We start from the raw sequence: 115343 nt of genomic DNA on the forward strand, positions 1-115343 counted from the left end.
ATTTGAATCTGTTGAAAATTCTGAGCGTTTATTAACAACGCTGGGAGAGCGCTCTAATGAAATCAGCAAAATTATTGAAGTGATTCAGGAAATTGCAGCACAGACCAATTTGCTTGCATTGAATGCAGCGATTGAAGCGGCGCGTGCGGGTGAGCATGGTCGTGGATTTGCTGTAGTTTCTGACGAGGTGCGTTCCTTATCTCAGCGAACCCATCAGGCAACGGCTCAAATTACCGGCATGGTGAGTACAATTCAGGAAGAAATTTCGAATAATATTTCCAGTATGGAAGCAGTTCATAATAATGTTGTGAGAGGTGTTGAGTGGGGTAATAAGGCAGGAGATCATTTGCAGCAAATTAGAATAAATGCGATGAATACGTCTAATGTGATGCATGAAATTACTGAAGCAATATTACAACAGAGCAATAAAACTCAAGAGATTGCGAAGCATATTGAAAATATTAACCAAGCCGCTATTGAAAATGGTGCAGCATTTGATGAAACATCAACAACAGCAGATTATTTGCAAACACTTTCTCAGCACATGGTTGATGTTATTCCAAATAATAAATCGTCGCATTCATAAATTCAGAAGTTGTCATGATTACTAAGTGGGGAAAGCAGTAATGATTTTAACTCTGTCCATAATAGTTGTTAGTGCCATTTTGGCGTTAACTATTACAACGATTCATTGTAAGAGGTCAGCCTTATTTATTCGGCATCAGCGCCAAGGTATTGGCGCTATTGGTGAAATTCGTAAGTTGATTGAGTTCATGCCTCAGCATCGAGGCATGTCTAACTCACTGCTTCTAGGTGATGACTCTTTTAAAGAAAAAATTATTGAAGTTCAAAATAAGGTAGACAAAAGTATTCAGGAAATTGATAAAACGGGGGATATTGAAGGAAAGTTACTGCGTTGGAAGATAATCAAAGCCGACTGGGTCTCATTAAAAAATTGTTATTCGGGTTTGTCAGCATCTAAAAGTTTTCAACAACATTCAGATTTGATCAATGAAGTGCTCTATTTAATTGTTGATGTTGCAAACGATTCGGGGCTTTACTTTCATGAAGATAAAAAGTGCCGGGATTTGACCGTCGGGCTATTTTATTATTTGCCGATGATGATTGAATTTGTTGCGCGTGCTCGTGGTGTGGGAGCCGGTGTTGCAGCACAAAACAGAGTAATCATATCTGCACGTATTAAACTTCAGTTTTTACATAAGCGGGTCAATAAAAGTTTAGAATCTATTCATTCAACGCTGGCTCAATCATTGGCGGATACCAGTTATCAAGGTCAATCACCTGAAGTACTCATTACTGAAGGCCTTCAGCCTACCTATTTCTTTATGCACATTCTGCAGGAAAATTTATTAGGCGAACGTGGAGTTGCGATCAGTTCCACTGAATACTTTGACGCAGGTACATCGGCAATATCAACGAGCTTTGAGCTGTTTGATACGTTAATACCTATTGTGAATGACTATTCAGATAAGGATGAAGTGAAACTGAAGCGGCAGATCAAATGGCTCTGGTTTTTTGGTTTTATTATCACTGGGGCAACTGCATTTTTTGTACTGATTTGATCGTTCCTATCCCAAGCGTCCATCTACGCGTCGCATGACCAAAACCGGCAGATAGATCAAGAAAAATAGAGCAAATGAACTGATCCATAATACTTGTGATATGCCGATCCATATTGTGTAGTGATCAGAAAATAATAGCGGAAAGATAACTCTGACGATTGACCCTGTGAGCAATAGCAATAAGCTCGGAACTAATAGCTTGGGTGGCTCAGCAATATTTCTGCCTGTATGGCCCAATGAGACGCGAGCCATCATGCCCATCGTCATCATGCCAATTCCTCCCATCGCAAATGCGTGTATCGTAATGCTGGCCGTTAAATCTAAAAACAGAGCTAATGCGGTTAATAAAAAACCAAAAATAAGAAATATATAGGCGATATAAAGAATCCAGAGCAGTGGTTTTTTCCAGATTCCAACGGTGTACCATCCCCATAGCCTAATGCTATGTAGCACAAATAAAGTGGTAGCAAGTAAAGCAGTGATGGTGTCGAGTGCGGTAAAACTGGCAGTGATCCAGAATATAAAAAATAGCACTAGGCTTGAAACATCCAGCCATTGCCAATTTTTAATTTGAGCAGGGTCATCCACTCCTTTTTCAATGAAAAATGGAATCACTCGCCGACCTAACATGAGAATCAGACCAATAACAAGGTAGAGGCCGGATAACAAACCTTGTTGTACACCATTTTCAATCACTCCAGCATTGCCAAGATAAAAAAGAATATTGCTTAAAAGTATCAGAATAAGTTTGGCGATAATGCCTAGTTGCTTGCGACTATTGGCTTTGATGATGGGATAAGTGAGTGCGACAATTAAAACCAATAAAAACAGGCAGTCTAGCACAGCAATAATCTCAATGGGTGTTTGGGTTAAAGCTAAAATTCGAGTGACTGCCCAGAGTGTAAAAAGCCCCGCTAGCTGATAGCCTTGCAGGGTTTGAATGCCTGTCCAGTTTTTAACCGCTGTCAGTAAAAAACCTGCAATGACGGCAAGGCTATAACCATAAATCATTTCATGGGCATGCCAGGTGGTTGCGGGTAAACCGGCAAGCCCAAGGTTCCAGCCCAGTAGGTAGACTCCCAGCCATACCGTCATGGCTAAAATAGAAAATGCAGCAGCCCCCAGAAAAAATGGACGGAAGCCTAAACTAAATAGAGCAAACTTGGGAATATTGCGTGCGGGTGGTTCAATATTAATAAGCATTATTTAATTCTAACTCAAACCTTTATTAGTTTTGAAGGTGAAATTTTATTAAAGAAAATATGAACTTGCAATTTATGTAATATCCCTTCATTCTTAGTGTGGTTTCGACTATGAAAGTTCAAGTAATCTAAAGCTGCCGGGTTATTATGCAAAGAATTATTGTAATGAACTCCAAGGGCGGATGCGGTAAAACAACCATCGCAACGAACTTGGCAAGTTATTACGCGTCGAAGGGACTCAATACCGCGTTATTTGATTATGATCCTCAAGGGTCAAGTACAGAATGGCTTCGTCAACGGTCTGTTGATATGCCTGATATTTATGGAGTTGTGGGGTATCGAACTCGCACAGCTCAAAGCAGCACGCAAGCCTGGAAGCTTAAGGTGCCGCTTGATACTCAGCGTATTGTGCTAGATATGCCTGGGGGAATTAAAGCACATGAGCTGTCCGCTCACGTCAAAAATATTAATGCCGTGATTATCCCGGTATTGCCTTCTTCCATTGATATGGCTGCAACGGCTCGTTTTGTTCGGGAGCTTATATTTGCAACGCGGTTACGCCGCAATAAAACCCCCGTTTTTTTTGTAGGAAATCGTGTTCATCAACACGCCAATACATTTCATAAGCTTGAAGCATTCCTTGATGATATGAGTATTCCTGTCGCGGCTAATTTTAAGGATAGTCTAGACTATGTAAGAGCAGCAGAAACAGGTATTGGTATTCATGAGATGACATGCCAGTCTGTTCAGCATGAACGGGCGAGTTGGGATGAGATGATAGGTAAGATTGATGCTGCGTTAAAGTCACCGAGCACTCATGCGGCACTTTACGGTTAGTTTTCGGTGAATTTATCTAGATGATAAAAAAGCCGGACGAAAAGGTCCGGCTTTTGAATGAGTTCTAGTTTTAGAAATTATGCTCAATGCCTAGGCCAAAAACGTTTGTCTCTTTCTTTGCATCATCTTCAATGGCTGAATAATAAGCAAATGTTTTTGTCATTTTGCTTAATTCATAATCAACACCGAAAGCTATTTGTGTATTGCCTTTTCTGGTTTCATCAGAGGTGGCGTATTGCGCTTTAAATTTGAATGTATCCATTTTGTAGTAGCCGCTGATAACAAAAGCATCTTCCGCATCTTTGGATCCATCTGAAGGTTCTGATTGTTGCCATAGAGCGCCAGCACCAAAGCCTTTTCCTTTGTAAAGTGCTGTTGCACGAACAGCGTCTTTATCTTTAATGGCATCATCCATTGCAACAGCAAAATACATGGCATCACGTTTATAATTAAGGGACACGGATTTGCCATCAGCAATACCATCTTCTTTATCCGTGCCAGCTTTTTCGCCTGGTTGTAGAAGTGCTGTGATAGATGCGCCTTCAAAACTTGGTGATGTATACATAATGGCGTTTTTTGCTCGCACTTCACCACTTAATATATTTTTTAAGTCACCGTTCTTTAAATTATTAAACATGTCAATTTTGCCTTGAGACGTTTTGAACGGTGTGTCATGACGACCTAAAATAATTTTTCCAGCTACGCCTTTCAGGCCAACATACGCATTACGTTGAGTAAAAGGGGTATTATCTTTCGCTGTATCATCTGGGTATATACCATATTCCAGTTTATAAATGACATTCAGGTTTTCCTTGATTTCAGTGTTACCTTTAAACCCTAAACGAGAGCTAGCATTTGCAATCTCCCAGGCTTTATCGGTGCCGTCATCAATATTGATCACAGAAAGGTTGATTTTTCCATAAATTTTGCCATCAATTGGGCCTTCAGCTAATACGGAAGAGGAGCCAAAAGCAATCACAATAGCAGCTGTAATGGGTAGAGTTTTTTTTGTATGTATATTCATATAGTTAAATGCCCGAAGGTATCTCCTTTGTGGTATTGGATAGTTTACACATTGCAATATTACTAACGAAATATTACAAGAATATTAAGAATCCTGAAGTTTGACCTGTTTTAGTGCAACACTGCATTTTGGCGGTTATCGAAAATACAATCAGATTTTTTGCTAAACCTTGTTGTTTGGGTACTTATGATTTTGCAGGTCACTAGCAAGTTGATCTTGAAGGAAAACCTTAAGTTAATTTGGTGGTGCGCATTAAAAACGTGAAGTTTATCAAAATTTCAGGGGGGTGGGTGGTATGCATGAAGGTTTCGATCAATTTAGAATCCTGATGATTTTTATAAGAAATAGTTGCATTCCCAGTCATTGCTGTTATAAATGCATTCGTCATGCTATTTAAGTATGGCTTTTTTTAGCAATAATAATTCGGAGAGTTATATCGTGAATAAGAGCCTGATTACCCTCGCCGTCGCTGCTGCTGTCGCTGTGCCGATGCCTGCTAGCGCCGCCAAAGCTGAAGCTAAATTTTTCGGTTATTCTCAGATTACTGCTGCTGTAGGTAAAGGAGCAGTTGATAATGATAAGGCTGATGGGCTGCGTTTTGGCGCTGATAGTATTCGTATTGGTTATAAAATTAAACGAGACAAGGCATGGGGTAAGTTGCAACTGGACTTTAATAAGACTGATAATTCTGGTTACGATAAGGATGCAACAAAAATTGGTGTACCAGAGATCATTAAGGATGCAGTTGTCGGTTATAAACTCAGCAAAGCGGCTAAAATCAGTGCGGGTGTTTTTAAAACGCCTATTGGTATGGATTTCAATGTCGCAGGCAAAAAACTTGATATTACCAAGCGTGGAATGGAGGCAGGCCTTGTATTGGAACGTGCTGCGGGTCTGATGTTGAGTGGTCGAAGCCTGAGTGGTTTCGGTTATGATTTAGGTGTTTTTAATCCCACTGGTCGTTCTTATGCAGTTGATTTTGGTGATGCGGGTGATGCTATGGCTTACGCTGGCCGAGTGACGTATGACATGGATGAAAGTTTACATTTTGAACTCTCTTATGGTTCGAGTACTCAAAATTCTGACTCTACTGATGAAGATTATACCGTGACGGGTGTTGCGGGTTCCTACAAAACAGGGGCCATGACTTTCAAAGCTGAGTATATTACGGGTAGTAATGTAAAGGGCAAGAAAGGTAGCGATGAAAGTGTTGGATATATACATGCGGGTTACACCATTGATAAGATGAATGAAGCTGTGATCCGTCACTATTCTGCTAATAGTAAGTCTGAGGGCGCTGATGATACCCGCTTAGGTAATACTTACATTGGCTGGAATATCTTTTTGGCTGAGAAGAAGCAAAATGCTCGTATCCAGCTAAACTATGTCGTGGCTTCTGGCGACAAAAAGACCTACAACGGTTATGCAACGGGTAAGGGCTACACAGATAATGTCTTCTTGGCACAGTTTCAAGTGGGTTTCTAAACTTGGTTTAGATGTGTGTGCCTAAGTAGGAGCGGGTCACCGCTCCTATGAATTTTTCTGATAGTTCCTAGAACTTCAAGGTATAGCGGGCATAGAGGTCACGGTCGACCCGCTTTTCAGATTTATCAGTACGTTGTTTGATATCGGTGCGATAGCGCAACCGTACTTCAATGCGCTGTCGCTTATCCAGATTCCAGCGATAACGGGTTTCAATCAGGTTCTGATTGCTTTTGAAGTCAGGTGATAACAGCCATCCGCCTTCTGCTTTTGCCAATACGATACCCAAACTATGATTCGGTACAATATCAATGAAATTGAACGTCAGTTGTGTTGCTGTGCCGCCGGTATCACCGGAAGTGCCAAGTTTTTGCGCGCTTAGTGTGGGTGTGTTCGGGGCATAGCCCAGTTCACCACCAAGTAAAAATTTCATACCATTGTCTCCCACAGGCCACTGTGCAGCCATGCGGCCAACAAAGGCGAGGTAGTCATCAATTGAACCAGAGTTTGCACCATCTGTTTGAAGAGCTGAGGGTAGATAGGTGATGTCTAGCCCTTGCTGCACAATGGTGGCTTTTTTATCTAGTTTTTCATAAGCGAGAAAATAACTCACTCGACTGCTGCTGTCCGTAAAGTTGAGTGGTAGGCGGCGGACTTCAGTCGCGCCACTCGATGGGTTGTATTGTGCAATCGCGTGAGTAGTCCAGCCATTTGAGCCTTTGTGTTTAAAATAAAGGCCATCAGTCCAGGCGATATCGGTGTTAGGGCTGTTATTACGATCCAGTGATTTTTTTGCCACTCCGGTCAATTCAAACTTGGTTTGCATGCGACCCGCACGCAGACTCCAGCGATCTTGATTGTAGTTGATCCAAGCTTCATCCAGCGTTGACTGTCCCATTTTCAGGCCATCTTTACCCGGTGTGATGCCTGAATAGAGCTTGGAGTGAGCATCATTTTTTCCTTCCAGACTGGTATAACGACCGGCAAAACGTAATCGGGCGGTGAACGAATCATTGATGTTGGCTTGCACGCCGGGCCGCAACCGTAGCCGCCACTCATGTTTGCTTGAGTTGCTGTTGTCACGATCATCACGGTGGATGGCGTAGTACCCCGTTCGAACATCGCCGATGACATTAAAAAAGGTATCGTTAATCGGGATAGCCGCCTGTAAAGTTGTCTGCAACGATAGGGTGCATATTACAATAAGAGTTGTTGTTAACAGTTTTAAAGCCATGTTTTAACTTCCTGTGTCGCCTAGGGTTTGCAAGCAGCGTATTGTTCTTGAAATTGGCGAGTTGTCAAGTGCAGATTGCTGTCACAAGTTTATGTTTGACCTGTTTCAGTGCATGCAGCGCTGCATTTTGCAGCATTCTCTCTATTAAATAACAAGTTAAATTAAAAAAATCTTTGCAATCAATGGAAAAAAGTATCTGGCACAGTTTTTGTATAATACCCATTGTTGTTAATTAACTGAGAGCGTCTGTAACTCTAATGATGGAAAATAGTAGGTTTAATGTTTTTGCTTTAAACAAAGAAAATATTCGAATTCTGCACTACACCTGGTTTGCTTTTTTTATGACCTTTGTCGTCTGGCTGGGGCTGGGGCCGATGATGCCTTTTATAAAAGATGCGCTGGGTTTGACTGATCAGCAAGCCAAGGTTCTATTAATTCTTAATGTGGCGATGACCATTCCTGCACGTATTGTGGTGGGGATGTTGGTTGATAAATTGGGCCCACGCATTATGTATACCAGTATTCTTGTGCTGGGTGGCTTGATCAGTATTGCTTTTGCTTGGGCGAATAGCTATGAACAGTTAGCTTTACTACGTTTTCTTTGTGGTTTTATCGGTGCAGGTTTTGTTGTAGGAATTCGCATGATCGGTGAGTGGTTTCCTGCAAGGCAGACCGGTCTGGCTCAAGGTATCTATGGTGGCTGGGGTAACTTTGGTTCTGCCGGTGCAGCCATTACGTTGCCTTTTATTGCCATCAGTATGGGTGATGTGAATGGTTGGCGTTATGCTATTACTTTTGCAAGTATTGCAGCGATTATCTATGGTGTGGTGTACTATTTCATAGTCAGTAATACTCCAAAGGGATCCACTTATTTCAAGCCTAAGAAAACGGGCGCTATGGAAGTGACCAGCTCAGGTGACTTAGTGCTTTATATCCTGATGAATCTTCCACTGTTTCTGGCTTTGGCAGTTTTAACCTGGAAGCTCTCTCCTGAAAATATGGGATTGATTGATGGTGCGATGACCTACTTTATTTACGCTTCACTGGTGGTTGTTTACCTGATTCAGGTTTGGAAAATTTGGCAAATTAATAGCCATGTATTGAAAAAACCTGTGCCTGAATTGCATCGCTATAAATTTAAGCAGGTCGCGATTCTGGATTGGGCTTACTTGGTCACTTTTGGTACTGAGCTTGCTGTGGTCTCTATGCTGGCTATGTTTTATGTCTCCTGGTTTGACATTCCAAATGTGATGGCGGCTCTGCTGGCGGGTACCTATCCTTTTATTAATTTATTTGCGCGCCCTGGTGGTGGTTGGGTCAGTGACAAGATCGGACGTAAGTTGACTCTGATTATTGTTTTTGCTGGTATCACTACGAGTTTTCTGGTTCTTGGGTTGGTGGAAAAAAGCTGGCCTGTATGGATGGTGGTGGGTATTACTATTATTGCTGGTATTTTTTCTAAAGCGGGTTCAGGCGCTGTGTATGCAATGGTGCCGTTGATACAACGTCGTATGACGGGGCAAATTGCGGGTATGGTGGGTGCTTTTGGTAATGTAGGCGCAGTGATGTTTCTGACAGTTAATTCGTTAGTGGATTATGATCAGTTCTTCCTGTTTATTGGTATTGTTGCCGCTGTTGTTTTTTGTTTAGTCATGCTTTTTCTTGAGGAGCCAAAGGGGCAGATGGTGGAGACGATGCCTGATGGTACAGTTCAAATGATTGATGTAGATAAATAATTGGGCTTGATCAGAGATTATTCAATAAGTATTGGTGAGGAACTTTTAGTTTATTAGCAGATTTTGCCAGTATGTCATCGCAGGTCACCATCTGGAATCCGCCTTTGTAACTGACGGCAAGATGCAGGGCATCCAGAGTCCGTAGTGCGGTATTTCTCAGGGAAAGCCATTTTATCGCTTGATGAAAATTGGATACAGTAAAGGAAACACGCCTGAATAGTCCTGACTTGATGTCCGCATAAAAGGTTTCCTCAATTAATCCAGCCTGAGCATCATCTATTTCACTTATGCGAACCAGCCGAGACAGGGCTGAGGCAAACTCCACTTCCGTAAGGTGGCTAATGACCACTGGAGCTGAAAGCGATAGCAGAAAATCCTGAACTAATTGGCTATGAGTTTCATCTCTGTAATAAGGAAGAATAGAGCTTGTATCGATATAGTAGGGAGTCAATTTTTCTCATCCCTTAAATCTCGAATCAGTTGAGCCGAGGTTATACATGCTTTAGGTAAATTATGGCGAAACTCATCCCTTGGTGGGAACTTGACTCTAGCACCGTCAGAAGAGGATACACTAACCAGTTCTGCTGCGGGCTTTCCTCGGCGCATAATCGTGACTTTCTCTCCTGCTGCAACAGCATCAAGGAGTCTGCTAATATCTTTTCGGGCTTGTTGTACGGTGACTATCTGCATGGTTGTAGGCTCATGTTCGCTGAGAGGTTTAATTGTACATTGTTGAATGGTACAGTTCAATAATCTGATTGCTTTTAGTGTTTGCATCGTAATTCATTAATTATTTAGTTTAAGGAGGTTGTAGTCCGTGGCTTCAGAATTAAAAATAAAAATAGCAGGGTATAGCGATATTGGCCCTAAAGATGAAAATCAGGATGATTTTAATTATTGTCATCCAGAGGGTGATGTATTGCGCTTTAAGGGTGTTGTTGGGGTGATTGCTGATGGCGTGAGCAGTAGTGATTATGGGGGTGAGGCTGCACGCACCAGCGTTAAAAATTTTATTGAAGATTATTACAGCACACCCGATAGCTGGACGGTTAAAAAGTCAGCACAAAAAATACTTGTGGCATTGAATTCGTGGTTGTTTCGTCAAGGGCAAGATGAAAGCAGTACGATGAAAGGGTTAGTGACGACTTTTTCATCCATCGTATTCAAATCGACACAGGCTTATCTGTTTCATATTGGTGATTCTCGCATCTATCGTTTGCGTGACGGTGAATTGGAGCAATTAACACGCGATCACATGGCAGATATGGGCGGAGGTCGCACCTATTTGAGTCGCGCTTTGGGTGTGGATAATCATCTTGAGGTGGATTGTCGTGGAATTGATCTGCGGGTTAAAGATGTTTTTCTTCTGACTACAGATGGGATTCATGATTTTGTTGACCATGATTTAATATGTAGAATCGTATCAGAAGCGACTCCTGTCGCTGAGCGGGCACAAAAAATTGTAGAAAAAGCGCTGGAAAGTGAAACACCCGATAATGTCACTGCACTCATTCTTGAAGTGGAAAGTTTGCCGGAGGAGACAGAGGAAGAAGTTTTTCAAAAATTAACAAAATTGCCATTTCCGCCTGACTTACAGCCAGGAATGATTATTGATGGTTTTAAAATTTTAAAAATTATCGCGGAGAGTGCCAGAGGGCAGGTTTATTTAGCTGAAGATACTGCAAATCAAACTAAAATCGTTTTAAAAACACCTTCAGTTAACTATGAGGATGATCCCACCTATTTGAATGGTTTTATTCAAGAGCAGTGGGTGGGCGCGCGGGTTAATCATCCCGGAGTGATGAAGCCTTATATCTCAGGGCGGCACAGAACGTGTCTCTATTTTAAAACTGAATATATTGAAGGGCAAAATCTTCAAGACTGGATCAAAGAAAATAATGCTCCGGCGTTGTCTGAAGTTCGGTCGATCGTTGAGCAGATCGTTCAGGCGTTGCGTGCTTTTCATCGTCAGGATATGGTGCATCAGGATTTGAAGCCAGATAACATCATGATTGATACTTCAGGCCAAGTAAAAATTATTGATTTTGGCTCAACCAAAGTAGCAGGAATTACAGAAATTGCTTCAGTGATTAATCCAGATCATCCGATGGGAACGCTCAACTATACTGCACCTGAATATATGAAGAATGAGCAGGGAACGAATCGGTCTGATATTTTTTCATTAGGTGTTATTGTTTATGAGATGTTAACGGGTCACTTGCCGTACAAAGAAAAAAATATTGAGAGTTTCACGCTGCGTAGTTATAGCGATATGAAATATATTCCGGCACGTAAGTGGCGCGCTGATATTCCTGTATGGGTCGATGTTGCGCTTAAAAAGGCAGTCGCTCCAAACCCTGCAGATCGTTATAGCTTGCTTTCAGAGTTTTTATACGATTTTAAAACACCTAAGAGGGGAGTTGATGGCGCTAATTTTCAGCCACTACTTCAGCGTAATCCTGTGCTCGTGTGGCAGGGTATTGCAGCGGGTTGTTTTGTACTGTGGTTAGTGACTTTGTGGTGGTTTTTGTTGATGTAGTACGTGTTATTCAGTATTGTTCAGGTGGGTTTTTTCTGCTATATTCTTGCCGTTATTTATTTTTTTGTTCTGTGGCAGGATGCTGTAATATTATCATGTTGCAAATGATAAATCGTGAGCTGGTTCTCATATTTAGCAAGCTAATCGCTACGACTTCCATTCTTGGATAAGCTCCTGGAAATAGAATAAAAAAACCTTTGTAAGGGGGAAAAATGCAAATTTTAGAAAATTCAGATGAAAAATCTTGGGGTATTCATGAAAATGGGTCTCGTAAAAAAAACCTAGGGTTAGGAAAGCCAACGCCCGTTGATCGAGAGATAATAATTAGTGAAGATAAAGTTTTATTAAGTATCACAGATGCCTTGGGTGTTATTGAGTACTGTAATGAAGACTTTGTTGAAGTTTCTGGGTATGAAGAGTATGAGTTGGCGGGTGCTCCTCATAATATAGTCAGGCATCCGGATATGCCGAGAGTTATTTTTAAACTGATGTGGGAGCGCCTTCAGAATAAACAAAATATCATTGCAATAGTAAAAAATCTAGCCAAAACAGGCCGGTATTACTGGGTCATGACAGACTTTATTGTGAAGGAAGATAAAAGTGGTCATATTGTAGGCTATAAAGCATTTAGAAAAGCTGCACCAAGAAAAGCCATTGAAACTGTCATTCCACTCTATAAGAAATTACGAGAGCTAGAAAATGTGCAAGGTATGGAGGCTGCGGAAAAATTTTTAAACGGATTTTTTGATGCTGAAGATACGACTTATGATGATTTTATAGAAAATTTAATCATCAAAAATATTGAGCCGGAGATTGTTTCAGAAGGTGAAATAGTAAGGGATGAAGTAATAAGGCCAGTAATTAAGTCTGAAAGAAAGTCATTTTTTAAACGGCTGTTTGGCAATTGATTTGGTAATATACACAGAATAACGATATGTGAGTTTTATGGTATAGGTACTTTTTCTATCAAATTTTCAATCGCGCGACGGTAGCTGATACCTTCAGCGCGTGCTGTAAAGCTGAGAGCGATGCGGTGATTGAGTATATCGTAAGCCAAGTCAATAATATCAGCTGGTTCTACAAAGTCACGATCGTGCAGATAAGCGCGTGCACGGCTGGCGTGTGCCAGTGCGAGCGTGGCTCTTGGAGATGCACCACGTTCAATCCATAGTGCAGCGTTATCACTCCATTTTTTTGGCGACCGTGTCGCATTGACCAGTGTGACAATATAGCGCTCCAGCATTTCATCAATATAAATAGCATTCACTTCACTACGTGCTTTTAAAAGCTGATCAGGTGTCAGGCTGGCTTCTATTATAATTGTTGCTGGCTCGCGTAGTTGTCGGCTGTGTTGCTGTAAAATTGTTAACTCATGATCCGCTGCGGGGTAGGTGAGTTCAAACTTCATTAGAAAACGATCAAGTTGTGCTTCAGGAAGTGGGTAAGTGCCTTCTTGTTCAATCGGGTTTTGCGTGGCCATGACCATAAAGACTGGAGATAATTCGCGGGTGGTTCCGCTGACAGTCACCTGTTGCTCTTCCATTGCTTCCAGTAGTGCAGATTGTACTTTAGGGGGCGCACGATTTATTTCATCGGCTAAAATAATTTCATTAAATATTGGCCCTTTGATAAATTGGAAGTGACCCTCTTGTGGAACAAAAATTTCACTGCCAGTGATGTCACCTGGAATCATGTCGGGTGTGAATTGGATGCGCTGGAAATGTAGATCCATGCTGTGAGCAAGGGTGCGAACCGCTGTTGTTTTAGCGAGCCCTGGTGGGCCTTCTATTAAAATATGCCCACCAGTAAGTGCAGTGATCATCAGCCGTTCCAGCAGTCTGGTCTGGCCGATGATGTGTTGTTCCAGGTGTTTTTGAAGCGCCGTAAAATGCTTTTTCATTTGAGAATTTTATTCGCCTAATGCGGCAAGCTGATCTGCTTGGTATTCATTGACTAATGGGTCAATGACCTGATTTAAATTGCCTGAAATAATTTCATCCAGCTTATAGAGTGTTAGGTTGATTCGATGGTCAGTGATGCGGCCTTGTGGGAAATTGTAAGTACGAATTCGCTCAGAGCGATCACCACTGCCCACTAAGTTGCGGCGAGTTTCCGCTTGTTCGGCATCAAGTTTTTCTTGCTGTGCAGATAGTAGCCTGGCTGAGAGCAGAGACATGGCACGAGCACGATTTTTGTGTTGTGAGCGTTCGTCCTGGCACTCGACAACAGTGCCTGTCGGTAGGTGTGTTAAGCGGATCGCCGAGTCTGTTTTATTGACATGTTGACCACCTGCACCTGAAGCTCTAAAGGTGTCTACACGTAGATCGGCTGGGTTGATCGTAATTTCATCAAGCTCATCTGCTTCGGGCATCACTGCGACGGTGCAGGCTGAGGTGTGGACTCGACCTTGTGACTCTGTGCTAGGGACGCGTTGTACTCGATGTGCACCCGATTCAAATTTAAGTCGTGAGTATGCGCCTGCTCCGATGATGCGTGAAATGATCTCTTTGTAACCACCGTGCTCGCCTTCGCTGCAACTGATAATCTCAAGTTGCCATTTTTGTGTTTCAGTATATCGACTGTACATGCGGAACAGGTCGCCTGCAAAAAGAGCCGCTTCATCACCGCCGGTACCGGCGCGAATTTCCAGAAAAATATTGCTATTATCGTGTGGGTCTTTGGGTAGCAGCATTTTTTGTAGATCAAGCGACAAAGTTTCTTGCAACTCTTTAGCTAGTTTGAGTTCATCAGAGGCCATTTTACGCATCTCAGCATCATCGTCGGTGAGCATCTCTGTGGCGGCATCAATATCTTCACTGGCTGATTGGTATTTTAGAAAGCAGTTAACTGTGGGTGTAATTTGCGCATGCTCTTGTGATAGTGCACGAAACTTGTTTTGATCTGCAATCGTCTCTGGGTCAGAAAGCAGGGCGTTGATTTCGTCCAGACGATCGACAAGAGTATCCAGCTTTTCAGTGATTGAGGATTTTAGGGGCATTAGATGTCCTGTTCTTTGATGTCTAGCAGTTCCCGTGCGGCTTGCAGTAGTTCAGGGCGGCCATCAAAACCGGCTTGGCGCATTGATGTGCTGGCAGGGTGAATAAGTTTGTTAGTCAGGGTGCGCAAGCTGTTTTGTAATACTTTTTCAGGATTTTCCCCTTTTTGTATTAGGCGCAGCGCTTTTGCTAATTCGATCTCTTTGAGCTGATCGGCTGACTCTCGGTAGGAACGTATTGTTGCGACTGCATCCAGTGAGCGCAGCCAACCCATAAAGTGGCTCACTTCAGTGGCGATAATTTCTTCGGCTTGTTTTGCGGCTTCCTGGCGTGATTTTAACCCTTCTTCGATAATGTCTTGAAGGTCATCAACTGTATATAAGTAAACGTCATCCAGCTTCCCGACTTCAGGCTCGATATCACGTGGCACGGCGATATCGACCATTAATATGGGGCGATGCTTTCGAACCTTGATTGCACGTTCAACCGCTCCTTTACCTAAAATTGGAAGTTGGCTGGCGGTGGATGAAATTACGATATCTGCTTCAGCAAGGTGCGCTGGAATTTCAGCCAATGTGATAGCATAACCATTAAATTGTTCGGCTAAATTACGTGCACGCTCGACCGTTCGGTTGGCAACAATGATTCTGCCAATGCCGTTTTCATTTAAATGGCGTGCTGTAAGTTCAATTGTTTCACCCGCACCAATCAATAGTGCGGTATGCTTTTCAAATCCGGAGAATATCTGTTTGGCCAGATTAACGGCGGCAAAGGCAACAGACACAGGGCTGGAGCCGATGGCAGTATCACTGCGTACCTGTTTTGCAACAGAGAAGGTGTGTTGGAATAGTCGTCCGAGCAGTGTTCCAATTGAGCCACTTTGAACTGCGGTTGTATAGGCTGCTTTCACTTGTCCTAATATCTGTGGTTCACCCAAGACAAGTGAATCCAGGCCGCAACTGACGCGTAGCAAATGTTGCACAGCATATTGGTTCGGGTGTGTGTATAGATGCGGCGCTATCTCGTCAGGTTTGATATTATGGTAATGACTGAACCAGTCGATAATAATATCTGTCTTAGCGGAATCGTAACAACAAACAATTTCCGTGCGGTTGCAGGTGGAGACAATAACGGCTTCACTGATTTCGGAGTGAGTTGTCAATTCCCGTAAAGCTGAGGGCACATGTTCGGGAGGGAATGCCACCCGTTCTCGAATGTCAACAGGGGCTGTTTTGTGATTAACGCCAAGGGCAAGTAAAGGCACAACTCATAACCTTGAATCAGTGATTAAATGGGGCTTTACCTAAATGAATAAAGCAATAAATTCTGAGCAGTATAGCAGAGGTTGATTGACGAAGTAATGCTGTAAAGTGAAAACCATGAACTAGGGTTAATGGGGATGGGAATGAAAGTTTGTAGTCAGTTTTTTTTAGTTTTTACTCTGCTTTTGATGCTGGGTTGTGTGTCTACGCCTCATCGTGGGGATGAAAAGTCAGTCGTTCTTTTGGATGCACATGCATCGCAAAGTGATGTGGTGCCGACACGATACGAAAAAAAGATTTATCAAGTGTTGTTAGCGGAAACAGCCTATCAGCGAGGGCAATTTCAACAGGCTGTTGATGGGTATCTTTCGGCTGCATTGGGGAGTCGCGATCCCGCGCTGGTAGAGCGTGCGTGTTATATGGCACTCAATGCGGATCGGCAAGACGCAGGTTTGCAAATGGCTCAATATTGGGTGAGCCTTGAACCTGAGAGCGTGAAGGCTCGATATTTTTTAGCGCTATTTTACATGCGAAAGGGGCAGCTCAAGTTGGTGCAAGAGCAGCTTGAGCAGACTTTATCTATAGATGTTGATGGCAATGCGCTCGGTTTTTTTGGTGTGGCCGAAATTTTGGGAGAGTTAGGAGGGCACGATGCCCTGTTTGTCATGCAGAAAGTGGTGGCTGACTACCCTGATAATGTTAATGCCTTGGTGGCGTTAAGTCAGTTGGCACTAAGGGTCGGCGAGTTTGATGAAGCGCTGTCTTCGGTAACTTATGCACGGAGTTTGATGCCTGATAGAGTTGATGCTTTACTATTGCAAATTCAGATATTACAGGCTCGTGGTGATGGTGGTATTGCTATTGACCATTTGGCGCATGCAATTGATCAACATCCAGCTGATGTGACGTTACGTCAATGGTATGCACAGTTACTGGAGGCTTCAGGGCGCGAGGAGGAGGCCTTTGTCCAGTTTAAAATAGTTGAATCTCAATCGCCGATGGATGGTGATGCCATTTTTTCTCTAGGGGTGTTGGCATTTAATGATTCCCGCTGGGCATTGGCTCAAACTTATATGCAGCGATTGCTGGATATAGGGGGGTTCAATAATGAAGCAAACTACTATTTAGGTTGGCTTGCAGAGCTTGAAGGTACATATGCGGAAGCAATTGAATTTTATTCTTCAGTTAATTTGGAAGGTGCTTATTTTGATGCGCAAATTCGTTTGGCTTATAACACAGCCAAGCTTGGAGACTTGAATGTTGCAAGAGGTTATCTTGAATCAATAGAGCCTGAGGGTGTTGTCGAGGTCGAGCGTGTTTTTATTGCTCAGGGAGAGTTGTTGCGTGATGCCCGGCAATTTGAAGAGGCGATTGAGGTGTATAGTCGGGGGCTCCAGAAGTTACCTGGTAATCATGAGCTACTGTATGCCCGCGCAATGGTGGCGGAAGCGATTGGACATAACGAGCAGATGAAGCAGGATTTGGAGGCAATAATTGCTTCCGATCCAAAAAGTACAAATGCATTGAATGCGCTGGGTTATGCTTTGGTGGAGCACGGTGGAGATATTGATAAAGCGGAAGGATATTTGTTACGGGCTTTAGCGCTGGATCCGCAAAGTTATTATATTATTGATAGTGTGGGGTGGTTATATTATCGTCGAGGTGAATATGCCAAGGCTATTGAGTATTTGAATCGTGCCTACAATTTAGGAAAAGATGCTGAGGTCGCGGCACACTTAGGTGAAGTGTTATGGGTGATCGGTGATTATGAAGGGGCAAAAGATATTTGGGATCGGGCACTAAAAGATGCACCTGGACATAAAGCTTTATTAGGAGTTGTTGAGCGCTTTTCTGCGCAATAATTTTGTTTTGAATATTCTATTTTTGTTTGTCGTACTTTTCTTGGGTGGTTGCACTGTTATGCCGCCTGCGCCGCATTTAGATGTTGATAATGAGTCTCTTGGCTTGATGCATCAAAAGCAATTGGCATTGCTGGGATTGTGGGAATTTAATGGGCGTATTGCAATAAAAGGTGGAAAGCAAAATGGGAGTGCTTCCTTGTTATGGCATCAGCATCAAAACAGATTTGATCTGCGCTTATCAGGGCCACTGGGTCGGCAAGTGATGCACGCTTGGGGAGATGAGCAAGGAGTCTCTGTTGACCTGCCAAAACAAAAAACAATTCAGGTAAAAAATATTGGTGAGTTGATTGCTCAGGGTATAGGGTGGCAAATACCAGTCGATCATTTTCGCTATTGGGTGAAAGGTGCCTTTGCTCCCGGGGGCGATGCTAGCTACCAAATGGATGAAAAGGGGCGTTTGAAAAGTCTTAAACAGGGGGGGTGGGATATCGTATTCAAGCGTTATTCGACTGTGAATCATGTTGATCTTCCCAGTAAAATATACTTGAGCCGCAAGCCTTATGAAGTACGTATGGTGATCAATCGCTGGAAGATTAATTAATGAATCACACGCCCGAGTCTTGGCCAGCTCCTGCTAAAATCAATCTTTTTTTGCATATTACGGGCCGCCGGGAAGATGGCTACCATCTACTTCAAACAGTTTTTCAGTTTATTGATTATTGTGACTTGATTCATTTTGATATAACAAAAAATGGTGAGATTCGTTGTATTACACCGTTGCCCGGAGTATCGGCAGAGAATAACCTGATGGTTCGTGCTGCGCGTTTATTAAAAGCGAAAGCCGAGTGTGATCATTGTGGCGTGAATATCAGTATTGATAAAAAATTACCCATAGGGGGTGGTTTGGGGGGGGGGAGCTCTGATGCCGCGACGACTTTAATCGCACTCAACTACTTGTGGGGCTTGGGTTTACCAAAAGATGAGCTTGCTACGTTAGGTTTGCAGTTGGGGGCAGATGTTCCAGTGTTTGTGCATGGCGCAGCCGCGTGGGCTGAAGGGGTTGGGGAAAACCTTCAGCCGATCGAATTGGCTGAACCTTGGTTCCTTGTTGTGGCGCCTGATTGTCAAATTTCGACAGCTGAAATTTTTTCATCTTCGCAATTGACAAGAGATTCAAATCCGATCACAATGCGGCACTTCTTCGCTGGTGAAGGGGTAAATGTGTGTGAAACGGTTGTTTTCGAGCGTTACCCTGAAGTTGCTGTTGCACTGGATTGGTTGAATCAGTTTTCAAACGCTCGTATGAGTGGAACCGGTGCCTGCATATTTGCAGCGTTTAATAGTGAAAATGAAGCTTGTCGCGTATTAAATCTGCTCCCTGATAAATGGAAAGGGTTTGTGGGAAGAGGGAGAAATAAATCTCCGTTGATAGAGGCTATAAATGGGAACTATTCAGGGGTGAGCTGATGTAGTTACATCATATGGATAGCTTCAAAGTTATTGGGGTATCGCCAAGCGGTAAGGCACAAGGTTTTGATCCTTGCATTCCCAGGTTCGAATCCTGGTACCCCAGCCAGTTTTCAGGGCACCTTTAAATCGGTGCCCTTTTTTGTTTTATATTGAATTTTAGTTTAGAACTTATGCCCTCAGGCCACGTTATGTTGATACCCGATATGAGCGCCCAAATGCTTTGTCAGCTTTCTGGAGCGGGCGATGTCTGAAAATAATATGATGGTTTTTTCTGGTAATGCTGTGCCAGAACTGGCAAGTGATATTGCTGATTATCTTGGTATTCCCTTGGGCCTGGCTTCTATTGAACGCTTCAGTGATGGTGAAATCAAAGCGGAACTTTTGGAGAATGTCAGGGGGCGGGACGTATTTGTCGTACAATCCACTTGTGCGCCGACCAATGATAATCTGATGGAATTGATGGTCATGGTTGATGCGTTGCGTCGCGCTTCAGCAAGGCGTATTACTGCGGTTACCCCTTACATGGGCTATTCGCGTCAGGATCGTCGCCCTCGTTCTGTGCGAGTTCCAATTTCAGCTAAAGTTGTTGCGAATATGTTGGTGGGAGTCGGGGTTGATCGAGTATTAACCATTGATCTGCACTCTGATCAAATACAGGGGTTTTATGATATCCCTGTTGATAATATCTACGCATCGCCTATATTGGTGGGCGATATTTGGCGTGAAAAGGGCTCTGCGTTGATGATTGTTTCACCTGATGTGGGCGGCGTTGTGCGTGCACGTGCTGTGGCAAAGCTGGTGGATGATGCTGACTTGGCAATCATTGATAAGCGTCGCCCTCGTAGCAATGAAGCCAAAATAATGAATATTATTGGTGATGTGAAAGGTCGGGTCTGTATATTAATTGATGATTTGGTTGATACCGCAGGTACGTTATGCTTGGCGGCTGATGCGCTGAAATCTGAAGGCGCTGCAAAGGTGAAAGCATATTGTACTCACCCTGTATTATCTGGGTCGGCAGTGGATAACATCAGTCGCTCTCAATTGGATGAGCTGGTTGTGTGTGACACTATTCCATTAAGTGCTGAGGCGGCAGCTTGTGGCAAAATTCGTCAATTGAGTATTGCCGCCATGTTGGCTGAAGCCATTCGCCGAATCAGTGCGGAAGAGTCGGTCAGTTCACTCTATTTGGATTAAGATCGTTATATTTTTGGAGATAAAGTAATGAGCGAAAATTTTGTACTTAACGCTGAGCTTCGTGAAGGTACAGGGACTGGAACCGCTAGACGTTTGCGTCATGCCGGTGCATTCCCCGGTGTAGTTTACGGTGCGGGTCAGGAGCCTGTCTCGCTTACCTTTGATCATGATAAAGTTTGGCATATGTCTAACGAAGAGACTTTTTACTCTAATGTCATCGCGCTTGATGTGGATGGGAAAAAAGAAAAAGTTGTAGTGAAAGCATTGCAGCGCCATCCTTTTAAACAGGTTTTACTGCATATGGACTTGCTACGCATTGATACAAAGAAAAAACTGCATATGCATATACCTTTACACTTGTTGAATGAAGAAAGCGCTATTGGTGTTAAAGCGGGTGGCACGGTTTCTCGTTTATCTGTTGACGTTGAAGTGACTTGCTTACCTAAGAATTTGCCTGAGTATTTAGAGTTGGATATTGCAGATCTTGACATTGACTCATCACTGCATCTGTCTGATATCAAATTGCCAAAGGGTGTCGAATTGACTGAACTGGTACGTGGTGAGAGCCATGATCAGTCCGTTGTAGCGATTCATAAAGCGCGTGGTGTATTAAACGACGAAGAAGATGAAACACCGGCAGAACCTGCGGCAGAGTCTGATGATTCTGACAGCGAAGAAAAGAAGTAAATACACTGTTTTGTGTGACGGCGGGCAACTGAAAAGTTTCCCGCCGTTTTCTTTTGTGTATAAATTTTGGGTTTATTTTGGATATTGACCTGATTGTCGGGCTTGGAAATCCGGGCTCAGACTATGAAAAAACGCGCCACAACATTGGTTTTTGGTGTGTTGATGCACTGGCGCACTTACATTACGTCGACTTTAAGTCTGAAAAAAAATTCTTCGGCTCTGTGTGTAAAATTTCTGTGGGTGGTCGTACCATCTGGCTGCTTAAGCCTGCAACATTTATGAATCGAAGTGGCCAGTCAGTTTTGGCGCTCTCCTGCTTTTATAAAATCCCTTTAGAGCGTATTTTAGTTGTGCATGATGAGCTGGATCTGCCGCCAGGAGAGGTTCGTTTGAAAAAAGGGGGCGGTCATGGCGGTCATAATGGTCTGCGAGATATTGCGGCGGCTTTTAGTTCGAAAGAATTTTTACGGATACGAATGGGGATTGGTCATCCTGGGCGTAAAGAACAAGTGACCAATTATGTGCTGGGTCGTCCAAACACACAAGATCAACAAATATTTGATGAAGCAATTTTTTATGCTTGTGATATATTGCCTCTGTTGATAAAAGATGGCTTGCAAAAAGCGATGAATCAGTTGCATAAACCAAAACTAAAATAGGCTTCAATGGGGGAATTATGGGGTTTAAATGTGGGATAGTGGGTTTGCCAAATGTGGGTAAATCGACCCTGTTTAATGCATTAACTCAAGCGGGAATTCAAGCAGAAAACTACCCTTTCTGTACCATTGAGCCTAATTTGGGCGTGGTACCAATGCCTGATTCACGTATGGATGCATTGGCGGGCATTGTAAAACCCGAGCGTGTGTTACCTGCGACAATGGAATTTGTTGATATTGCGGGTTTGGTGGCTGGTGCTTCTAAAGGCGAAGGTCTGGGTAATAAATTTTTAGCAAATATTCGTGAAACTCAAGCAATCGCTCATGTAGTTCGTTGCTTTGAAGATGATGATGTAATTCATGTCTCGGGGAAAGTCTCACCCTTAGATGATATTGAAGTGATCAATACCGAGCTTGCGTTAGCCGATCTTGAGTCAATTAGTAAAGTTTTGGTGCGTGCTCAAAAGAACTCAAAAAGTGGTGATAAACAAGCGTTGGCTCTGAAAGCGCTTTTTGAAAAAGTACAGGCTCACTTGGATGAAGGTAAATTTGTACGCACGATGGAGCTGGAAGAAGGTGAGTGGTTAATTCTCGCGGAGTACCAGTTATTGACGACAAAGCCAACAATGTATATTGCAAATGTTGCAGAGGATGGTTTTGACAACAATCCTTATCTAGAGCTGGTTCAAACATTAGCGAGAGAAGAGGGTTCCGTTGTTGTTCCTATTTGTGCTTCAATTGAGTCAGAAATTGTTGAGCTGAATGACGAGGAAAAAGAAGAGTTTCTGGTCGATCTAGGCTTGAGTGAACCTGGCTTGAATCGTGTGATTCGTGCAGGGCATGGTTTGCTCGGTTTGCAAACTTATTTCACAGCGGGTCCCAAAGAGGTGCGTGCGTGGACAGTGAGAGTTGGCGCAACGGCACCGCAGGGTGCGGGTGTTATTCATACTGATTTTGAAAAAGGCTTTATCCGTGCAGAAGTCATTGCTTTTGATGATTATATCGCAGGCCAAGGTGAAGCGGGTGCAAAAGAGGCCGGAAAATGGCGTCTGGAAGGTAAGGAGTACATCATTCAGGATGGCGATGTGATGCACTTTCGATTTAATGTATAAAACTTGAAGTACAGGGCTTGCATTTTACCCTGAACATCCTGTATCTTCTCGCTTCTTCGTGGCTATGTAGCTCAGCTGGTTAGAGCACATCACTCATAATGATGGGGTCCCAAGTTCGAATCTCGGCATAGCCACCATTTCTTTCGATCCCCATCTACTGATACACTCCGGTTTTTATCTTTTTCGGGTCGCACTGAATAATGAAAACTCTCTGCTTGTTAATGCTCTCTTCGCTGCTGATTTCTTGTAGCTTTTTGGATCGACCCAAACTACTTGAGCCTCGCCAATTAACGCTTATTTATTCAGGCAATCTTGATGGCGAGCTTGAGCCGTGTGGTTGCAGTCTCGAAGGGGATTTCGGTGGAATATTGCGTCGAGCAACGGTGCTGGATCAATTTCGTAAAGAGAATAAAGAGCTTGTGGTTATTTCAGCGGGTGGTTTACTGAGTAATCGTCCTGCAGAGCATGATAAATTAACTGCGGAGTATATTCTTAAAGGTTTTAGTCAGCTAAATTATGATGCCATAGGATTTCAATGGCAGGACTTAGCTTACGGCAAAGAATTTTTGACGGTTAATTTGCCATGGGTGGTGAGTAACTGGCAGGGTAAGTTTTTTTCATCGGTACAAAAAATTCAGCGTAAATCAGCTACGCTCAGCTTTTTTTCATGGCTGGATCCCAAACAATCCCCCTTTCAAAGTATGAGCGATCAGCAGGAAGTCGTTAATGATTCTATAGTTTTATTGGAGCAAAAACTAAAGCAGGCTAAAAAGTTAAAAGAGACAACGATCGTTACGACTACATTGACTTTAGATGCAGCGAAATTGCAGTTGCCTATGCAGTGGATTGATATTTTGATTGCTCAAGCGGCCTATGAAGAGTATGGAGAGCCTCGTTGGGCAGGGAGCACGTTGGTTTTAACTCCAGGTTCGAGAGGGATGCGCTTGGGGCGTTTGAAAGTTATATTCGGAGCTGAGGGAAATATTGCTGAATTTTCACATGATGTGATTGCAATGCCACAAACAGTTGAAGATGCAACGAGATTGAGTGGTTGGTATTCCGAATATAATCAAAAAATTGAAAAAAACTACCAAAAAGAGGTTGAAGTCAGCCAAGCTCAGCAACAGGGTGAGAGTCCTTATGTCGGTGCCAAGGTATGTAAGACATGCCATCAGTCTGCGTATGATTTCTGGAAAAAGAGTCGGCATTCGAAAGCATATCGTAGTCTATCCAATGTTAACAAATCATTTGATCCGGCATGTATCAGTTGCCATGTTGTGGGTTATCGCAAATCGGGCGGTTTTATTGCCAGTCATCTGACAAAGAATTTAAAAAATGTCCAGTGCGAATCTTGTCATGGTGCGGGTGCGGCACATGCCAAGTCGCAAGGTGTAACTCCGCTTGAAAATAGTCGTTGGTCAAAAGAAGAGGTATGTGCTCAATGTCATATTCAAAAACATAGCCCATCTTTTCAATTGAGTGACTATTGGATAAAGGTTAAGCATTAATAAATAAGCGAAAAATATGTGCTTAATAACTTGAAATTAGAGCGTATTAAATGTATACCATGCAGTGGTTCTTGCCTTTCAAATATTTTTATATTTCACTTCGGCATGCAGATTTGTGATTGATGTCACAAGGTAAGGGTTATCTCTGCCTCAGTAAGTTGACTTGAAAAGTGAGAAGATTGAGTTTGAAGTCAGGACATATTTTAGAAATGAGGCATTTTAATGTTGAGTCAAGTGATTAGATCGACCCCAAAGCTATTTTCTATTATCGCACTATCAACAACACTTGCTGCTTGTGATGCAGAAATACTTGAGATGGCGAATGCTTTTTCAGGTGAACTTCATGCCGCTCTTGCGAACAATGATAGAAATCTGGAGTTGAGCGGTGCAGTGGGTGATGCTCCTGTGATTGAAGCTGAAATCATAATAAAAGATGCGCTGGGTGAGACGATTGTTTCAACCGTGAGTAACAACAACGCTCATTACACAGCTAATATTCCCGGCGGAACCTCCTACCCTCTGACAGTACATGTCAATGGCGGAACAGATACCGTGACGAATCAAACCCCAGGGTTTGAAATGGTTTCAATCGTTGAAAACGCATCTCAAACAACCGCTAATATCAATTCATTCACTACACTGATTACCAAGAGTGCTGAAGTTATGGGGGGCGGGTTAAATTTACGTAATATCAAATTGGCCAAATTACAGATTACTAATTCAGTGAACTTTGGGTTGGATACGGCTGTTATGCCTGATGTTGTAACATCAGAGCTGACTGAAACTAATGTGGCCTCCTATGTAAAATCCAGTGTCGCCATGGGTGAATGGTTGCGTCGCACACACGCCACATTATCGGCAGAAGGGGAGCGTTGGACGAAAGATCGTCTGGTCTCGGTATTGTCCGCTGATTTAGCAGATGGAGTGCTTGATGGTCGTCAGGGAGAGAGAGCTTCTGATGAAATTGCAGCCGCCACAGCTAATGTGCTTTCAGCTCAGGTGTTGATTGAAACACTCAGTCAAACACTTAAAGTTGCCAGTGTTGATGTCATGGCTTCGTCGCTGTAAATAAAGGGGAAAATTATGTTAAGAAATATTGCTGCCATTTCGTTATTGCTCTTTAGCACGGCTCTATACGCCGAAACTCTGGATGAAGCCATTAAACGCTTTGTGCCTACTGCGACCGATACTATTGCCGATGTTGCGCCTACTATTGAAGTATTAATACAGGCTAAAGCTGCGGTAAAAGCAGCACTACTTGTCGACCCAAATAATGAAGAGATTAAAAAAATAGCTGAATTACTTGAAACTCTGGTTGCAGGTGAAATGATATCAGAAGAAGATCGTGAGGAACTTATCAGTCAATTGGCTGCTTTTGCTACAGCCAACAGCGCTGTTTACAATAGCTCAGAACAACATCGACTGATCAATGATGCGATACGAGCAGCCGTCGCCACCTTACCTATCAAAATGGAACTCATGGCATATCCAGTAGAAATTAAGTCTGGGGGATATAGTAATTTGATGTGGGTTTCAACTCAAAAAAATTGTCAAGTTGCTGGTCTGGCCGTAGTTGCAGCGGGTAATATGCGTGTAGGACCGCTAAACAGTGACACTCAATTTAGTTTGGTGTGTGATAATGGAAGAGGGCAAACAAGCCAAAAAACGGTTTCCATTAAAGTCAGAGCGCCTCAGGCGGTTGTGACAGAGCGTCCTGCGACATCACTGAACCCCTCTAAGTCTCAAAAGTCATCGCAAGCTATGTACCCAGTGGGTGTTTTGAACGTTGTTTCAGCGACAGCTTCTGGATTTCAAAAGCTCAGCAATGGAGAGTCTTATCGTGCGTCAAATGTGATAGATGGTAGTTTGAATAAAAATTCCCGCTGGAGCCAAAAAGGTATTTCATCTAATGTAAATGATTTTGAATGGATTAAACTTGACCTTGGAGCAGAGCGGAAAATAAATGCTCTGCGCATCGCTTTTTTTAAATATGATCAAGGTCGTATATATGACTATGACATTTCTATATCAAAAGATAATAAAAAGTGGAAACGAGTCGTTCGGAGCGCTCAATCATCAGCAACTCAATGGACAAGCAAATCATTCAATTCTGAGATTGGTCGATACGTCAAAGTGACCTTGAATTCAGCCAGTGATAATACGGGTTGGGCAAATATTTTCGAAATAGAAGTATTGAACCGAGATGGCATGGTGGCTTCTAAAAAAGTTAATCTCAAATGGAAGCCCAGTCAAGGTGGTGTAGAAGGCTATAAGGTCTATTTTGGAACGACTCAAGAAAATACAGCTAAAACCAGAATTAGGGTGCTGAAAAATAACAGTCAAGGGTTTAACAAATCAGCACCTTCAGTCACTCTTGATTCAGTGAAAGATCTTGGGCTGAGAGAAGGTGATCAAGCATGCTTTAGCCTGAGAGCGATCAATAGTACAAGCCAGTCCGGTATGTCAAAACCTGTTTGCGGGATTTTATGATGTAGAAGTTATTTTGTACGCGTTACTTAATTTAAAGCCACTGTTATTTACAGTGGCTTTTTTTATGTATGGTCTGGACAAATGACTGTTCATGATTCATATTTCAGACAATTTTGATAACTGTACTAAAAAACGCCATAATCCAACTGCGTTTTTTAGAGTAATTGTTGAGTGTAAATATGTTGAGGGGTTTTTAAATGTCAGAGTCGTGGGGTAACGATAAAAAAAACAGTGGTGAAAGTTGGGGGGTGCCTGAAGGGCTTGACCCTATGAAAGTGATGCAGGTAGCTTCAGGCTACTGGCAGTCATGTGTTTTACATGCCGCAAATCGTCTTGATATTTTTAATCTGCTGGATAATGGGCCAAAAGATCTGGATACGCTCCAAAAAGAAACCGATTCAGATCGTCGTTGTTTAGGGGCATTATTGAGTGCTTTGGTTTCGATTGACTTTCTGGATCGTGATGGTGATGTCTTTAAAAATAACGAATTTAGTCAGACTTTTTTAGCCAGTTCAAGCAAGTTCTACCAAGGCGGTATCGTCTATATGTTCGAAAACTGGTATGAGGCTTGGGGTGGCCTCTATGATACCGTCAAAAGCGGCAAGCCTTCTGCATTGATGCATCAGACCTATAGTGACAAAGAGACCCGTGACTATATGATGGGGATGCATAATCGAGCTTTATCACAGTCTGATGTTCTAACAAATATGGTTGATCTGACGGGCAAGAAAAAATTGATGGATGTTGGCTGTGGCCCATCCACTTTTTCAATCATGTTTTGTAAACGTTATGATGGCCTGAACGCTGTTGCAATGGATCGAGCACAAAACCTGAAAATTGCACAAAAAATTGTAGATCAATATGAGATGCAAGATCGTGTTCAATTACTGCCAGGCGACTACAACAGTGATTCTCTAGGTGAAGGCAACGATGCAATGCTGCTCTCTTCAATGACCAATCAGGAGTCCCCCGAAAATGTAAAAAATCTGCTCAAAAAATGTTATGACTCAATGAACAATGATGGTGTTATGATGATTCAGGAGCAGCTTTTGAATGCAGAAAAAAATGGCCCAGAACTTGCCGCATTGATTGGTGTAAACCAGGTTATCAATACAGTCGGTGGCTCTTCATATTCAACAACAGAGATGATGGATATTATGAGTAAGGTTGGGTTTGTTAATATTGATTCAAGACAAATGGCTCCGCCCAGTCCATTTATTCTATTGACGGGTTATAAAAGATAATTAACACCAGTAAGTAGTACTGTTGTTTTTGGAGTATTTTCGAAAACATATGGAGATCATATGGAATGCAAATAAATCACAATAGTTTAAGGAAAAAAACTGCATGTGTGATTGTCTTGTTCAGTCTGCTTTGTGTTGCAGTGGTTGGTATTGCTCAGGCAAAAAAGGAGGATTTACCCCCTCCTTTGACCTCACTGGCAAAAGATGGGATTCATGACCCTGAAAATCCAGCAATCGGCACACTGCAGAACCCAGATGAATCACTAAAAAGTTTTCCTAAAGATTCTCGGGGTGAAGTGAATTGGGTGAAAGCTTTAGAGGAGGGCTTGATTGACCCTCGTAGTAGTTTAAATAACAGTGAGAGTGAAGCGCTGACTGTGCTCGATATGGATGTGATTATGGAGCAGACTGCTGGTATGCCTCATGTACTTTTTCCACATAAGGCTCATACAGAGTGGCTTTCATGTGATAATTGTCATGATAAAATATTTATACCCAAAAAAAATGCCAATCCGGTAACGATGGATAAAATATTTCAGGGGGAGTTCTGTGGCCGTTGTCATGATCGGGTCTCATTTAGTTTGTGGGTCTGCAATCGCTGTCACAATGTATTGCATAAAAAATCACCCGAAAAAGCATGGTGGAAGTGAGATTTTGATCATTGTAGGGGTATAATCATCAATACCAGATTGCAAAATGTGCTTCATATATAAAATATGTGTGAAGCGATGTCGTCTGTTTTAGAGTATTTTAAGGTAATATTATGAGTTCAAAAGAAAATTTACAGATTGTGCGTTTATCTCCATTAGCTGAAGACTTGACTGATGAGCAATGCAGAGTATTGGCTGATATCGTAGAAGTGCGCCAGTTAAAAGATGATGAAAGTTTGATTCGAGAAGGTGAAAAAGATAACTCCCTGCATGTTGTTATCAAAGGTAAGTTAGCGGTTACCAAAAATAGCTCAGGAGATGAAAAGCTTACACTGCATATACTTAAAGTGGGTGACTTGGCTGGAGCAATGGGATTTGTTGATGGCGCAGAGCACTCAGCATCACTTGTTTCGCTTGGTGAGTCTGAAGTATTCAGTCTGGATCGCTCAAAGCTCGAAGCTCTTCTGGATAGTAATGGTACTTTGGTTTATCAGGTGATGCGCGCGATTGTACGATCAGTACATACTATTTTACGCCGTATGAACACGCAGCATGTAGAGCTTAATAACTATATTAACCGTCAACATGGCCGTTTCTGATTCTAATAGTTTATTTTCATGAAGGTTATTTCTCGGCGTAAGCCAATCGAGAGCGCCCATGCTTTACCTGATGGTATTCATCCAGTTTTGGCACGGGTTTATGCGTCACGTGATCTTGAGTCATCACAGGCTTTAGAGAATAAACTGAAGCTGTTATTACCTTTTGATTCGTTAAAAGGTATAGAGGCCGCTGTCACTTTATTGCAGCAGGCGTTACAGGCTCAGTGGCGTATTCTGGTTGTTGCTGATTTTGATACTGATGGCGCTACGAGTTGCGCTGTTGCCGTACGTGCTTTACGTATGTTGGGATTCCAGCATGTGAATTATGTTGTTCCCAGGCGCTTTGACACGGGTTATGGATTAACACCCGAATTAATCAGCGCCGATGGTATACCGCCCACTGATCTCATTATTACTGTAGACAATGGAATCAGCAGTATTTCTGGTACTTCATTTGCCAAGGGTAAAGGGATAAGAGTCTTAATTACTGATCACCATATTCAAGGTGATACGCTGCCTGATGCTGATGCTATAGTTAATCCCAATCAAATTGGGGATGAGTTTCCAAGTAAAAATTTGGCGGGTGTTGGGGTTATTTTTTATGTGATGCTCGCTTTTCGTTCACACCTTCGTCATCAAGGTTGGTTTAAAAAACAAAATATTACAGCGCCTAACCTGGGGCAGTTACTGGATCTAGTCGCACTTGGAACAGTCGCCGATATGGTGTCGCTTGACCATAATAATCGCATATTGGTTGCTCAAGGGTTAGCCAGAATGCGCAGTGGTACAGGCTCGGCGGGGATCTATGCATTACTTGAAGTGAGTGGCCGCCGTTTTGAGCAGGTGGTAGCCTCTGATATGGGCTATGCTGTTGCTCCCAGACTGAATGCAGCTGGACGTTTGAATGATATGTCGCTGGGCATTGAGTGCCTGCTTTGCGATCAAGCGGATGAAGCGAATGAAATAGCTGGTCGTCTAAATACAATGAATTTGGAACGGCGCAAAATCGAAGCTGAAATGCGCATTGATGCATTGCGTGATCTGGATGACTTACAGCTCAATGACGAAAGCAATGAGCTGCCCTTCGGTATTGCCTTGTACAATAAAAAATGGCACCAAGGCATTGTTGGTGTGATCGCATCGCGTATTAAGGAGCTGCATCATCGTCCTGTTATTGTTTTTGCACCGGGTCAACCTGGTGAGATCAAAGGCTCTGCTCGCTCTATATCAGGGTTGCAAGTTCGAGATGTGATTGCTCACATTGATGCAGCTCATCCCGGTTTAATTAAAAAGTTCGGTGGACATGCAATGGCGGCAGGTCTGACGATGGATGCTGATGGATTTGAGCTGTTCCGTGATGAATTTGATTACCAAGTGCGCAGACAGCTAAAAGGTGAAGACCTTAAAAGCATCATCTGGAGTGATGGCGAGTTGCAGGAGTATGATATGGATATGCAGTTAGCTGAAACTCTACGCAGTGCCAGCCCATGGGGGCAAGGATTTCCCGAGCCGGTGTTTGATGGCGTATTTCAATTAGTGAGCCGGCGAGTTGTGGGTGAAAAGCATTTGAAGCTTCTGCTTAAAGTGCCAGGAGCCAATGAAAAGTTACTAGATGCCATTGCTTTTAATACGGATGATAGCGTATTGCCTGTGGGTGCTACCGAGGCACGTTTAGCATATCGTTTGGATATCAACCGATTTCGTGGTCAAACAAGTATTCAGATGGTGGCTCTGCATATTGAAGCCATCGTGAATTAAAGATAGTTATTTTTATAAATTTACAGTTTGAGGATTGCTTGATGTTGTTATATGTTATTAAGCGAGGATGCATCGTTTTTTTTATAGGATTATTAAGTGCCTGTGGTTCTGGGTCAACAGATCCCGACCCGCAGCCAACCAATGAAAAAGTGATTGTTTCAGCCGCTGCGCCTGAAATGCTAAAAACAGAAGCTCAATCGGGTATTAATTTACTGAGCTGGAGTGCACAGCCCGATGTGACTTACACACTTTATCATCGCTTAATTAGTGAGCCTTCATCTTCCTGGCTGGAAGTCGAATCGGGTTTGACAGCAATCACTTATGAACATTCACTTGTAAACTCTCATCTTTATGAATATGCCGTGAGTGCAGTTAATAGTGGCGGAGAAAGTCCAAAGCAATTCGAAACGACAGTTATCCCCCAGCTAAAGATTAATAGTTTATCTAAACCTGAAGGTGACGAAGGCGTTACAACCCCTTTTGAATTTGATGTCACGTTGAATCGAGCTGCAATGCAAGCAATCACAGTCAGTTATAAAACTGTAATGGATAGTGCTACAGAGGATGATTATTTGCCAGTTAGCGATGGTGAAATCACATTTTCAGCAGGTAATACTCGCACATCTATTTCGATTTCTATCATTGGAGATTCTGCTGTTGAAAATGATGAAAATTTCTATATTCAGCTGAGTGATACAAATACTGTGGTTTTGGAGCAGGCTGAGGTAACAGTCACTATTTTGAATGATGATGAACCGCCTGTGCCTGTGGTGACTCGACTTGAGCCACTCTCTGTGACAGTGAATACAGAAGTTGATTTCACAGTAACTGGTCAGTTCTTAACCGAGCAGATTCGTCTGGAAATTGAAGATTGTTCTTCGGCCATTTTGTTGGTGGATGGAGGTGAGGGACAACAGAAATTTCGCTGCACTATATCGAAAGCAGGACTAAAATCTGCCAAAGTACTATCCACCGAAAATGAAGTTTTAAAAGCTTTTGAGATTGATGTGATACCTGCGACAGATATTTTAGCAACAGGGGGCATTACTCAACCGATCGCAGATGGAAATCATGAGGGTGATATTGAGATAGCTGCGAACGCGATGGATACCGATGGCTTAAAAAAAGTCAGTATAAATTTTAAATCATCAGATAAAAAAGTCATATTGTGTAGCAATGATTGCACTGGAAACAGTGCTTCTTGGGCGACAACAATTAACCCTTCGGCTTATTACGATGCAACCAGTGACTCTATTACTCTGGAATTATGGGTTTTGGATATGAATGATAATAATGTTCAGGTCGATGAAGTGACTTTTCAGTGGCGGCCTGTTTCACAAAGTTATAGTTTGCGATTAAATGATACGGGTGTTACCAAATTCTTTAATGAAAATAGTGAAGTGAGCGAAGAGCCGCTGGACTTCTCCGGCCAGGATGCCAGTTTTGGTCGTGATGTTGTGGCCTCATACAATGAAGATGGCCACGCAGGGTTCAGCTTTACCAAAATTGATAGCAATGGTGATGATCTACCTGCTTCCGCACTGGAGTGGAGTTGCGTTCGAGATAATGTCACTAACCTGATCTGGGAGTCGAAAACAAATGACGGCGGACCTCATGATAAAGGTGAGCGTTTTTCCTGGTGGAAAGATGATGATGCATCAAGAGGCTATGAAGACAGGTTTAAAGAGTGTAATAATTACAGTAGTGACTCAAAAAACTCATATTGCAATACTGAAGCTTATATCATTCGTGTGAATTCAGCAGGGCTTTGTGGTTTGAACCAGTGGCGGTTACCAATGAAGCGAGAGTTGGTGTCGCTTATAAATAGTGAGCAAATTGCTCCCGCAATTGATGTCGACTGGTTTCCAAATACAGCTTCTGATTTTTATTGGGCACGTCAACCCAGTGCAGGTATTCCTGGTAGTGGTTGGGACCTTTATTCTTGGGGAGTTAATTTTAATGAAGGCTTTGTTGACGGTGTATCATGGAGTCAGGCAGCCGCAGTACGCTTAGTCCATTCCGTGCAATAATATTTTGGTGATCAAATGAAAAAGATTCAATTAATTTCTCTGTTTGTATTATTGGCTTTTTGCTCGAGTGTGTTTGCCGCTGTTTGTCAGGATGACATTCCTGAAACTGCCCCTGAAAGTGCATTTGATGACCACGAAAATGGGTTGGTCACGGATAAACGAACAGGTTTGATATGGCGTAAATGTACAGAAGGGCAGTCAGGAGAGACGTGTTCTGAAGGTGTGAGAGGTGACTCATTTTTTACTTGGCAGGAGGCGCTTCAGCATGTAAAAGCAGTCAATGCTAATAGTGGGGATGGTTATAGTGACTGGCGTCTTCCTAATAAAAAAGAGTTAGAAACGATTATAGAAAACAGTTGCGTTGCCCCATCAAGCAATGAAAAACTTTACCTTTTTCCGTCTAGATCCTTTTACGCTGATGCAAGATATTGGACATCAACCACCTCAGCGAGTGATCCGTCTGCTGCCTGGGTTGTTCTATTTCAATACGGTGGAATTATTACAGCAAAAAAAGATAGTAGATTTTTCATACGCTTGGTTCGGGGCGGTCAGTAGCTGCACTTCTCAATCAGGTAACTATTAGCCTGACACAGAGGTGCAATGGAAATGCGCATGATGTTGAAATTGTTGATTACCATTAAAAATCCCCTCAAAATTTTGAAAGGCCTTTTGTAAATCTTCAATATTACGGATTGGCTTAATATTCATTTCAACCCCCGATCGTCCCATTCACAATGGGTTGAAAAGCGGTCAGGCTATCCAGCATGGCTGAATTTCCCAAGCCATGTCCCATAAACTTGGAAGAAAACTGACCAACTTCACCGTGTAAGGCCATGTAGTTAAGGGCAACGGTTTCTACCAGCAGGTTGACGTTATTGGCCGCTGGGCTGGAAGATGTTTCAACTGAACCATCGGCACGGAAAAATCCGATCTGTTGTGTATTGCCAAGCAGCTGGGGGCGGCCATTGGGGTTGTACACAAGAAAAAATGAAGCCGCAGTCGATGAACTGTCAGTTGTCCATACGCCTTTGCCTTGGCCATCATCTGAAGTATCAATAGAGCCGTTACTGGAAACAGAGCCATCACTGAATACATAAAGCATCAACGGCACTCCAAGGCGAGCCGCATACTCTAGGCAAGCTCCCATGCAGCGTCCCGCACGTAAGTCACGAATTTCACCGACGGCGCGATCACCTGTGTGGTAGTCATAACCTCCTATGGTGATTGTGCCAGCACCGGCATAGCCGTTCATGACCAGTTTCATGACGGAGGCTGTTTTCCTGAATTCACGGTCGCCATCATAATCCGCCTGTGTGAAGATTGATTGGGCACCCACAATATTAGCATCAAGGCTGGGGTTTAGTGCTGTAGGGTCACCATAGCGATCCACCAGGTCAGCACTTTTAACGTAGCCACATTTCATTAGGTCTTTGACGATCTCATCTGTGGTGACTTTTCCTGTTTTCATTGCACTGATGCGCTGAATGGATTCCATGACGGCAACAGCATCTTCCTGGTTGAGTAAACCCACCAGCTTTCCAGTATCGACCAGCCCGGTCACATCGCTGGGTCGATCTACTTTGGTGGGGCGTTTGCCAAGATCGATCATTGAATCTGGAGCAACAGAATTACCACCAGAGTCGGTACTTCGTGAGCCGATGAGTGTCAGCAGTTCACCGTCAGCTCCAGCTTTATTGATGGCATACATCGGATTGTGTGGATTATTACCGGTATCATTTTCAGAGCGTGCAGGGATCACCGCACCATTAATTTTCTCTCGGGTGGCAGTTGATGTTTTTTCTAAAATACCACGTAAAAATTGACTTTTTGAATGGAAGGCAAGTCCAAGGTCAGTATTAATGAAATTAGAACCAATCACATCTGCATCAACATCAATTTGTGGCGGGAGCATATCGCCTGGAATGCCCATTTTGCTATAACCGGCAGTGGTGAGAAAATCAAGTTGCCCACCTTGTTTTCCGACCAACACATTAGAGCCACCTATGCTGGCACCACCGGCCAGATCAAAGCCGATAAACGGGATTTTTCCAGCGCCCTGAACAGTGATTCCACAACTATCTCTCAGTGCATTCAAATCAGCAGAAAGAGCGGCATGTGCAGGTTGAGCGAACAGGCTGAGAATGGATGAACCCATGACGGCACCTGTTCCAAGGGCAAGGCCGCGTCCGAGAAAATCGCGCCGATTGATTGGGCGACCATGCTCTGGTAAATGAAGCGGAGCATCGGGGTTTTTTATATTTTTAAAATTTTTATATTTAAAGCGAATCATGGCCGTTTTCCTCTGCTTCTATTTCTATTGTATTAACGTGGTGGCGCTGCCCAATACCGCGGCACATGTTGCTTTAGCGATCGTTCGAGTACGACCTTCGGTGCAAGCGTCATCCTCACAAGGCGTATTCAATAAGCGATTAATAAGACTATTAAGCTCATCTTTTACCTCTGGTCGTTCAGGCTGACTGCTTAAATTCGTTCCCATCATTTTATCGAGTAGTGGATTGAGTAATGGGTCACGTGAGGTAAAAGCAGTTGTGACGGGTGCGGTAAAATTAAAATCTGGAAAATAACTACTGCGTTTGTCAATGTCTTCAATTAGTACATTGCAATACTCAATGGCCAGTTGTGAAATAGCCACTTGATGCGCAGAAAGAAAGCCATTCACGAGTTCTGTAGACGGCAGTTGTTGTTTTATTGTTTCAAATGTCGCTTGTACATCACTTTGGGTCGGACTCACTGTGGTGAGTGTCGCCATCGTTGCATTAACTTCATCAAAAGTGCGCATTCCGATTTCAGCGGGAGCTGGAGTGATAACAGGAGGAAGTCCTGGCTGTAATGGCGCAGGTTCAGTAAATACATTGTTTTTTGTACCGAGTTGCTCAAAGGTCAGAAAAAACTCATCTGAATCAACGCCTTTTTCAAGAGGAATGGTGGTGCCCATTTTAGCGAGCGGCTGGCCGTTAATGGTGTACTCTGATGAAGAGAGTGTGATATCCATACGAGCATACGCCTGGCCTATTTTGGCTTCTTTACCATTAATACCAATACGTAACCCTTTGAGTGGAATATTATCGGGTTGAACATCATTCAAATTGACGAATGTGGGGTTGTTAAACAGGTAGCTGTAGTTATCAAATTGACTGACTCCAAGCATCACATAGCTCTCAGGCAAGTCAATATGATCACTTATATTGAAGAGTAAAAAGAATTTTTGCCCTACGCCCGCTTCAAAATTTTGAGTGATCTGAGTTTGATTCAGTGCTCGATTGTGAATGGCTACCAGTCGTAATTTTCCTTGCCAAGGACGGTTTTTAGAGACTTCATTGCCCAGCACAAAGGCGTAGCTGTCATCCCAGTCGGATAAATTTCCTGCGGTGGTTTCATCAGCGTCATCAGTAAACACACCATTGACGTAAATACGCCGTCCATTGACAGGGTCAAATGTGACGACAACATGTTGCAACGTCGCTTGTAAATCTTCGTCATTAGTGACGAGTGCAGGCTCGCCATTGGCATCAGTCGTACTGCTGCGATGATTGAAGTTATAATGGTAAAGAACTTGTCCAAGTGAAAAATTACGCGCGTTTTCACCGGCAGAGTAACTGATAATGGACGCAGGTCCTTCTTGAGTCACATTGGCAGGAGTGACCCAGGCTTCCATCGAGTATTCGCCTGTGGCTTGAATTTGATCGCTGAGTTTTTTGCTGGGTGTGGTTAAGCCTTGTGCTTTGCTCTCAGGAGTGATGAATTCGATGCCCCAGCCACCAACCCATTTAAAATCACTGTTTTCCTGACCCTCCAGCTTTAAATTGAGCGCTGGCTCAACACCGCTGGTATCGTAGATATTATTGCCTTGGCCAGCTTTGAATTCATAGAGTGCAATAAGATCTCTCTCATATCGGCTGCCACCGCTGGCAACAATGCCATTGCCAATATTAAGTGCTTTGCTGACGACAAGTTCAGTTGCAACGGGTGTGGCTGAAATACCTTGAGAAAAAGCGGTAATCGCAGCTTCGAGCTCGTTTGCGTCATCTTGACAATCTTGACTCCAGCAGTTGTGGAATTCATCGCGTAATCGCACAACAAGCCTAGAGTTTGCCGGGTTATCAAGGTCTATTTTTTGTGTGCTTGTAACAGCTTCATAAGCGGTATTGATATCACCGTCTGAAAAAAATGGGGCTTGAGGCGTTTTAGCTGAATCAACATGACATTCAGCGCAGTGATCCACAAGCAGAGTGTGAATGGTTGAAAAACTACTGGGGTCACTGGGGAAGCTTTTGCTTGCTCCCACATTTTTAATAGCAGGGGCTTTCAGTTCAATTTGCTTACTGCTTGCACCGCTCGAACCCCCTGCCCAGTCTTCGATCCAGCCGGTCATAATTGTCGCGCAAGTGCTATAAGCGCTATCATTGCTATCACTCTTAAGCCAGCACTGATGACCATTTGCGACTTTGGTGACGAGCAGTGAATCCGCAGGTGATTCGAGATTAACCACTTTAAGTGCTTCTCTATAAGCCGTATTAATATTTTCCTGATGAGCAAAGGCAGGTGCCTGTACACCTTCGACATGACACTGCCCACAACGGTTATTGCCTTGAATATTTTCCCATAAGTTTGTTTGAAATGCGCGAACATCTTCATTGACCGCTGGAGTCCCGCTATAGGTGATTATAGCTGTGTTTTCGGCGTATTGATCAGGAAGAGCATCAACGTCAACACCTCCACAGCCAGTTAAAACGGCAAGAGGTAAGAGTAGGGTTGTTAACCATAATTTATTCATTTTATTCACCCATACAATAAATAGCAGAGTCGATGAACACCTGCTTCAGGTTATAATTATTAGTTTTAAAGGCCTGAGTCATTTCAGCAACTTTATCAAAGTCAGAGTTATTGCTAGGCACTCGAAAGCAGGTGGTTTTAAATACTTTTTCGACCTGACAGTTTGCAAATGCGTCGCTATTGGCTAACTCTTGCCCCATTGAGCTTGCACCTTTGCCTTTGCCTTCGCCGCTACCCCAGCCAAGAAAGGCATTAGGACCTTTGCGCCAATAATTGTCCCAGCGATCGTCAAGCGTTTCGTAACCGTATTTAAAATTACTGGAATTAATCAGGTATTTTTTTTGTACTTCGCCAGGTGTATAGACCAGGCTTCCATTGAGCCCTTCCGGATCGCTTTGATTATCGTAACGAAAATCATAATAAGCATAGGCTTGAGCCAAAGGTTCCATTCCAGCATGACAGCCCAGGCAGGAGTTCATAAATATACGACTGTCTCCACCCGGGCTGCGGCTCACATCCTGACGAACGCGGTCACTTGCTCGGGTGTTATCTTTAATCTGTTCCAGATCGGTACAGAGGTGATTGAGCAGAGTGAAGCGAAACATGGCGCGGTTGGTGCCATCAATAAAAAAAGCTTGGGCTGCGGCGCGTGTTGTCATGATACCGGCAGTGCCTTCTTCGGGCAGCCCCGTTGTGCTTGATTGAGCAGCACGAATCAAATTTTCTTTAAGATCAATGCCTTGGTCTTCTAAAGCTTTGTAATGCTCGTTATTGCTAACTGAATAGGCGGGAAGCCCTAAATCTGGCTTTCCTATATATAGAATATCGGCAGAGAGTAATTGGTTGAAAGGGACATCATCTCGCACCATTCCGATGACTGTGGCGGTGTAGTCATTAAGGGGGGCGAATATTGTTTGTGCCTCATTAGTCCAGGGCGTGACGAAATTTTTAAGTGTTACGTTATAAAATGCGCTATTTTTTACAGCAATATCAGCGGCTTCCTTCACATTGCCTTCACTGATTTTTGTCTCCATTTCATTGAGTACGGCAGCCGTGGGAGGAATGCCCGTCAGTCGATCATGCAGGCGCTTGGCCTGTTCTCGGGGGGCTGCTTGTACTGAGGTGATCAGTAATGTCATCAAGCATGTCGTGAGTATGAGTGCTGTTGTGAATTTTTTGGCGGAGCTTTTAATATTGCTCATAAGCTTGCTCTTGTTTGTTCTATTATTGGAAAGCGTTTAATAGCCCAAGTGTAGACAGCAATTTAATAAAATGTCGTGAATTCAGTCACAGAGCGTTTGTGAGAGAGATAAAAAAAGGTGATGCTCGATTGAGCATCACCTTTTTTACTTCGAATTGGTTTGGATTTTTATTCTGTAATGGGTGAGATTGAGACTTCAACTCGACGGTTTTGAGCGCGTGTGGCTTCGGTATTGTTGTCGGTAACGGGTTTTGATTCACCAGAACCAGTGGCTGCTAATCGTTCTTCAACAATGCCTTTGTTACGTAAATATTCGGCCACGGCCACGGCTCGTTTTTCTGAGAGATGAAGGTTGAAATCATCTGACCCCGTGTTGTCTGTATGACCTTCAACGGTGACGAGGGTCGATTCGTATTCATTCAGTACCATTACAACGCCATCAAGAGCGCTGTAAAACTCTGGGCTTAAACTGGCGCTGCCAGATGCAAAGGTAATATTACTTGGCATGTTCAGCATGATATCGTCTCCATTACGAGTGACGCTTACACCGCTGCCTGCAAGTTTTTCTTTTAACTTTGCTTCCTGAACATCCATGTAATAGCCCACGCCCCCCCCTGTAATGGCTCCGATTCCAGCACCTTTCAGCGCTCTTTCTTTACGTTTTTCTTTATCCGCCGTTGCATAACCTAATAGGGCACCCGCTGTTGCACCGATCAGCGCACCTGTGGTGGATTTTGCAGTCTGTTTTTCACCTGTATACGGGTTGATTGTTGAGCAGCCTGCCAAAATAATGACAGAAGCGCACAGCGTTCCAGTGATGATGGGCTTGATTTTTTTTGGAAACATTTTTATAAAATCCTGTTTTTGTTATATGAAAATCTGCTTGGGTATTATAGGTATTTTCTAGCTTGGTGTTGTGAATCATTTCTCGAAAAAATTTAATTATCTTTTGTACCAGTATTTGCGCAGTGAAGCAAAAACCTTATTAGGATATTTATGGCTTCCTAGGCTGCCATTGTAGCGGCCTAATGCTCGAATATAGTTTCCTTTTTCTATATCAAGGTAGTGGCGCAAAATTGTACAACCAAAGCGTAAATTAATATCCAGGTGAAAGAGGTTGTCATCAGGGCGGCCAATCTCTTTGAGCCAGAAGGGCATGATTTGCATGAGGCCGCGTGCGCCCACGGAAGAGATCGCCCAGCGGTCAAAATTACTCTCTACAGCGATCACGGCTAAAACCATTTCGGGTGGCAGATTGGCGCGCTTGGCTTCAAGGTGAACGGTCTTGAGAAACTCGATACGCTTTTTATCGTCTGTTATTCTGTTTCTCAGTCGATGAGAATAATCAGTGAGCCAAACTTCAGCATCAAAACGGTTTTGAAAACTGTCTGTGTTGTTGACTGCTTCGATCAATGCTTGACGCAACGATCCATCTGAATTTTGAGGTGTTGTTGTCGCAAAAACCAGGTTGAAAGGGGTGAAAAACAGGCACATGAAAAAGCTGAAAACTTGCCTTTTGTATGTGTTAACCCTTCCTGCATCCATTCATTGTTCCTTTTTTATCTGGCTCTATATTTTATCGGTCATAAATGAGATCACCTGATCAATGGCGATATGTTGTGCTTCGCTATCACTGCGATGTTTATATTCGATGGTGCCTGCTTCCAAACCACGGTTACTAATGACTAATCGGTGCGGGATACCAATCAACTCCATATCTGCAAACATAATTCCGGCACGCTCTTTGCGGTCATCAAATATGACATCAATATCGGCGGCTTGAAGTGCTTCATAAAGTTTTTGCGTGGTTTCACGCACTTGTGTCGATTTGTGCATGTTCATAGGAACAAGAGCCACTTGAAATGGAGCCAGTGCTTTGGGCCAAATAATGCCTTCTTCATTACTGTTTTGTTCGATAGCGGATGCGACAATGCGTGACACTCCAATACCGTAGCAGCCCATCTGCATGGTAACTTTTTTGCCATTTTCATTGAGACAGGCGGCATTCATAGCGGTGCTGTATTTATCACCTAGCTGGAATATATGACCTACTTCGATACCGCGTGCAATTGAAAGTTGCCCTTGGCCATCGGGGCTGGGATCACCTGTCACAACATTACGTAGATCGGCGATTTGAGGTTCTGGCAAGTCACGCCCCCAGTTCACGCCCGTAAAGTGTTTGTCGTTTTCATTGGCGCCGCAAACAAAGTCAGCAAGATGAGCCGCACTGCGGTCAGCAATGACAGTGATTTCAAGGCCAATGGGCCCGACTGAGCCTGGCTCACAGCGTGCGGTAGTTTTGACTTTTTCTTCTGACACTAATGTAAGCGGTATGGCAACGTTATCCAGTTTCTCAGCTTTAACCGTATTTAATTCGTGGTCGCCACGCAGCACGAGTGCAACAACGGAATCTTCTTCAACGCCTTCTACAAGTAAGGTTTTGACGCATTGGGTAGTGTCAATTTTCAGAAAGTCACTAACTTCAGAGATACTTTTTTGATTTGGAGTATTGACAGCTTTAAACGATGCGTTTGCCGCCAGTCGATCACCGGCAGGTGCGATTGCGGTGGCGAGATCTACATTTGCAGCAAAATCACTTTTATTAGAGAAGGCGATGGCATCTTCACCCGAATCAGCCAGTACATGAAACTCATGTGAGGCATTACCACCAATGCTGCCGGTATCGGCTTGAACGGGGCGGTAATCAAGCCCTAAACGATCAAAAATACGGGAGTAGGTAGCGAACATTGTATCGTAAGTTTCTTGCAGTGAATCTTGATTTACATGGAAAGAGTAGGCATCTTTCATCAAAAATTCACGAGAGCGCATTACGCCGAAACGTGGACGAATTTCATCACGGAACTTCATTTGAATTTGATAAAAAGTGACGGGCAGTTGCTTGTAACTGTGAATCTCTTTGCTGACAAAATCGGTAATGACTTCTTCATGGGTGGGGCCAAAACAGAATTCACGATTGTGACGATCATTGAGACGTAAAAGTTCAGAGCCGTATTGATCCCAGCGGCCTGATTTTTCCCAGAGTTCTGCGGGTTGTATCGCTGGCATTAATAGCTCTTGCGCACCAATGCGATCCATCTCTTGCCGTATGATATTCTCTACTTTACGTAAAACACGTAACCCCATCGGCAGCCAGATATAGAGTCCAGAGGCCAGTTTACGAATCATGCCAGCGCGTAGCATAAGTTTGTGACTGATGGTGACGGCATCAGTTGGCGTTTCTTTGACGGTGGCTAATAAAAATTGTGTGGTACGCATGAAGTCGATTTATCCTTAAAATTTACAAATAACTAAAATTTTCAGAGTGATTTAAAACGCATTGAAAGATCAATGGCGCGTATGTTTTTGGTCAAGAGGCCAATAGAAATATAGTGAACACCTGTTTCTGCAATACTACGCAAAGTCTCTTTTGAAACGTTACCAGATGCTTCCAGTTGGGCTTGGCCTTGATTGAGTGTAACCGCTTCATTAAGTTGTTCTATGGTGAAATTATCCAGAAGTAGAATATCTGCGTTGGCATCAAGTGCTTGCTGTACTTCATTCAGATTTTCCACTTCGACTTCAATGGGCAGTTCCGCACCAGTTGCGCGTGCGGCATCGACGGCGGCGGCAATGGAGCCACATGCCATAATGTGGTTTTCTTTAATCAATATGCCATCATAAAGACCGGTGCGATGATTAAAGCAGCTGCCGCAGGTGACCGCATACTTTTGTGCAAGGCGTAATCCCGGGATGGTTTTACGAGTATCCAGCAGCTTGACGGGAAGATCGCTGACAATATCAGCATACTCTTGAGCGCAGGTGGCCGTTGCAGATAGGGTTTGCAGAAAATTAAGTGCGGTTCGCTCGCCGCTGAGCAGTTCACGAGCGGGGCCGTAAAGTTGGCAAAGTACTTGCTCGGGTTCAACCCGATCGCCATCTGATACGTGCCAATGAATCATGATGTTACTGCTGAGTTGTTCAAAGGTATTATCAAACCATGCTTGGCCACAAATGGTTGCATGTTCGCGGCTGATTACGGTGGCTTCACTGCAGGTATCAATGGGGATCAGAGCCGCGGTGAGATCACCGTCACCTAAATCTTCAGCTAAAGCCAAGCGAACTGTTTTCAAGATGTTGTTATTTAACATGATATTATTGGCTTATTGTCTACTTAAATTTTACTTTATAGAGGGTTGGAAAATAAGGGGTTTATTTTATATGGTTTTTGAATAATGTTCATTACTTTATAGCGTTGTTGAAAATAGTGAAATAACTCACAACTTTATTAATTTAATTGAGTTAATAATTCAAGTATGAATCTGGAAGCGCCGACTTTAGGAAAGGCTATTTTAAAATTTTTTTAACTTTCAGGGAAAGGGGCTGCTTGTTTATTGCGCAGGTCGTGTCAGTAATTATTAAAAAAGGGATGATGTAAATGATGAAACAAAAGCTTCCACTGGCTGTTCTGAGTGCTATTTTTTCTACGAGTGCTTTAGCGGCTCCATTTAGTGGAATGGATCCTCGCTCAATGGCGATGGGAGGCACAGGGGTCTCTTCTGCAACAGGAGCCAATGCAGGTTATTTTAATCCTGCACTGTTAGCTTTACCTCAAAAAGATGAGGATTTTAAGCTGATATTGCCTTCATTCGGTGCTGGCGTTGCTGACCCAGATGAGTTAGTCACCGAGTTGGAGGACTTTCAAGACGGTAATGTGATTGATGATTTTAGTGATGCGATTAATGCTTATAATGAAATACTAGATTCACTTGGCACAATAGATCCGACAGAGTTATTATCGTTAATTAAGATAAAGGCTGAGAATGTTTTTGATACAGGTACCATTCTTCGTAATGAATTGGTCGATCTTTCTGATAAAGCTTTGGAGTTTTCTCTGAATGGAAGTGTTGTGGCGGCCATGCCCGATGAAAGTCTGGGTTGGTCAGTTAGTCTGGCTTCATGGGGCTCAGGTGGAATGCTGCTGAGTGTGGCGCAAAGTGACCAAAATGAAATTCAGAGTGTTTTAGATGCCGTTGAAGATATTTCAAACGGTGTCGTGCTTAGTCCTAGTGATATATCAACTCTTGCAGATCTTACCAATCCGACAAATACATTGGACTCAGCACTGCTTGGTCGCGGTATTGTAGTGTCTGAAATTGGAATCTCTTTAGCACGTAAGTTTGAGCTGGAAGGTGTTGCTTTTTCTGCCGGTGTGACACCACGCTACTTGAGCGTAGAAACATTTGATTACGAAATCAATATTGATGAAGCAGAAAATATTACTTATTACGAAGGTGTTGTTTCTGATACCGGTGTTACAGCCGACTTTGGGGTTGCCAGAGATTTTGGAAATGGCTGGCGAGCGGGTTTTGTTGCGAAGAACATTATATCTCAAGAGTTTTTAACAGCCAATAATTACACCATTGAGCTGAACCCTATGCTACGAGCAGGAGTCTCTCACCATACGGGTTGGGGGACTGTTGCACTGGATGTTGATTTAACTGAAAATGACCCGACTGGAATGGACTCAGCAACGCAGTACATTGCAATTGGTGGTGAATTGAATGGCTGGAATTGGGTACAAATACGTGCAGGATATCGAAAAAATATAAGTGAAAACAGTCGTGATGTTTTTACCATAGGTGCAGGTGTCTCACCTTTTGGAATTGTTCATCTGGATGTAGCTATTGCAGGCAATAGCAATGAAGCCGCAGCATCAGCTCAGCTGGGTTTGAGTTTTTAGTATTGTTGAAGTCGTAGGGGGCAACCCTTGAGGTTGCCCCCTACGAGAATTTGGTATTTTAACGAGTCCCAAAGACCACAATTGTTTTTCCTTTTGCTGAAATGAGCTCTTGTACTTCCATCTCTTTTAATACTCGCCCAACCATTTCGCGTGAACAACCAACGATTTTTCCAATTTCCTGACGGGTAATGCGAATCTGCATACCATCGGGGTGAGTCATTGCATCGGGCTCTTTGGCAAGCTCAAGCAGCGCGCGGGCGATTCGTCCTGCGACATCCATAAAAGCCAGATCGCTGACTTTACGGCTGGTGCTGCGTAAGCGAGAAGCCATTTGTGATGCAATTTTGAATGTAATTTTCGGGTCTTTTTTGGCAACTTCGTAAAATTTTGAATAACTGATTTCAGCAACTTCACACTGAACACGGGTACGCACCCAGGCACTGCGATTTTGCTCTTCACCAAAGAGTCCCATCTCACCAAAAAAGTCACCCGCATTGAGGTAGCTTAAAACAATTTCACGCCCTTCGTCATCCTCAATAAAAACAGCGACCGAACCTTCTACGATGTAGTACAGTACATCCGATTCATCACCAGCATAAATGATAATGCTTTTCTGGGGGTAACGTCGACGATGGCAATGGGAGAGAAAATTATCCAGTGTTTCATCAGGTTTTTTTGTATACAGATCCATTAGAAAATATCCTTGCCCTTATCTTTATTATAAATAGGTACTTTATATGTAAAGTAACTTTGGTAATATTATCAAAATTAAAAATGATTATACTAACTTAATATCGGGAGAAGTGAGTGAAAGTTTGCATTAAATGGATAGAGAATGCCATGTTTTTAGGTGAGTCTGGTAGTGGGCACGCTGTGGTGATGGATGGGCCACCTGAAGGAGGAGGGCGTAATATGGGTTTTCGTCCTATGGAAATGTTACTGCTCGGTTTGGGTGGATGTATCACTTATGACGTTATCCATATATTAAAAAAATCCCGACAATTGGTAAAGGATTGCAAAGTAGAGATTGCAGCAGAGCGTGCTGATTTTGAGCCTAAAGTATTTACTAAAATTCATGTGCACTTTATTGTAACGGGCTCTGAGCTTAAAGAGAGTGTGGTTAAACGTGCCGTTGATCTGTCATCAGAAAAATATTGCTCGGCATCAATCATGCTGGGTAAATCAGTTGAAATGAGCCACGATTTTTGCATTGTATCAGAGTAATTTTTAAGAAGTAGGAACTGTTTTAGATGGAAAAACCTCTGAAGTTAAAGCTGCACGGATTTAATAATCTCACTAAAACTTTGAGCTTTAACATCTATGATATTTGTTACGCCAAAACGAAGGCTGAACGTAATCAATATATCGAATACATTGATGAAGAGTATAACGCTAAGCGGCTCACGAGTATTTTAAATGAAGTGGCCAATATTATTGGCGCCACTATTCTTAATATTGCACATCAGGATTATGAGCCTCAGGGGGCGAGTGTGACAATGCTGGTTTCTGAAGAGCCTATTGTGGCGGAAGCATTGTCAAATTCGGAATCCCCTGGGCCACTACCCGAATCTGTGGTGACACATCTCGATAAAAGTCATTTAACGGTGCATACTTATCCTGAGTATCATCCTGACAAAGGTATAAGCACTTTTCGAGTGGATATTGATGTCTCTACTTGTGGCCGTATTTCACCACTAAAAGCTTTGAACTATCTTATTCATAGTTTTGATTCAGATATTGTAACAATGGATTATCGAGTGCGCGGTTTTACTCGTGATGTGTTTGGAGAGAAGCACTTTATTGATCACGAAATTAATTCGATTCAGAATTTTATTGCAGATAATACAAAAAAAGCCTATGAAATAATTGATGTGAATATGTATCAGGAAAATATCTTTCATACCAAAATGATGCTGAAGGACTTTATTCTGGATAATTACCTGTTCAATAAAGATGATAAAAATATCTCTGAAAGTGAGGCGAATAGGGTTACGGAATTATTACGGCATGAAATGGTTGAAATTTTTTATGGTAGAAATATGTGATGCCAAGGGAGCCGACAGAGTGCATCTCTTTACCGGCTTAGAAACATTTTTTTGACCATATTGGTTCAAAACAGCTTTGAGACACTACCAACTATTGTTACAGATCGGGATGAATTTGTGAAAAACACCGAGCTCTACACATGTGATGTTGTCGATACAATCCTGAAGTGCACATGTGGTATATTCCATCATTTAATAATAATTAACTACTTAATAGTCGGAGGTAATTATGGCATCAATAAGAGACTTAGCGAAGTTTTCCGCGATGGCTTATTATTCGAATCAAATCCGTTATGGCGACTGGGCGAAAGTAGATCGTTCCGGCGATGAATCCGGCCTTGGCTTTTCTGCATCGCTATTTCTAAACGTGGAATTAAACGAAGCCGTTTTAGCTTTCAGAGGGACAGACGGCAATGCTGGGGATAAAAGCGATTTTTTAGCCAATGCAGAAATAGCCATTAGAAGAAGACCTCATCAATTGCTTGACGCAGAAAAAGCTTATACTAAAGCACTAGATATTGCTGGAAGACTTCAATCACCTTACACACTCTATTTAACGGGACACTCTTTAGGAGGCGCACTCGCGTCGTTGTTGTCAGCGGATAACGGCGGGCTACCAACGGTTACGTTTAATTCACCGGGAATGCGCAACGTCTTTGTTTCAGGAAAATTCTATTCCAATATACTGACGTTATTGAATATGTATGATCTTGCGTCAGTAAAAAAAGATAAAATGCTACACATTCGATCTACCGGTGATGTTATCAGTCGAATGACGGGGTCACATATTGGCAAAAGAACTGGCGTATATGTGGATAACTGGGGAAAAGGAACCATTGCGTCACGCATTTTTGAACAACACAGTATTGAAAACATGTTCAATGCCATGGCGAATATACCGTGGACTTTAGAAGACTTGGGATGGTGAATTTCATGGGTTTTTGCTGGGTTACAAACTAACGGACACATTATAATCAAAGAAAGAATGATGAATACAAACACGAAATACATTCTCATTATTATCTTATCGTTTTTGCTGGTCACCGCTTGTGATAATTCCTCGCAAAATAATAAACCGATACCTAATGAACTATTGATTGGCAAGCTGCATAGAGATAGTCCGCTGTTTATCTACAGTTACGGCCAGGACTTCGCCAAGCGTTTCCAATTATCCGAAGAAAAAGCGATAGAATTAGATCCCGGCCTGGCGGCAATCGCGTTTGAAGTGCGGCCTGAAATCGGCCAAATAGATTGTTACATCCACTTATACCTTGATGACAGCGTTCATGTTTATGTACCCCGAAACCAAATAAATTATTCAAAGCAAGGCATAGAGGAGAGAATATTTGCAAAATATTTTAATAAAGAAGATGCAAAATTGCGAGCATCTTTCGATGATCTGAATCGTATCGTTTACCGATCAAAATCAGCCGCACAAGGGCTGACCGGTTTTGTGTCAACACCAAGATATGTCCAGATCAAATCAAATTTTTTACCGGGTCTAAGTTTGTTAACAGTTGAACAGAATTGTAGTTTTTTAGATTATAAAAACGCGCCAACTGAAATCCTCATTCAAAAAGCGGGCACGGGAACCTATGTTCTCGGAAATGATAATTCAAAAAACATGTACAATGATAAAACCTACAGCTTCAGCATACCGCCGAAATTACAGCGATATTTTCAGCCCTATATAGAATATTCTATAGAGTTCAATAGCAAGGAAAACTCAAGTATCAGTTTCAACCCGCCAAAACCCACCATAGAATTTCCATAGGTTAAAACAATAATAAAATGCCACACATTAGAGCCACCAGTGATATTATCAGCCGAATGACTGGACAGACAGCACAGTACACAGTAGGTTATACATTTTCATTATTATCTTATCATTTACTCTCGTTCCCACGCTCCCACGTGGGAATGCATAAGTGTCAATCATATATTCATAATATTAAAATATTTTTATAATCTCATTGATTTAAAAATTAGAAGCAACGAAGTCCCAGTTGACCAAACTCCAGAATGCTTCGATATATTTGGGGCGAACATTACGGTAGTCGATGTAGTATGCATGCTCCCAAACATCGCAAGTCAGTAACGGAATTTTATCGTCTGTGAGTGGGCAACCCGCATTACTGGTGTTCACAATTTCTAAAGAGCCGCTCTGGTTTTTAACCAGCCAAGTCCAGCCTGACCCAAAATTCGTTGCGGCAGACGTTGAGAATTTTTCCTTGAAGGCTTCGAATGAACCAAATTCGGCATTAATGGCATCAGCCAGTGTGCCTGAAGGTTTGCCTCCACCGTTAGGGCTTAAGCTGTTCCAGTAGAATGTATGATTCCAGACCTGAGCCGCATTATTGAATAGACCTCCAGAAGATTTTTTGATGATCTCTTCCAGCGAAGCATTTTCAAATTCGGTGCCTTTGATCAAGTTATTCAAATTGGTGACATAAGCTTTGTGGTGTTTGCCATAGTGGTATTCCAGCGTTTCTTGGGAAATAGTGGGTGCAAGCGCATTCATCGCATAAGGCAGCTCGGGCAATTTGTGTTCCATATGAGGTTTCCTTGTGTTGTTTAATCTGTTTGTGTGTGCATTCATCAGAGTCTCTTTATGGGTAAAAGTTCTCTGTGGAGGCGTTTGTATTTTTTGTCACGCTTGCCTGTTTTATTCTCTTTATGGTACGAGCAATGGTTATATCACTGGGCATATCGCCATTGCGATAGCTCGCTTTTTGTACGGTACTGACGACGTTTCTGATTTCAGGGTCAATTTCGTGATGTTGCTCCCATTGGTTTAAGCCTTGCTCCAGTGTTTGGCTGTTAAATGCATTCAGAAGTAATGATTTTGGGGATGATGCAAGCGCTGGTTTTGAACGGGGCTTTTGAGTGGTTGATGCTTTGGTTCGAGTGAGGCGATCTCGTTGCCACAGTATAGAAATAATCACGCATAGCAGGGCGAATATGATCGTCAGCCACTGCCAGATCAATAATGGATGGGTTGAAGAGGGTTGAGGGTGGTTTTCAGTGGCTACAATCGCCATTTGAGTTGGTTGGATTGATGATGAGGGTGCGACTTGTATCTCAGTGCCATTGAGTGTGGCTTTGTTGACTTGGCCTGTGTCAGGGTCAAAGAATTGAACTTCTATAGAAGGCAGAGTATAACGGCCTGCTGTCACGGGCATGAGTGAAAATAGATAGGTTGCAGTGTACTTGAGTGTTTTGGTGCTTTTGTTTTTTTGAATGCGTGGTGCATCTCGATAGAGTTTAAGCTGAGGTGTTTCGGGGTGTGTGCCCACCAATGCTCTGGGAAGTGTGCTTTCAAGAGCATTGGTGCTCAGAGTGACTTGCCATGAAGAGAGTTGACCCGCAGTGGGTATATTGTCTAATTCAGTTTGTTTGAGTGTGATGCGGCCAACAATAATATTGGGGGGGGCCGTAGCTGGAAGTGGTTTGACTTTGATGAGCTGTTTTTGCACAGGAAAACGTTGCTTGCGCCCACTTTGGGTGGTAACCCAGAGATCAGGGAGATAGAGGGTTTGGTCGCCACTTCGTGAAGGGAAAACAGCCCATGAAATGCGTGTAACATTGTAGTTGAACCCCTCGCTACTCTCTTGTCGTTCAGATTGGGGTAGTTTGAATGTATCCATGATAAAAGGTTCTGAATCCAGCTCTCCACCAAGCTTGGCTTCACTGAGTGAAGTGCGATGGTAAAGATCAATGTATGCAGTAAATTGTTGGTTCAGCCAAACCGTTTCATGAGACAAGCCACTCTTTATAAAAATTTCTGGAGCAGGGTTTTGGGTTTCAATAATATTGATGATGATGGCTTCAGTTTTTAAATCTTCAATTGAAAAAGATGGAATGGTGAATTGTCCCGAATTTTTAGGGAATAGCTCAATGCTGATGCTGGATGTTGAACGGCCGTGATTGCGATAGATATTAAAACGATTTTCAGCGCGCGGTGTACCCAGGTCAAACAGGGGAGTGAGTCGTGATAAATCAATATTGGGTGAAACACCTTGAGCACGTAGGCGTGTATCACTGTTGGTTAATGTCAGTTTGAGCAGTAGGTGCTCTTCTGTCGTAATTTGAGTGCGGTCAACTTCAGCGCTGAATGTGGCAGAGAGCGTGGCATGGCTTGATAAAATTAAAATCAGAAAGGTGAGGGTTCTGATTACCATGGATTTTCCTTGGAGGTGGTCATGCTTTGTTTGTCATGCTCCAAAAAACGATATTTAAGCAGCGGGTTGGGTGGGGCATTGAGTGCATTCATCTGTTGCTCTGCTTTAGTAAGCCTTTCTTGCTGAGCCATCTCCTCTTCTCCAATCAGTGTTGGATCAATCGAGCCTGTCTCTGCGAGTCTGTTTTGTGGTGAAGGTTGAGTCTCTTTATTTGAGTTGCCTCGTAATGGTAATAGTGTTTTGATTAAATTCAAATTTAATATGGCTTCTTTATAGTTTTTTTTCCAATGCAGCGCTCTTTGGTAGGCAGTTTGTGCTTTCTCAAACTGTTGCTGCTTAGCCAGTGCGTTAGCTTCGTTGAATGATGAATGAGCGCGTTGATCATTCGTGTCAGCTAGTTCAAATGCTTGTTGATAAGCATGGATTGATTCTTGCCATTTTTGTTGTCGATAATAGGCCGCGCCTAGCCCCATATAGCCGTTGTAAGTACCAATCGTTTGGTAATATTGTATGGCTTGCGGGTAATTGCCATTTTCCAGTGCACTATGTGCTTGCTGTTCTTGCCATACATTGGCATGGCTTGGGTTAGGAGTTGCTGATAGCACGGGCAATAAAATCAGAGGCAGTATTGAGTTGAAACGGCGCATTCCTTGATACAAAAACAGTAACAAACTGATTGAAAGCAACCATGGAAAAAGTTCGATTTTATTTGTCATCACTTGCGTGGGGTAGTAGTTTGTTTCTGTTTGTTGACGAAGATTTTTCATGAGGGTTTGCCAGTCACTATCATCATTTTTTAATGAGATATAATTTTCAGGTTGAGTGAGTGATAATAGCTTTTCTGGTTGCAAACGGGATATGACCAACTCTTGATTTTGACGGATAAAACGCCCCGATTGATCAGGAATCGGGCCTCCACTCTGTGTGCCCATTCCTAAAATAAACAGTGGGCTTTGTTGGTTGTTTTGTCCGACTTCAAGCGCAGCTTGATTATGAATTTCACCATCACTTAACAAGATGATAGCGCGTCCATTTTTTCCCCCTTGATTGAGAAGCTTTTCGGCCTCAATTAACGCTTGCCCCAAGTTAGATCCCTTTTTTGTGACCAGTGAAGGTTCGAGTGCGTTGGTAAAATAAAGAAATGTATTGTAATCAAAGGTGAGGGGCAGTACCGGATAGGCATTGGCTGAAAAAGTGATCAGTGCGATACGATCCCCTTTGAGTGTTTGAATAAAATCGCTCAACTCCAGTTTGCTGCGTGCAAGGCGGCTTGGGGGCGTATCTGTAACTTGCATGGAAGGTGATATATCAACAATCACAACAATATCAACACCTGTACGTACGGTAGAGGTGTCTTGGTTGGTCATAACGAATGGCCCAGCCAATGCGATGATACCTAAGCTCCAGGCCGCGATCCATATACTAGGCGAGCTTTTCTTAACTACAGTATAGTCAGTGGTCAGCCATGGCCAGAGCTTTTGATCAGCAAACTGCAGTAAGCTTTTTTGTACGAAATGGCGCTTTCTCCATCGCTGAAGTAGCCAAGGAGCCGCAAGAAAAATCAACCATAAAGGGGTCTGCCATTGCAGAGAAAATGTTTCCATGGGTCAGTTTTTTAAGTTTGACAGGTGACTCGTTTGGAGTTTAGCAGATACTTCAGGAATTTAATCTGTTTTCGACATAAAAAACCCCGCATAAAGCGGGGTTTCATCAAGCGAGTTTCGATGTGATTTTAATGTATCACAGCGTTTCTGTTCGGCGACGCATGATACCAAAGCCCAATAAACCAAGGCTCAGCAGAGCAAGAGCCGCTGGCTCAGGAACAGGTTGGGTTTGCGCTGTTAATGTTGCAGAGTTGAAGTAGAAATCTCCTATTTCTGCCGTCAATGTTACATCCAGCAAACCCGTATTGTTCAGAACCATAAGAGAATCTACGGTAAAGCTACTTGTTCCAGTATCAACTTCCCAAAAAAATGAATTTGTACCTACATTCAGGCTAGCAAATTCCCAGAAATCAAACCATCCGCCATCATCCTTAAGGTTAAGTCCAATTGTAGCCGAAGTAATCTCTTGGTTTGCGGGGTTATAGCCATCATCAAGAATATTAAACTGCCAGGAAATGCTGTCGTCAGAAAGCCATGGCAACCAATTACCAGACATTTTAGCACCTGAGTTATATGTGTCGGTGTAAACAACACTTGCGTTTGCAGCTCCAGCCGCTCCAAAAATTAACATGAACGCAAATAATAATTTTTTCATTTTTCACTCTCTAAAGGTTATATGGTTAATCAGACATTGAAATCTAAAGCAATTAGTGTGCCACATTTTTAAGCACTTGATTTTAAAAATAAAAACTACCAGTTCTTTTTTGATTCACTCATGTATGTAAAAAAAATTGACAAGTTTTTGGGGTGGTATGAGTACTTTTAATCGGCCACTTTTAAAGTCACCAACTCTTCAGAACTTGTGGGGTGAATGGCCACCGTATCATCAAAATCTTGCTTGGTAAGCCCGGCTTTAACCGCGATGGAAAAGCCTTGCAACATCTCATCAACACCATCTCCAACCAGGTGAATACCCACAACTTTTTCACTATCTCCACTGCAAACAAGCTTCATTGCTGTTTTAAATCCGTGCTCTGAAAGTGCGTAGCGCATGGGGGTAAATCGTGTAGTGTACGTTGTGATTTTTTCATGCTTTTCACGCGCCTGGGATTCGGTAAGGCCGATTGTGCCTGCTGGTGGATGGGCAAACATAACGGTGGGAATATTTTCATAATCAAGCTTGCTGCTTTGATTGTTTCCAAAGAGTCTTTCACCCAGTTTACGTCCTGCAGCAATTGCAACGGGAGTAAGCGCCGCTTTACCCGTGATATCACCAATCGCATAAACACTCTTTATATTGGTGTTTTCATACTCATCAACCGGGATATTGCCATTAGGTTGTGTTTTAATTCCGGCAGAAGACAGGTTGAGTTGTTTGGTATTCGCTCTGCGGCCAATGGCCCAAATGGCTGATTCACATGCTTTGATGGAGCGGCCATCCTGTGCATGAATAGTGATGTTGCTTTTGTCTTCTACTAACTTGGAAATTTTAAAATTAGTGTGAATCGTGACACCCTGTTTTTTCAGGTTATCCATCACAGTATTTCCGATGAGTGGGTCAAACTCTTTTAGTGCCTTTTCGCTTCGTAGTATGAGCTCAACTTGTGAGCCCAGTGCCTGCATGACTCCCGCAAGCTCAATGGCAATATAACCACCGCCGATAATCGCTATTTTTTTTGGCTGTGTGTGTAGTTTAAAAAAGCCATCGGATGTGATCCCCAGATCAGCACCAGGCAGAACTGGCACGATAGGTTGGCCGCCCGTGGCGATCACAATGTGATCCGCTGTATATTGATTACCGTTGACTTCGATAGTGTTTGAATTGACAAAGTGGGCAAAGCCATCAATTTTGTCAATACCTTGACTGTCGATCGTCCGATTCCAACTGGCATTGATCATGCTGATATAGCGATCTCTACCTTCTATGAGCGTTTTCCAGTCAAACTCTTGATTTTGAACTTGAATACCAAACCCTGGTGCATCAGATACCGCATGGGCAATGTGAGCGGCGTACCACATGACTTTTTTCGGAACACAGCCAACATTGACGCAGGTGCCTCCTAATTTATGGCCTTCTACGATGGCCACTTTTTTACCAAATTCAACAGCTTTTTTAGCAACAGCAAGTCCACCGCTACCACCACCAATGGCGATTAAATCATAGTGACTGGTCATGTTTCTTTCTCCGTGAAGCATTATAGGGCAGTTGCTGGTTCTCCGGAGGTTGCCCGAGGAATCAGCAGTAACTTTACTCGCCTTTTATGCAACTTTAAAGTGTTTGGCAACAGCTTCTGAATTGCCTAAATATTTACCATTAACAAACACTTGTGGAACAGTATCTGAGCCTGTTGCGGCACGTACCGCACGAACGGTGATATTTTTATTGAGTTCAATCTCTTCAAAATCAACGTTGGCATCACGCAAAATACCTTTGGCTTTCGCGCAAAATGGGCAGCCCGGTTTAGTAAACATGACAACATCAGCAGGTTTTTCTGCATCTGGATTGATGTAATCAAGCATGGTGTCGGCATCCGAAACTTCATATGGGTCACCGGGCATATCGGGTTCGATAAACATTTTTTCGATCACGCCGTCTTTGATCAGCATGGAGTAACGCCATGAGCGTTTTCCAAAGCCAAGGTCATTTTTATCAACCAATAAACCCATGCCATCGGTAAACTCACCATTGCCATCAGGAATAAAAGTGATGTGTTCAGCGTGTTGGTTTTCTTTCCATTCATTCATTACAAAAGTGTCATTGACGGACATGCAGATGATTTCATCAACACCATTTTTTTTGAATGTTGCAGCCAGTTCATTAAAGCGAGGCACATGGCTGCTGGAGCAGGTGGGTGTAAATGCGCCAGGTAATGAAAATAGGATGATACTCTTTCCTTTGAATATTTGATCACTGGTGATATTGACCCAATCATTGTTTTGACGTGTTGGGAATATGACTTGAGGGACTTTTTGGCCTTCTTTGTTTGCAAGCATGGTCTGTTTTTCTCCGTTGTTTAAGTAGGTAAAGAGTATGTTAGAAGGAAATTGGCTATTTGTTAAATTGATTGTTTTTATTAGATGAATAGAAAATAGCTATTAACTGATGTGTGCTGTTTACTTTGTATCGGATAAATTGGTCAAGATATTAAGTCGATTAACACAGTCAGGTGTGGCCGATAGAATGGATTGACGAATCACTTCAACGGCTTCAGGGCGAGGGAACTGTTTACGCCATGCGAGTGCAATACGGCGTGAAGGTACGGGTGGTGTCAGTGGACGGTAGCTTACCAGTTTGTTAAGTGTTTGGTCGTTTTGTGTCGCGGCCGTGCAAGGCAGTAGTGATATCCCTGCGCCTGTAGCAACCATCTGACGAATAGTTTCTAATGAACTGCCTTCAAGCGTACGCTGCAGAGCATTGGTATTGATGACCTGACCCAACGCTGGGAAGTGTTGTAAAACTTGATCTCGAAAACAGTGCCCTGCACCTAATAAAAATAGGTTTTCATCAGCTAACTGATTGCCATCAATCGTGTTGCCTTTATTTAATGGGTGCTCGGCAGGAAGTGCAACCACAAAAGGTTCGTCATAGAGTGCCTGTGTCTGGATGCCAGGTTCATCAAAAGGAAGAGAGATGATGATGGCATCTTTTTGTCCCAGTTTGAGCTGTTCGCTGAGTACAGCGGTGTAGTTCTCTTCAATAAGCAGCGGCATGTTTGGTGCGCGTTGATGAACTTCAGGAATAAAACGAGGTAATAAATAGGGTGCAATGGAGTAGATAGCACCTAAGCGCAGCGGCTCAATGAGCGGGTCTTTGCCTTGCTGAGCGATGTTGTTGATTTGCTCTGCTTCTTCCAGTATGCGTTGTGCTTGAATCACAATGCGTTCGCCGACCGGTGTTAAACTGACTTCACCAGTTTTTCGCTCAAAAATTTTCAGGTCAAGTTTGTCTTCGAACTTACGAATGGCAATGCTGAGCGTGGGTTGGCTGACAAAGCATTGCTGTGCTGCTTGCCCAAAATGGCGTGTACGTGCAACGGCAACAATGTAACGGAGTTCAGTCAGTGTCATTGTGTGAGTGACTTGGAGTTTCTTTTTCCATTTTAGTTTTGAGCGCTTTCCAATGGCTAATGCAACTAAATAGAGTAAACTCCCCAGCTTTGCTGAGGGACTCTCAAAGATTTGACCGTATAGTATTTGTCCCGAAGTGTCGAAAGTAAAGTGCTGTGGTAGAATAAAGTTCCAAGGGATTTAGAGTAACGACTTGTAGTGGTCTAATAATCCCGTACCAACCAATAAGGTGGGAATTGTAAAATATTCCACCAGTAAAACGAGGTATGGAAAATGGGAAGTAAAAAGAGCTTTACGCCAGAATTTAAACAAGAGGCAGCTAAATTTTTGAAAATTTTAAATTGGCCGCTATAGTATTTAGTGTCTCTTGCGAAATACGGTATTACCATAATGACTTTTATGAAAGGCTCTGCGCTATCCGGCTCACTAACCTGCATATTTCATAAATTATGAATAATTTCATTTTGATGAAAAAACTTACTCAAAATAAGACGCAGTTAATTGTGAATGGGGACAATGATTCTCCTTCCAATAAACCCTTTGGTTGCTTTTGTTTGAAAGCATCTCTTCTCCTCTTATTTTTAATTCATTTTAATAGCGTTTCATTTAGTGGGGATATTCCTCTTAATTTTCAGCTAGAACCTGGGTACAGCAATATTTTTCCCGGCAATTGCGGTATAGATGGGCAATCTAGCAGTATGTGCGTTATCGGTCAGGGCTCGATTGACCCTGATACCACCCCTTTTTATCAGGGCCGTGTCTCCATTGACGGTAATAACTATTGGCATATTATTGTCGGTGATCCTGCCAATGGTTTTGCCATGGAAAGCTATGTTCCTGTGTCCGGACTTTTATCAGCAACTGGTGGCAAACCATCGGATTTTTTTCCTAGGGATACTGATCTTGAAACTGTGAGTGGCAACGGTTGGGATCCGCTAGGATTGGATCCATCTCGTAACTTTGACTATACCGGTAACGGCTCAGCTGATCCGACAAAAGTGGTATTACGCCAAGTGATGGGCGGTATATGGGATGCAGATACCCAAACTTGGAGCTGCGGAGGGGAGGCATTCTGTTCGGAGTTCTTGAAAGAAGAGATGGCCTTCAAACCAAAAATAACCCAGACCATCAATGATGTGCCGGGAATGATGATCAGCGACTTTGAACTGGATATGAGTAGCATTAGTTATAACGATGATAGTACCGCAGGTACAATCAAAAATACTCTCATCATTACTGATCCCGACATGCCCACACCTTACCCCAATGCAGGTGATTTCGACATGATGACAGACAGACAGGCGGGCTATTCTACAGTGACTGGAGGGCGTTACACCTATACCCCAGCATGCACTAACCCTACGACTTGTTGGAGTGATGGAAATATCAGAGATGGTGATTGGGATTTTGAAGAGGGTTCTTACAGCTACGTAGCAGGTGATGCTGACCCCTTGAATTATGAATGGGATGTTTACTGGAACCCAGACCAGAACCCCATCGGCCCTGGCAATGAAGCCAAGTGTGACAGCGGAATTATTACAGGCACCTGCCCATGATGACCTTTTACAATTGCAATAAAATAGTCAGCAGAATTTTGCTATTTCTCGCAGCAATATTCTCGGCAACTTCTTTTGCCGCACATCGTCAGGTGCTGCTGGAGAGTGAATCGACGGTCCCTCAGGCGGGTTGGTCGGTCAGTAGCGCTGGGGATGTGAATGGCGATGGCTTTGATGATCTACTGGTGGGGAGCAATGCAACAGTCGGCTCGGGCACCGTGTCGCTGTTCTACGGATCTGCCACCGGCTCATTCAGCGCGATCAGTGGCTCGGCTAATACGCCAGACTGGACTCACCGGATGGGGCGGCGTTTTGGCTATGTTGTCAGCTCGGCTGGGGATATCAATGGTGATGGCTTTGGTGACATCGTTATCGCTGACTATCTCAACAGCGATGTGGTTTCCAATGGCGGCATGGTGGCGGTCTTTTTCGGCTCAAGCAGTGGCCTGGCCAGCTCGCCTGACTGGATGGTTTACGGGGATCAAACTAACTCCTCTTTTGCCTGGTCGATCAGTGGCGGTGAGGATTTTAACGGTGATGGTTATAGCGATATCGTTATCGGCGCGAATCGCTACACCAACGGGGAGTCTGAAGAGGGTAAGATTTTCGTTTACCACGGTTCAGCCAGTGGTCTGGCCGATGACGATTTCGATGGCATTGCTCGTGTTGATGAAGCGGCCTGGACGGTGGAGAGCAACGTTACCAGTGGCCGCATTGGCTGGGCGGTGTCAGGGGCGGGTGATGTGAATGGTGATGGTTTTGGCGATTTGATTGCGGGAACCGGATGGACGGCCACCGCCACACTTTATTACGGCTCGGCAAGCGGCCTTGGTGCTGCCCCGGTCTGGAGTGCCAGCGAGGGTGGGGGCAGCTTTGCCGGTTTCGGCGGTTCGGTGGCCTCTGCGGGTGATACGAATAATGATGGCTTTGACGACCTCATTGTCAGTCGCCCGGCCACGGGGCGAGCCTTTGTCTATTTTGGCGGGAGCACACCGCCCTCAACAACGCCAGACTGGACGGTGAGCAACGTGACTAATAGTACACTGCCGCTGCCGGTGGCCTCACTGGGTGATCTGAACGGTGATAGTTATGACGATATCATCGTCGGATTCCCCGGCTACGACAACGCTTTCGATAATGCTGGCGCAGCGATGGTCTATTACGGCTCCGCTACTGGGCCACGAAGTGACGGTGGGGCGGATTTGCAATTCGAGGGAGATCAGAGTTACGCTTATTTTGGTCGCTCGGTGGCCGCCCTGGGTGATGTGGAGGGTGATGGCCAGCTCGATTTTATCGTTGGTGCACCGAATTACGACCACCGCACTTCAGGGCAGCGCGGTGTGGCCTTCGCCTATCTGAGCAGCTCGCCCCCTCCTTATATCTCAGTTGAACCTCATTTGATCCACGACTCTCATATTGTTAATGAAGCGGGTTCGACTTCGACATTTACCGTGGTGCTCGATACAGCGCCGTTGGTGGATGTCACTATTGATGTCAGCACTAGCGATCTCGGCGAGGCCACCGTTTCACCAACCTCTCTGCTGTTTACACCAGCGAACTGGAATATGGTGCAGACGGTGACCATGACTGGCGTGGATGATCGCCTGGATGACGGTAGCCAGACGTCGGTGATCAGCTTCAATGTTAGCAGTCCTGGCGATGCTGATTACGATGGCATGACCATCGCCAGCCGCTCGGTGACCACTCTGGATGACGATTGTGCCTGCATTACGGTCACCCCCCGTCTCTCGCCACCACTTGTGACTACGGAGGCGGGGGGGAGTAGCTCCTTTGAAGTGGGGCTGGATGCCGACCCTGAAGGGGTATTGCTCGTCAATATCACCAGCCAGGACACCTCGGAGGGCGTTGTCTCCACCAACCAGCTCATCTTTGATTCGAGCAACTTTGAAACACCACAAACGGTCATCATTACGGGGGTGGATGATGGCGACCTGGATGGTGATATCACCTACCTTATTCTCAATCTTGCCAGCAGCAGTGGCCCCTATAATGGTGCCAGTGTCAGCAATGTATTCGTTACCAATATCGATGATGAATTCCAGCTCACCCCTTCCGTGATAGAGGGGGGGAGCGCGCTGGACATGTTTGGGCGTTCGGTCAGTGGCGTGGGTGATGTCAACGGTGATGGTTGGGACGATTTCATTATCGGTGCGCCGGGGGAGGAAAATGGTCAATACCGGGAGGGGCGTGTCCACCTCTACCTCGGCTCACCCAGCGGCATCGCGGCTACGCCGGACTGGAGCGCGGAGAGTGATAGCAACAACCCCTTCTTTGGTGGTGCGGTGGCGGGAGCAGGGGATGTCAATAATGACGGTTTTGATGACGTGCTCATCAGCGCTTACCGTTTAAGCGGTGCGTTTACTCGTGAAGGGCGGGTCTACCTCTACTACGGTTCGGCCAGCGGTTTGGCGGCAACACCGGCCTGGACGATGGATGGTGGTCAAGTGCGCGCCTATTTTGGTCGCGCCATCGCCTCGGCGGGGGATGTGAACGGTGATGGTTTTGCCGACATCCTCATCGGAGCCCCCGGCTACGATACGGCCGATGTGGATGCGGGTCGTGTCTATCTCTATCTTGGTTCGGCGACGGGTCCCTCTGTGAGTCCGGACTGGATTGGCGAAGGTGATCGCGTGCGTGCCGGTTATGGCAATGCGGTAGCCAGTGCGGGTGATATCAATAGTGATGGTTATGACGACATCCTTCTCGGTGCCAGTAAGTACGACTCTGGCGGTACCGACGTGGGCCGTGTTTACCTGTTTCATGGTAGCACCAGTGGCCCAGCAGCGGCAGCGGACTGGACATCGAGCGGTGATTCTTCGGGCGATTACTACGGCTTTGCTGTCAGTAGTGCGGGGGATGTGAACGGCGACGGCTTTGCTGATGTGCTGATTGGCGCCAATCTCGACACACCGTCAATCCTCAGCCCTCGCTTGAGTGCCGGGCGTCTGTTTGTCTATCACGGCTCTGCCAGCGGCCTCTCTACCACAGCCGATTGGATTTTCGATAATGAGCAGCCCTATGCCCAGTTGGGGAGCTCGGTCAGCGGCATCGGTGATATCAATGGTGACGGCTTCGATGACATTCTGGGGGGAGCGACTCACTACAACCTTCAGCAGGAGAATGAGGGTGCAGCGTTGCTCTTTTTTGGATCTGCCACGGGGCTGTCAATCACCTCGGTGACACTCTCGATGGGTCAGGAGCAGGCGCTATTTGGAGCCTCCGTCAGCGGTGCGGGCGATGTTGACGGAGATGGTATTGCTGATTTTATCGTAGGAGCTAATCTCTACGATACCACTGGTGGCAGTAATGCGGGCGCGGTTTTTCTTTATCTCAGTGCCACTTCTACTACTCCCAGTATTTTGGTTTCGCCCACAACAGGGTTACAGACAAGTGAAGCTCTGACCGATGCCAGTTTCACTGTTGTATTGGCTACAGAACCAACAGCGAGTGTGACCATTCCCGTCTCCAGCAGTGACACGAGCGAGGGAGCGGTGAACCCCAGCACACTCACCTTTACTGTGGGGGACTGGTCTATGCCGCAAACTGTCACGATTACAGGGGTTGATGATGGTGTTGTCGATGGTGATATCTCCTATGCCGTTATCACCTCAGCAGCAGTCAGCGCTGATGCCACTTATAATGCTCTGGATGCCGCCGACGTGGTGGTTGTCAATCTGGACAACGATCTGTCCGGTATCACCGTCACCCCCACCAGTGGTTTGCTCACTACCGAAGCGGGTGCCAGCGATAGCTTTATTGTTGTACTTGATGCCGCCCCTTCAGCTGATGTCACTATAGGCTTGACTAGCAGTGATACCTCCGAAGGCAGGCTTTTTGTCAGCGCACTTACCTTCACACCAGCCAATTGGAGTACACCACAGACGGTTGTTGTGGTTGGTCAGGATGATGCCGTTATTGACGGTGATATCGCCTATGCCGTATCTACTACGGCAGCGAGTAGCAGTGATACCAGCTACAACAACATGGTGGTAGCCGATGTGACAGTGAGCAACAGTGATGATGATCTGCTGCAGAATGTTACCATTACCGCTTCAGATGCCGTCGCTAGCGAAACAGGCCCTGATAACGCTACTTTCACCATCACGCGGGTGGGCAGTACTGTCGCTCCGTTGACAGTCAATTACAGCGTGAGTGGTTCAGCCAGCGTTGGTAGTGATTACACAGCATTGAGCGGCAGCGTCATCATCGGTAGTGGCAATGGCCAGGCGACCATTACTGTTATCCCGGTTGATGATGCTGTTAATGAAGGTGACGAGACGGTCACAATCACATTGAGTAGTAATGCCGCCTACATTATCGACCAGCCTGCTGCGGATACAGTAACAATTATTGATAATGATCAGGCTGCTTTACCTGTTGCAAATTTCATTGTTGATCAGGTTGTCGGCGAAGGAGGGTCATTTATATTGACGGTAGTGCTCGACCGTCCCGCTGTTGGCTTGACGCAGATTCCCTACTTCATTGGCGGTACGACATCTACAGTTTTTGGTGTAGATCATACAGCCAATGATGGTACGTTGACGATATCTACCGGATTTGAACGAGCCAGTACATCAAGCATCAGCATCGTTGATGATGGCTTAGGCGATGATGGTGAAACTATTATTTTTACCATGGGGGTGTTGGCTAATGCTCAGGCAGGCACACACAATGCTCATACGGTCACTCTTATGGAGGGCAACCAAGCCCCTTCCGTCATCCTTGATGCGCGCCAGCCGGTGAGCACTCGCACCATTGTCACCACGTTGGCCAACCCAGTGATTGAGGCCGTTGTGAAAGACCCTAATCCAAGTGACACCTTCACCTACGATTGGAGCCTGACCGATAACGCCTTGATTGACATCGACGGCACTACTACTGATGCCATCTTCTCTTTCCTATCCAGTTCGGTTTCTCCTGGTTTTTACAATATGCACGTCAAGGTGACTGATAGCGGTACTTCGCCCCTGTCAACGGAGACCGAGATATTATTGGAGGTGGTGGATACTGTACCAACTCTCTCCAGCAGTAACGACAGCGACGGCGACGGCATTGATGATGCTGCTGAGTCCTATAATGACAGTGACCAGGATGGCATCGCCGATTATCTCGACAGTAGCTCGTTGCAGGAGAACTACTTGCAGCAGCTTGCCACCCAGTCTGATAGCTACATCATGTCCACCGATCCCGGTTTGAAATTGCGCTTAGGAGATGTTGCCTTTGCTGCTGGTGCCGATGGTGCACAGGTGAGTCAGGATGACATCACTAACTACGGCGATAACCTTGGCGGTGCGGGTTTGAATCCTACTGACACAGTGCCCAATGTCAGTGGTTATTATGACTTCGAAATTTATGGTCTCACCCAGCCGGGTGATTCGGCCAACATAGTTATTCCGCAGCTGGCAGCAATTCCTGAGGGGGCCTGGTATCGAAAATATGATCCGGTAGCGGGCTGGCGTGATTTTGTGGTGGATGGTAATAACGCTATTGCCTCTGCACCGGGTGAACCAGGTCGCTGCCCGATCCTCAGTAATCCGGTTTATACTTCGGGGTTGACACCAGGGCATTACTGTATGCGTTTGACCATTGAAGATGGCGGCCCTAATGATAATGATGGTGTGGCAAATTCTGTAATTGAAGATCCTGGTCAAGTCAGTATCGCTGAAAAAGAAGCAAGCGTAGTGGAAGCTACGATTCAAACAGGCGGAGGCGGTGCATTGTATTACATGATCTTGCTCTATTTCGCATATATTATAAGTGCAAAACGAAGGTTAACAAAAAGGGCGCATAGTTAAATTAGGTATCGATCTCGGAGGTAGAGTGAAATGCATCAAGTGATGCTAATCTGGTTCCAAATTGTAGCTTGGGTTGAGGAACGTATATGGACTTCTCCGCAATTATGGTTTGTTAACTTGCTTATAAATGAGTAAAACTGGTGCCCAGGGACAGAATCGAACTGCCGACACGGGGATTTTCAGTCCCCTGCTCTACCGACTGAGCTACCTGGGCGTTAAGTGGCGGTATTAAACAGTTTTTCATTGATCGAGTCAAGAGGAAAGTGAACTATATTTATGGCGCAGGTGGTGTGAATGCTGCGGGGGGTTCGCTGTTATCTGTGAAGAGGAATTTCTCCATCTCTTCTGCTAGATACTTACGTGATTTGGCTTCAACAAGCACCAGTCTATATTCATTAATAAGCATGGTTTGCATCTGTATCCACTGTTGCCATGCTTCTTTTGAGACGTTCTCATAAACTTTTTTACCAAGCTCTCCTGGATAGGGTGCACGGTCAAGCCCTTCGGCTTCTTTTTTGAGTTTTACGCAATTGACTAAGCGTGTCATGGACTGTTTTCCTTATAAAATAATTGATTTAACAACTGTTTGACCGGAGCGGCCAGACCAAGTTTGTTTGAGTGGGCGGGATTGTACCAAATTGCTGTAGATGAGTCTTGAGTTGTGTGTGATCGTTTGTCTGTCTGGATGATAATTGGTGTCAGTTTAAGGTGGTAATGGCTAAAGGCATGGTGCTGCGTTTCTAAATAGTGTGCATTTTTTTCTGAAAGGGTTTTATCATTAGAGAGCTCAGGAAAGCTCCATAAACCTCCCCAAATGCCTGTGGATGGGCGCTGCTCCAAGTAAATTTCATTTTTCTTATTTTTTAATATCAGTGCAAAAGCAGTTTTTGTGGGGCGCTTTTTTCGTGGGCGCGGTGTTGGAAGCTCGGCTTGAAAATTTTGCTGACGGGTTAAACATAATTTTTGTATGGGGCAAAGAGGGCAGTGGGGTGATGAGCGAATACATACAGTGGCTCCTAAGTCCATAATCGCTTGAGTATATGCACGTGGACGTGTTTGTGGTGTGTACTGGTCAGATAGCTGCCATAGTTTTTTTTCAATAAAAGCCGTGCCGGGCCAGCCTCGGATGGCATCAAAACGGCATAGCACACGTTTAACATTACCATCAAGAATAGGTTGTCTTTGCTGGTATGCTTGGGCCAGAATAGCCCCTGCTGTAGATCGGCCAATACCTGGCAATTTGATGACTTCTTCGATCTTGTCAGGAAACGTACCATCAAGTTCATGTGCTATAAATTGTGCGGCTTTATGCAGGTTACGTCCTCGGGCGTAATAACCGAGCCCGCTCCATAAGTGTAAAACTTCATCTTGAGTCGCATTGGCAAGTGAGGGTATATCTGAAAAACGATCAATGAACCGCTGAAAATATGGAATGACTGTGTTGACCTGGGTTTGTTGTAGCATGATTTCTGAAACCCATACACGATAGGGTGTTGGGTTGAGTTGCCATGGTAAATGGTGTCGGCCATGCTGATCAAACCAGGTTAACAGGGCTTGACTAAAAAAATGTGTTCGCATGTTTCAGATTGGCTCTTTCAAGCACTGGCTTTTCATCAATGTATCTAAAATCTTCGAAAAGTGGTCACCTTTAATTTCTCTCTTTTTACTCTTTTTGGGTATGATTGTGATCAAGTAAGGTTGTGTGTCTATATCAATTTTTTGTATTGTAATGGTTTCACATTTTTGGCCAAACGCGGTGAGTTGTTCAATGTTGAGTGTACTATTTAATGTGTTTGATATTGTTGTTGTGAATAGAGTGCCGTATTTGATCTGTTCTTGGTGAAGATAGTGATCCAGATTGATATGATCTATATTGAAATTTGTAGTGACTTTGGGTGTAGAGGCATGCGCTATATTTAATACTCCTTCAGCGCTGCTTTTATCGAGTTTTACCTCTATTTTTGAGAGCTTGGTGAGCATTTGGGTGGAATCAATTTGAAGAGAAAGATCCAGTCGGTGCAAAGCATCAATATTGGGTGTTTCCAGTGATATTTTACTCCACTCTTCCAGCATCGAGCGTGGGTTGAGGCCGATAATCTGTAAGTGGCCATTGAGTGTGGGTTTGTCTGTTTTGATGTTAAGTGTGATCTCCCCTTCAAGCTTACCCCCATGAATAATGCTTTCAAGGCGAGTGATCTGGAAGAGATCGTTTTCTGCTAATAGAGCAATCTGAACATCTCCTGCAGTTATGTTTGAAACACCAAGAGACTCTATATTCAATATCCCTCTGAGGTTCAGTTTTCTTAAACTTTTTAAAGGCCATTCAGCGACTGGATAATTTTTTTCAGGCACGTAGTGGTTTATTGCCAGTTTGTTTAAATTCAATGAAAAATCAATAGCAGGATTATTGAAGCTATTAATTTCAATAAAACCTTTTAAAATAGCACTGTCGAAACGCATATAAAAATCATTCGCAATGAAAGAGTCAAGTGTTGCGGTGTACTTTGATTTTATTAATACTTCTGTGAGTGCAGATGAGTTTTTAGGGATATAAAATTCATACCCAAGTTTTTCAAAAATATCTCTCGGATTAAAACTTGAAGTTTTAATTTTTCCACTGAACTCAGGTGAATTCAGTAGGGAAACCGCCGAAGTCTCTCCTTGGATTTCAGCATCAAGCAACTGCAGGCTCCAGGCGGGTATTGACAAGGTTTGTTTTGAAAGGTTCAGTGTGGTGTCTTGTGCTGTGAAAATAAAAGGGGGTAGCTCTTTTGCTGCGGGTGAATTTTTGTTTTTAGACTGTATGGTGATGTGACTTTGATTGAAGTCATAATGTTTCAAATCTGGATCAAGTTTTATATAGCTTGTGAGAGCAATGCTTTTACTGAACTGGTTTTGATGGGTGGTTAGATTGAAGCGGCTTTTTACTTTGAAAGCATGATTGAATGTAAGCTTGTTTGTTTCGATGAATAAATTGTCTATTGTATAAAAAGTATTGATGAGGTTGTTTTTCCACTGAATGGTGGCTTGGTTGATTTCAAGTTTTTCGATGGGATTTTGGAATAAACTGTTTTTTTGTAGTGCTTTTATAATGCTGTCCCAATTATTTTCATCGTGGCTGTTTTTACTTAAGTTCAGCTTCAATTGATTCAGGGTAATATGTTGAATAGAGAGTTGGTTCTGTAATAGTGGTAGTAGTTTTACTCTGAGAACCATTTTTTCGATGCGAGCAAAGGGCTGCTCATCAAAGCCTTCTATGCTGCTTAACTCCAGATTATTGATCTCGAGCTCTATTTTTGGGTAAAACGAAAATTTGATGTTTCCGGGGATAGCGAGCTTCCGTTCGGTGTGAGTTTCGACTGCAGTTGTAATTTGAGCTTTTAATGCTTCAGTGTTAATCAGGTGAGGTAGTGTGTAGATGGTTGCTATCGGTATTAATAAGATCAATGCTAAAAACAACGCAACTATCTTTATATATTTTATCATGATTCTGGAGAGTTTGATTGGCTTGCAAAGTATTGTAAAGAACATTCATAAATTGAGTGTGTCCCATCATTGACTGAATTATCTGCGCTTCTGCTTGCTTTTTATTGTTCAGCTTGAGTTCATTATTATATGCAATAATGGAAAACGTGATCAAGTTCATGAAACGAAAGCATAAACGTTGGGCTTTAAAATCATAGCGTGTTATGCTCGCGATCCCAATTGGGGGGATTAAGGTTCATTCCTTTTTTGTTTGTGGATTGGGTTATAGTACGAAGTCGCTTATTGCTCTGGTCGATGTCATTAAGGCAGGCTGGGAAGTATAAAAAAACAATTTCTAAGGAGAAATATTATGCGTATTAAAGCTATTGCTGCTGCTCTGGGTGCTGCTGCTGTTCTGACTGCGGGTGTTGCATCTGCTGACGGTCAAGCAACTTATGAGTCTGTTTGTAAAATGTGTCACGATACAGGTATGGCTGGCGCACCTAAAACAGGTGACAAAGCTGCATGGGCTGATCGTATTGCTCAAGGCAATGATGTATTGAATGACCACGCTATTAAAGGCTTTAAAGGCATGCCACCTAAAGGTGCACGCCCTAGTTTGAGCGATGAAGAAGTGATCGCAGCGACTGCATACATGGTTGAAAAATCTAAGTAATATGTAGTACTAAAAGTCATATTCACTGCTTTATAATGGTGGATATGCATAAAAAAGGGCGGTTTATCCGCCTTTTTTTCGTCAAGATTAAAATCTTAAACTTGATCTGTTTTTAATTCCCATATTTTTCAGCACGCTTTCATTGAAGTTTTTAGGCGCTCTTCCAATCGGGTATGATGCCTGACCTAAATTGCTGTTTTGTCTGGAGGATGAATGCGTTACTTGAAATTGAAAAAAAGTGGGGTCGCTTTACTATTAATATCTATCACTTTTACGTCACTTGCCAGTGAACTAAAGTCTGTTGAGCCTGCTCACCTGTTTGTTGGGAAAGGAAATAGTGTTTCATTTGTTTTTGATGAATTGCCTCTTAATGCACAGCTAAAAATCTATTCTGGTGGGAGTTATATTAAACAGAAGTTACCTCTTGGCGATGAGGCTGAAGGTTTTGTTGAATATAATGACCTTCAGGTTGTGAGTAACAGTACTCTTTTCACTGTGAGTCAACAGAGTGTTATGGCCTTTAGCATCAAGTCTGATGGAAAATTGGAATATCGCAGTATTTATCGTGCGGTATCACCCGTATTGGATATTACTGTTCATCAAAACAGGGCTTATCTGGCGCTTCAAAGTGGTGAATTGCTGCTGCTGGACGTATCAAACCCTGACCAATTAGTCTGGCTGGGCAGTCATGCTAATTTAGCGGGTATTCAACGGTTGAGTTATAGCAATAAAAAAGTACTGGCCATCACAAGTCAGGGGGCTCAATATTTAATTGATGTAGAAAATCCAGAGCGACCCACGGTGATTAATGCTTATTCCGATTCAAATAAAGAGTGGGGGCAGACAATTTTATTGGATGATGAATCAAGTGTGGGCTTAAGTGCAGGGGCATTGCAGGTTGTTGATTTTTCTTCTGCGGCTCCACAAATCTCAAATGAAAATATGGACTTTGGCCAAGGGGTTAATTTTGGTGGGCAGCGCCGTGCGGTGATTCGTGACAATATTATGTATGTGGCAGATTGGTTTTCAGGAATCCACCTTTACGACATCAGCCAACCTGATAATCCCCAATTATTATCCAGTTTTCATACCCCCGGCTCCCCCAAAGGTATCGTTGTAAGGGGTAATTACGCTTATGTGGCGGATGATGATTATGGTTTGCAAATTATTGATGTATCCAATCCACGCCAACCCAAGCATGTCTCCGAACTGATTACGAGTGGTTTGGCATATACACCTGTATTGGCTGGCGATCGCCTTTTTCTTGCCAGCCATCGTGGCGGATTTCATATTATTGATATCAGTGATGTAAAAGCGCCTAAAGTGATTGCTGAATATGATACGCCCGGCAAAGCATGGTCACTTGCAGTGAAAGATGACGTCGTTTATGTGTCAGATACAACATCAGGGCTGTTGATCTTTGACGTATCGAATGTTGATGAAATCAAACAAATCGCATCTTTTAGTCCAGGCAAAAATGCGGAAGATATCTTGATTCAAGGTGATATTGCATACGTTGCTTTTTTTGATGATGGACTGTATTTATTAGATATTAGCCAGCCTGAGGAACCTAAAGTTTTATCTCATCTGACAACCCCTGGCAATGCCCGGGGTTTGGCGTTGGAAGGTGATTTTCTCTATCTGTCTGACTGGCGTGCAGGCATGCATATCATTGATATTTCGGATGTCAATCAGCCCAAAATTACAGGCAGCTATGATACAAAGGGTGCATCATGGGGTGTGAAAGTTAAAAATAGTTATGCCTATGTGCTGGATTGGTGGGGTGGTTTGGTGGTGCTTGATGTGAGCAATAGTGACGCACCTACGCTGGCCTTGGAATACAATCAACGCGGCATCATTCAGCAAACAGTTGCATTTGATAACTATCTGGTTGCTGTCAGTGGTGAGGGGAGTTTGCAGGTTTTTGATATTAAAAACCCACTTCACCCAACATGGATGACAACGCTTGACTCTATCAATCAAGCATCAGCTCTGACGCTTATGGATAAAGTTGCTTATGTTGCAAATGATAGTGCTGAAATAACAGCTGTTGATTTGAGTAATCCGTTTAATATCCAGTTACTGGATACCATTAAAGTGTCCAGCAAAATTGATTCTATTAAAAATAGCCAAGGTAAAATTTATACTGCTAATTATGATTTTGGATTGACCGTTCTGGATCCGAAAAGGCCAGAGTATCAAACTCAATACAGAACAAAACTTAACGATTTCTGCCTTGATGGCTCCTCCATTTATATTGCGACCCCTTCAAAAGGTATTTTAAAACTTGATCAGCAAACTCTGGAAGTGACAGGACACTATATGGCGGGCAGTGATATATCCAGAGTGGTATCAAATGGTTCAATTATGTTTGCCTCGGATATGGCAGGAAAAATTTCTATGTTTGACCTGAGGAGTGAAACATTGATTTCGGAGTATGATATTTCTCAATCTGTGGTGGATATGTCGCTACAAAAAAACAGGCTGTATGTGACGCTTGCAACACAAGAGTTACTTGTTTTTGGTTACAACAAAGAAGAGTCACTCACTTTGGATACAAAATATACCTTAAATAATCCTGTTTCTGATATCACGGAGCATCAAGGCATACTCTATTTTTCGGGCGGGAAAATGATCACGGCCATGAAGCCATTGCCTGATCTAAAAATATCTTTAGAAAACAGCAATACATTTAAAGTGATGATTCCAGATAACATGGCAGAAGGGGCTTATGATGCTGTTCTGACTCATGAAAATGGAGTGCAGCAGCGCTTTCATAACGTATTTGAGGTTAAAGTTCCCCGCTTTTCAAAACCAAAAATTTCAAGTGAAAAATATAAACAGCTTTTACAACAGCAACTTCAAAAAAATAGGAATTTACAATAATGCAGCCTGATTTATATGCAGTGATAGGTAATCCAATTGCCCATAGTATGTCACCACAAATTCATGCTGTTTTTGCATTGGAGACTGAGCAAAACCTTATTTATGAAACATTGCTTGCCGATGTTGATCAGTTTTCAGAGGCGGTTGCAGAGTTCCGTAACAAAGGTGGAAAAGGGCTTAATGTGACCGTGCCCTTTAAACAATATGCATGGGCGTGGTCCGATCGGCGTAGTAAGCGTGCAGAGCGGGCTGGAGCTGTAAATACGATCGTATTCAATAATGATGGCAGCACTTTGGCGGATAATACGGATGGTGTAGGGTTGGTACGAGATATACTGCACAATCATGAAGGAAAAATCGACCAGCAACGAATACTTATTTTAGGTGCGGGAGGTGCTGTGCGGGGTGTATTAGCCCCTATTTTGGCAGAAAATCCAGCGCAATTGGTAATCGCTAATCGAACGGTAAAGCGAGCCACTGAATTAGCAGATACATTTGGAGATTTAGGTAAAGTCGTTGGCTGTGGTTTTTCTGATCTTGTAGGTGAATCATTTGATCTTGTCATTAATGGCACAGCGGCAAGTCTCCAAGGTGAAGTGCCGCCACTACCAAGCGGTGTAGTGACGCAGAAAAGCTTCTGCTATGACATGATGTATGGCAAAAAAGAGGACACAGCTTTTGTATTATGGGCGCGTGAGCAGGGCGTTCAATGTGCGGTTGATGGTTTAGGTATGTTGGTAGAGCAAGCTGCGGAATCATTTTATCTATGGCGAGACGTGAGGCCAGAAACGCAGCCAGTGCTGGCTGCGTTACGTGATGGATAGTTTTTAGTTCTGCCAATTGCCGTTATTGTCATTTTTCTTTAGATTATCAAGGATGTCACTTTTAGCTGAATTGTTATAAATCCAGAATGACCCTGTATGTCCTGTGAGTTTGTAATTTCCACGTCGAACCAAACCATCATGTTCGAAAAAAACAATGTGGCGTGAGTCTTCCGTAAAACCAAAGTCGATTGCAAGTGACTCGGGAACTTCAATCAAATAGAGTTTCTTCCCAAATACTTCTTTTTCTTGCCAGGTGTTGCTACTGCTTTTTGTTGCAGATGCGGGAAAGGTTGGTTCATCGTTAACTATTGCTTTCAGTTGGGTGGTGTAAAAATTAGCTGTGCCATCAGCAACAATCTCAACAGCCAGTAACGGAATAGTCTGGTCGGCATCCCATGTTAAGAATGCAGCTTTAAGGCCACCTAAACCCGTTGCATTCGTTGCAGTTTCTGTTGGAATGTCATCTAACCCCGTTGCTTCTTGTCCAAAAAAAGCTCCACTCGCTGGTTGTATCCATACTTGGTTGCAACCGAATTCTTCTTCGCAGTTTAAATCCCACATGCTGTAACGATCTGTATTAAATTGAAGTGAAACTTCATAAGCAATACTATCGGTATTGAATAGTGAGCCTTCAATAATTTTATTGGTCCAGCCAGTATCTTTGTTGATAGAGTTGAAGTGATCAACAATTTCTTTGTCAGTGAGATCTTCTGGAAGGCCAGAAGCTAAGAGTGTTTTGGTGATAAGGGGTTCTTCTGAGTCGCTCAGAGCTATAGATGCGCCGCCATTAATGTTACTGACGATAAATTTATTGTCACTTTGTAGCCAGCCACTGCTTGTGAGTACGAAGTTTTTTGTACTTTGAGGCTCAAGTTGAAAGTCTCCTGCTGCACTTTGAGTGTACTTGTTATGGGTGGTTTCAGAACTGTAAAATAATAGGTCATCATATTTTAAAGTAGTTTGAATCCACTCACCTGATCCATAGGTTTCACTTGAAAACCAAGTGATTCCTTTATCCTGAAGAGCTAAGGATAAGTTAACATCATCACTGCTGCCTTCTTCATCGCAGCCGCTGAGCAGTGCCAAGAAAGCTATTGCAATGGGTATATAATAGATCGTTTTTTTTTGTAAGGTTTTTTTCATGCTGCGACCTTTTGGTACTCCAATCTCTCTGGCAAGGTGTACGAGAAAATATTGGAAATGATGTTGATGTGATAACGAAAGAGGCTACGCAGAGTAACATATTGTTACACTTTGTTACTATGCGCCCTTTAGTGGAACGATCGTTTGCTGATAGACTCTCATGACAGCATTAATATCAAAAACGTAAAGTAAAAAGGGGAAGTGTGTGGTAGAACAGTATGCTCGTTGGGTCATTCGTTTACGCTGGCTGATTGTTTTTTTGACTTTAGGTGTCGTTGGTTTATTGGCCAGTGGCGGCCAGTATCTGTCATTTAGTAATGACTATCGCGTCTTTTTCAGTGAAGAAAACCCGCAGCTTACTGCTTTTGAAAATTTACAAGATACCTACACTAAAAACGATAATATCCTGTTTATGATCATGCCAAAGGGTGGTGAGGTTTTTACGCCTGACGTATTGGAAGCTGTGGTTGAACTAACAGAAGATTCATGGCAGATACCCTACTCCATTCGGGTGGATTCAATCAGTAACTATCAGCACACTTATGCATCGGGTGATGATCTGATTGTTGCTGATTTAGTTGAAGAACCAAGAACTCTAACGACTGAGCAGTTGCAATCTATTAAAAATATTGCGCTGAACGAGCCATTACTTGTTAACAGGATTATTTCTCAGACGGCACACGCAACGGGTGTAAATGTTGTGGTTGAGTTGCCTGGTAATGATACAAATGAAGCGTTTGAAGTTGCAGCGTTTGCGCGTGAAATTAAAGCAAACATTGAAACTGAATTTCCTCAGGTTGACGTTTATATGACGGGCATTGTTCTAATGAATAATGCATTTCCTGAAGCCAGCCAAGAAGATATGCAGACATTAGTGCCACTTTCATATCTGGTTGTTATTGTTGGAGCGTTTCTATTTTTACGCAGTATTGCTGGTACCATTGGTACTGTACTTGTTATCGTTTTTTCAACGCTGATGGCAATGGGCAGTGCGGGCTGGTTGGGGATTCAACTCACACCGCCGGCAATGTCTGCCCCGACGATGATTTTGACGCTGGCGGTGGCAGACAGTATTCATTTTCTGGTGACAATGTTGCATGAAATGCGCAAAGGAAGTAGTAAAAATGATGCCATTGTCGAGAGTTTACGCATTAATTTTCAGCCAATTTTCCTGACTTCAATCACGACAGCAGTTGGCTTTCTTAGTATGAATTTTAGTGATGCGCCACCATTTCGTGACTTGGGTAATATTACAGCAATGGGTGTGATGTATGCATTTTTTCTGAGCGTACTGTTGTTACCTGCAGTTATGGCGATATTGCCGGTTAAAGTGAAACCATCAAAAACACTTTCATCTCGTTTGATGGAGCAATTTGCAGAATTTGTGATTCGTCGTCGTCAAAAACTGTTTTGGGGTATGGCGGGCATTATTTTGCTCTCTATCGCTTTTATTCCAAAAAACGAATTGAATGATATCTTTGTTAACTATTTTGACGAAAGTATTGAATTTCGCACACATACCGACCTTGTGGCGGAAAATTTAACGGGTCTCTATTTTATTGATTATTCGCTTGAGAGTGGCGAAAGCGGTGGCATCAGTAATCCCGATTTTTTGAAAAAAGTGGATCAATTCGCAGACTGGTATAGGCAGCAACCTGAAACCAAGCATGTCAATGTGATTACAGATACGTTTAAACGACTGAATAAAAATATGCATGGTGATGACCCAGCCTATTATAAACTGCCTGAAGAGCGTGATCTCGCAGCACAATATCTGCTGCTTTATGAGATGTCGCTGCCCTACGGGCTGGATTTGAATAATCAGGTTAATGTTGATAAGTCAGCGACGCGTATCTCAATTACATTGGGTACTCTTTCGACTAAAAATATTCTTGAACTGGAGTTAAGAGCCGAAGCGTGGTTAAAAGAAAATGCGCCCGAAATGCTGACAACTGGCGCAAGCCCGTCGGTGATGTTTGCCCATATTGGTGAGCGCAATATTCGCAGTATGCTGACTGGAACTGTGGTTGCACTGATATTGATCTCAATGATTTTGATGGTGGCATTGCGTTCTGTAAAAATGGGTCTGATCAGTCTGGTTCCCAACCTAATTCCAGCCGCAATTGCTTTTGGTGTATGGGGATTATTTGTTGGTGAGGTCGGTCTGGCACTCTCTGTTGTGGTGACGATGACATTAGGAATTGTCGTGGATGATACGGTTCACTTTATTAGCAAATATCTGCGAGCCCAACGGGAGAATAACCTGAACTCACAAGATGCAGTGCGCTATGCATTTGCCAATGTCGGGGTTGCCTTATGGGTGACTTCGCTGCTGTTGATCGCTGGGTTTTTAGTCCTGACGTTATCCGCATTCGAGCTCAATTCTGGTATGGGATTGTTGACTGCGATTACGATTGGAGTGGCATTGGCGGTTGATTTTCTATTTTTACCCACATTACTCATGAAACTTGAAGGAAAAAAAGCATGAAGATTAATGGTATTAAAGCAATTGTTACCCTGTTATTAATAAGTCTCGCATGGGGTGCTCAAGCCGAAACAGCAGAAGAGAAAGGTCTGGAGATTGCTATCGCTATGGATGAGCGTGATACAGGTTTCCATGATCTGACGGCAGACATGGTGATGACACTGCGTAATCGTAAAGGTGATGAAAGTGTTCGTGATATTCGAATTCGCACGCTGGAAGTTGAGGGCGATGGTGATAAAAGCATCTCGATATTTGATCGTCCACGAGATATCAAGGGGACGGCAATGTTGACGTTTTCGCATGGTTTGGAGCCGGATGATCAGTGGCTTTATCTTCCTGGATTGAAGCGGGTGAAGCGGATTAGTTCAAAAAACAAATCAGGGCCGTTCATGGGAAGTGAGTTTGCTTATGAAGATCTGAGTTCACAAGAGCTGGAAAAATATACCTATAAATGGCTGCGGGATGAGCCGTGTGGTGATTGGCAATGTTATGTGATTGAGCGAATACCTGCTTACAAATACTCAGGTTACAAACGTATTATTTCGTGGATTGATAAAGCTGAATATCGCGCTATCAAAGTTGAATATTTTGACCGTAAAAACTCAAAATTGAAGACCCTGATAATGAGTGATTATAACGAATATATTGATCGCTACTGGAGAGCGGGCGATATGTTCATGGAAAATCACCAGACTGGAAAAAGCACCCGTCTGGAATGGAAAAACTATCAGTTTCAAACAGGCCTGACTGAAAAAGATTTTAACAAAAATGCGTTAAAACGGATTCGATAATGAAGGTTTGTATTGCAGCGTTTTCATGTGCTCTGTTTTTCAGTGCTTCGAGTCAGGCGATCGAGCTCTCTGGAAATATTACTTCTGAGTTACGTTATTTCCCAGACGCACCCGTCTCTTTTGGAGCATCTAAGTTTGATCGTGGTAGCTCATTGTCATTTTCATTCGCTCCAGAGATCTACCATGAGTGGAATGGAGGTGAGCGTGCCATTATTTTCTCTCCTTTTTTACGTTGGGACGAAAGCGATTCACAGCGCACTCATCGTGATATTCGTGAATTGAATATGTTGATCGTTCAAGGTGATTGGGAGTGGCGATTGGGTTTGGGACGCGTATTTTGGGGTGTGGCCGAATCACAACATTTAGTCGATATTATCAATCAAACGGATTCTGTTGAGAATATTGATGGTGAGGATAAGCTGGGTCAACCAATGATTCAGGCCAGCTGGAGTCAGGATTGGGGTGTACTGGATCTGTTTGTACTGCCTGGCTTTCGTGAACGTACTTTTGCGGGTGAAAGAGGGCGACTTCGATCCCCTCTTGTTGTTGATACCGAAAACCCTGTGTATGAATCAAAAGACGAAGATCGACATGTTGATTATGCGATTCGCTGGAGTCATAGCCTGGGTGTTTGGGACGTGGGCTTATCAAATTTTTATGGTACGTCGCGTACTCCGGAATTAAGGCAACGAGGCTATAAACTCATTCCCCACTATAACTTAATTAATCAAACGGGAATTGATTTGCAGGCGACGCTGGATGAATGGATACTGAAATTAGAGTCTGTTTATCGTATTGATCAGCGAAAGAGTGGTGATAAAAACTATGCCGCGCTTGTCGGTGGTTTTGAATATACATTTGTAGGTGCGTTTGAAACTGATGCTGATGTGGGTTGGTTAGTTGAGTATCACTATGATGATCGACAGAAAGATGCAACCAGCCCCTTTCAAAATGACCTGTTTACGGCCGTCAGGATTGCTCTGAACGATGTTCAGAGCAGTGAGCTTCTAGCGGGTGCTTTTGTTGATCTTGATCAGGGAGGATATAGTTTGCGACTCGAAGCGAATCGTCGCATAGGTGACGTTTGGAAGCTTAGTTTAGAGTATCAGGGCTTCAATAATATTGATCCTGACGATATGCTGTATGCACAGAGGCAGGAGGATTATTTGCAAGCAGAGTTAAGCTGGTTTTTTTGACCAAAGCACTATTCCATATCCAGTTCGGTATCACTCGTTGGAATAATAAAGCTAAATGAAGCGCCTTCTCCTGCTGTGCTCGTTGCGTCAATGCTGCCGTTATGGTGTTGAATAATTTCTCTGCAAATCGATAAACCAAGGCCTGTACCGCCTGCACCTGTTTTGGTTTTACTGCTCTGTACAAACTTATCAAAAATACTTTCCAACTCATCTTCAGGAATACCAATTCCTTGGTCTTTTACCGTCACGCGCAGTGCTGGAAAAATACCGGTATCTTTCATCAGCATATCTTCAGTGACTGTAATTGTGATAGTTTTTCCTGCAGGTGTGAATTTAATCGCATTGGAGAATAAGTTGGTGATGACCTGGCCAACACGTGTTGCATCAAAAGAAAATTTTGTTTGGCACTCAGCGGGAATATTATTTAAAACAAGCCCACACTCTTCGATACGAACTTCTTGTTCATTGATGCAAGATTGAATCACAGTCGTCATATCATTTTCTGACATGGAAAAGTCCATCTGCCCAGCTTCCAATTTTGAAAGATCCAGCAGGTCGTTGAGTAGCTTTAAAAGCCGTTTGCCGCTGGTGTTGATGTTTTGGAAGTATTTTCCAAGCTTTTCAAGTGGTGCTGTTTCCAGTTTTTTGATGCCAAAATTTGAGTAGCTCAAAATTCCATGCATGGGCGTGCGTAACTCATGAGACATATTGGCAAGAAATTCGGTTTTGGACAAATTAGCGGCCTCTGCTAATTCTTTGGCAAACTCAAGTTCATGAGTTCTTGCATGGACGACTTCTTCTAGATGCTCATTATGTTTTCGGATTGTTGACTCAGCTTTTTTTAATAAGAAGGTACGTCTATTCGCCCAATAAACCAGTACCTTCAACTCATTTGTTGCATTTGTTTTAATAATTGTATTTGTAGTCGAACCATCATCAACCGCTTGATGCAGCTGAGCTATGATCGCTTTTAGTGGCGTGATTAAAATACGTTGAATAATAAAAAACAGATAAAAAATGGCAAGTACAATTAACAGAGCCTGAATGAGTAGTAGGGATTGAATAATATGGTTTGTGTGTGCTCGGTTTTCAAGTGCGGATTCGATGATCCAGCTTGTTGAAAAAAGTGTTGTTAAAATAATAACCAGTGCGAGAAGAATAAACAAAAATGGAAGCTGAAATTTTAAACTTTTCTTTAAGGGAGTGACGGGTGGTGTTGTTGGAATGAGTGGGGTTTGTGTAGGCATCCTTTTCTCCACTCCAAATTTTTTGGAGCCTATTGTTTTCCAGTTTATTGTGATTGAACGTTCCTTATCTACAATATTTCGGACTCAATAGGGGAGAGCTTTAGCGGGTATTTTGTATTAATACCAAACGGAAATGTATGTTTGAAAAATATTGGCTGAAAATTTATACAGGGGTTCGTCTCCTGCGATAACTGTTTCTGTTCGTAAATCCCGAAAGTTATCGTACTGAAAACGTATATGATCCCAGGCGAAGTTAATCGTGCCTCTATCAATGAATTTCCAGCTTTTGCGTAAAAATTCATAGCTCGCACTGACACCAAAGGTATGGTTGTTGTATGTGCTTAGCTCTTTGTCTCGGGCTCGATAGCTCTGAGCTTCTTGATAGGCGAACAGGTCATTGTAAAAACTAGCTTGTTTTTGTCGGTAGTAGCGGTACCTGAAGTCATAAATCCAGTGGTTGTCTGTAGGGTAGGTGTAACCTATTTCATAGGTTTGTGCACCGATTCCCCAAGTGTCGGTGAAGTAGCGGTACTCCCCTTTGAGAGCCGCACGGTGAGCTAGGTAGTAGATTGAACGTAAAGCGATTGAGTTACTGGTGCGAGTGTTTGGGTAAAGCTCATCTTCGTAACAATAGTTACGCCCAGAGGGGCACTCTTGTGTGGCATCGGCTTGTGAATTGCTATTGCCTAGGTATCTGACCTTTCGGTAAGGGTTGTTTAAAAAGCCTTCATCTGTGATGGCTTCATAGCCCAAATTTAATAAAAGGTTTTTTGTGACGATCTGTGACAGGCTTAACCGATAGTGGTGACGGTCCACATCTTTGGAAAACAGCGGATCGCCACGCCGACCGACTTCATCCCAGCCACGAGAATACCCCAGTGATAATGTACTTAAATCACCAAAAAGGTCTTGGCTGATCGTAAAGTGTGCTGATTGAGCATTAAAGTCATTCTCATCACTTTTAGTGTATGCAAGCCCCATGATTGTTTTGTTGTGCAGGTAGTCAATACCTACGCTATTTTCTGTGCGCTCTTCAGAGTATTCGCTTGCGCGGGTAATCACGTCAATAGATGCGCTGCTGATCGAGTCAACATAATAGTTTCCAGAAACAGAAAATTTTTGGGCAAACTCTTTTCTGACTAAAATAGAAGGGCCACTGATTGTCACGCCGCCGCCATCATAGACGTGAAAAAGTGCATCAGCGCGGTCTTCAGGGAGAATGGCTGCCTGAATGAATGATGTCATGCCTGTCAGCCAGGCAATTACGAAGAGTTGTCGTAAATTAATTACAACCACAACCACCACCTTGTCCACCTTCTGCACCACGAGCGCCTTCACGCGCTTGGTAAACATGATTTCGATAGGAGCTTGATACTGGGTTACGTTCAAAGCTCATGATCGGGTCAGCTAAATGAGCACGTTCGTAAGGTTTAACCCACGGCTCAACACTGCTGCAGGCCGTGAGAAAAATAGAGATTAAAAAAAGTAGGGTGGTTAATTTCATTCTCGAATCAGTGCCTTCACCTGTGTTTTATACTTTTCTTCAATGCCAGGAAGATAACCTTTGTGCTCAAATCGTTGGTTGCCATTTTTGTCGATCAATATTGTGGTTGGCATACCAGAGACTTGATAAAGTTTGCTGACGGCGTTTGTTTGATCAAATAAAATCGGAAAGCTGACTGGGATTTTTTTCAGCATGGCGTGCGCCATCTGAGTATCCTCTTCGACATTGATGCCGATAATAGTGAACCCGAGGTCTTTGTAGCGTTGATAGAGCTTTTCTAAAAAAGGCATTTCCTGGCGGCATGGAATGCACCATGAAGCCCAGAAATTAATCATGACGACTTCGCCACGAAAGTCTTCGAGATTGACTGGATTTCCTTGGCTGTCAGGCAGGGTGAAATTGGGTGCTGGGCCGGATACTTCCTTTGCAAAAACTGTTCCACCATAAAATAGAAATATTGCACTTAAAAGGATAAGCAATTGTGAAAAAAATTGAAAGCGGTTTCTCATGGCAGGTTCTTTTCTCTGTTTAATTTCTTACTTATATCGCCATGCTTATTGGCGGGGTAAAGGGGTATGTATTTTTGCTCCGCAAAAATCATGACGCTTTGCCACGTCCAATGGAACATTTTGTTAGGCATTTTTGGTTAATTAAAATCATAGTCACTTGTTAAGCAAGTTCAGATATTAATCACTTTTAATTATTTTAAGAATACTACTGACTGTTGTGTTGCCCAATATACCACCCCACCACCTGATGTTTTTTCCTTCCGGATATGCCACCAATACTTGGTTGCATGGTAAACCAATGGCAACTTCTACTTTTTCACCATTTCTAATAAAACGAACACCTTGAAAGAATTGGTTTTGGCAACGTTGCCGTATATTGGTATAGTTTTTATCATTTAAAATAAATTTTGCCAATTCTTCTGATTCTTGTCTATTGAATTTTTCTGGTGTGGTTTGAACTGGGTATCCTGCAATGCGTTTATCAGTTGTAAAAACATACTCTCTCGACTCGGCTACACTTACAACGTGCAAACATGCGCTTTCTGCTGATGTATGATTTGCTATAATACCTGACGAAGCTCCTAAAGTTTCGAGTAAAGTGAATTGCTCAGCATGACTAACAGGTGTTAAGAATATACAAAAACATAAAAATACAGGTTGACTGTTTGATATTCTAAGCAAGATTTTCAAGGTAATCTCCTAGCTGCTTTATCGATCCCAATATTGCAGGGTTATATTGGGGTTTAAAGCCACACTTATCAGCTGCTTTTTCAGCAGCATGAGATGCTCCCCCAGGAGCACCACCAATATGAGCAAGCTCGTGAATAATAGTAGCAGCAACCATCCAGCGATTAGTGTTGCCTAAACACCATGCAGAAATACAAATATCTTTATCGTTACTATGTGTGGCTCCGTAAAATCCAATAATTACAGAAGGAGAGTAATTGATAAAAATAGTATTATCTCTCCAAAAATGGTGAAATGCCTTTCTTTTAGAAAGAGTTCTAAAGTATTTATTACAGGGGCCTTGTAGATCAATTTTAGCATCAAATTTATTTATAATGTTATACGCTTCATTTAATTTTTTTAAATGTGCTTTTTCAGTATCTGTCCCGTTACAAAATACATTATATTGAATGGTTGTCCCCCCTGCATAATGTTCAGTTTTACTGCCATGTCCTGAGTCAATTGTATTAATTTTGGACATCTTTGCCATCCTCGTTTGGTTAGTTAATTCAATATCTATTTTTCACAGGTTATTTTTACAAAATGACCTTTCTTTAGCCTGTCAGGTCAATTAAAAATAAACTGTGATACTTCCTGAAGTTTCGAGATTGTGTGTTGTTTTATTTTCACCGAGTAAGTCTGTGTCAAAGATGTAATCACGCATATCAAGGTGCAGGGCGATTGAGTCTGTCAGAAGGAACCGGTAACCCGCGCCCAAATTAATCGTGCGATAGTCGTCGCCTGCAAAACGGGTATTACCCATGCCGGCAATAAGATAGAGTGCCGTATTATAAGCACGACTTCGACCTATGAACGCTTCACCAGGAAGCAGGTTGTAACCGAATGAAATATTATAGTAGTCAAGCTCTCGCTCACTGTCTGTGAGCAGTTGAGCCGCACCACTGAGGCGCTCGTAACTGGTTTTTGTGGTGGCACTTCTGGCATAAGCTGCTTCAATAAATATGGCAGGTGAAATGTGATATGCAAACCGTAACCCCAGCACTGAATTGACTCCAAAATCCTCTACACTGAGTAGGCCACTATACAAACCAATTTCAAAATCTTCAGTATCAATTGCAGCAATTTCGATCTCTCTGCGTTCGACTTCGGGGTTAACGACCTGAGGCGTTGCAAAGGCTGTCGTATGGCCAAACAGGGCAAAAAATGTTAGAAAAAGAATGCGAAACCGGCTTTCCATTCGTCGATATCCTCGTTGTCTGTATCGCTGGAAAAAATAACGTAATTTTTGTACTCCGCACGAAAAATAAAGCGGCGGGTGATATAGGTTCGTATACCTATACCATAATGCGCAAGAATGCTATTGCGATTTTCTGATTGTATTAGTGTTGTGCGTGGATTGGTTTGAATGCCGCCTGCACCCAATGTGAAAAAAGGTGAGACTCGCCAGTCAGGGAAGGGCTGGTTGAGTATATTGGCGTTCAGCATCATACTGCTGGAAAATGTACCGAGTATTTGTGAGAGTCCGATCTCGCTCGATATATTGGGTGTGAATGCATAATTCCCATAAATATTCATGACTGATGCACCATCAAAGCGACCCCCCAGCAAGCCAGCTTCCCAGCGACGTGTCAGAGAATTTCGCCGAGTCATCCACTGAAACTCCTCTCCATTATTCTTGGCGGTTCTGCTTTCCATGCTGGATTGTGGAGCCCAACCGACTTTCCCTTTATGAGTGCGTACTTTGAACCAGTCCGTTCTTCGCTTGATAATCTCAATATAATCATGTTGTTTAGCTATATGAAAAACAGGGTAGCCCCAGCCAGGTCCTGTATGCATTTCCAGATAAGGTTCGGTCACCTGTATTTTTGGGTGTGATGATTCACTGCTGTGTGTTGTATTTATAAAAAAACAGAGTAACAGTATGAATAGTTTCAGTCTGTTTTGAGCGAACAGTTTTGACAATGTGATTGTTTTCTTTGTTATTTGCTGTGATGAATTGGCTCTTACAGTATAGCAGCTAATCTTCGGATGATAAGTCAAAAGAGTTGTTGTAATATTGCCCGCCGATATCGAGCCATTCGGAGATCAAGCGTCGCTCTGTGGGGGTAAGTAAATTTGAGTGATTAATACTGGGTGTATCAAAACGTTCGAAAAAAGAGCGTGCACCGTTAGCGGACATCACGGGGCTGGGTGCGCTAACAGTTGTCATGATTGGAATTGGATTACCGTCAGCATCCCGAATCAAGTCACCATTTTCGTCTGTCTCAAAAAGAGTTTGATTGTTTTCATCCGTTTCTTGCACTATTAAATCTTGTAATACACCATCAATAACGACCTGTATATCATCGTTAAAAAACAGTTCTCGGTAAGTGGTAATGTGGGCCGCATTTTGGTCTGAAGGCTCAGAGGTAAACAGATCAAGGTCTGCCGCAGCGACAAGTGGGTTTCCGTTATCGTCGGCAGGTGCGTGGCATAGGCTGCATGTGCTATCCGTTGTGCCTATGGTGCGTGGGGCACTCCATATTGGGTGAATATGCTGAACATAATTAATAATTGTGCGGCATAAGTTATTCCAGCTCTTTAGGCATTGAGGTGTTGTCGGTGCGGGGGTTGATAAATCATCATAAAGGTAGCTGAAAGAGGGGTCAATGGCTCTAACGTTGGGGTCTGTCCAGCGATCTTCAAAAATAATATCCATGCTGGGATTGAGTGAATTGCAGTCTGTTTCACAGCTGATTCGAGCACGGGTTTGCGCCATGGTTTCGCCTGTGATTGCGACTAAGTCCACCTGAGTATTTGGAAACGGGATGTTATCTGTTGTTGCTCCACTATTAAGTGCAGTTATTGCTTCAGGGCGACCGTGAGGCTCAGCGCTTTCTGCATCATGGCAGCCATGGCACTCTAGTGTTTCACCGGGACGAACTTGCATCCAGTTGGGATGGCGGTCGCCAATGCGTTGTCCATTTTCATCTAATATGCTTATGGTAAATGCGATATTTGCGGGTACTTTTATCATCACTGAACCATCCGGCTCGATCATATTGTAGCCTACGATCTCTCTCATTTTTTGTCGATTGCTAATGCCGAAGGTTGATCCAGCCACTCCGTCAGGTGTCGGTGCGGCTTTGATAATGCGTAAAAAACGAGCAGGGCGGGCGTTTGCCTGGGTTTGAAGTGGGTCAGCTAATTCGGTGATGTTTTCTGCACTGCCACCCAGATTGTTGTAAGTGCCATCAAAGTCATAAACACTGCGGATATGCAGTACACCGATACCTTCTTCAATAAAGTTGGTATTGAGGTTCTTGCTGTCAGAGATAACTGTGGGTATTTCTCTGGGTTGCAGGGTGATGGCATCGCTGATAATTTTTCCTTCTACGGGAGGGATGACAGGTAACATGGTGTCTTCATTTTTGTCAAAAATATAGATGCCGTAGAGTGGAAATGCGGCGCTAGCGTCTTCGTTATTGATGCTCTCTTCAGTGCAGGGAATGAGGCGATCATTTTCTTCCAATAAGCGACATTGTGACCAACTGATTAATATCCGTTCTGTTCCGTCCCAGAGTGGAAAGGCAGAGTGAAATTGACCGCCGATTGAAATAGAACCATCAATTAAAATCTGTTGTGAAGTGGCGGCTGTTTGTGTGGTACTGGAAGTCGCCATCGGTAAGGGTTGGTTGTAATCTGAAAAATTAGTAATGTCGATAAGAGTGAGATCACCGACCGGTTCATCGAATGGTTTGATTATTGTGAGTAACTTTCCATCAGGCATGGGTTTGGGTCTTAGAAACTGAATGGTTGTTTCGTTGGTGCCTGTTTCGTGGCTGTTGGCACCATAAAGGAGTTGCAGGTTTGTGCCGTCTGGATTGATTTTGTAAAGATTGATTTCATTTTTGTTGCCCATATTATCCCAGCGACTAAAAATAATTTCTCCGCTATTAAGTACTGCCGGGTTTAAATCGTGACTTTGATTGAACGAAATTTGACGAATATTGCTGCCATCTGTATTGATGATATGCAGCAGAGAGGCTGGCTCATTACCGTCTTCATCCAGCCCAGAAAATTTTGGTTTGCCTTCATCAAGCAACATGGCTCCCGTTTGGCGCTGACGAGTTGAAGTAAATACAATGCGGCCATCGGGTAGGTAGTGTGGAGCCGTATCGTGGCCAAGTTCGGCGGTATTATCAGAATTGATGAGACGGCGTAGTTGATCACTTTGGATGTCGTACTCCCAGAGATTCCATGTATCGCTGTCTTGGTCTGAAAGGCGCATGGAAAACATTAATTTATTACCATCAAAAGAGACTGAAATATCTTTTACATCACCCTTTCCGTCAGTGATGCGTGAGGTGATATTTTTCTCAGTAGCACTGGGTGAGGCGCGATGACGCAGGTAAAGATCACTGCCTTCACGGAAACTCAGGATTTCACGTTCATCATCGGCAATAAACAGACCCTCTTCATCAATGGGTATGGCTCGTTTAGTATAAGCAATGCCAAAGTCTTTGACGACGGGGTCGGGAGTCTGTTTGTCATCACCAATACAGCCTGTGAGTGCAGGTAGTGTAAACAGGAGGCTGATTAATATGATGTATGGTGTGTGTTTGCAATTGAAAAACATGCCGCGTTTCCTTATTGAACTGCTGCTAATCCTACACTTATGAGTAAATTCGTTTTGTGAAAGCGGTCACGAGTGATGCTTGCGACGATTAAATTGTTGGAAGTTTAACATGAGTGCTTGCTTTCGGTGCACGCCTTCAGTATCTTATGCGCACATTTTGAAGGCGCGTAGCTCAGTGGTAGAGCACTACCTTGACATGGTAGTGGTCGGTGGTTCGATCCCACTCGCGCCTACCAGATAATTCTGTTTTTTTATTTCACCAGTACATTTTTCAGAGCACTCATGCCCGTTATAACGCTTCCCGATGGTAGTCAACGTTCCTTTCAGTCACCCGTTTCAGTATATGAAGTGGCTGCTGATATTGGGGCGGGTTTGGCAAAAGCAGCCATTGCTGGGCGTGTTGATGGTCAGCTTGCTGATGTCTCTTATGTGATTGAAACTGATGTTAGTTTAAGTCTTGTTACAGCAAGAGATGACGAAGGCCTGGAGATTATTCGTCATTCGACCGCACATTTGCTGGCTCAGGCAGTAAAAGAGCTTTATCCGGACGCGCAGGCGACCATCGGACCAGTGATTGAGGATGGCTTTTATTATGACTTTGCTTGTGAACAGCGCTGGACGTTGGATGATCTGGCAGTCATCGAAAAGAAAATGGCTGAGCTGGCTAAGCGTGGCGATGAAGTCAGTCGCTCTGTGTTATCCCGCAACGATGCACTCGAATTTTTTCGAGCGCGAGGTGAAGCGTATAAAGCACAAATCATTGAAGAGATTCCTGAAAACGAAGAGCTTTCTCTGTACCGCCAAGGTGATTTTATTGATCTATGTCGTGGCTCTCATGTGCCTAACACTAATTACCTGAAACATTTTAAATTAATGAAGTTGGCAGGGTCATATTGGCGCGGTGACTCGGATAACGAGATGTTGCAGCGTATCTACGGCACCGCCTGGGCCAATAAAAAAGAGCTTAAAGCCTATCTGCGCCGCCTGGAAGAGGCGGAAAAACGCGATCATCGTCGCATAGCGAAGAAGCAAGATCTGTTTCATACGCAAGAAGAAGCGCCAGGAATGGTTTTTTGGCATCCGAATGGGTGGGCGATTTACCAGGAAGTTGAGCAATATATTCGCCGCGTATTGAATGAAAACAACTATCAGGAAGTGCGAACACCACAACTTGTTGATCGTACTTTATGGGAAAAGTCAGGTCACTGGGATAAGTTTGGTGACATGATTTTTACGACACACTCTGAAAATCGTGACTACGCAGTTAAGCCCATGAATTGTCCGTGCCATGTGCAGATTTTTAATCAAGGATTAAAGAGCTACCGTGATTTGCCGTTGCGTATGGCTGAGTTTGGTTCATGTCACCGTAATGAGCCGTCAGGCACTTTACATGGTTTGATGCGTGTACGTAATTTTGTGCAGGATGATGCACATATTTTCTGCACTGAAAGTCAGATTCAAGATGAAGTCTCGACATTTATTGATTTGCTGTTTGATGTGTACGCTGATTTTGGTTTTAACGATATTATTATCAAGCTCTCTACACGCCCTGAAAAGCGTGTTGGCTCTGATGAAGTGTGGGATAAAGCTGAAAAAGCACTAGAGCAAGCCTTGGAAAATAAGCAGTTGCCTTGGGGTTTGCAGCTAGGTGAAGGTGCATTTTATGGGCCAAAAATTGAATTTTCGTTAAAAGACTGTCTTGGTCGTGTGTGGCAATGTGGTACGATTCAGGTCGATTTTTCGATGCCAGGTCGTTTAGATGCAACTTATGTTGCTGAAGATGGCAGCAAACAAGTGCCTGTGATGTTGCATCGGGCAATACTGGGTTCGTTAGAGCGCTTTATTGGTATTTTGATTGAAGAGTCAGCAGGGTCGCTGCCTACATGGCTTTCACCGACGCAAGTTGTGGTAATAAATATTGCTGATCGGCACTCAGAATATGCCTCTGAAATTGAAGGTTTTTTGCAAAATCAGGGCTTCAGAGTAAAATCAGACTTGAGAAATGAGAAGATCGGATTTAAAATCCGCGAGCACACGATGAAAAGAGTGCCTTATCTTCTGGTTGTGGGTGATCAGGAGATGGAAAATAAAACTGTGGCTGTGCGTACGCGTCAAGGAGTGGATTTGGGTAGTATGTCCTTGGTGCAATTGGGTGAACACCTGAATGCTGATGTCGCAAATTATAGTCGAATTGCTTTAGAGGAATAATAGAATCGCTGCTGAAAAAAGGCTCCGCCTGAATAATGACATAAGGGTTCCATCGGTTCGTCTCATTGATGGCGAAGGCAACCAAGCCGGTGTTGTAAGTATTGATGAGGCTAAGCAAGCTGCTGAAGATGCTAAAATGGATTTGGTGGAGATCTCGCCTCAGGCTGATCCACCTGTATGTCGGATTATGGACTATGGGAAATTCTTGTTTGAAGAGAACAAGAAAAAACATGCGGCGAGAAAAAAACAGAAACAAGTTCAAGTCAAGGAAGTAAAGTTTCGTCCAGGGACGGAATCAGCGGACTACCAGGTAAAACTTCGCAACCTGACCCGCTTTGTGGATGGAGGAGATCGCGTCAAGGTGACCTTACGGTTCCGTGGGCGTGAAATGCTCCATCAACAGCTAGGCCGTGATCTGCTTAAGCGGATCGAAGGTGATTTGGCTGATATTGCCACTGTCGAACAATTTCCTCGTATGGAAGGACGGCAGATGGTGATGTTAATGGCACCTAGAAAGAAGTAGTGAAGTTTGTCTTGAATTTTTCAAGATAATTATTTTTTAATTTTAACGTTAACGAATGCGGAGTTAACAATGCCAAAGATAAAAACGAACAGCGGGGCGGCTAAACGCTTCAAGCGCACAGCGTCTGGTGGGTTCAAATGTAAACAGTCTCATCTCAGACATATTCTGACTAAAAAAAGCACTAAGCGTAAGCGTCAGCTGCGTAAGGGTGAACAGGTCGCAGCATGTGATGTGCCAGCGGTACGTCAAATGCTGAATATCAGATAATTGTTGAGGGGAGAATAAAATGCCAAGAGTAAAAAGAGGTGTAACCGCAAGAGCTAAGCACAAAAAGGTTATAGCTCAAGCAAAAGGTTATCGTGGTCGTCGTAAAAATGTATATCGTGTTGCTACGCAGGCTGTCACTAAAGCGGGTCAATATGCGTATCGTGACCGTCGTCAGAAAAAACGTACGTTCCGAGCGCTGTGGATTGCTCGAATTAATGCGGCCGCTCGTGAATGTGGAATCTCTTACAGTCTTTTGATCAATGGCTTGAAAAAAGCTGAGATCGAGATTGATCGTAAGGTTTTGTCCGATATTGCGATTCATGACAAAGCGGCTTTTGCAGCCATTGCAGAAAAGGCTAAAGCAAGCTTAGCGTGATTTTTTAATTATCCTAAGTTGTTCTGGTTTAATTGAAGGGGAGGCTGTTTAGCTTCCCTTTTTTGGTTACTCCATATTTTTATAATTTTTAAGAAAACAGCTTCTCTGGAGAATTATTGTGCAAGAACTCACGGATATCACTTCAAAGGCAATTCAAGCTGTTGCTGAAGCGTCTGAGCTGGAAGCGCTTGACCAGGTGCGTGTTCAGTTTCTTGGTAAAAAAGGGTTGCTGACAGGGTATTTGAAGCAGCTAGGCAGTCTGGAGCCCGCCGAGCGCCCCAAAGTCGGGCAGGCGGTTAATCAGGCAAAAAAAGAGCTGCAACAAGCAATTGAAGTAAAGCTTGGTAAACTAAAGTCTGCCGCTTTAAATGCTCGTTTAGAGGCTGAAAAGCTGGATGTTACTTTGCCGGGTCGAGGGCAGCAGGTCGGTGGACTTCATCCCGTGACCCAAACAATGGAACGTATCGAATCACTGTTTGCTCGTATCGGTTTCGATGTTGCTGAAGGGCCAGAGATTGAGAGTGACTTCCATAACTTTGAAGCGCTGAATATTCCAGCGAACCATCCCGCTCGCGCGATGCACGATACATTTTATGTGGATGCGAATACTGTATTGCGTACACACACATCGCCCGTCCAGGTGCGTGTTATGGAAGGTTGTGAATTGCCACTGCGTACTATTGCTCCCGGTCGTGTTTATCGGTGTGACTCCGATGTGACGCACAGCCCGATGTTTCATCAGGTGGAAGGTTTTATGGTCGATGAAAATGTAAATTTTATCGATCTTAGAGTGATTGTAGATGACTTTTTAAAAGCATTTTTTGAAAAAGAGTTAAAAATACGTTTCCGACCCTCTTATTTTCCATTCACAGAGCCTTCAGCCGAAGTTGATATTGCTTGTGTGATTTGTAATGGAAAAGGGTGTCGTGTTTGCAGTCAGACGGGTTGGTTGGAAGTGATGGGTTGCGGCATGATTCATCCGAATGTATTCAAAAATGTGGGAATTGATAGCGAGCAATACACTGGTTTTGCATTTGGTATGGGTGTTGAGCGGTTAGCCATGCTGCGTTACGGCGTGAATGATTTACGCCTGTTTTTTGAGAATGATTTACGATTTTTACGCCAGTTTAATTAGTTTTGATCGTTTTATAAAACCTTCTAACGTTAACAATAGATAGATCATAAATATGAAATTTAGTGAACAATGGCTTCGTGAATGGGTTAATCCATCAATATCGACATCAGAGCTTGCTGAGCAACTGACGATGGCAGGTCTGGAGGTTGATGCAATTGAGCCTGTCGCACCCTCTTTAGAGCACGTGGTGGTGGGTGAAATTGTGGCGGTCAGTGCACATCCTGATGCAGAGCGATTGCAAGTTTGCAGTGTAAATGTTGGTGAATCAGAGCAGCTCACTATCGTTTGTGGTGCGGCTAATGTTGCTGTTGGAATGCGCGTGCCAACGGCCAAAGTAGGCGCTGTACTCGTCGGTGGTATGAAAATAAAACGTGCCAAGTTGCGTGGTGTTAAGTCATTTGGAATGCTTTGCTCCGTTGCTGAATTAGGTTTGGCGATCAGTGCTGAGGGTTTGATGGCACTTCCTGATGATGCGCCTGTTGGCAAGCTGATGTTTGATTATTTGAAACTGGATGATTTCAGTATTGAGGTTGGGTTAACACCCAATCGGGGTGATTGCTTGAGCATTATGGGAATTGCACGGGAGGTTGCGGCAATAAATCAAAGTGAAATGGCTCATTCATCTGTAACCTCTGTTCCTTCTGTTATCAAGGACATAGTTGCTGTTGAAGTTTGTGAGCCGTCTGCTTGCCCACGTTATGTTGGAAGAGTTATTAAGGGTGTTGATGTTTCGGTGCAGACACCATTATGGATGCAAGAGCGTTTACGGCGCTGTGGTTTGCGCAGTATTAGCCCTGTTGTCGATGTTACAAACTACGTGATGCTTGAGTTGGGGCAGCCGATGCATGCTTTTGATCTGGAGAAGGTTGAAGGTGGTGTTCAGGTTCGTTATGCCAATGTTGATGAAAAGGTGACCTTGCTTGATGGTAAAGAAGTTACGCTGAAAAAAGAGACATTGGTGATTGCTGATCAACGCGGTGCTCAAGCGATTGCTGGCGTGATGGGAGGCGAGGCTTCATCAGTGACAAATAGTACAGCAGCACTATTTCTTGAAAGTGCTTTTTTCTCACCAGATACAATGGCAGGTCAGGCACGGCAATATGGCTTGCATACAGATTCATCTCACCGTTTTGAGCGCGGTGTCGATTTTTCATTAGCAAGTCAGGCAATGGAGCGTGCTACTCAATTGTTGCTGAATATTGTGGGCGGCTCTGCTGGGCCAGTGACAGAGGTGGTCAATAATGAAAAACTACCTGATAGAGCGCCTGTTGAATTGAGACAGTCAAGAATCAAACGCTTGCTGGGTGTTGAAATTCCATCTAAAAAAATATCTGAAAGCCTGTCATTTTTGGGAATGGCAATTAATTCCAACTCCGGTTCATGGCAAGTGACTCCGCCATCATACCGTTTTGATATCACTATTGAGGCTGACTTAATCGAAGAAGTGGCGCGGATGCATGGTTATAATCAACTGGTTGGAACGTCAGTGGTTGGGCGGTTGAAAATAGAAAATGAAAAAAAAGATTCGTCGGTGACTAAAAAAATAGGCCAACTGCTGGTGAACCGAGGTTATCAGGAGGCTATTACGTTTAGCTTTGTTGATCCTGCTTTGCAAAAACTAGTAGAGCCAGAAATTACTCCTGTTAAATTACTCAATCCAATCTCCGCTGATATGTCAGAAATGCGTACCAGTTTGTGGTCTGGGCTATTGCAAGCACTGCTTTATAATCAAAATCGACAGCAAGATCGCGTTCGTTTTTTTGAAAGCGGCCTAAAGTTTCATGCCTCAGGTGATGAAATAAAGGATAAGAAGGTCATTGCGGGTGTTTTGCAGGGCGATGTTTACCCAGAGCAGTGGAGCAAAATACCAAAGAAACTTGACTTTTTTGATGTTAAAAATGATGTTGAAGCATTGCTTGGCTTGACAGGTAAAGCGGGTTGCTTTCATTTCCGTGAAGGGCAGCACTCTGCTTTGCACCCAGGGCAAACAGCAGCTATTGAGAATGTAGACGGCCAGGTGATTGGTTGGTGTGGAGTGATTCATCCTGCGTTGGCAGTAAAAATAGGTGTGCCAACAACTGTCTGTCTGTTTGAGCTGCAGCTTGATGAATTGAATCAAGTAAATTTGCCTTGCTTTCACGAATGGTCTAAATTCCCTTATATAAGAAGGGATATTGCTTTGGTCGTAGATGAGAGTGTATCTATGCAGGCTATTCGAGATGTTGTAGAGCTCTCAGTAGGTGAGCGACTGCAAAGCATGCAACTGTTTGATGTTTACCGAGGTGCCGGTATTGCAGATGGACAAAAAAGCCTGGCATTAGGTTTGCTTTTACAAGATAATTCGCGCACATTGAAAGATCATGAAGTGAGTGCGCAAATGGATGAGCTTTTAACTAAGCTTGAAAATAAGGTCGGTGCAACACTGAGGAACTGAATATGACTTTAACTAAAGCTGATATGGCTGACAGGCTCTTTGATGACATAGGTCTGAATAAACGTGAATCGAAAGAGTTGGTCGAGGCTTTTTTTGATGAAGTGAGAGCAACGCTGGAACGTGGTGAAATTGTAAAACTATCTGGTTTTGGTAATTTTAATTTACGGGATAAAAAACAGCGCCCAGGTCGTAACCCTAAAACAGGAGAAGAGATTCCTATTTCTGCTCGGCGGGTTGTGACATTTCATGCGGGGCAAAAATTAAAATCACGTGTGGAGCTCTATATAGGTGATGGCTGATTCTTCTGCTGATAAATTACCCATCATACCCAGTAAGCGTTACTTTACAATTGGTGAAGTGAGCCGTTTATGTGACGTAAAACCACATGTTTTACGTTATTGGGAGCAGGAATTTTTTCAATTAAAGCCAATGAAGCGCCAAGGAAATCGGCGCTACTACCAACGTCATGATGTGATGTTGGTTCGTCAAATACGTAGCCTATTATATGAGAACGGTTTTACCATTGATGGCGCACGTCAACGTCTGAAAGGCGATGAGGTTAAAGGGGATAGTGAGCGCAGCCATCAAATAGTGTGCCAGGTTCGCAAAGAACTTGAAGAATGTTTATCTATTCTTGATTCATAAACGGCTGAAAAATAGCTATCTTTTTCCAATTTTGTTAAGTTTGTCGTGCTGTTCTTTTTAATTCAAATTGCTTTGTAGTTTGAAGAAGAGTTTTTATATGAAAATAAAGTACGGGAGTATGCGTAAAGTGAAGTTTTGCATTATCGCCATTGGAATTATGATGGGGTTGTTTAGCCCATGGGTTTCCGCACAAAAAAGCTCGCCTGGCTACCTTGTTGGCCCAGAGGATGTTCTGGAGATTTCGGTGTGGCGTGAAGAGTCATTGCAAAGGGAGGTGCTAGTTCGTCCTGATGGTCGTATCTCTTTCCCTCTTGTGGGGGACTTGAAAGTGGCAGGAAGTACGCCAGCTGAAATACAGGCTAAATTATCTAAAAGCCTGAAAAAATTCATTCCTGACCCTGTTGTTACTGTCGTGATCACTAAGGTTGGGGGTTATAAAATATATATTATTGGCCAAGTGCAAAAATCAGGGCAATATGCGGTCGGGCGCTATCTTGATGTGGTTCAAGCATTAGCACTTGCGGGGGGGTTAACCCCTTATGCCGCTGAAAGTAAAATTAAAATTTTTCGCAGGGAAAATGGGGTTCAAAAAATCATCCCGTTTAGGTATGACAATATTAAAAAGGGCAAAGGTCTGAAGCAAAACATCATCTTGAAAAGTGATGATTTGATTATTGTACCTTGATACTATTGAACTTAATGAACCTGATACAAAAGATGATCACCAAAGTTGTATTTTCTAGTATCGTTGTTTTCTGCTTTCTGTTTTCATCGGCTACTTTGAAAGCAGCAGAGTGGTCTCTTTTGCCAGCACTTGGTTTTGCGGAAGAGTATGGTGAGAATGCTGCTTTATTACCTGGTGTTAAAGACCGTTATTTTCGATTGATTGCAATACCTTCATTGGAAATGGTTCGTAAAGATCGTAATACGGAGCTATCTTTACGTACTTTTCTTGATTTTAAATACAGTAAAAATAACGATTTGTCTGACAATTCACAACGTGCATATTTGAAATATACCTATCAACTTGAGCGTAATGTACTTGGAGTTAATGGTACTTTTAAACGGGAAGGTGTGCTCAGGAAGATCGCAGCAGAGGTTAATTATGATGATATTGAAGCGTCTGATTTAGAGGATGCAGATACTTCAATATTACAGGTGTATTCCAGACGAACTCTTTTCGATGTCAAACCATACTGGGTGTGGCGATTGAGTCTACAGGATACACTGAAATTACAATACAGGCTTCTGGATACGAAGTATTCCACTGATTCGTTATTTGATCATCGCACACAGAGGTTATCTGCAAACTGGGTTCATCAATTGACACAAAAAATGGATTCAGTGTTGAGTTTTTCTGGTTCACAGTATAAAAATCTCGATAATGATAGTGTTGTTGATAATCGTCAGGTCAATCTAGGGGTTAACTATAAGTTCTCTGAAAGATTTAAGGGCAGTGCTCAGATTGGCTTTCGGAATAGTTCATCGGAATCAGAAGATTCTTCAGGTGTTATTTATCAGATTATTGGAAATAAAAGAACTGAGATTGGATCACTTAATCTTTTGCTTCGCCGAAATGTGAACTCCAGTGGAAAAGAGACATCTATCTTGGCTGACGAATTAAAATTTTGGTGGAAAAGAAAAATTAGACCGACTGTTGATTTTTCTCTTTATCTTAATACCTATCAGAATAAAAATCTGGCGGATGGTTCATCAAGTCAAGTATATTTTGGCCTACAACCCCGCTTTATCTGGCAGTTGTCACTTGATTGGGCTATGGATTTTAGTTATGAATTTCGTCGATTCAAAGATAATAGTGCTGTTGCTAAAAGTAACTCTGTGGCGATAGGCGTTCGTTATGCTTGGCCTAAAGTTTCTGTGTCCAGGTAATATTATAAAAATTGTAAGTTGATTTTACATGATGAGTAAGGAGTAGTGCCTGAATTATGGCAACAGAACAAGATACAATGAGTGAGTTTAGTGACTTTATTGAAATTGCTAAACGACGCAAAGCACAGATTATTACCCCTTTCTTATTGATTTTATCAATTGCAGCGGCTCTCGCATTTTTTTTACCTCCTGTTTATCAGTCCACAGCGACAATTTTGATTGAGCAGCAGGAAATTCCGCAAGACCTAGTTAAGTCGACTGTCACGAGCTATGCGGATGAGCGTATTCAGTTGATTGGCAAACGTGTGATGACGAACGCCAATCTTTGGAAAATTATTGAAAAGTTTGATCTGTATTCAGAATACAGAGAGCAGGGTGAAACGGGCCTGTTGATTTCGACAATGCGTAAAGCAATTTTGGTTGATATGGTTAGTGCTGATGTTTTTCGTGGTGGGCGAGCCTCTAAAGCGACTATTGCTTTTGAACTGTCATTTGAATATGACGAAGCAGAAGCTGCGCAAAGTGTCACCAAAGAGCTGGTTCGACTGTTTTTGGCTGAAAACGTTAAGATACGTACACAAAAAGCTGAAATGACTTCGGAATTTTTAGGCGGAGAAGCTGAGCGCTTGAGTGAGACGATCAAATTGCTGGAAGCACGGCTTGCGGTATTTAAAGAGCGGAATGTCGGCCGTCTTCCTGAGTTAATGCAGTTGAATATGACTCGTATGGAAAACTCTCAAAAAGAGCTGGAGGATGTTGAAGCTCAGCTATCACTCTTGCAAGAGCGCAGGATGAGCATTGAAAGTCAGCTGGCTTATATTGCCCCTTTTTTGGGTGATAGCCCCGCCGGACGTTTAAGGGAGTTACAATCAAACTATATGAACGCAATGGCAAGGTACTCACCGGATCACCCTGATGTGGTTCGATTGAAACGGGAAGTTGAAGCACTGAAAAGACAGACGGGTGTTGGCGATGATACGAATGAAATAGCCATTCAAATCAAGCAAACAAAAGCACAGTTAAAATCAGCTCAAGAGAAGTACTCGAATGACCATCCTGATGTCATTAAGCTAAAACGTTCATTGCGGTCATTAACAAATGCATTGGAAAATGCTCGACCTTCTAATAATAAAGCTTCGCAGTTACCACCGGATAATCCCGCATATATTGCAATGAAGTCACAACTTAACACGGTTCTTATTGGCATTAAGTCACAAAAAAACCGACGTGAAAGAGTGAAGTTGAAAGCGAGAGATTATGAAGAGCGCTTGATGCAAACGCCTAGAGTTGAACAAGAGGGGCTTTTGATTAAGCGTGACTACGATAATGCCGTTAAAAAATACCAGGAAATTAAAGATAAGCAGTTACAAGCACAGATTTCTGAGCAATTAGAGTTTGAAAATAAAGGTGAGCGCTTCTCTTTGCTAGAGCCTGCCAATTTACCCACAACCCCTATTCGACCTAACCGCTTGGGCATATTATTGCTGGGATCAATTGTCGCAGTTGGTGTCGGTATTGGTTATGCAGCCATTGTCGAGTTTATGGATCGTAGTGTCCGTGGTATAAATGGTGTGACTCTTATTGCAAAAGCCCCTCCTTTAACCGTGATACCCTATATTAAAAATAATCAAGATCTGAGGCGAAAAAGAAATCGATTGATTTTTAAATTTGGAATTTTTGTTCTTATTATACTGTTGGTGGTGGGTGGATACTTGTATCTGTTGCCTATGTTTATATGACATTAATAGCCTTGAATATAAACTGGGGAGAGTTGTAGATGGACCGTATTACCAAAGCGGTTGAGCGTGCACGGAAAGAGCAGCAGGATGGAGGTGTTACGTCATCTGGAAAACGGCTTGATGCAGGGAAAGTCTATAATGGTGCACCTGTAAGAAAAATCGCTGTATCGGAAGATGTTCTAAAAGAAAATCGCATTATCACCAATAAGATAAACTTTGAATACTCTCAAATTTATAAAACACTCAGAACCCATGTGTGGCATAAAATGCGGACTCATGGTTGGAATACGCTGGCAATAACAAGCTCAAACCCTGGTGAAGGAAAGTCGCTTACGGCGATTAATCTGGCGATTAACCTGGCACTCATGGAGGTTGATCATGCTATTATATTAATTGATCTGGATATGCGAAATCCCAGCGTACATCGCTATTTTGGGCTTGAGCCAGAACTTGGTGTCAGTGATTATCTGGTTTCAGAAACGCCGCTGGATGAAATTATAGTCGACCCTGGTATTGGTCGCTTTTATGTGGTGCCGGGTAGTGTTGCCCTTCCAAATTCTTCAGAAATTCTGTCATCACCACGGACATCGCGTCTGATTGATGAAATAAAGGCAAGATTTCCATCCAATATTATTATATTTGATATGCCGCCCATTCTGCTAACGGACGATGTGCTGGTACTCTCTCCTTATATTGACTCTACTATATTAGTAATAGAAGAGGGCAAGACGCTTTCAAGAGATGCATCACGTGCAATGGATGCATTAGGTCGTAATAATTTAATGGGCACTGTGCTGAATAAAGCTGAAGTTAAGGTTCAACAATATGGTAATTTTTAACAATATAAAAGAACAGCGATAGAGAGCATTTAAGCTATGTATGAATCATTTTACGGGTTTGATGAAAAGCCTTTTTCCCTGCTTCCAGATCCTGGATTCCTTTTTATGAGTAAAAAGCATCGCCAGGCTTTGGCCATGCTCGAATATGGCTTAATGAACCAAGCTGGATTTACGGTCATTACGGGCGAAATTGGTGCAGGTAAAACGACTCTGGTCAGGCAGATTTTGGGGCAGATTGCTAAAAATATGGAAGTGACCGTCGGGCTGGTGTCAAATACGCACCGCTCATTTGGTGAGTTAATGCAATGGGTGCTCTATGCTTTTCAGCTAGAGTATCGGGGTAAGGAGAAAGTTGAACTTTATCAAACATTCGCTGAATTTTTAACTCGAGAGTATGAGGGTGGAAAACGCACTGTACTCATTATTGATGAAGCTCAGAATTTAAGTATTGAAGCACTTGAAGAGCTCCGGATGCTAGCAAATATTAACGCAGACAAGGATCAGGTTTTACAGTTGGTACTCGTGGGTCAGCCAGGTCTTCGAAATATGTTACGCACCCCGGAACTTGAACAATTTTCTCAAAGAATTGCGATAGATTTTCACTTGAAAACACTAGACTTGCAAGAGACCTGTGAATATATTCGGCATCGTATTTCTGTTGTCGGTGGTGATCATGATTTGTTTGAAACGGCAGCTTGTGTTGCCGTACACTACTATACAAAAGGAACGCCACGGCTGATTAATGTGTTGTGTGATACTGCACTGGTGTGCGGGTTTGCAGAGCAACGTAAAACAATTGATGCTGACTTGATACATGATGTTGTTAGAGATAAGACTGTGGGCGGAATCGTACCTGCATGGGAAGAGAGTGATAAAAATGGAGATGTTGTGACAGACATTCATGCTGCCAAGAAAAAGAAAGATCAAGCAAACTTGATTGACAACAAATAGCAGGAATTTAAGGTAGAGATATGAAAGTAGTGATTCTTGCAGGGGGATATGGAACGCGGATTAGTGAGGAAAGCAGTGTTCGCCCCAAGCCCATGGTTGAAATTGGTGGGCGGCCCATTTTGTGGCATATAATGAAAATATACTCTTCTCATGGCATTAATGATTTTATTATCTGTTGTGGTTATAAGGGGTATGCCATAAAAGAGTATTTTGCAAACTATTACCTGCATGCATCGGATGTCACATTTGATATGCGCAATAATGATATGGTTATTCATAATAACACTGCCGAGCCATGGCGAGTGACGCTGGTTGATACAGGTGAAAACTCAATGACAGGTGGGCGTTTGAAGCGAGTCAAAAATTATCTGGATGATGAAACATTTTGCTTGACTTATGGTGATGGTGTGAGTGATGTAAATATACGTGACTCAATTAAATTTCATAAAGAAAAGAAAACACTGGCAACTTTAACGGCTGCACAGCCACCAGGGCGATTTGGTGCTTTTAGCCTAGCTCAAAATAACAGTAATATACAAACTTTTAAAGAAAAACCAGAGGGTGATGGCGCATGGGTAAACTGCGGTTTTTTTGTGCTTGAACCTAAAGTTATTGATTATATTGACGAAGATAAAACAGTGTGGGAGCGAGAGCCAATGGAAAATTTGGCTCAAGATGGACAATTAAATGCCTATAGGCATCACGGTTTTTGGCAGCCTATGGATTCATTACGAGATAAACATGTTCTGGAAGATTTATGGTCGAGTAGTACTCCCCCATGGAAAGTCTGGTAAATGCACTTTTTAGGCTAAAGCATTGACCTCAATGATAACTCTGTATCAGGTGCTGAACCACACCATTTGAATGAACTGTTTCATGCCCATTCCTTACAGTGTTAAATTAATTATATAGACTTTATCTGGAATATAAGTAATGAGTGAAAAAAAGTGTCGATTCTGTAATACCCATCTTGAGCATGTTTTTGTTGATCTCGGTGTATCGCCTGTTTCCAATGATTTTTTGAACGAAGATGCCCTTCAAAAAATGGAACCAATGTACCCATTATGTGTGTATGTTTGTGACAAATGCTTTTTAGTACAGTTGCCTGAGCATCAAAGCGCTGACTCACTCTTTCGTGACGACTATATTTATTTTTCTTCATTTTCAAAAAGTTGGGTGCAACATGCATCGGATTATGCCGATATGATGTGTGAGCGATTTGGGTACGGAAAAGATAGTCAGGTTGTGGAGCTAGCAAGTAATGATGGTTATCTACTGCAACATTTCAAGGCAAAAAATATTCCAGTATTAGGGATAGAGCCCTGTGCTAATGTCGCTGCAGCGGCAGAAAAAGAGAAGGGGATTCCCTCTCTTGTTAAATTTTTTGGTGTGCAAACAGCTAAAGAATTGGTTAAAGAAGGTAAAAGCACTGACTTATTACTAGGTAATAATGTGCTTGCGCATGTTCCCGATATTAATGATTTTGTCGGTGGCATGAAGCTGATATTAAAGTCTGATGGTGTGATTACCATGGAGTTTCCTCATTTGATGAAGCTTATGGAGTTGAACCAATTTGATACCATCTATCACGAACATTACTCATATCTCTCATTCAGCGCCGTTGAACGTATATTTTCACATCATGGTTTAACGCTATTTGATGTTGAAGAGTTAGGTACGCATGGTGGTTCATTGCGTATTTTTGCACGCCATACAGAAGATCAAAGCAAACCCGTGACTGATCGGGCGATAGAGATGCTTAATCGTGAAGATAAAGCGGGTTATAACTCACTTGAATACTATCAGTCCTATCAAGATCAAGTCGAAAAAACCAAGCGTAATTTGTTAACTTTTCTGATCGAAGCAAAGGAACAAGGTAAAACCGTTGTGGGTTATGGAGCGCCTGCCAAAGGTAATACTTTGTTGAATTATTGTGGCGTACGCACGGACTTTCTTGATTATACGACTGATCTGAGCCCTCACAAACAAGGGTTGTATCTACCGGGTGTGCATATCCCGATTTATGCACCCGAAAAGATTATGGAAACTAAACCCGACTACGTTTTAATTCTGCCTTGGAATTTGAAAAATGAAATTATTGAGCAGATGAAAGAGGTGCGTTCGTGGGGTGGGAAATTTGTAACGCCTATTCCTGAAGTCGAAATACATGACTGATTTTTCTCTGGAAGAGATGAGTGCTGAACGATCTGCCGGAGAGTGGATGTATGGTTTTTCTGAAAAACTATTTCCACTGTGTCGCAGCATTAGTGGCGATGGCGTTCGAGAGACGCTGAAATCAATACAGAGCCATATTCCACTCGATATTCATGAAGTACCCACTGGAACAGAGGTCTTTGATTGGACGGTACCAAAAGAGTGGAATGTTAGGGATGCCTATATAAAAAATGCAAAAGGTGAGCGAATTGTGGACTTTAAAAAGTCCAACCTTCATCTGTTAAATTACAGCGTGCCAGTGAATAAGAAATTATCACTGGACGAGCTTAAAGGTCATCTTGTTACATTGCCAGAACAACCTGATTTAATTCCCTATCGAACCTCATATTACAAAGAGACTTGGGGTTTTTGCTTAAGCCATAATCAATTTGAACAGCTTAATGATGAGGTCTATGAAGTTTTTATTGACTCATCGCTAGAGGATGGCTCGCTGAGTTATGGCGAGTATCTTTTGAAAGGTGAAAGTGATGAAGAGGTCTTGCTGTCAGCGCATACTTGTCACCCATCACTGGCAAATGACAACTTGTCGGGCATCGCACTATTAACACTGCTGGCAAAACATCTCTCCAAAACCCAGCAAAAACTGACGTACCGTTTTATTTTTGCGCCGGGAACCATTGGTTCAATCACCTGGCTTGCTCGAAATGAAGAAAAAGTAAAAAATATAAAGCATGGAATTGCACTCTCCTGCGTCGGTGATGGCGGCGGGCCTGTTTATAAACGCAGCCGACAAGGTGATGCATTTATAGATAAAGCGATTGAGCATGTTTTGGAGCATTGTGGAAAATCTACAGCGATTGTTGAAGATTTTTCACCGTACGGATACGACGAACGTCAATACTGTTCACCTGGTTTTAATTTAGCCGTGGGCTTATTCGAACGCAGTAAACACGGAGTTTTTCCTGAGTATCATACCTCAGCAGATAATCTGGATTTTATAAAACCAGAGCATCTGGAAGACTCTTACCACATGATTTGTCAGATCATTAATATCCTGGAAAAGGATACTTATTATATCAATACCAATCCAAAATGTGAGCCGCAACTGGGCAAACGCGGTCTATACAGTGCGATGGGTGGAGAGAATGACCGCGTAGAGCGTCAGATGGCCATGCTATGGGTGCTTAATCAGGCCGATGGCGCTAACTCTTTATTAGATATCGCCATCCGCTCCAAACATCCCTTTGCATTGATTCAAGAAGTTGCTTCACTACTGGAAGCGCATGAGCTTCTAAAAATTTAAGGTAAATATATGAGCAAAATAGAGCAAGGTGAACTGCCTGTCACTATTATAAAAGGTGGCGATGAAAAGCGTACTATCGACTTCCAGGAGCTGAAACAGTACAGAGATCTTTTTTTCTTTTTGGTTTGGCGGGATATTAAAGTACTGTATGCGCAAACAATTTTAGGGTTTGCCTGGGCAATTTTAAACCCTTTTGTACAAATTATTATTTTTACTATTATTTTTGGTAAAGTGGCCAAACTGGATACTGATGGTATCCCTTACGTACTTTTTTCTACAGTTGCGATTATTCCCTGGACCTATATGTCAACCGCCATGCTGGCTTCCAGTCAGAGCTTGGTGGCTGGGCAAAATATGCTCGGTAAAATCTATTTTCCACGCCTGATATTTCCTTTAACCGCAGTGCTGGCCAAGCTGGTTGATTTTTTCATTGCCATGTTATTGATGGTGGCAGTTTTGTGGTTTTATGAGATCGCTCCAACCTGGAATTTACTCCTGTTTCCATTTCTTATTGTGATAATGATGTGTATTCCTGCAGGCTTGGGGATGTGGTTGTCATCACTTGCTATTCGTTTTAGAGATGTAAAATTTGCCATGGCGTATGTGATGAGTCTGCTGATCTATACAGCCCCCATTCTCTATTCCGCCTCATCAATTCCTACAGAATATCGCTTGCTCTATTCACTCAACCCGATTGTGGCTGTGATAGAAGGGTTCCGAGCCTGTTTTCTGGGAGGGGCAATACCTTGGGAATATATCCTGCCAGGTGCGATCACCGCTGTTTTAATTGTTATCACTGGTGCGCGGTATTTTACAAAAACAGAAAAACTTTTTGTTGATGTCATATAAAAAACTGGAAATGATCGAGTAAGAACATATGAGTAATAAAGATATTGCAATCAAAGTACAGGATGTCGCTAAGGTGTACCGTATTGGTACGAAAGCAAATAAGAGTGATAGTCTGGCACGTTCAGCGGTAAATTTTATTAAGAGTCCACTGGAGAATTTTAGAAAATATCGCTCCCTGTATGAGTTTGATGATATTGAAACGATTGAAGATACAGAGAGCTGCTTGTGGGCATTAAAAGGGGTCTCTTTTGAAGTCAAGCAAGGCGAGGTGGTTGGCATTATTGGCCGCAACGGAGCCGGTAAATCGACACTGCTCAAAGTGCTGTCAAAAATTACGACACCGACACGAGGCTCACTTGAGTTGCGCGGGCGAATCTCCAGTCTGCTTGAAGTCGGTACAGGCTTTCATCAAGAGCTGACAGGTCGGGAGAATGTTTACCTGAATGGTACTGTGCTCGGAATGCGCAAAAAAGAGGTCGATCGTAAGTTTGATGAAATCGTCGAATTTTCAGGTGTCGAAAAATTTCTTGATACTCCAGTCAAACGTTACTCCAGTGGAATGCGAATTCGTTTGGCCTTTGCAGTCGCGGCACATCTGGAACCTGAGATTTTGATCGTTGATGAAGTATTAGCTGTGGGTGATGCTGCATTTCAAAAAAAATGTATGGATAAAATGGAAGATGTTGGCAGTGAGGGGCGCACGGTATTGTTTGTTTCACATAATATGTCAGCGATTACCCGAATGTGTCAGCGAGTCATCTTATTGAATCAAGGTGTGGTGGAGATGGATGGCCCCGCTTATGAAATCGTCAGTGCTTATCTTGAAAAAGGCCATGGTAGTAACTCAAGTGTGACATGGGACAGTGTGGCCGATGCGCCCGGGACGGATATAGTAAAAGTCAGGGAGGTTCGCCTATGCCTTTCTGATGGAAGGCTATCTGATGCCATTGATATTCGCGAGCCCATTCATGTTGAAATTGAGTTTGAAGTCTCTACACCTGGGCATGTACTGCAGCCTCATGTTTCATTTATGAATGAAGAGGGTATTGTAGTTTTTGCTTCGGTTGATTTGGATCCGCAGTGGCGTAAACGCCCGAGGCCTGCCGGTCGTTATGTCAGTCGAGTGACCGTTCCCGCGAACTTTTTTGCAGAAGGCCCTGCGGTGATTGATATTTCGATGTGGGCGCTGGAGCCGCGTCAGGAGTTACAGTTTCATGTGAGAGATGCACTGGCATTTCAAGTCATTGATAGCCTGGATGGTGACTCTACTCGAGGGGATTGGCCAGGAAATTATGTCGGGGTTGTACGCCCCATGCTGGAGTGGAATACTGAGTTTCAAGCCTCTTGAAATTAAAAGTTTTGTGATTGGGTAGATGATTTTATTATGAAATAATGTTATTTAAGAGGCGGGTAGGGGAAGTAATACAATTCTTGCGTAATTATTCCTGAGATGTAATAGTGTTCTTTTCTGTTTGTAATGAAGTTTTTAGTTGTCTTCACTTAATGGAAAGTTGTAAAGGTCGCAGCACGGAAGTGCTGTAGTTGTTTGTTATGTTAGATGATGAAACAGGAGGCAAAAGCCAATGAAATTAGTATTTGGCATAAAGATTGTTTCACTCCTTGTTCTGCTTTTCGCTTTATCAGGTTGTAGTGATGGCGGCGGTGGCGGTGACAATGGCGGTGGCAGTGAGTCAGGCAGTAATTGGGATCAAATGAAATGGGATCAGGGTAAGTGGGGCTAAACAAGCGCTCTGATTTGATTTTTGAAACTTTAATAATAACGAATAGACATTAAAATTTAAAAGGATACATGGATTATGAAAAAAACAGCACTTTCAATAGGAATCGCAGCCGCTTTTATGATGGGTGGTTCTTCTGTTATGGCAGGCGAAATAGCAGACGATGCGATGAAAGCCTTCGTAGCAGAAGAGACGGCTCTGGCATCAGAGGTCAATGGTAATTTTACAGCTGTAAAAGATGCAGTTAATGGTAATGCAGCAGATATTGCTGGTAAGGCAGATGCTACAGCTCTTACAGAGGGGCTTGCATTGAAGGCAGATGCTATAGCTCTTACAGACGGGCTTGCATTGAAGGCAGATGCTACAGCTCTTACAGACGGGCTTGCATTGAAGGCAGATGCTTCTACTGCTGAGCCTCTTAATACAATTGACGGAAATGCTACAGCTATTGCCGAGTTAACAGGTGGTGGTTGCCCTGATGAGATGGCTGCAGTGGGCTCGTTGTGTGTGGATAAAACTGAGCATGGTGGTGTGATGGCTCCAACAACTGGAGTTGATCAAAGAGCGGCATTGAAGTCTTGTGCAGAGGCGGGTAAACGCTTATTAACTGATGCTGAATGGAGTATGGCAGCCGTAGCTGCAGAGAGTGACGCTGATTTGGGTATTGTTAATATGGCCGATGGTGTTTATGAGTGGGTCGCTGATTTTACGGGACCTGCTCAAGGATTGCTTCGTGGTAATGGTAGTGGTGTTGGAGCGGGTAATATTGATGAATATACCCCATGGTTCTTTGCAGGTAATGGTGGTGGTGATCTCGGCGGACCTAATGCCGTTATAGGCTTCCGTTGCGCCAAATAATTATGTTACTCTGAATCATGATTTAAAGATGCGGGTGTTGTTAACAACAATACCCGCATTTCTCGTTTCTTAAATTTTATCCTTCTCTTTTTTCATCCTTTTCTTTTCGACTCATTGAGTGGTTTATGAGCAAAAAAATGTTTTTATCTCATCATTTTCGTCTATTCCAGCTCTCACTATTTTCTATATTAGTGATGGCGGGATGTAGTGATAACTCAAAAAATGCAGCGCCTGTTGCAATAGACTCCGTTTTGGATGTGATGGAGGACGAGTCCGCCACTGCAATAATGGCCGCAGAAGATCCCGATGGAGATGAACTGGAATTTTCAATTAAAAATAACCCAGGTAAGGGCGAATTGACTATTCTTGACCAAGTCACTGGTCGCTATGAATATAAACCGAATGCAAATATGAATGGTGAAGATCAATTTGCCTTTCTTGTGAGTGATGGTGATAGCGAATCCAGTGGAGTAGTGACCATCCAGATTCGTGCCAGGAGTGATGCGCCACAAGCCGTGGATGATTTTTATGATTTGGGTGAAGGGATGAGCAAAGGTGCCAATTTATTAGAGAATGATAGTGATCCGGATGGTGACTCCATCACATTGAACACTACAGCTATTAGGGGCCCTACTAATGGTACGTTGACGCTGGATGCTGATGGTGGCTTTACATACACGCATGATGGCAGTGAAACCACAAGTGACAGTTTTATTTATGAAATTATTGATGCCGGTGGCTTGACAGCACAAGCAACAGTAACACTAATAATCAACTTGGAAAATGATGCTCCCATTGCTGATGAAGATCAAGAAAGTACGAATAAAGGGGTTGCCGTTAATATTAATGTAACAGCTAATGATAATGACCCAGATAGTACGATTAATGTTTCAACAATTAGCATTGTGAGCCCGCCCAGTGGAGGAAGTACGGCTGTCGTGAATGGCCTGGTGAGGTATACACCCAATGCTTCATTTGTAGGGCAGGACTCTTTTGATTATACGGTTAAAGATAGATCTGGATTGGTTTCTAATGCTGCAAGGGTGACCATTATGGTCAACCATAATAATCCTGTGGCTGAGGCAAACTGCTCATTTGCAGAAAAACAGAGTCAGCAGACGGGCACATTAAAAGCCAGTGATAATGATTCAGTTGATGCAGGTCAAATGGTTTTCAAACTCGGTAGCAATGGTGAAGTTGCAGAGAATAACTGGTTAAATACGACTTATGGCCGAGTGCGTATTACAAATAAAACAAGCGGTGCATTTGAATTTGAACATACTGATCTTGCAGGGTTAGGTAAAAGAGATGTGTTTGACTTTCAAGTGAGCGTTGAAGGTGAAACTTCTGATACAGCAAAACGATCCTTTCTCATTGAGCCACGAATTATGCCGTTAGGGGATTCGATTACAGATGGAATTAGTGAAGGCATCAATGGCGATCCAAATGACAGTCTTCCATCAATACCTGCACGAAACGGCTATCGAAAATCACTCTATAGTTCACTTACTAGCTCCAGTTATAAGATTGATTTTGTGGGCTCTAAAATGAGTGGCGATGGTAATGATAATAATCATGAAGGAAACTCTGGAAAGTCTGCGGACTGGATTCTTGGGAATGTGGATGGTTTTTTGAGTGACAATCCTGCTGAGGTTGTTTTGCTGCATGTTGGAACCAATGATCTTAATATTCCAATATCTCAGTCACCTGAGGGTGTTAAAAATGATGTGCAGGGTATATTAAATAACATTAATAGCTGGGCCGTTGCTCAAAATAGAGATATTTATGTACTGACTGCGAAAATCATTGATTTTAACCCAGAAAATAGCGATGTAGCTGCATTGAACTCTCTTGTGACTAATATGGTGGCTTCTGGAAATTGGTCTAATTTAACGGTGAGTATGGTGGATCAGTACAGTGCTTTGGCTGACAGTAATGACTGGGGGGATGAACTTCACCCATCAGCGCAAGGTTACAATAAAATGGCTAACACTTGGAAGAGTGCGTTAACACCCGTGTTAGATGCGATGTGTGTTATTGAGTGAGAGAGCCGCTTGGAATTATTAAATTATGTTTGAAAATGTATATAAAGGAAAGAAAGTACTGGTCACAGGTCACACTGGATTTAAGGGCAGTTGGCTGGTTTCATGGCTTTTAAAACTCGGTAGTGAAGTAATTGGAATTTCTAAAGATATTCCAACGAAGCCTTCCATGTTCGAAGAGCTTGATCTGCAAGATAAGATCAAACACTATCAGCAAGATATTCGAGACCTTGATGCGATAAAAAAAATCATATCAAAGGAAAAACCTGACTTTCTCTTTCATCTGGCCGCACAAGCCATCGTTTCGACCTCTTACAGTGATCCCATTGAGACAATCTCCACCAATGTAATGGGAACGGCTAATATCCTGGAAGCACTTAAAGAGATTAACCCTCTTTGCACCGCCATCATTATCACCAGCGATAAGTGCTACGATAATGTTGAGCAAATCTGGGGCTATAAAGAAAATGACCCTATGGGCGGTAAAGATATATACAGCGGCTCCAAAGGTGCGGCAGAGCTGATTATCAAATCTTACTTCTACTCATTTTTCACAGAGCAAGAGTGCAACGTTAAAATGGCCGTTGGACGTGCAGGAAATGTCATCGGTGGTGGAGATTGGGCAAAAGATCGTATTGTGGTGGACTGCGTTAAAGCTTGGAGTGAAGGCGATAAAGTTGAGATCAGAAGCCCCAATGCAACTCGGCCATGGCAGCATGTTCTTGAGCCTTTGAGTGGATACCTCAACTTGGGTTCAGCACTTTATAAAGATAAAGATTTCCACGGGGGTACATTTAATTTTGGGCCGCGTGCAGAGCAAAATCATACCGTTGAAGATCTGTTGATTGAGCTGAGCAAGTATTGGCACTTTAGTTCACCCGATGAAGCTTATGCAGTCACGGGAAATATCCCTTTTCATGAAGCAGGTCTTTTGAAACTCAGTTGTGATAAAGCGCTAGGTTACCTGAAATGGCAATCTAATCTGGAGTATTCTGAAACGATTCGCTTTACCAGTGAATGGTATTATGACTTTTATAAGAATGGTGCAGATATGTATCAAAAAACAGTGACTCAAATTAGTGAGTATGAAGGGTTTGCGAAAAAAAGAGCACTGTTATGGACAAAGTAATTCTAACGCCGCTTAAGCAAGTCATGCATCCACAGGGTGATATTTTTCATGGTATGAAAAAGAGTGATATTGGCTATGATGGTTTTGGTGAGGCCTATTTTTCAACCATTCACCAAGGTGACATCAAGGGCTGGAAAAAACATATTAAAATGACCCTTAACCTAGTTGTCGTTAACGGCGAGATTGAGTTTGTGGTTTATGATGAAGATGATGAAACATATTTCACAGTCAAACTCTCTCATAAAAACTACCAAAGACTGACTATCAAACCTGATGCTTGGGTTGCTTTTCGCGGCTTGGCTGCAAACAACATGTTGCTTAATCTTGCAAATTTAGAGCATGACCCCAAAGAAGCGATCAATATTGATTTAAGTAAAATTCATTATTCTTGGTAATCCCTATACCCACCACACTATTGTCAATAATTGGGTGGAAATTTTTCTTTTAATATAACCTGAATCCGCACCTTCAGGTGCGGATTCAGGTATAAGATTCAGAGACCCCTATTGAGTGACGTTAATAGTGACTGTCGCTTCATTAGATGGTGCGCCATAATAACTTGTATTCCACCCCACTCTTTTGTTATCTCTTGCTGTGTATTTACAAGTTGCTGTGCCAGAAAAACCGTCTGCGGGTGTATATTTTAATTGTTCACTTTCGTATTGTATCGTGCCGCTAGTGCAGCTCAATCCAGTTACTCTAGAAGGAACAATAGCACCATCTCGGTCATAATCGTTGGCGAATGCGTCAATTAAAATAGCTGAATTCATCGCAGTTGTGACAGAGTCATCATTTGCGACAGGCTGGACATTCAGGAATAAATTTATTGTGCTCTCTCCACTTTCATTGTCAACGGAGTCAACGGCGATAACGCGAATGGTATCTTTGTTTTCGAAGCAAAAAGGGACACGCGACTCATCATTTGAAATCGCCTCAATCTGGCTGCTCGTGAGGCCATTAAAAACTGTAGAAGGATCGCCGTTAGCGCATCTAGTTAAATCAAGGCCATTGCCAAAATTATAAGGCCCCTTTCCATCATAATCATACCTGAAATCCTCGCTATAGAGAGTGCTGTCGTCGCCTGTGTCTGTATATGTCGTGCCTCCTAATTTAAGTGTTCCATATTTCGGACCCGAAATAATTTTTAGTTGGAGAGGGTCATTTTCATCATCTCTAACCGTACGTAACAGCCCAGTACTGTTTTCCTTTTTGCCAGCAAGAGTAAACTCTAATACTTCATATTCATTGGAGCCATTGACTGAATCTCCATTATGTCCTGGAAGAAAGTAAGGCGCGTTGTTGGTGAATGTAATGTTGAGCGTTACAGTGGCCTCGCTACTTTCACCATTTTGGTTGGTAACGCTATACACAAAGCTATCACTAGCACAGTTTTCATTGCCATTATGAGTGTAGGCGAAGCTTCCGTCGTTCTCAAGTGGAAAAGGCTCTACAGTCGCGCAACTTGGGGCTGTGATGAGCGTGACTACCAGATCAGCTTTTGCAGTTTCACTATCACTATCATTGGCCAGCACACCCTCGGCGAAATCGTGTGTTATTGTGCTGGCTTCATTCACTGAATAGGAGTCATCGACTGCCACAGGTCTATTGACAGGAATATTAATGGTGAGGGTGACTGTGGCAATATTAGAGAGTTCGCCACTGCTGTCTTTGGCCTGATAGGTAAACGAGTCTGATGGGCTGTTTGTGCCGTTATGGATATAAACAAATGTGCCATCGGCATTAAGAGTAACCGTGCCATTGCTGGGCTGGCTTGCGTTGACTGCTTCTAATGAACTATCTTCTGCATCTGAATCATTGCCCAAAATATTAAGGGATGAGTTATTCAGTGTGCCACTTTTTTCTACCTGATAACCGCTGCCGCCATCATTGGCTGCAATAGGTGCTTTATTTTCCGGAGTGGGCTCTGGCTCTGGCTCTGGAGCAGGAGCAGGAGCAGGGCAGGGCAGAGCAGGAGCAGGAGCAGGAGCAGGAGCAGGAGCAGGAGCAGGAGCAGGAGCAGGAGCAGGAGCAGGTTCTGTACCCTCACTATTAATTACAATAGTGACTGTGGCAATTTCAGATAGTTCACCTTCACTATCTCTGGCGCGATAGGTAAAAGAGTCTTCTGTGATCGCTTCGCCGTTATGGGTATAAGCAAACGTTCCATCAAGTGCAAGAGTAAGTGTTCCCTCGCTGGATTCGCTCTCTATCACAGCCTCAAGTGGGCTGTTTTCAGCATCTGAATCATTGCTCAAAACGTTCAGTAATGCGTTATCCAGAGTGCCGTTTTTATCCACCTGATAATCGACACCGCTATCATCAAGTGCGACAGGGGCGTTGTTCGTGATGGGTTTGGACTGACCGTCACAGCCAGCAATAAACAGAGCAGCTATCAGTAAAGCTGGGGGAGAAACTTTATAAATCATAGATGATAAACCTCGCAGAATGATTAATTAATATGTTTTGCTATTTTATTTAAGACTTTTGTAGCTTTTTAATAAGTTGCCGACCAAGATTGATTCTTGGTAACTCGATATACCGATAAGAATATAGTGCGGCAAAGTAGCTAAAGAACAGAGTCAGGAAAAAGGTGAAAAATAGTTTTATCTCATCGCCATAAAGACCCGTGTTAACAATAATAAGCACAGAAGCCCCAATAAATATGTTGTGATATAGGTATGTGCTATACGAAATTTCACCGTATTGTTTCAAGAATAGTTACATGGAATTCTAACTGGTGTCCATGTCAAAAACACCTTTGAGCCACTACCCGATTTTGAAACGTTTCATTATTCATTTGTCGGGTGACTGTTTGGAGAGCTAATTTTAACAGAATAAAACGTACATAAAAGGTTTATTGACATAATATTGAATCCTTGGGGGTTTTATTCTCCCCGCTAGCGGCGTAAATATTTTTGTTTAAGGCTAACCAATATGCCCCTCTTCGCGAAGCGAATTTGAGCTCAAGCGAGAAGGCTTGCCGTGGGGCTATTGATTCTCAGGTTTAACCCACTACCGACTCTTAATTGTCTCTCATTAATGTGTCCTGTTCTATTAGACCACTGCATAGACTCGATTTAATCACTTATTTCCCTTCACTTTCTTCGGTCTACCCCTAGGTTTTGGTGTTGTACGCCGATCTGATAATTGTTCAATCTTCTCAGATTTCATATGAATCGGGGCGATCGAAAAGCTTTTTATTGCACGCCTCTGTACATAAGAGTACAGTTCGTGTATTCAAAATATGATATAGAGGCAAAATCCAGATGATGACAGTTAGTTTCACAGAGTTTAGAAAAAACGCTTCGGCTATATTTTCTTCTGTAGAAAATGGAGAAACGATTCATGTATTACGTCATGGAAAGGAAATAGCTGAAATAACGCCAATCAATAAAGAGAGTAAAGGTCAACCATCCTGGAAGCAAAAACGAATAAAGCTAACGGTTCAGGGCGAGGATATTTCAAAAATAATTATAGAAGAACGAAAAATTTCATAATGAATGTGTTCTTTGACTCTTCTGCATTTATTAAAAAATTTATACAAGAACAAGGTAGTACGGAAGTGGATGATTATTGCCAGCAGGCATCAATGCTTGGATTAAGTATCATCTGCTTGCCTGAAATGATGTCGGCGCTAAACAGAAAAGTAAGGGAGGGGAACCTCTCGATAGAGAATTATCTTATTCTAAAAGGACAAATTGCAGAGGATATAAAAGATATTCAGATTATCAATCTTGTTCCTGAAGTGGTTGAAGGCTCTATCATCTTATTGGAAAATAATATGTTGCGTTCATTAGATGCTTTACATTTATCCTGTGCAATAACGTGGAATTCTGAACTTTTTATCTCGTCTGATAAGCGCCAAATTCAGGCAGCAGAAAACTCAGGGCTACAAGTGCAGTATGTACAATAATATGGCTAAAAAAACAACACGGAGGAGGTGATGCGGCATGATAGAATTATCAAAAAGATCAACAGTTTACTTTTTTAAGTAGATGTCTACCAAGCACTTAGAGTCAAGATAGCTACAACTCACCAGTATAGTAAATGAGGCAGTACGTGTCATCTTAAGGGAAGATCAGGAGGATCTAAATTCCTTACCAATGCCTATTTTTGTAGTTTTTTAATAAGTTGCCGGCCAAGGTTGATTCCTGGTAACTCGATATACCGATAAGAGTATAGTGCGGCAAAGTAGCTAAAGAACAGAGTCAGGAAAAAGGTGAAAAATAGTTTTATCTCATCGCCATAAAGACCTGTGTTAACAATAATAAGCACAGAAGCCCCAACAAATATGTTGTGATATAGGTATGTGCTATACGAAATTTCACCATATTGTTTCAAGAACCTTGTAATAAAGGACTCTTTAATATCAAACTTTGTATATAAAACCACAAAAACACTCAGTATTGCTAGTAAACCGTATAAATTCCAGTTTAATTGCTGATTATAAAATATATGTTTCGGGAGGTGAAAGTAGTTATTTTTTACCGCAGCCGCTAATGTAAATAGTAAGATCAATAAAATAATCCCCCATCGCATGCTCATTTGTATGTTCACTTTTTTTTCAGTATATAAATATCCAATTAAAATTCCCCCGCAGAATGTAAAGGCTAAAGTGAATACTTCATACCGATCAATCTCAATGAGCTGAAGTGAGCCTATAAAATAGAGGGCAATTGCGATAAAAATAAGACCCAGTGCACGAGTGAACAATATAGCTGCAATTAATACAGGAAATATAATATAGAACTGAAACTCGACAGGAAGGCTCCAGTAGGCGACATTCATGATGTTGTCAGGACCTGTAAGATTCGATGTCAGGCTCAAATACTGTAAAACATTGATGAATGAAAAATCACTGTCGGCGAGGAACTCTATCCATAAACCTCTCGGCTCACTCAGGTAAAAGTATTGAAATATCTGAATAAAAACCAGGTAGATCAGCACGGATACAAAGAAGGCGGGCCATATTCTGAATACTCGTTTTATATAGAATTTAATAATTCCCCTATGGTTGTCAAAGCGTCTGTTACTAATCCATAGTGCGCAGCCGCTTAAAACAAAAAAGAGTGCGACACCAAAAAACCCCAGCCCCATAAAATCCATGGGTGGAAAGCGGCTTGTGACATCAGAATCAGAGTATTTGACTTTAGTCGCATCAATTGAATGAGCGACAATGACCAAAAAAGCAGCGATACCTCTTAACCATGTGAGTTGTTCTATATGTTTGTATTTCATGAATATCGGTGCGATTTCGTCCTAAATATAATCTTTTGCAGAATATAACGTATCGTCACAGCCTCAACAACACTTAATCTCTCACTATGCATCGTGTTTAGGCACTATTTTTACCTCTCTCCACTCAGATATTCCTTAAGTTTCATTTGTACTGAGCAGATAACTGTATATAGACAGCTGAACATGGAGCATTGCTGTGGCTTTAATTATTATAAATGACATTACACCTGGCATGATTTTGGCTCAAGATGTGCAGGATTCGAATGGGCGAATTTTGCTTCGTGAAGGAATGGAGTTGACGATACGCCATATCCGTATCATGAAAACATGGGGCGTTGCCGATGCTGATATCAAAGATCTCTCTTCAGAGGAAGCTGAAGATCAAAGCATGGCGCAGTTTGACCCCGCACTGCTAAAAAAGGCGGAACTCAAGGCCGATCAATTATTTAAAAAATCCAACCTGAATCACCCCGTTGTACACGAACTCTATCGGCAATGGGTGCTTCGTTATATGCAAGGAAAGGTGACCGCTCATGGCTTATGATGCGGCCTCTTTGGTTGCAAGTGCCTCTGAATTTGCAATATTACCGACCGTTTATTTTAAAGTTGATGAGGCGATTAATGATCCGTGTAAATCGAATCACCACCTCTCTCAAATCATTAATGAAGATGCTGTGCTGGCTGCAAAATTACTGCGTATTGCCAATAGTGCCTTATTTAATTTTCCATCCAGAATAGATACGATTTCAAGAGCAATCACCGTCATCGGCACGCAGCAATTGAGGGATATGGTGCTCTCTTGCTCGGTG

101 protein-coding genes and 4 tRNA genes (2 of these 105 cut by a window edge) are annotated in these 115343 nt (G+C 43.0%); 66 read left to right on the plus strand and 39 right to left on the minus strand.

What is annotated here, in order from left to right:
- Together L3J70_02560 and L3J70_02565 are read left to right on the plus strand one after the other, a co-directional pair.
- Positions 1 to 586, plus strand: partial view of a methyl-accepting chemotaxis protein gene (locus L3J70_02560; protein ID MCF6235254.1) — the 3' portion only. The gene continues 683 nt to the left of window position 1, outside the view; the window shows 586 of its 1269 coding nt (coding positions 684–1269); its start codon lies beyond the left edge, outside the window; it ends in the stop codon at positions 584 to 586.
- Positions 587 to 626: 40 nt separating this feature from the next.
- Positions 627 to 1583, plus strand: coding sequence for a hypothetical protein (locus tag L3J70_02565; protein MCF6235255.1), 957 nt, complete (start codon positions 627 to 629; stop codon positions 1581 to 1583).
- A gap of 6 nt (positions 1584 to 1589) precedes the next feature.
- On the opposite strand, the gene L3J70_02570 is transcribed toward L3J70_02565, so the two are convergent.
- Positions 1590 to 2786: an NnrS family protein gene (locus tag L3J70_02570; GenBank protein MCF6235256.1), complete on the minus strand. Its 1197-nt coding sequence runs from the start codon at positions 2784 to 2786 to the stop codon at positions 1590 to 1592.
- Between the two features lie 146 nt (positions 2787 to 2932).
- Between L3J70_02570 and L3J70_02575 the strand changes: the two genes are divergently transcribed.
- Positions 2933 to 3622 carry an AAA family ATPase gene (locus L3J70_02575; protein ID MCF6235257.1) on the plus strand — a complete coding sequence of 230 codons (690 nt, stop codon included), beginning with the start codon at positions 2933 to 2935 and terminating at the stop codon, positions 3620 to 3622.
- 70 nt (positions 3623 to 3692) lie between these two features.
- On the opposite strand, the gene L3J70_02580 is transcribed toward L3J70_02575, so the two are convergent.
- Positions 3693 to 4646, minus strand: a complete 954-nt coding sequence (locus L3J70_02580; GenBank protein MCF6235258.1) for a porin — start codon at positions 4644 to 4646, stop codon at positions 3693 to 3695.
- Between the two features lie 438 nt (positions 4647 to 5084).
- Here L3J70_02580 and L3J70_02585 point away from each other — a divergent pair, with 438 nt between their 5' ends.
- A complete protein-coding gene (locus L3J70_02585; protein MCF6235259.1) occupies positions 5085 to 6131 on the plus strand; it encodes an OprO/OprP family phosphate-selective porin in 1047 nt (348 codons plus the stop codon).
- A 67-nt stretch (positions 6132 to 6198) separates the two neighbouring features.
- On the opposite strand, the gene L3J70_02590 is transcribed toward L3J70_02585, so the two are convergent.
- The gene (locus L3J70_02590; GenBank protein MCF6235260.1) at positions 6199 to 7362 is read right to left on the minus strand and encodes an OprO/OprP family phosphate-selective porin; all 1164 of its coding nucleotides are present in this window, start codon (positions 7360 to 7362) and stop codon (positions 6199 to 6201) included.
- A 260-nt stretch (positions 7363 to 7622) separates the two neighbouring features.
- Between L3J70_02590 and L3J70_02595 the strand changes: the two genes are divergently transcribed.
- Positions 7623 to 9098, plus strand: a complete 1476-nt coding sequence (locus tag L3J70_02595) for an MFS transporter (GenBank protein MCF6235261.1) — start codon at positions 7623 to 7625, stop codon at positions 9096 to 9098.
- A gap of 10 nt (positions 9099 to 9108) precedes the next feature.
- Here the strand turns inward: L3J70_02595 and L3J70_02600 are convergent, their stop codons facing one another.
- Both L3J70_02600 and L3J70_02605 read right to left on the minus strand, forming a co-directional pair.
- Positions 9109 to 9549, minus strand: a complete 441-nt coding sequence (locus L3J70_02600) for a type II toxin-antitoxin system VapC family toxin (protein ID MCF6235262.1) — start codon at positions 9547 to 9549, stop codon at positions 9109 to 9111.
- Complete coding sequence (locus L3J70_02605; protein ID MCF6235263.1) at positions 9546 to 9875, minus strand: type II toxin-antitoxin system Phd/YefM family antitoxin; 330 nt, start codon at positions 9873 to 9875, stop codon at positions 9546 to 9548. The genes L3J70_02600 and L3J70_02605 overlap by 4 nt, the downstream gene beginning before the upstream one ends.
- 40 nt (positions 9876 to 9915) lie before the next feature.
- Between L3J70_02605 and L3J70_02610 the strand changes: the two genes are divergently transcribed.
- The gene (locus L3J70_02610; GenBank protein ID MCF6235264.1) at positions 9916 to 11637 is read left to right on the plus strand and encodes a bifunctional protein-serine/threonine kinase/phosphatase; all 1722 of its coding nucleotides are present in this window, start codon (positions 9916 to 9918) and stop codon (positions 11635 to 11637) included.
- Positions 11638 to 11849: 212 nt separating this feature from the next.
- Positions 11850 to 12545, plus strand: coding sequence for a PAS domain-containing protein (locus tag L3J70_02615; protein MCF6235265.1), 696 nt, complete (start codon positions 11850 to 11852; stop codon positions 12543 to 12545).
- 35 nt (positions 12546 to 12580) lie between these two features.
- On the opposite strand, the gene L3J70_02620 is transcribed toward L3J70_02615, so the two are convergent.
- From L3J70_02620 to hemA, 3 genes are read right to left on the minus strand one after another with little or no spacing between them, the layout of a single operon-like run.
- Positions 12581 to 13537, minus strand: coding sequence for a MoxR family ATPase (locus L3J70_02620; GenBank protein ID MCF6235266.1), 957 nt, complete (start codon positions 13535 to 13537; stop codon positions 12581 to 12583).
- Positions 13538 to 13546: 9 nt separating this feature from the next.
- Complete coding sequence (gene prfA, locus L3J70_02625; protein MCF6235267.1) at positions 13547 to 14635, minus strand: peptide chain release factor 1; 1089 nt, start codon at positions 14633 to 14635, stop codon at positions 13547 to 13549.
- Positions 14635 to 15897: a glutamyl-tRNA reductase gene (gene hemA, locus L3J70_02630; protein ID MCF6235268.1), complete on the minus strand. Its 1263-nt coding sequence runs from the start codon at positions 15895 to 15897 to the stop codon at positions 14635 to 14637. Before hemA ends, prfA begins: the two co-directional genes overlap by 1 nt.
- A 141-nt stretch (positions 15898 to 16038) precedes the next feature.
- On the opposite strand from hemA, the gene L3J70_02635 reads away from it, so the two are divergent.
- The 18 genes from L3J70_02635 to L3J70_02720 all read left to right on the plus strand — a co-directional run bounded on the left by L3J70_02635 (position 16039) and on the right by L3J70_02720 (position 33713).
- On the plus strand, positions 16039 to 17757 hold the full coding sequence (locus L3J70_02635; GenBank protein MCF6235269.1) for a tetratricopeptide repeat protein: 1719 nt from the start codon (positions 16039 to 16041) through the stop codon (positions 17755 to 17757).
- A complete protein-coding gene (lolB, locus tag L3J70_02640; protein MCF6235270.1) occupies positions 17735 to 18358 on the plus strand; it encodes a lipoprotein insertase outer membrane protein LolB in 624 nt (207 codons plus the stop codon). Before L3J70_02635 ends, lolB begins: the two co-directional genes overlap by 23 nt.
- Positions 18358 to 19224: a 4-(cytidine 5'-diphospho)-2-C-methyl-D-erythritol kinase gene (gene ispE, locus L3J70_02645; GenBank protein ID MCF6235271.1), complete on the plus strand. Its 867-nt coding sequence runs from the start codon at positions 18358 to 18360 to the stop codon at positions 19222 to 19224. Before lolB ends, ispE begins: the two co-directional genes overlap by 1 nt.
- Before the next feature lie 34 nt (positions 19225 to 19258).
- Positions 19259 to 19333, plus strand: a tRNA-Gln gene (locus L3J70_02650).
- A gap of 137 nt (positions 19334 to 19470) precedes the next feature.
- On the plus strand, positions 19471 to 20424 hold the full coding sequence (locus L3J70_02655) for a ribose-phosphate pyrophosphokinase (GenBank protein ID MCF6235272.1): 954 nt from the start codon (positions 19471 to 19473) through the stop codon (positions 20422 to 20424).
- A 27-nt stretch (positions 20425 to 20451) separates the two neighbouring features.
- Complete coding sequence (locus L3J70_02660; protein MCF6235273.1) at positions 20452 to 21111, plus strand: 50S ribosomal protein L25/general stress protein Ctc; 660 nt, start codon at positions 20452 to 20454, stop codon at positions 21109 to 21111.
- Between the two features lie 74 nt (positions 21112 to 21185).
- Positions 21186 to 21770: an aminoacyl-tRNA hydrolase gene (gene pth / locus L3J70_02665; protein ID MCF6235274.1), complete on the plus strand. Its 585-nt coding sequence runs from the start codon at positions 21186 to 21188 to the stop codon at positions 21768 to 21770.
- A 17-nt stretch (positions 21771 to 21787) separates the two neighbouring features.
- A complete protein-coding gene (gene ychF / locus L3J70_02670) occupies positions 21788 to 22879 on the plus strand; it encodes a redox-regulated ATPase YchF (protein MCF6235275.1) in 1092 nt (363 codons plus the stop codon).
- A 60-nt stretch (positions 22880 to 22939) separates the two neighbouring features.
- Positions 22940 to 23016: transfer RNA gene (locus L3J70_02675), tRNA-Met, on the plus strand.
- 63 nt (positions 23017 to 23079) lie between these two features.
- Positions 23080 to 24387, plus strand: coding sequence for a hypothetical protein (locus tag L3J70_02680; protein MCF6235276.1), 1308 nt, complete (start codon positions 23080 to 23082; stop codon positions 24385 to 24387).
- A 222-nt stretch (positions 24388 to 24609) separates the two neighbouring features.
- Entirely contained in the window at positions 24610 to 25455 is an 846-nt protein-coding gene (locus L3J70_02685; protein ID MCF6235277.1) for a hypothetical protein, read from the plus strand.
- Positions 25456 to 25470: 15 nt separating this feature from the next.
- Positions 25471 to 26877, plus strand: a complete 1407-nt coding sequence (locus L3J70_02690) for a discoidin domain-containing protein (GenBank protein ID MCF6235278.1) — start codon at positions 25471 to 25473, stop codon at positions 26875 to 26877.
- A 197-nt stretch (positions 26878 to 27074) separates the two neighbouring features.
- Positions 27075 to 28121: an acetylserotonin O-methyltransferase gene (locus L3J70_02695; GenBank protein ID MCF6235279.1), complete on the plus strand. Its 1047-nt coding sequence runs from the start codon at positions 27075 to 27077 to the stop codon at positions 28119 to 28121.
- Between the two features lie 65 nt (positions 28122 to 28186).
- The gene (locus L3J70_02700) at positions 28187 to 28771 is read left to right on the plus strand and encodes a hypothetical protein (protein MCF6235280.1); all 585 of its coding nucleotides are present in this window, start codon (positions 28187 to 28189) and stop codon (positions 28769 to 28771) included.
- 113 nt (positions 28772 to 28884) lie between these two features.
- A complete protein-coding gene (locus L3J70_02705; GenBank protein MCF6235281.1) occupies positions 28885 to 29370 on the plus strand; it encodes a cyclic nucleotide-binding domain-containing protein in 486 nt (161 codons plus the stop codon).
- Between the two features lie 18 nt (positions 29371 to 29388).
- The gene (gene recJ, locus L3J70_02710) at positions 29389 to 31128 is read left to right on the plus strand and encodes a single-stranded-DNA-specific exonuclease RecJ (protein MCF6235282.1); all 1740 of its coding nucleotides are present in this window, start codon (positions 29389 to 29391) and stop codon (positions 31126 to 31128) included.
- 41 nt (positions 31129 to 31169) lie between these two features.
- Complete coding sequence (locus L3J70_02715; GenBank protein ID MCF6235283.1) at positions 31170 to 33158, plus strand: DUF1566 domain-containing protein; 1989 nt, start codon at positions 31170 to 31172, stop codon at positions 33156 to 33158.
- 15 nt (positions 33159 to 33173) lie between these two features.
- Positions 33174 to 33713 carry a DUF1566 domain-containing protein gene (locus L3J70_02720; protein ID MCF6235284.1) on the plus strand — a complete coding sequence of 180 codons (540 nt, stop codon included), beginning with the start codon at positions 33174 to 33176 and terminating at the stop codon, positions 33711 to 33713.
- A gap of 154 nt (positions 33714 to 33867) precedes the next feature.
- On the opposite strand, the gene L3J70_02725 is transcribed toward L3J70_02720, so the two are convergent.
- The 7 genes from L3J70_02725 to nadC form a co-directional block, all read right to left on the minus strand.
- Positions 33868 to 35448, minus strand: a complete 1581-nt coding sequence (locus tag L3J70_02725) for a twin-arginine translocation signal domain-containing protein (GenBank protein MCF6235285.1) — start codon at positions 35446 to 35448, stop codon at positions 33868 to 33870.
- Positions 35449 to 35472: 24 nt separating this feature from the next.
- The gene (locus L3J70_02730; GenBank protein MCF6235286.1) at positions 35473 to 37953 is read right to left on the minus strand and encodes a LamG domain-containing protein; all 2481 of its coding nucleotides are present in this window, start codon (positions 37951 to 37953) and stop codon (positions 35473 to 35475) included.
- Position 37954: 1 nt separating this feature from the next.
- On the minus strand, positions 37955 to 39091 hold the full coding sequence (locus L3J70_02735) for a hypothetical protein (GenBank protein MCF6235287.1): 1137 nt from the start codon (positions 39089 to 39091) through the stop codon (positions 37955 to 37957).
- A 230-nt stretch (positions 39092 to 39321) separates the two neighbouring features.
- Complete coding sequence (locus L3J70_02740) at positions 39322 to 39999, minus strand: OmpA family protein (protein MCF6235288.1); 678 nt, start codon at positions 39997 to 39999, stop codon at positions 39322 to 39324.
- 96 nt (positions 40000 to 40095) lie between these two features.
- Positions 40096 to 40698: a lytic transglycosylase domain-containing protein gene (locus L3J70_02745; protein MCF6235289.1), complete on the minus strand. Its 603-nt coding sequence runs from the start codon at positions 40696 to 40698 to the stop codon at positions 40096 to 40098.
- Positions 40699 to 40722: 24 nt separating this feature from the next.
- The gene (locus L3J70_02750) at positions 40723 to 42429 is read right to left on the minus strand and encodes a proline--tRNA ligase (protein ID MCF6235290.1); all 1707 of its coding nucleotides are present in this window, start codon (positions 42427 to 42429) and stop codon (positions 40723 to 40725) included.
- 41 nt (positions 42430 to 42470) lie between these two features.
- A complete protein-coding gene (nadC, locus tag L3J70_02755; GenBank protein MCF6235291.1) occupies positions 42471 to 43301 on the minus strand; it encodes a carboxylating nicotinate-nucleotide diphosphorylase in 831 nt (276 codons plus the stop codon).
- Between the two features lie 287 nt (positions 43302 to 43588).
- On the opposite strand from nadC, the gene L3J70_02760 reads away from it, so the two are divergent.
- Positions 43589 to 44893, plus strand: a complete 1305-nt coding sequence (locus L3J70_02760; GenBank protein MCF6235292.1) for a conjugal transfer protein TraF — start codon at positions 43589 to 43591, stop codon at positions 44891 to 44893.
- Positions 44894 to 44951: 58 nt separating this feature from the next.
- On the opposite strand, the gene crp is transcribed toward L3J70_02760, so the two are convergent.
- A complete protein-coding gene (gene crp / locus L3J70_02765; GenBank protein ID MCF6235293.1) occupies positions 44952 to 45584 on the minus strand; it encodes a cAMP-activated global transcriptional regulator CRP in 633 nt (210 codons plus the stop codon).
- A 116-nt stretch (positions 45585 to 45700) separates the two neighbouring features.
- Between crp and L3J70_02770 the strand changes: the two genes are divergently transcribed.
- The 4 genes from L3J70_02770 (at position 45701) to L3J70_02785 (ending at position 48712) form a co-directional block, all read left to right on the plus strand.
- Positions 45701 to 46117 carry an OsmC family protein gene (locus L3J70_02770; GenBank protein MCF6235294.1) on the plus strand — a complete coding sequence of 139 codons (417 nt, stop codon included), beginning with the start codon at positions 45701 to 45703 and terminating at the stop codon, positions 46115 to 46117.
- 26 nt (positions 46118 to 46143) lie between these two features.
- Positions 46144 to 46938 (plus strand): adenosylmethionine decarboxylase, encoded by a 795-nt coding sequence (speD, locus tag L3J70_02775; GenBank protein MCF6235295.1) that lies wholly within the window; start codon positions 46144 to 46146, stop codon positions 46936 to 46938.
- Between the two features lie 229 nt (positions 46939 to 47167).
- Positions 47168 to 47866, plus strand: a complete 699-nt coding sequence (locus L3J70_02780; protein MCF6235296.1) for a DUF2974 domain-containing protein — start codon at positions 47168 to 47170, stop codon at positions 47864 to 47866.
- 60 nt (positions 47867 to 47926) lie between these two features.
- Positions 47927 to 48712 carry a hypothetical protein gene (locus tag L3J70_02785; protein ID MCF6235297.1) on the plus strand — a complete coding sequence of 262 codons (786 nt, stop codon included), beginning with the start codon at positions 47927 to 47929 and terminating at the stop codon, positions 48710 to 48712.
- A 204-nt stretch (positions 48713 to 48916) separates the two neighbouring features.
- Here L3J70_02785 and L3J70_02790 read toward each other — a convergent pair whose 3' ends face one another.
- From L3J70_02790 to L3J70_02820, 7 genes are all read right to left on the minus strand, one after another.
- Positions 48917 to 49492 carry a superoxide dismutase [Fe] gene (locus tag L3J70_02790; GenBank protein ID MCF6235298.1) on the minus strand — a complete coding sequence of 192 codons (576 nt, stop codon included), beginning with the start codon at positions 49490 to 49492 and terminating at the stop codon, positions 48917 to 48919.
- A 55-nt stretch (positions 49493 to 49547) separates the two neighbouring features.
- On the minus strand, positions 49548 to 51119 hold the full coding sequence (locus L3J70_02795; GenBank protein MCF6235299.1) for a BatD family protein: 1572 nt from the start codon (positions 51117 to 51119) through the stop codon (positions 49548 to 49550).
- Positions 51113 to 52723 carry a VWA domain-containing protein gene (locus tag L3J70_02800; GenBank protein MCF6235300.1) on the minus strand — a complete coding sequence of 537 codons (1611 nt, stop codon included), beginning with the start codon at positions 52721 to 52723 and terminating at the stop codon, positions 51113 to 51115. The genes L3J70_02795 and L3J70_02800 overlap by 7 nt, the downstream gene beginning before the upstream one ends.
- Before the next feature lie 136 nt (positions 52724 to 52859).
- Positions 52860 to 53378 carry a PEP-CTERM sorting domain-containing protein gene (locus L3J70_02805; protein ID MCF6235301.1) on the minus strand — a complete coding sequence of 173 codons (519 nt, stop codon included), beginning with the start codon at positions 53376 to 53378 and terminating at the stop codon, positions 52860 to 52862.
- 167 nt (positions 53379 to 53545) lie between these two features.
- Positions 53546 to 54898 carry a glutathione-disulfide reductase gene (gene gorA / locus L3J70_02810; GenBank protein ID MCF6235302.1) on the minus strand — a complete coding sequence of 451 codons (1353 nt, stop codon included), beginning with the start codon at positions 54896 to 54898 and terminating at the stop codon, positions 53546 to 53548.
- Positions 54899 to 54982: 84 nt separating this feature from the next.
- Entirely contained in the window at positions 54983 to 55717 is a 735-nt protein-coding gene (locus tag L3J70_02815; protein ID MCF6235303.1) for a glutathione peroxidase, read from the minus strand.
- Between the two features lie 120 nt (positions 55718 to 55837).
- Positions 55838 to 56791: a hydrogen peroxide-inducible genes activator gene (locus tag L3J70_02820; protein ID MCF6235304.1), complete on the minus strand. Its 954-nt coding sequence runs from the start codon at positions 56789 to 56791 to the stop codon at positions 55838 to 55840.
- Between the two features lie 698 nt (positions 56792 to 57489).
- Between L3J70_02820 and L3J70_02825 the strand changes: the two genes are divergently transcribed.
- Together L3J70_02825 and L3J70_02830 are read left to right on the plus strand one after the other, a co-directional pair.
- Entirely contained in the window at positions 57490 to 58347 is an 858-nt protein-coding gene (locus tag L3J70_02825; GenBank protein MCF6235305.1) for a hypothetical protein, read from the plus strand.
- Positions 58344 to 64163 (plus strand): FG-GAP-like repeat-containing protein, encoded by a 5820-nt coding sequence (locus L3J70_02830; GenBank protein MCF6235306.1) that lies wholly within the window; start codon positions 58344 to 58346, stop codon positions 64161 to 64163. The genes L3J70_02825 and L3J70_02830 overlap by 4 nt, the downstream gene beginning before the upstream one ends.
- 138 nt (positions 64164 to 64301) lie before the next feature.
- Here the strand turns inward: L3J70_02830 and L3J70_02835 are convergent.
- From L3J70_02835 to L3J70_02850, 4 genes are all read right to left on the minus strand, one after another.
- Positions 64302 to 64377 (minus strand) — tRNA-Phe (locus tag L3J70_02835).
- A 60-nt stretch (positions 64378 to 64437) separates the two neighbouring features.
- Complete coding sequence (locus L3J70_02840; protein ID MCF6235307.1) at positions 64438 to 64710, minus strand: oxidative damage protection protein; 273 nt, start codon at positions 64708 to 64710, stop codon at positions 64438 to 64440.
- Positions 64707 to 65741, minus strand: coding sequence for an A/G-specific adenine glycosylase (gene mutY, locus L3J70_02845; protein ID MCF6235308.1), 1035 nt, complete (start codon positions 65739 to 65741; stop codon positions 64707 to 64709). Before mutY ends, L3J70_02840 begins: the two co-directional genes overlap by 4 nt.
- Positions 65742 to 65744: 3 nt before the next feature.
- Positions 65745 to 67649, minus strand: coding sequence for an AsmA family protein (locus L3J70_02850; protein MCF6235309.1), 1905 nt, complete (start codon positions 67647 to 67649; stop codon positions 65745 to 65747).
- Positions 67650 to 67998: 349 nt separating this feature from the next.
- On the opposite strand from L3J70_02850, the gene L3J70_02855 reads away from it, so the two are divergent.
- The 3 genes from L3J70_02855 (at position 67999) to aroE (ending at position 72014) form a co-directional block, all read left to right on the plus strand.
- Positions 67999 to 68304, plus strand: coding sequence for a c-type cytochrome (locus L3J70_02855; protein MCF6235310.1), 306 nt, complete (start codon positions 67999 to 68001; stop codon positions 68302 to 68304).
- A 213-nt stretch (positions 68305 to 68517) separates the two neighbouring features.
- Positions 68518 to 71190, plus strand: a complete 2673-nt coding sequence (locus L3J70_02860) for a hypothetical protein (GenBank protein MCF6235311.1) — start codon at positions 68518 to 68520, stop codon at positions 71188 to 71190.
- The gene (gene aroE, locus L3J70_02865; GenBank protein ID MCF6235312.1) at positions 71190 to 72014 is read left to right on the plus strand and encodes a shikimate dehydrogenase; all 825 of its coding nucleotides are present in this window, start codon (positions 71190 to 71192) and stop codon (positions 72012 to 72014) included. Before L3J70_02860 ends, aroE begins: the two co-directional genes overlap by 1 nt.
- Before the next feature lie 3 nt (positions 72015 to 72017).
- On the opposite strand, the gene L3J70_02870 is transcribed toward aroE, so the two are convergent.
- Complete coding sequence (locus L3J70_02870; GenBank protein ID MCF6235313.1) at positions 72018 to 73157, minus strand: hypothetical protein; 1140 nt, start codon at positions 73155 to 73157, stop codon at positions 72018 to 72020.
- A 205-nt stretch (positions 73158 to 73362) separates the two neighbouring features.
- On the opposite strand from L3J70_02870, the gene L3J70_02875 reads away from it, so the two are divergent.
- Genes L3J70_02875 through L3J70_02885 form a run of 3 tightly spaced genes read left to right on the plus strand, consistent with a single transcriptional unit; the run spans position 73363 to position 77629 of the window.
- Positions 73363 to 75645: an MMPL family transporter gene (locus tag L3J70_02875; protein MCF6235314.1), complete on the plus strand. Its 2283-nt coding sequence runs from the start codon at positions 73363 to 73365 to the stop codon at positions 75643 to 75645.
- The gene (locus L3J70_02880) at positions 75642 to 76433 is read left to right on the plus strand and encodes an outer membrane lipoprotein-sorting protein (GenBank protein ID MCF6235315.1); all 792 of its coding nucleotides are present in this window, start codon (positions 75642 to 75644) and stop codon (positions 76431 to 76433) included. Before L3J70_02875 ends, L3J70_02880 begins: the two co-directional genes overlap by 4 nt.
- Positions 76433 to 77629, plus strand: a complete 1197-nt coding sequence (locus L3J70_02885) for a hypothetical protein (GenBank protein ID MCF6235316.1) — start codon at positions 76433 to 76435, stop codon at positions 77627 to 77629. Before L3J70_02880 ends, L3J70_02885 begins: the two co-directional genes overlap by 1 nt.
- Positions 77630 to 77637: 8 nt before the next feature.
- Here the strand turns inward: L3J70_02885 and L3J70_02890 are convergent, their stop codons facing one another.
- The 9 genes from L3J70_02890 to L3J70_02930 all read right to left on the minus strand — a co-directional run bounded on the left by L3J70_02890 (position 77638) and on the right by L3J70_02930 (position 86194).
- Complete coding sequence (locus L3J70_02890) at positions 77638 to 78876, minus strand: ATP-binding protein (GenBank protein ID MCF6235317.1); 1239 nt, start codon at positions 78874 to 78876, stop codon at positions 77638 to 77640.
- Between the two features lie 117 nt (positions 78877 to 78993).
- Positions 78994 to 80178: a DUF3570 domain-containing protein gene (locus L3J70_02895; protein ID MCF6235318.1), complete on the minus strand. Its 1185-nt coding sequence runs from the start codon at positions 80176 to 80178 to the stop codon at positions 78994 to 78996.
- Positions 80159 to 80380, minus strand: a complete 222-nt coding sequence (locus L3J70_02900) for a DUF4266 domain-containing protein (protein MCF6235319.1) — start codon at positions 80378 to 80380, stop codon at positions 80159 to 80161. The genes L3J70_02895 and L3J70_02900 overlap by 20 nt, the downstream gene beginning before the upstream one ends.
- Positions 80377 to 80889 (minus strand): TlpA family protein disulfide reductase, encoded by a 513-nt coding sequence (locus L3J70_02905; protein MCF6235320.1) that lies wholly within the window; start codon positions 80887 to 80889, stop codon positions 80377 to 80379. Before L3J70_02905 ends, L3J70_02900 begins: the two co-directional genes overlap by 4 nt.
- A 177-nt stretch (positions 80890 to 81066) precedes the next feature.
- A complete protein-coding gene (locus L3J70_02910) occupies positions 81067 to 81579 on the minus strand; it encodes a hypothetical protein (GenBank protein MCF6235321.1) in 513 nt (170 codons plus the stop codon).
- On the minus strand, positions 81563 to 82096 hold the full coding sequence (locus tag L3J70_02915; GenBank protein MCF6235322.1) for a hypothetical protein: 534 nt from the start codon (positions 82094 to 82096) through the stop codon (positions 81563 to 81565). The genes L3J70_02910 and L3J70_02915 overlap by 17 nt, the downstream gene beginning before the upstream one ends.
- A 90-nt stretch (positions 82097 to 82186) precedes the next feature.
- Complete coding sequence (locus tag L3J70_02920) at positions 82187 to 82813, minus strand: outer membrane beta-barrel domain-containing protein (GenBank protein MCF6235323.1); 627 nt, start codon at positions 82811 to 82813, stop codon at positions 82187 to 82189.
- On the minus strand, positions 82783 to 83538 hold the full coding sequence (locus L3J70_02925) for a hypothetical protein (protein ID MCF6235324.1): 756 nt from the start codon (positions 83536 to 83538) through the stop codon (positions 82783 to 82785). Before L3J70_02925 ends, L3J70_02920 begins: the two co-directional genes overlap by 31 nt.
- Positions 83539 to 83593: 55 nt before the next feature.
- A complete protein-coding gene (locus L3J70_02930; protein ID MCF6235325.1) occupies positions 83594 to 86194 on the minus strand; it encodes a hypothetical protein in 2601 nt (866 codons plus the stop codon).
- Positions 86195 to 86355: 161 nt separating this feature from the next.
- Here L3J70_02930 and L3J70_02935 point away from each other — a divergent pair.
- From L3J70_02935 to L3J70_03050, 24 genes are all read left to right on the plus strand, one after another.
- Positions 86356 to 86430: transfer RNA gene (locus tag L3J70_02935), tRNA-Val, on the plus strand.
- Between the two features lie 46 nt (positions 86431 to 86476).
- Entirely contained in the window at positions 86477 to 88402 is a 1926-nt protein-coding gene (gene thrS, locus L3J70_02940; GenBank protein ID MCF6235326.1) for a threonine--tRNA ligase, read from the plus strand.
- Between the two features lie 4 nt (positions 88403 to 88406).
- Complete coding sequence (gene infC / locus L3J70_02945; GenBank protein MCF6235327.1) at positions 88407 to 88925, plus strand: translation initiation factor IF-3; 519 nt, start codon at positions 88407 to 88409, stop codon at positions 88923 to 88925.
- 69 nt (positions 88926 to 88994) lie between these two features.
- Positions 88995 to 89192: a 50S ribosomal protein L35 gene (gene rpmI, locus L3J70_02950; protein MCF6235328.1), complete on the plus strand. Its 198-nt coding sequence runs from the start codon at positions 88995 to 88997 to the stop codon at positions 89190 to 89192.
- A gap of 19 nt (positions 89193 to 89211) precedes the next feature.
- Entirely contained in the window at positions 89212 to 89568 is a 357-nt protein-coding gene (rplT, locus tag L3J70_02955; protein ID MCF6235329.1) for a 50S ribosomal protein L20, read from the plus strand.
- A 118-nt stretch (positions 89569 to 89686) separates the two neighbouring features.
- Positions 89687 to 90703, plus strand: a complete 1017-nt coding sequence (gene pheS / locus L3J70_02960) for a phenylalanine--tRNA ligase subunit alpha (protein ID MCF6235330.1) — start codon at positions 89687 to 89689, stop codon at positions 90701 to 90703.
- A gap of 52 nt (positions 90704 to 90755) precedes the next feature.
- Positions 90756 to 93137 carry a phenylalanine--tRNA ligase subunit beta gene (pheT, locus tag L3J70_02965; GenBank protein ID MCF6235331.1) on the plus strand — a complete coding sequence of 794 codons (2382 nt, stop codon included), beginning with the start codon at positions 90756 to 90758 and terminating at the stop codon, positions 93135 to 93137.
- 2 nt (positions 93138 to 93139) lie between these two features.
- A complete protein-coding gene (locus L3J70_02970) occupies positions 93140 to 93436 on the plus strand; it encodes an integration host factor subunit alpha (protein ID MCF6235332.1) in 297 nt (98 codons plus the stop codon).
- A complete protein-coding gene (locus tag L3J70_02975) occupies positions 93429 to 93782 on the plus strand; it encodes a MerR family transcriptional regulator (protein ID MCF6235333.1) in 354 nt (117 codons plus the stop codon). Before L3J70_02970 ends, L3J70_02975 begins: the two co-directional genes overlap by 8 nt.
- Before the next feature lie 97 nt (positions 93783 to 93879).
- Positions 93880 to 94467 (plus strand): polysaccharide biosynthesis/export family protein, encoded by a 588-nt coding sequence (locus L3J70_02980; protein MCF6235334.1) that lies wholly within the window; start codon positions 93880 to 93882, stop codon positions 94465 to 94467.
- Between the two features lie 14 nt (positions 94468 to 94481).
- Positions 94482 to 95672 (plus strand): hypothetical protein, encoded by a 1191-nt coding sequence (locus tag L3J70_02985; protein MCF6235335.1) that lies wholly within the window; start codon positions 94482 to 94484, stop codon positions 95670 to 95672.
- Positions 95673 to 95728: 56 nt separating this feature from the next.
- Positions 95729 to 97411 carry a Wzz/FepE/Etk N-terminal domain-containing protein gene (locus L3J70_02990; protein ID MCF6235336.1) on the plus strand — a complete coding sequence of 561 codons (1683 nt, stop codon included), beginning with the start codon at positions 95729 to 95731 and terminating at the stop codon, positions 97409 to 97411.
- A gap of 38 nt (positions 97412 to 97449) precedes the next feature.
- Positions 97450 to 98250, plus strand: a complete 801-nt coding sequence (locus L3J70_02995) for a CpsD/CapB family tyrosine-protein kinase (GenBank protein MCF6235337.1) — start codon at positions 97450 to 97452, stop codon at positions 98248 to 98250.
- A 105-nt stretch (positions 98251 to 98355) separates the two neighbouring features.
- Positions 98356 to 99201, plus strand: a complete 846-nt coding sequence (locus tag L3J70_03000; protein MCF6235338.1) for an AAA family ATPase — start codon at positions 98356 to 98358, stop codon at positions 99199 to 99201.
- A gap of 20 nt (positions 99202 to 99221) precedes the next feature.
- On the plus strand, positions 99222 to 99995 hold the full coding sequence (gene rfbF / locus L3J70_03005) for a glucose-1-phosphate cytidylyltransferase (protein ID MCF6235339.1): 774 nt from the start codon (positions 99222 to 99224) through the stop codon (positions 99993 to 99995).
- A 139-nt stretch (positions 99996 to 100134) separates the two neighbouring features.
- Positions 100135 to 101376 (plus strand): class I SAM-dependent methyltransferase, encoded by a 1242-nt coding sequence (locus L3J70_03010; GenBank protein MCF6235340.1) that lies wholly within the window; start codon positions 100135 to 100137, stop codon positions 101374 to 101376.
- Positions 101377 to 101392: 16 nt separating this feature from the next.
- Positions 101393 to 102679, plus strand: coding sequence for a DUF4910 domain-containing protein (locus L3J70_03015; GenBank protein MCF6235341.1), 1287 nt, complete (start codon positions 101393 to 101395; stop codon positions 102677 to 102679).
- A 9-nt stretch (positions 102680 to 102688) separates the two neighbouring features.
- Positions 102689 to 103528, plus strand: coding sequence for an ABC transporter permease (locus L3J70_03020; GenBank protein ID MCF6235342.1), 840 nt, complete (start codon positions 102689 to 102691; stop codon positions 103526 to 103528).
- Between the two features lie 28 nt (positions 103529 to 103556).
- Positions 103557 to 104876 (plus strand): ABC transporter ATP-binding protein, encoded by a 1320-nt coding sequence (locus L3J70_03025; protein ID MCF6235343.1) that lies wholly within the window; start codon positions 103557 to 103559, stop codon positions 104874 to 104876.
- A 235-nt stretch (positions 104877 to 105111) separates the two neighbouring features.
- A complete protein-coding gene (locus L3J70_03030; GenBank protein MCF6235344.1) occupies positions 105112 to 105270 on the plus strand; it encodes a hypothetical protein in 159 nt (52 codons plus the stop codon).
- Positions 105271 to 105345: 75 nt separating this feature from the next.
- A complete protein-coding gene (locus L3J70_03035; protein MCF6235345.1) occupies positions 105346 to 106125 on the plus strand; it encodes a hypothetical protein in 780 nt (259 codons plus the stop codon).
- 125 nt (positions 106126 to 106250) lie between these two features.
- Entirely contained in the window at positions 106251 to 108170 is a 1920-nt protein-coding gene (locus L3J70_03040) for an Ig-like domain-containing protein (protein MCF6235346.1), read from the plus strand.
- 25 nt (positions 108171 to 108195) lie between these two features.
- The gene (gene rfbG, locus L3J70_03045; protein ID MCF6235347.1) at positions 108196 to 109296 is read left to right on the plus strand and encodes a CDP-glucose 4,6-dehydratase; all 1101 of its coding nucleotides are present in this window, start codon (positions 108196 to 108198) and stop codon (positions 109294 to 109296) included.
- Positions 109284 to 109691 carry a WxcM-like domain-containing protein gene (locus tag L3J70_03050; protein ID MCF6235348.1) on the plus strand — a complete coding sequence of 136 codons (408 nt, stop codon included), beginning with the start codon at positions 109284 to 109286 and terminating at the stop codon, positions 109689 to 109691. Before rfbG ends, L3J70_03050 begins: the two co-directional genes overlap by 13 nt.
- A 108-nt stretch (positions 109692 to 109799) precedes the next feature.
- On the opposite strand, the gene L3J70_03055 is transcribed toward L3J70_03050, so the two are convergent.
- Positions 109800 to 111722: an Ig-like domain-containing protein gene (locus L3J70_03055; GenBank protein MCF6235349.1), complete on the minus strand. Its 1923-nt coding sequence runs from the start codon at positions 111720 to 111722 to the stop codon at positions 109800 to 109802.
- Between the two features lie 840 nt (positions 111723 to 112562).
- On the opposite strand from L3J70_03055, the gene L3J70_03060 reads away from it, so the two are divergent.
- Positions 112563 to 112793 (plus strand): type II toxin-antitoxin system Phd/YefM family antitoxin, encoded by a 231-nt coding sequence (locus tag L3J70_03060; protein MCF6235350.1) that lies wholly within the window; start codon positions 112563 to 112565, stop codon positions 112791 to 112793.
- Positions 112793 to 113209, plus strand: coding sequence for a type II toxin-antitoxin system VapC family toxin (locus L3J70_03065; GenBank protein ID MCF6235351.1), 417 nt, complete (start codon positions 112793 to 112795; stop codon positions 113207 to 113209). The genes L3J70_03060 and L3J70_03065 overlap by 1 nt, the downstream gene beginning before the upstream one ends.
- A 194-nt stretch (positions 113210 to 113403) precedes the next feature.
- Here the strand turns inward: L3J70_03065 and L3J70_03070 are convergent, their stop codons facing one another.
- Positions 113404 to 114534 carry an acyltransferase gene (locus tag L3J70_03070; protein ID MCF6235352.1) on the minus strand — a complete coding sequence of 377 codons (1131 nt, stop codon included), beginning with the start codon at positions 114532 to 114534 and terminating at the stop codon, positions 113404 to 113406.
- Between the two features lie 196 nt (positions 114535 to 114730).
- Between L3J70_03070 and L3J70_03075 the strand changes: the two genes are divergently transcribed.
- A complete protein-coding gene (locus L3J70_03075; protein MCF6235353.1) occupies positions 114731 to 115078 on the plus strand; it encodes a hypothetical protein in 348 nt (115 codons plus the stop codon).
- Positions 115068 to 115343 carry the 5' portion of an HDOD domain-containing protein gene (locus tag L3J70_03080; protein MCF6235354.1) on the plus strand. 573 nt of this gene lie beyond the right edge of the window, so 276 of the gene's 849 nt are visible here — the first part of the coding sequence; it begins with the start codon at positions 115068 to 115070; its stop codon lies off the right edge, out of view. The genes L3J70_03075 and L3J70_03080 overlap by 11 nt, the downstream gene beginning before the upstream one ends.

It is taken from the genome of Gammaproteobacteria bacterium (assembly GCA_021648145.1).
Lineage (GTDB): Bacteria > Pseudomonadota > Gammaproteobacteria > JAADGQ01 > JAADGQ01 > S141-38.

Coding starts and splice junctions, on each gene's coding strand:
- L3J70_02565 (MCF6235255.1), top strand. CDS start 627: ATGATTTTAACTCTGTCCATAATAGTTGTTAGTGCCATTTTGGCGTTA.
- L3J70_02570 (MCF6235256.1), bottom strand. CDS start 2,786: ATGCTTATTAATATTGAACCACCCGCACGCAATATTCCCAAGTTTGCT.
- L3J70_02575 (MCF6235257.1), top strand. CDS start 2,933: ATGCAAAGAATTATTGTAATGAACTCCAAGGGCGGATGCGGTAAAACA.
- L3J70_02580 (MCF6235258.1), bottom strand. CDS start 4,646: ATGAATATACATACAAAAAAAACTCTACCCATTACAGCTGCTATTGTG.
- L3J70_02590 (MCF6235260.1), bottom strand. CDS start 7,362: ATGGCTTTAAAACTGTTAACAACAACTCTTATTGTAATATGCACCCTA.
- L3J70_02595 (MCF6235261.1), top strand. CDS start 7,623: ATGGAAAATAGTAGGTTTAATGTTTTTGCTTTAAACAAAGAAAATATT.
- L3J70_02605 (MCF6235263.1), bottom strand. CDS start 9,875: ATGCAAACACTAAAAGCAATCAGATTATTGAACTGTACCATTCAACAA.
- L3J70_02615 (MCF6235265.1), top strand. CDS start 11,850: ATGCAAATTTTAGAAAATTCAGATGAAAAATCTTGGGGTATTCATGAA.
- L3J70_02620 (MCF6235266.1), bottom strand. CDS start 13,537: ATGAAAAAGCATTTTACGGCGCTTCAAAAACACCTGGAACAACACATC.
- prfA (MCF6235267.1), bottom strand. CDS start 14,635: ATGCCCCTAAAATCCTCAATCACTGAAAAGCTGGATACTCTTGTCGAT.
- L3J70_02635 (MCF6235269.1), top strand. CDS start 16,039: ATGAAAGTTTGTAGTCAGTTTTTTTTAGTTTTTACTCTGCTTTTGATG.
- ispE (MCF6235271.1), top strand. CDS start 18,358: ATGAATCACACGCCCGAGTCTTGGCCAGCTCCTGCTAAAATCAATCTT.
- L3J70_02655 (MCF6235272.1), top strand. CDS start 19,471: ATGTCTGAAAATAATATGATGGTTTTTTCTGGTAATGCTGTGCCAGAA.
- L3J70_02660 (MCF6235273.1), top strand. CDS start 20,452: ATGAGCGAAAATTTTGTACTTAACGCTGAGCTTCGTGAAGGTACAGGG.
- ychF (MCF6235275.1), top strand. CDS start 21,788: ATGGGGTTTAAATGTGGGATAGTGGGTTTGCCAAATGTGGGTAAATCG.
- L3J70_02680 (MCF6235276.1), top strand. CDS start 23,080: ATGAAAACTCTCTGCTTGTTAATGCTCTCTTCGCTGCTGATTTCTTGT.
- L3J70_02685 (MCF6235277.1), top strand. CDS start 24,610: ATGTTGAGTCAAGTGATTAGATCGACCCCAAAGCTATTTTCTATTATC.
- L3J70_02690 (MCF6235278.1), top strand. CDS start 25,471: ATGTTAAGAAATATTGCTGCCATTTCGTTATTGCTCTTTAGCACGGCT.
- L3J70_02695 (MCF6235279.1), top strand. CDS start 27,075: ATGTCAGAGTCGTGGGGTAACGATAAAAAAAACAGTGGTGAAAGTTGG.
- L3J70_02700 (MCF6235280.1), top strand. CDS start 28,187: ATGCAAATAAATCACAATAGTTTAAGGAAAAAAACTGCATGTGTGATT.
- L3J70_02705 (MCF6235281.1), top strand. CDS start 28,885: ATGAGTTCAAAAGAAAATTTACAGATTGTGCGTTTATCTCCATTAGCT.
- recJ (MCF6235282.1), top strand. CDS start 29,389: ATGAAGGTTATTTCTCGGCGTAAGCCAATCGAGAGCGCCCATGCTTTA.
- L3J70_02715 (MCF6235283.1), top strand. CDS start 31,170: ATGTTGTTATATGTTATTAAGCGAGGATGCATCGTTTTTTTTATAGGA.
- L3J70_02720 (MCF6235284.1), top strand. CDS start 33,174: ATGAAAAAGATTCAATTAATTTCTCTGTTTGTATTATTGGCTTTTTGC.
- L3J70_02725 (MCF6235285.1), bottom strand. CDS start 35,448: ATGATTCGCTTTAAATATAAAAATTTTAAAAATATAAAAAACCCCGAT.
- L3J70_02730 (MCF6235286.1), bottom strand. CDS start 37,953: ATGAATAAATTATGGTTAACAACCCTACTCTTACCTCTTGCCGTTTTA.
- L3J70_02735 (MCF6235287.1), bottom strand. CDS start 39,091: ATGACATTACTGATCACCTCAGTACAAGCAGCCCCCCGAGAACAGGCC.
- L3J70_02740 (MCF6235288.1), bottom strand. CDS start 39,999: ATGTTTCCAAAAAAAATCAAGCCCATCATCACTGGAACGCTGTGCGCT.
- L3J70_02745 (MCF6235289.1), bottom strand. CDS start 40,698: ATGGATGCAGGAAGGGTTAACACATACAAAAGGCAAGTTTTCAGCTTT.
- L3J70_02750 (MCF6235290.1), bottom strand. CDS start 42,429: ATGCGTACCACACAATTTTTATTAGCCACCGTCAAAGAAACGCCAACT.
- nadC (MCF6235291.1), bottom strand. CDS start 43,301: ATGTTAAATAACAACATCTTGAAAACAGTTCGCTTGGCTTTAGCTGAA.
- L3J70_02760 (MCF6235292.1), top strand. CDS start 43,589: ATGATGAAACAAAAGCTTCCACTGGCTGTTCTGAGTGCTATTTTTTCT.
- crp (MCF6235293.1), bottom strand. CDS start 45,584: ATGGATCTGTATACAAAAAAACCTGATGAAACACTGGATAATTTTCTC.
- speD (MCF6235295.1), top strand. CDS start 46,144: ATGGAAAAACCTCTGAAGTTAAAGCTGCACGGATTTAATAATCTCACT.
- L3J70_02780 (MCF6235296.1), top strand. CDS start 47,168: ATGGCATCAATAAGAGACTTAGCGAAGTTTTCCGCGATGGCTTATTAT.
- L3J70_02785 (MCF6235297.1), top strand. CDS start 47,927: ATGAATACAAACACGAAATACATTCTCATTATTATCTTATCGTTTTTG.
- L3J70_02790 (MCF6235298.1), bottom strand. CDS start 49,492: ATGGAACACAAATTGCCCGAGCTGCCTTATGCGATGAATGCGCTTGCA.
- L3J70_02795 (MCF6235299.1), bottom strand. CDS start 51,119: ATGGTAATCAGAACCCTCACCTTTCTGATTTTAATTTTATCAAGCCAT.
- L3J70_02800 (MCF6235300.1), bottom strand. CDS start 52,723: ATGGAAACATTTTCTCTGCAATGGCAGACCCCTTTATGGTTGATTTTT.
- L3J70_02805 (MCF6235301.1), bottom strand. CDS start 53,378: ATGAAAAAATTATTATTTGCGTTCATGTTAATTTTTGGAGCGGCTGGA.
- gorA (MCF6235302.1), bottom strand. CDS start 54,898: ATGACCAGTCACTATGATTTAATCGCCATTGGTGGTGGTAGCGGTGGA.
- L3J70_02815 (MCF6235303.1), bottom strand. CDS start 55,717: ATGCTTGCAAACAAAGAAGGCCAAAAAGTCCCTCAAGTCATATTCCCA.
- L3J70_02820 (MCF6235304.1), bottom strand. CDS start 56,791: ATGACACTGACTGAACTCCGTTACATTGTTGCCGTTGCACGTACACGC.
- L3J70_02825 (MCF6235305.1), top strand. CDS start 57,490: ATGTGCGTTATCGGTCAGGGCTCGATTGACCCTGATACCACCCCTTTT.
- L3J70_02830 (MCF6235306.1), top strand. CDS start 58,344: ATGATGACCTTTTACAATTGCAATAAAATAGTCAGCAGAATTTTGCTA.
- L3J70_02840 (MCF6235307.1), bottom strand. CDS start 64,710: ATGACACGCTTAGTCAATTGCGTAAAACTCAAAAAAGAAGCCGAAGGG.
- mutY (MCF6235308.1), bottom strand. CDS start 65,741: ATGCGAACACATTTTTTTAGTCAAGCCCTGTTAACCTGGTTTGATCAG.
- L3J70_02850 (MCF6235309.1), bottom strand. CDS start 67,649: ATGATAAAATATATAAAGATAGTTGCGTTGTTTTTAGCATTGATCTTA.
- L3J70_02855 (MCF6235310.1), top strand. CDS start 67,999: ATGCGTATTAAAGCTATTGCTGCTGCTCTGGGTGCTGCTGCTGTTCTG.
- L3J70_02860 (MCF6235311.1), top strand. CDS start 68,518: ATGCGTTACTTGAAATTGAAAAAAAGTGGGGTCGCTTTACTATTAATA.
- aroE (MCF6235312.1), top strand. CDS start 71,190: ATGCAGCCTGATTTATATGCAGTGATAGGTAATCCAATTGCCCATAGT.
- L3J70_02870 (MCF6235313.1), bottom strand. CDS start 73,157: ATGAAAAAAACCTTACAAAAAAAAACGATCTATTATATACCCATTGCA.
- L3J70_02880 (MCF6235315.1), top strand. CDS start 75,642: ATGAAGATTAATGGTATTAAAGCAATTGTTACCCTGTTATTAATAAGT.
- L3J70_02885 (MCF6235316.1), top strand. CDS start 76,433: ATGAAGGTTTGTATTGCAGCGTTTTCATGTGCTCTGTTTTTCAGTGCT.
- L3J70_02890 (MCF6235317.1), bottom strand. CDS start 78,876: ATGCCTACACAAACCCCACTCATTCCAACAACACCACCCGTCACTCCC.
- L3J70_02900 (MCF6235319.1), bottom strand. CDS start 80,380: ATGAAATTAACCACCCTACTTTTTTTAATCTCTATTTTTCTCACGGCC.
- L3J70_02905 (MCF6235320.1), bottom strand. CDS start 80,889: ATGAGAAACCGCTTTCAATTTTTTTCACAATTGCTTATCCTTTTAAGT.
- L3J70_02915 (MCF6235322.1), bottom strand. CDS start 82,096: ATGTCCAAAATTAATACAATTGACTCAGGACATGGCAGTAAAACTGAA.
- L3J70_02920 (MCF6235323.1), bottom strand. CDS start 82,813: ATGGAAAGCCGGTTTCGCATTCTTTTTCTAACATTTTTTGCCCTGTTT.
- L3J70_02930 (MCF6235325.1), bottom strand. CDS start 86,194: ATGTTTTTCAATTGCAAACACACACCATACATCATATTAATCAGCCTC.
- thrS (MCF6235326.1), top strand. CDS start 86,477: ATGCCCGTTATAACGCTTCCCGATGGTAGTCAACGTTCCTTTCAGTCA.
- rpmI (MCF6235328.1), top strand. CDS start 88,995: ATGCCAAAGATAAAAACGAACAGCGGGGCGGCTAAACGCTTCAAGCGC.
- rplT (MCF6235329.1), top strand. CDS start 89,212: ATGCCAAGAGTAAAAAGAGGTGTAACCGCAAGAGCTAAGCACAAAAAG.
- pheT (MCF6235331.1), top strand. CDS start 90,756: ATGAAATTTAGTGAACAATGGCTTCGTGAATGGGTTAATCCATCAATA.
- L3J70_02970 (MCF6235332.1), top strand. CDS start 93,140: ATGACTTTAACTAAAGCTGATATGGCTGACAGGCTCTTTGATGACATA.
- L3J70_02975 (MCF6235333.1), top strand. CDS start 93,429: ATGGCTGATTCTTCTGCTGATAAATTACCCATCATACCCAGTAAGCGT.
- L3J70_02980 (MCF6235334.1), top strand. CDS start 93,880: ATGAAAATAAAGTACGGGAGTATGCGTAAAGTGAAGTTTTGCATTATC.
- L3J70_02985 (MCF6235335.1), top strand. CDS start 94,482: ATGAACCTGATACAAAAGATGATCACCAAAGTTGTATTTTCTAGTATC.
- L3J70_02990 (MCF6235336.1), top strand. CDS start 95,729: ATGGCAACAGAACAAGATACAATGAGTGAGTTTAGTGACTTTATTGAA.
- L3J70_02995 (MCF6235337.1), top strand. CDS start 97,450: ATGGACCGTATTACCAAAGCGGTTGAGCGTGCACGGAAAGAGCAGCAG.
- L3J70_03000 (MCF6235338.1), top strand. CDS start 98,356: ATGAGTAAAAAGCATCGCCAGGCTTTGGCCATGCTCGAATATGGCTTA.
- rfbF (MCF6235339.1), top strand. CDS start 99,222: ATGAAAGTAGTGATTCTTGCAGGGGGATATGGAACGCGGATTAGTGAG.
- L3J70_03010 (MCF6235340.1), top strand. CDS start 100,135: ATGAGTGAAAAAAAGTGTCGATTCTGTAATACCCATCTTGAGCATGTT.
- L3J70_03015 (MCF6235341.1), top strand. CDS start 101,393: ATGAGTGCTGAACGATCTGCCGGAGAGTGGATGTATGGTTTTTCTGAA.
- L3J70_03020 (MCF6235342.1), top strand. CDS start 102,689: ATGAGCAAAATAGAGCAAGGTGAACTGCCTGTCACTATTATAAAAGGT.
- L3J70_03025 (MCF6235343.1), top strand. CDS start 103,557: ATGAGTAATAAAGATATTGCAATCAAAGTACAGGATGTCGCTAAGGTG.
- L3J70_03030 (MCF6235344.1), top strand. CDS start 105,112: ATGAAATTAGTATTTGGCATAAAGATTGTTTCACTCCTTGTTCTGCTT.
- L3J70_03035 (MCF6235345.1), top strand. CDS start 105,346: ATGAAAAAAACAGCACTTTCAATAGGAATCGCAGCCGCTTTTATGATG.
- L3J70_03040 (MCF6235346.1), top strand. CDS start 106,251: ATGAGCAAAAAAATGTTTTTATCTCATCATTTTCGTCTATTCCAGCTC.
- rfbG (MCF6235347.1), top strand. CDS start 108,196: ATGTTTGAAAATGTATATAAAGGAAAGAAAGTACTGGTCACAGGTCAC.
- L3J70_03050 (MCF6235348.1), top strand. CDS start 109,284: ATGGACAAAGTAATTCTAACGCCGCTTAAGCAAGTCATGCATCCACAG.
- L3J70_03055 (MCF6235349.1), bottom strand. CDS start 111,722: ATGATTTATAAAGTTTCTCCCCCAGCTTTACTGATAGCTGCTCTGTTT.
- L3J70_03060 (MCF6235350.1), top strand. CDS start 112,563: ATGATGACAGTTAGTTTCACAGAGTTTAGAAAAAACGCTTCGGCTATA.
- L3J70_03065 (MCF6235351.1), top strand. CDS start 112,793: ATGAATGTGTTCTTTGACTCTTCTGCATTTATTAAAAAATTTATACAA.
- L3J70_03070 (MCF6235352.1), bottom strand. CDS start 114,534: ATGAAATACAAACATATAGAACAACTCACATGGTTAAGAGGTATCGCT.